The organism is Caldimonas sp. KR1-144, from assembly GCF_049446155.1.
In the GTDB taxonomy this organism is placed as follows: domain Bacteria; phylum Pseudomonadota; class Gammaproteobacteria; order Burkholderiales; family Burkholderiaceae_C; genus Rivibacter.
Genome location: NZ_JBMSEE010000007.1, coordinates 53,989 through 163,268 on the forward strand (window position 1 = coordinate 53,989; position 109,280 = coordinate 163,268).

A 109,280-nucleotide genomic window follows, 5' to 3' on the forward strand; every position below is an offset into this window, starting at 1 on the left:
CGAACCACAGCCGAGCGCGCGAGGCGCCGGTCTTGATGCCGAGCGCGCGCCGCCAGCCGGCCGCGCCGCCGCGCGGCCAGGCCAGCGCGATGCCGCTGGCGGCCAGACCCAGCAGCACGAGACCGCCGGCGCCCACGACGAGATGCCCGGTTTCGCCGGCCAGCAGGCGGCTGTGCAGGTCGTACAGCGCCGGCACCGCATGCTGGCGGTCCATCTGCCACGCGCCGCGCACGCGCGAGCCGAGGTAGCGGCCGCAGTCCGCATCGATGAAGTGCTCGGTGCGCAGCCGCGTGCGCGCATCGCGCGCCTCCCAGACCTGGTAGGCCCCGCCGGGTCGTGCCGGCGCGAGCACCAGCGCGGCACGCGCGGCCGGCGCTTCGCGCGCAAGCACCGCGAGCGTGTCGGCCACGGGCTGCGCCGAAGCCGCGCAGCCGCCGGACGCGTTGGCATGCCACTGCGGATTCAGCGTTGCGTCGAGCTCGGCCTGCCAGACCATCAGCGTGCCGGTCAGCCCCAGCAGCGCCAGCAGCAGGCCCGCGCTCAGCGAGACCCAGCGATGCAGCCAGGCGAGCGTGCGTCTCATCGCCGCGCCGCTCAGAAGCTGCGCCGCCAGCTCAGCGTGAGCGTGCGGCCGTGGCCGGCGTAGTAATCGTCGTCGGTGCCGGCGTAGTGCGACTGGCTGTAGTACGTGATGTACTGCTTGTCGAACAGGTTCTCGATGCCCAGGCCGAAATCGCCCCACGGCGAGGCCCAGCGCGCCGAGAGGTCGACCACCGTGTAGCCCTTGAAGTGCTCCTCGAGGTTGACCGTGCCGGCGGTGCGGCCCTCGTTGGCGTGGCGCGAGAAGTAGTGGGAGGCCATCAGCTGCGCCGCCATGCCCTGGGCGAAGGCCCAGTCGCCCGAGAGCACGAGCTTGTCGGGCCCTTGCGAGCGCGCGCCGAGGTCGAGGTCGAGCGGCTCGCCCGCGGCGCTGGCGGTCTTGCCGCGCGTGATCGCGTAGATCGCGTTGAGCCGCAGGTCTCGCGTCGCGTGCCACTGGCCGCTGAACTCGAAGCCCTTGACGACGATGGGCACGCGCTGCACCGAGCCGATGCCGTTGCTGACGATGATCTGGCTGCCGAGGTCCGAGCGCGATTCGTAGACCGAGGCGGCGAGGCTGCCCGCCTGGCCGCGCCAGGCGATGCCGACCTCGCGGTTGTCGGTGACGATGGGCTGCAGGTCGACCAGGTTCTCGACCGACTGGCCGGTGCCGCGCACCGCGCGCAGGATCAGGCCGGCATCGGGCGGACCGAAGCCTTCGTTGTACGACACGAAGCTCGACCAGCCGCTGTTGCCGAAGCGCCAGACCGCGCCCAGGCTCTTGACCAGCTTGCGCGAACGGCGCTCGCCGCCGGCGACCTCGTTGCCGCCGTAGAAGGCCAGCGTGTTGTAGGTGTCGACCTCGAGGCGCGCGTGCTCGTCGCGCAGGCCCGCGCGCACCGTCAGCGGTCCGGTCTCGTACTCGATCTGGGTAAAGGGCGCGAGGCTGCGGTACTTCAGCGGCGGCACCCACATGCGGCCGGTCTGCGTGAGCTGTTGCGACGAGGTGTCGTCGAGCAGGTCGACGCCGGCGGTGAATTCCAGGCCCGTGAAGCCGAAGTCGGGGCGCACCCAGCTCGTGCGCAGGCCCCACTTCTCGGCCACCACCTCGCTCTGGTCGATCAGCGTGCCGACCGGCGCGATCGCGGCGTCCTGGAAGGTGGCGATCACGCCGCCGGTGTAGCGAGCCGCGAAGTCCTGGCTGAACAGCTGCAGCGTCGCGGCGCCGCCGCCGAGGTCGGCGTGCGTCCACTCGAAGCTGGCCGAGCGCACGTCGTTGCGCGGCGCGTCCCACGCGATGCTGCCGCGCTCGGCGCTGGTCGGGATGCCGGCGTCGCGGTCGCCGGGCACGTCGACCCAGTCGTCGTGGCCGACCGCGTGGAAGCGGTTGAACATCAGCTGCACGCGCTGCGCACCGAACTCTTTGCCGAGCTTGAGGAACAGGTCGTCGGCCTGGTGCAGCGACTCGGTCGCGAGGTGGCGGCCGTCGCCGTCGACGCCCACGCCCTGCGTGCGCGTGCCGATGTAGCCCAGCAGGTCGAAGGCATCGTCACCCTCGCCCTTGTGCTCGATCATGTAGCCGGCCTTCCAGGCTGCGGTGTCGCCGTGCAGCTGGCTGCCGTACTTCAGCTCGACCGTCTGGCGCGTGCCGGGCTGGGCCGGCCGGCGCGTGATCGTGTTGATGATGCCGCCGGTCGCGCCCATGCCTTGCACGGCCGACGCGCCGCTGACCACCTCGATGCGCTCGACCACCATCGGGTCGGCGAAGTAGCCCTCGCGGCCGCCGAAGCGCAGCGGGTTGGTCTGCGGGATGCCGTCGAGCAGCAGCAGCGCATTGCGCCCGCGCAGGCCCTCGCCGAAGTTCGACAGCTTCTGGCGCGACGGCGCATAGCCCGGCACCTGGTTGGCGAGCAGCTGGCTCGGGTCTTCGCTCACCAGGCCCTGGCGCTCGATCTCGTCGCGCGAGATCACGCTGACCGCGCCGGGGATCTTCTCGACCGCCTTGCTGCCGCGCGTCGCGGTGACGACGACCTGGTCGAGCGAGGCCGTGGCCGCTGCGTCGTCGGCGGCGGTCTGGGCGTGGGCCGGTGCGAGCGCGCACGTGGCGGCGCCGGCCAGCAGATGCAGGCGCCAGCGCGGCGTCGAGAAAGGGGTGCGGCGAAGGCGCGAGCGAGCCGTACGGAACATCATGGACAGCAATGGGCGTGACAGGCTCGAGCGCCACGCACCAAGCGGGCTGCTCGAACGACCGAAGGGCGTGTGAAGCCGAAGGCTGGCGGCGGCTGCTTCGGCGGCGGTTTCGAGCGAAGGCCGGTGCGCACCGGTGCTCGAAAGTTGCCTCAGATTGTAATGCGAATTATTCGCAAATGGACCGCGACAGAGACATTCCCGTTGCCGACCGTGCCCTGCGCGCTACGGCCGCACGCGATCGATCGCCTCGCACATCGCCCGCGCGCCTTGCACGAAGCGCGGGCCCATGCGGCCGAGCAGATTGCCGTCGAGCACCGCGAATCGATTCATCCGCACGGCCTCGACCTGCGATGCGAAGCGCTGCCAGCCGGCGAGCTGCGCGTCCTCGTCGGGCGAGCTCGAGGTCATGACGAGCTGCGGGTTCGACTGCACCGCGGCTTCCCAGCTCACCACCGGCGTCAGCGGTGCGAGCGATGCGAAGGCATTGACGCCGCCGCAGGCGGCCATCGCCTGGCTGATGCCGTGCTGGCCGTTGACCGTCATCAGCGGCTCGTGCCACAGCTGGTAGAACACGCGCACCGGCGTGCGCTTCGCATAGGCGGCTTCGAGCGTGCGCCACTCGGCGCTCAGCGCGTCGGCCTGCGCGTCGGCGCGCGCCGCCTGACCGAGCAGGCGGCCGAAGCGGCGCAGCGTCTGCGCGATGCCGTCGATGTCGCGGATCTCCGCCTCGTAGATCGGCACGCCGAGCACGCGCAGTCGCGCCTTGTGACGGTCGGCCAGGCCGCTGCCCCACACCAGCAGCAAGTCGGGCTTGAGCTGCGCGATCGCCTCGAAGTTCAGCGCGTACGCATCGCCGATCACCGGCAGCGCGCGAGCCTGCGCCGGGTAGTCGCTGTAGCGCATCACGCCGACCACGCGGTCGCCGCCGCCGGCCGCGAAGGCGAGCTCGGTCAGGTGCGGCGCGAGCGAGACCACGCGGCGCGCCGGCTGGGCGAGCTTGACGAGCTGGCCGGCGTCGTCGCGCAGCTCGATGCGCTGCGCCTGAGCGCCGGCGGCGCAGGCCAGCAGCAGGGAGCCGATGAACAGGCGCCAGCTCATGGTGCCGGCGTCTTGGGCTCGAACTCGCACTGCGCCGCGACTGCGCACTGCCAGCACAGCGGCTTGCGCGCTTGGCAGACGTAGCGCCCGTGCAGGATCAGCCAGTGATGCGCGTCGACCGCGTACTTCGCCGGCACGCGTTCCATCAACTGGCGCTCGACCTCCAGCGGTGTCTTGCCGGGCGCGAGACCGGTGCGGTTGCCGACGCGGAAGATGTGCGTGTCCACCGCCATCGTCGGTTCGCCGAACGCGACGTTGAGCACGACATTGGCAGTCTTGCGGCCCACGCCCGGCAGCGCTTCGAGTGCCTCGCGCTCGCGCGGCACCTCGCCGCCGTGGCGCTCGATCAGGATGCGGCAGGTCTCGATCAGGTGCTTGGCCTTGTTGCGGTACAGGCCGATCGTGCGGATGTATTCGCTCACGCCGTCGACGCCGAGCGCGAGCATCTTCGCCGGCGTGCTGGCCACCGGGAACAGCCGGCGCGTCGCCTTGTTGACGCCGACATCGGTCGCCTGCGCCGACAGCAGCACCGCGGCGAGCAGTTCGAACACCGAGCTGTACTCGAGCTCGGAGGCGGGTTGCGGATTGGCGGCTTGAAGGATCGAGAAGAAGGTCTCGATGGCGGGCGGATTCATCATCGGCGCGGATTGTGCCGGCGCGCCGCCGGCCTCGCACTCAGGCGCCGCGCCGCGCACGCGAACGCGCGAGCGCCGCTTCGATCACCGCGCGCTTGCGGTCGAGCTGCTCGGGATCGGTGAGCTTCGATTCGCTCTCGAGATGGGCCAGCTTGTGCGCCGCCTTGTCGGCCAGGCGCTGCTCGTTTTCGGCCTTGGCGCGCTCGCGGCGCGCACGCGTTTGCAGGTAGCGCGTGCGCGCATCGTCGGCCTGCGCCTGCGACCACGCGGCCCAGCCGGTGGGCGCATCGGGGCGCGGGTCGACCGGCTGCATCGAGATGCAGTCGACCGGGCACACCGGCACGCACAGCTCGCAGCCGGTGCACTGCGACGCGATCACGGTGTGCATGCGCTTGTTCGAGCCGACGATGCAGTCGACCGGGCAGGCCTTGATGCACAGCGTGCAGCCGATGCACCAGTCCTCGTCGATCAGCGCCAGGCGCAGCGGGCCCTCGGCGCCGCAGCTCGCGTCGAGCGGGCGCGGCGGACGGCGCGTGATCGCAGCCAGCCGCACCACGCCTTCGGCGCCGCCGGGCGGGCAGCGGTCGATCTCGGCCTCGCCCTGCGCGATGGCCTCGGCATAGCCGCGGCAGTCGGGATAGCCGCAGCGCGTGCACTGCGTCTGTGGCAGCGCCGCGTCGATCGCGTCGGCGAGCGAGGGCGCGGCCGCCGCCATCACGCGCGAGCGGTCGCCCTGCGGGCGGCCGGCTTGCGCGCCGCCTTGCGGGGCGCGGCGGCGCCGGCCGGTGCGTCCTGGTGCGCAGCGATGAAGTCGCGGATCACCGGATAAGCCTTCTCGCGCCAGCGGCGGCCCGAGAAGATGCCGTAATGGCCGGCGCCGACCACGTCGTAGCGGAACTGGCGCGTGGCTGCGATGCCGGTGCACAGGTCGTGCGCCGCGTGCGTCTGGCCGGCGCCGGAGATGTCGTCGAGCTCGCCTTCGACGGTGAGCAAGGCGGTCGTCTCGATGTCCTGCGGGCGCACCAGCTCGCCGCCGACGCGCCAGGTGCCGTTGACCAGCGCGAAGTCCTGGAACACGGTCTTGATCGTGTCGAGGTAGTACTCGGCCGGCATGTCGAGCACGGCGTTGTACTCGTCGTAGAACTCGCGGTGGGCCTCGGCGCTGTCGTCGTCGCCGCGCACCAGGTCGAGGAAGTAGTCGTAGTGCGAGCTCAGGTGGCGGTCCGGGTTCATCGCCACGAAGCCGCTGTGCTGCAGGAAGCCGGGGTAGACCGCGCGGCCGGCACCGGGGTAGTTCTGCGGCACGCGGTAGATCACGTTGTGCTCGAACCAGCTGTGGCTCTTGTTCATCGCCAGGTTGTTGACGGCGGTCGGCGATTTGCGCGCGTCGATCGGGCCGCCCATCATCACCATCGTGCGCGGCGTGGCCTCGCCGGCCGAGGCCAGCAGCGACACCGCGGCCAGCACCGGCACCGTCGGTTGGCACACCGAGATCACATTGACCTCGGGGCCGATCTCGCGGATGAAGTCCTGCACGTAGTGCACGTAGTCGTCGAGGTGGAACGGGCCGTGCTCCATCGGCACCATGCGCGCGTCGACCCAGTCGGTGATGTAGACCTTGTGGTCCTGCAGCAGCGTGCGCACCGTGTCGCGCAGCAGCGTGCTGTGGTGGCCCGACAAGGGCGCGACGACCAGCACGGTCGGCTGCGCGCGCATCGTCGAGAGCAGCTTGGCGTCGTCGGTGTAGCGCTTGAAGCGCAACAGGCGGCAGAACGGGCGTTCCATCGCGACCAGCTCCTGCACCGCGACTTCCGAGCCGCCCACCTTGACGCTGGTGATCTCGAACTCGGGCTTCTCGTACTCCTTGGTGAGGCGGTGCATCAGGTCGAAGCCGGCTGCCAGGCGCTGCGCGCCGGGGGCCTGCGCGAACGGCGACATCGGGTGGCTGTACAGCTTGGAAGTCGCGGCGGCGAATTCGGAGAACGGGCTCAGCAGGGCGCGCTGGGTTTCGTAGAACTGGTAAAGCATGCAGTGATCCCGGTTCGAATGGAGATGCGGCGCGGCCGGACGACCACCGGCGTGCTGCGCTGCATCATTCTAGGAAGTTGGCGCACGCCGTGCTGACAGCGGGCCTGCCTCCGGACGTGACCATGCTCTCACAGGCGGCCGAGCGGAAAGCGGCCAACAGGCGGCAATAGCCGCGCCTGTTGGCCGCTTGACCGCAGGGATCGGGATCAGCGGTCGTCGCGGCCGCCGCGGCCCGCCGGCGCGCCGTCACGGCCGTTGCCCTCACGGCCACCCCCGCGCGCAGCCGGCAGCTCCTGGCGCTGAGGCGGCGCGGCCGGGACGCGCTGGACCTGCTGGCCGTCCCAGACCCGCGGCTGGCCCGGCTGCTGCGGCGCCTGCGACCGATGCCCCTGGGCCTGCGGCTGCGGCATCGGGGCCGGTGCCTGGTAAGCCGGCTGCGGCTGGCGAGTCTCGTGCGGCTGACGCACCTGCGGCACGCGCTGCACCGGCGCGACGTTGTCGTCTTCGCGCGGCGGCGCGACGGGCGAAGCCATCCAGGCCGGCGCGCGGCCGCGCGCGGCGCGTTCGTCCGGCAGGTTGTCTCGATCCTGTTCGGGCGGGCGCCCCCCGCGCCCCGACGGGCGGGCCGGCTCGCTGTCACGCTGGGTCGGCAGCGGCGTCGCGGCCGGAGGGGGCAGCACCGGCGTCGGGCGTACCGCGGGCGCGGAGGGATTGCGCGACGGCCGGCCGAACCCGTTGCCATCGCCGTCGCGGTCCTGATCGCGCTCGCGCATGACCGGCGCCGGGCTCACCGGACGTGCGGGCGCGGCAGGATCGGCCGTCCACGGCAGCGCGGACGGCGTGCCGCGTCCCGGACGCGGCGACACATCCGGTTCGCGCTGGTTGTCTCGCCGAATGTCGCGCTGGATGTCCCGCTGCGGCAGGCGTATCGGCGTCGGAAGCGTGGCGACCGGGCGGCTCGTGCTGCCGCGATCGTCGCGCGCCTGTGCCGGCAGGGCTGGGCGCACGGCGCCGGCGCCGCCGCCGAGCACCGGCAGCGTGGCGGCCACCGGCTGCAGTTGGGCGGCCTGGCGCTCGTCGACGCGCAGGCGCTCGCCGCCGATCGGGCGCGAGCTGCGGAAGCGGTCCTCGCTGACGACCGTCAGCGCCTCGGGCCGCTGCGCATAGCGGTAGTTGCCGCGTCGGTCGCCGTCGCCGTCATGCCGGTAGGCACGGCGGTCGCGGTCCTGGTTCACGATGACGGTCGTCTGATTGATGATGTTGATCTGCTGCACGTAGCGCGGCGTGTGGCGATAGGGCGGCCGGTAGACCTCCTGCGGCGCGAGCGGGAACCAGCCCACCGGCGCGGCGCTGCCGATCGAGACGCCCCAGCTGACATTGCCCGAGCGCCCGCCGACGAAGCCGACCAGCGCCGGCGCCCACACCGGGCGCGCCACATAGCCGCCCGGGCACCAGCCCCAGCGCCCGCCGATCAGCGCCCAGCGGCCGTAGTGGAACGGCGCGTAGCCCCAGGGCGCGTCGTCGACCCAGGTCCAGCCCCAGGGGGCGATCCAGACCCAGCGGCCGTAGCGGTACGGCGCCCAGCCGACGGGCACCGCGGCCGGGTACCAGACGCTGCCGTAGACGCTGTCGGTGGCCCAGCGGCCGTGGTCGCCGAGCGTGTCGACGCCGGTCATCTCGGGCGACACGACGCCGGCCGCCGCGTAGCGGTCCTGCTGGCGGTCGCGCGCGTCGGCCCAGGCGTCGAAGTCGCTGCGCAGGCTCAGGGGCGCCAGCGAGAGGGCGGCGCCCTCTCGCTCGGTGGTGACTTCCTGGCCGGGGCCGACATCGACCGAATTGGTCGGCGTCACGACGCGCAGCCGGCCGCTGATCACGCCGACGGTGTAGCTGCGGCGGTCCGGGTCGTAGCTGGCGCGGTAGTCGCCCGGCTGCAGCGCCTGCGCGCGCACGCCGTCGGACGACAGGGCGAACAGGTCGCCGGTCGGCAGGGTGCGCACGCGGGCGCGCACCGTGCCCTGGATCACTTCCAGCGTCACGCCGTGGTCGTCGAGCTGCGAGAACTCGACCTGGCTGTTGCCGTCCAGGCGCACCGCGCTGCTGCCGATGCGCAGCTCGCTGCGCCCGCCCGGCGGCACGAAGAGCGTGGTGCCGGTGGTCACGGGCCAGTTCAGCTGGGCGCGTTCCCAGGCGGCGCCGGGCTCGGCGGCGAGCTGCACGTCGCCCTGGACCGCCGTCAATGCGCCGACGCGCGCAGGCGGATCGCGGCGCGGGTCGTCGTCGTCGGCGCGCGCGCGCGGCGCGGCGAGCGCCAGTGCCGCGGCCAGCAAGGGCAGGCCGAACAGGGTGATCCAGCGGGCTGGGAGGGGGGCGCGGGCGCGATTCATGCGTCGAGGTCCGGGCCCGCGGGGGCGAGCCATGAGGGCTTAACGTTTCGATGCCCGATTCGGTGCATCGGCTCCGGACCGCGTCTGCAAAGATTTGCAAACCGATGCGCTTGCCCGGTCACGAAAAGCGCAACGGCCGCGCGAGGCGGCCGTTGCAGCGGGCAGTAAGCGGCCGGGATCAGGCCACCGCGGCGATCGCCTTGGCGACCGCGTCGATGTTCTTCTCGTTCAGCGCGGCCACGCAGATGCGGCCCGAGTCGACGCCGTAGACGCCGAACTCGCTGCGCAGGCGCTGCATCTGCTCCTTGCCGAGGCCCGAGTAGCTGAACATGCCTTGCTGGCGCGCGATGAAGCTCATGTCCTGCTTGACACCCGCGGCGGCCAGCTTCTCGACCAGCAGGCCGCGCATGCGCTTGATGCGCTGGCGCATGCCGGCGAGCTCTTCCTCCCACTGCGCGCGCAGCGCCGGGGTCGTGAGCACGGTGGCCACGACCTGCGCGCCGAAGGTCGGCGGGTTGGAGTAGTTGGTGCGGATCACGATCTTCAGCTGACTCAGCACGCGCGCGGCTTCGTCCTTGCTCTCGCACACGACGCTCAATGCGCCAACGCGCTCGCCGTAGAGGCTGAAGCTCTTGCTGAAGCTGGTGGACACGAAGAAGTCCATGCCGGCTGCGAGGAACTTGCCGACCACCGCGCCGTCTTCGGCGATGCCGGCGCCGAAGCCCTGGTAGGCCATGTCGAGGAAGGGCACCAGGCCGCGCGACTTCACCGCGGCGATCACCTGCGCCCACTGCGCGGCGTCGAGGTCGTAGCCGGTCGGGTTGTGGCAGCAGGCGTGCAGCACGACGACGGTGCCGGCGGGCGCCGCGTTCAGCGCGGCCAGCATGCCTTCGAAATTGATGCCGCCGCTGTCGCGCTTGGCGGCGTCGTAGTAGGGATAGGTCTCGACAGTGAAGCCGGCGTTGGTGAACAGCGCGCGGTGGTTCTCCCAGCTCGGGTCGCTGATCAGCACCTTGGCGGCCGGGTTAAGGCGCTTGAGGAAGTCGGCGCCGATCTTCAGGCCGCCGGTGCCGCCCAGTCCTTGCACGGTGGCGATGCGGCCACCGGTCACGGCGGGATGCTCGGCCCCGAAGACCAGGCCTTGCACCGCCTTGTCGTAGGCCGCGATGCCGTCGATCGGCAGGTAGCCGCGCGGCTTGGCCGCCTCGACCAGCTGCTTCTCGGCCGCGGCAACGCACTTGAGCAGGGGCAGCTTGCCGTTCTCGTCGTAGTAGACCCCGACGCCGAGGTTGACCTTGTTCGGATTGGGATCGGCGTTGAACTGCTCGTTGAGACCCAGGATCGGGTCGCGGGGCGCCATCTCGACGGCGGCAAACAGGCTCTGGGACATCGCGGCAACTCTTGTCAGGAGTGAGGAGGGGCGATCCGTGCGGGGTCGCGCGCGGTGGCGGTTTTCCGCTACGCTGACCGGTTTCCCGCGACCCTAGGGATCACCCGGAGTTTAACTGCCATGGCCGAACCGACCGCCCTCGCGCAAGTGCCCGCAGAAGCGCCCGCCGAAGCCGCGCCGAAGGGCGAGTTCGTCAGCTACCCCGGCTCGCCGTTCCAGCTCTTCCAGCCCTATCCCCCGGCGGGCGACCAGCCGACCGCGATCCAGCAACTCGTCGAGGGCATCAACGACGGCGAGGTCTACCAGACGCTGCTGGGCGTGACCGGTTCCGGCAAGACCTTCACGATGGCCAACGTGATCGCGCGGCTGGGCCGCCCGGCGATCGTGTTCGCGCCCAACAAGACCCTGGCCGCGCAGCTGTATGCCGAGTTCCGCGAGTTCTTTCCCAAGAACGCGGTCGAGTACTTCGTCAGCTACTACGACTACTACCAGCCCGAGGCCTACGTTCCGCAGCGCGACCTGTTCATCGAGAAGGACAGCTCGATCAACGAGCACATCGAGCAGATGCGGCTTTCGGCCACCAAGAGCCTGCTCGAGCGCCGCGACACGATCATCGTGGCGACCGTCTCGGCGATCTACGGCATCGGCAAGCCCGAGGACTACACGCAGATGCGCCTGATCGTGCGCACCGGCGACAAGATCGGCCAGCGCGACCTGATCGCGCAGCTGATCCGCATGCAGTACACGCGCAACGAGATGGACTTCTCGCGCGGCACCTTCCGCGTGCGCGGCGACACGATCGACATCTTTCCGGCCGAGCACTCGGAGCTCGCGATCCGCATCGAACTCTTCGACGACGAGATCGATTCGCTGTCGCTGTTCGACCCGCTGACCGGCAAGATCCGCCAGAAGATCCCGCGCTTCGTGGTCTATCCCTCGAGCCACTACGTCACGCCGCGCGAGCAGGTGCTGCGCGCGATTGACGGCATCAAGCAGGAACTGCGCGAGCGCCTGGACGAGCTGGTCAAGGCCGGCAAGCTGGTCGAGGCGCAGCGGCTGGAGCAGCGCACCCGCTTCGACCTCGAGATGCTGCAGGAGGTGGGCCACTGCAAGGGCATCGAGAACTACACCCGCCATCTTTCGGGCGCCAAGCCCGGCGATCCGCCGCCGACGCTGGTGGACTACCTGCCGCCCGATTCGCTGATGTTCCTCGACGAAAGCCACGTGCTGATCGGACAGCTCGGCGGCATGTTCAACGGCGACCGCGCCCGCAAGCTCACGCTGGTGGAGTACGGCTTTCGCCTGCCCAGCGCGCTCGACAACCGGCCGCTCAAGTTCGAGGAGTTCGAGCGCAAGGTGCGCCAGGCGGTGTTCGTCACCGCCACGCCAGCGGCCTACGAGCGCGAGCATGCCGGCCAGGTGGTCGAGCAGCTGGTGCGCCCGACCGGCCTGATCGACCCCGAGGTCGAGGTGCGCCCAGCCACGCACCAGGTCGACGACGTGCTGCAGGAGATCCGCGAGCGCGTCGAGAAGAACGAGCGGGTGCTGATCACCACGCTGACCAAGCGCATGGCCGAGCAGCTCACCGACTACCTCGGCGACAACGGCGTCAAGGTGCGCTACCTGCACAGCGACATCGATACCGTCGAGCGCGTCGAGATCATCCGCGACCTGCGCCTGGGCACCTTCGACGTGCTGGTGGGCATCAACCTGCTGCGCGAAGGACTGGACATCCCCGAGGTCTCCCTGGTTGCCATCCTCGACGCCGACAAGGAAGGCTTCCTGCGCGCCGAGCGCAGCTTGATCCAGACCATCGGCCGCGCGGCGCGCAACGTCGCCGGCAAGGCCATCCTCTACGCCGACCGGATCACCGACTCGATGCGCAAGGCGATCGACGAGACCGAGCGCCGGCGCGCCAAGCAGATCGCCTTCAACGAGGCCAACGGCATCGTGCCGCGCGGCATCCGCAAGGAGGTGCGCGACATGATCGACGGCGTCTACTCCGCGCAGGCCAAGGACGACCAGAAGGCGCTGGCCCAGGCCGAGGTCGAGGCGCTCAACGAGAAGGACCTCGGCAAGCGCATCAAGCAGCTCGAGCGCCAGATGCTCGAGCACGCCAAGAACCTGGAGTTCGAGAAGGCGGCGCGCGTGCGCGACCAGCTCGCGCTGCTGCGCGAGCAGGCCTTCGGCGGCGCGGGGCACGACAACATCGTGCCTTTGGTCGGCAAGGGCTGACGGCCCGCCGCGACCGGCGGATCAGCGTTTTCCTTGATTGCCGGCGAGCCCGCCGGCGGCCACATTGCGATCACGAAGTTACCGGCGAGTAAGTAGCCTACCGAGGCGTCTTCCGACCGGCAGCCGTGAAGGAGACAAGGTGGCCGAGGCCGGCGTCGAATCGCCATGGAAGCGCACCGAGGTGCGCCGCGCCGAGCGCGAGCTCAAGCGCGAGGCCGTGCTGCGCATGGCGGTGCGGCTGTTCAACCAGAAGGGCTTCCACGCCACCTCGCTGGACGAGGTGGCCGAGCGCCTGCACGTCACCAAGCCCACGCTCTACTACTACGTCAAGAACAAGGACGAGATCCTGTTCGAGAGCGTGCGCATCGGGCTGGAGGCCGTGCGCGCCGGGATCGCGCAGGCCACGGCCAGCGGTGGCAGCGCGCTGGAGCGGCTGCGCATGTGCATGAACGCCTACCTGCGCGTGGTGACCGACGACTTCGGCCGCTGCGTGATCCGCGTCGGCGAGGATCCGCTGCCGCCGGCGAGCCGGCGCAAGCTGCGCAAGCTCAAGGCCGAGATCGACCACGAGTTCCGCCAGCTGATCGAAGAAGGCGTGGCCGAGGGCTCGCTCGCGCGGGTGGATCCCAAGCTGGCCGCATTCATGATCGCCGGCGCGATCAGCTGGATCGGCCGCTGGTACCGCGAGGACGGCGAACTCACGCCCGAGCAGATCGCCGATCAGAGCATCGGCCTGCTGCTCAACGGCGTGCTGAACCGTCCGGCCGCGACAAAGAGGTCGGCGCGATGAGCCCGCTGATCGTCGAGCGCGAGGGCCGCGTGCTGCGGCTGCGCTTCAACCGTCCGCAGTCGCTGAACGCGCTGGACGTCGAGACCGCACGGGCCTTCCTTGCCGCGGCGCGCGAGATCGAGGCCGATCGCTCGCTCGGCGTGGTCGTGATGAGCGGCGCGGGCCGCGCCTTTGTTGCGGGCGGCGACCTGCAGCAGCTGCGCGCCGCGCCGGTCGAGACCGCCGACGCGCTGATCGGCCCGCTGCACGAGGCGCTGCAGCGGCTCGCGTCGGCCGACGCGATCGTGCTCGCCGCGCTGCACGGCGCGGTCGCCGGCGCCGGCCTGAGCCTCGCGCTCGCGGCCGATCTGGCCATTGCCGCGCAAGGCACGCGCTTCAATCTCGCCTACGTCAACGTCGGCACCAGCTGCGACCTGGGATCATCGTGGGCGCTGCCGCGCGTCGTGGGCCTGCGCAAGTCGATGGAGATCGCCTTGCTGGGCGAGGACCTCGATGCCGACGAGGCACTGCGCCTGGGGCTCGTCAACCGCGTCGTCGCGGCCGACGCGCTCGAAGCCGAAACCCATGCGCTCGCGCAACGCGTCGCCAACGGCCCGCCGATCGCGCTGGCGCAGATCAAGCGCCTGATGCGCCGCTCGCTGGAGCGCACGCTGGCCGAGCAGCTCGACGCCGAGCAGCAGGCCTTTCGCCACTGCGCCGCGACCGAGGATTTCTCGGAAGCGCTCGCTGCCTTCTTTGACAAGCGCGCGCCGCAGTACCGCGGGCGCTAGGAGATTCACATGGCTCAAGCCGTCATCGTCGACGCCGTTCGCACCGCCTTCGGCCGCCGCAACGGTGCCTTGCGCGAAATGAGACCGGACAGCCTGCTCGCCTTCGCCGTGAAGAGCGTGGTCGTAAAGAGCGGTATCGCGCCCGAGGCGATCGACGACCTGATCGCCGGCTGCGTGAGCCAGGCCGGCGAGCAGGGCGCTAACGTCGGGCGGCTCGCGGTGCTGCTGTCGGGCCTGCCGGTGCGCGTGGCCGGCGTCTCGCTCAACCGCATGTGCGGCTCCAGCCAGCAGGCGGTGCATTTCGCCGCGCAAGCGGTGGCCGCGGGCGATGCGCGCTACGTGCTGGCCGGCGGTGTCGAGAACATGAGCCGCGTGCCGATGTTCACCGACGTCACGCTCGGGCAGGGCGAGTTCCGCGGCTTCGAGATCCTGAACCCGGCGCTGTTCGAGCACCACGAGCTGATCCACCAGGTCGAGAGCGCCGAGCGCATCGCCGAGCGCTGGAAGATCTCGCGTGCCGAGTGCGACGAGTTCAGCAAGACCAGCCACCGCCGTGCGCATGCGGCGCTGGAGCAGTTCAAGCAGCGCGAGATCCTCGCGACGCCGGGTGTCGACGCCGACGGCAAGGCCATCCTGCTCGCGCGCGACGAAGGCGTGCGCGCCGTGCTCGACGAGGCGCGCATGGCGGCGATGAACCCGGTGTTCCGCCAACCCGGCGAAGGCGTCGTGACCGCGGCCAACGCGAGCCAGATTTCCGACGGCGCCTCGGCCGTGCTGATCGCCGACGAAGACGCCGCGCGTGCCGACGGCCTGCGCGCCAGGGCCCGCTTCAAGGCGCGCGTGGTCGTCGGCTCCGACCCGACGATGCAGCTCGATGGCGTGATCCCGGCCACGCACGAGGCGCTGCGCCGCGCGCGCCTGAGCGTGAAGGACCTCGACTGGATCGAGGTCAACGAGGCCTTCGCGAGCGTCGCGCTGTGCTGGGCGCGCGAGTTCAAGCCCGACATGGACAAGCTCAACCCCTGGGGCGGCGCGATCGCGCACGGCCATCCGCTCGGCGCCACCGGCGGCGCGCTGATGGCCAAGATGCTCGCGGGACTGGAGGCCACCGGCGGCACGCTCGGCCTGCAGGTCATGTGCATCGGCCACGGCATGGCCACGGCCACGATCATCGAACGCATCTGAACATGGCTTCGCCCGTGCTCGAGATCGACGGCGTCACGCTCGCCTTCGGCGGCGTGAAGGCGCTCAACGGCGTGAGCCTTTCGGTCGCGCCGGGCTCGATCACCTCGGTGATCGGCCCCAACGGCGCGGGCAAGACCTCGCTGTTCAACACGATCTCGGGCTTCTACCGGCCGACCGCCGGCGCGATCCGCTTTCGCGGCGAGGACATCACGCGCAAGCCGGCGCCGCAGCGCGCCGCGCTCGGGTTGGCGCGCAGCTTCCAGAACATCGCGCTGTTTCGCGGCATGACGGTGCTCGACAACATCAAGCTCGGCCGCCACGCGCACCTGAAGACCAACGTGCTCGACGCGCTGTTCTACCTGGGCCGCGCCAAGCGCGAGGAGGTGGCGCTGCGCGCCGAGATCGAGGAACGCATCATCGACTTCCTCGAGATCGACCACATCCGCCACGCACCGGTCGCCGCGCTGTCGTACGGGCTGCAAAAGCGCGTCGAGATGGCGCGTGCGCTGGCGATGCAGCCGCAGATCCTGATGCTCGACGAGCCGGTCGCCGGCATGAACCGCGAAGAAACCGAGGACATGGCGCGCTTCATCCTCGACGTGCGCGACGAGTGGGGCGTGACCGTGCTGATGGTCGAGCACGACATGGGCATGGTGATGGACCTGTCGGACCACGTCGTGGTGCTGAACTTCGGCCAGGTCATCGCGGCAGGCACGCCCGCCGAAGTGCAGACCAACCCCGAGGTCGTGAAGGCCTACCTCGGCTCGGGCCACGGCGGCGTACCCGAAGTGCAGAGGCAGGCCGCATGAACGAGGGCTTTGACTGGCTGTTCTTCGCCGAGATCACGCTCGCCGGCCTGGGCGGCGGCGGCCTGCTCGCGCTCACCGGTCTGGCCTTCGTGATGATCTACAAGGCCACGCGCGTCGTGAACCTGGCGATCGGCGAGATGCTGATGATGTCGGCCTACCTGTTCTTCGCGCTGGCGGCGGGCTTCGCGCTGCCGGTTTGGGCCGCGATCCTCGGCGCGGTGCTGGCCAGCGGCGCGCTCGGCGCGCTGGTCGAGCGCACGGTGATCCGGCCGATGCTGGGCGAATCGCCGATCTCCACCTTCATGGTCACGGTAGGCCTGTCGTCGATCTTCATCGGCGTGGTCGAGCTGGTGTGGACCGCCGATCCGCAGCGCCTTCCCGAGTTCATGCCCAGCGACCCGGTGCTGCTCGGCCCGGCGATGGTCGCGCCCAAGGTGTTCTACGGCTTTCTCGTCACGGCCTTGCTGATCGCCGCGGTGCTGCTGGTGTTTCGCTTCTGGCGCGGCGGCGTCGCGTTGCGCGCCACGGCGTCGGATCAGGCCGCGGCCTACTCGATGGGCATCAACGTGCCGCGCGTGTTCTCGCTGGCGTGGACCGCGGCCGCAATGATCGCCGCGGTGGCCGGCATCGTCGTCGGCGCGATCGGCGGCATCTCGTCGACGATGGGCACGTTCGGTTTGTCGGTGCTGGTGGTCGTGATCGTCGGCGGGCTGGACAGCGTGCTCGGTGCGCTGGTCGGCGGTCTGCTGGTCGGCCTGGTCGAGGCCTGGGCGGGCGCCTATCTGGGCGGCGAGTTCAAGCTGATCGCGACCTTCTCGCTGCTCGTGGCGATCCTGATGCTGCGGCCTTATGGGCTGTTCGGCACGCATGAGATCGAGAGGTTGTGATGCGGCGACGCGGGTGCTTTTCTGCCGGGATGGCGCTGCGGACAGGCTGCGCGCGGCGGGCCGTCGCGGGCTTCGCGGAGGCGGTCGGCTTCGCCGACTGCTCTGCGCTGCTCGCTTCGAGGGGCGCGCCTCATAACTCGCTGCGCTCACTGCGTTCGCTTCGCTCAGACAAATCGGCGAGTCAGATCACGAGGCGCGCTGCGCGCGCCGCCCCTCGAAGCTGCGCTGCTCGACGCCTCCGAGGCGCCCCCGCCGACCCGCCGCGCGCAGCCTGTCCTGAGAGCCGGTGTTTCCCTGCGAAGAGGAACTGCCCACCCCCTTGCAGCCCGCGCAGCCGCCCCACAGGCAGGACAACATGAGAATCGGCGCCGCCAAGCAAACCTACGCCGCCGACGCCGCGCTGTTCGACACCGCGACGCAGCGACGCTGGATCGCCGCGCTCGCGCTGGCGCTCGTCGCGTTCCCCTTCCTGGCCGACGAGTACTGGCTCTACCTCGCCTGCCTGATCGCGATCAACGTCGCCAGCGCCTGCGGGCTCAACATCCTGACCGGCTACACCGGCCTGGTCAGCCTCGGACAGGCGGCGTTCATGGGCTTGGGCGCCTACACGGTGGCGATCCTGCAGGCGCGCTTCGGCACACCGTTCTGGGTCAACCTGTTTGCCGCCGGCACGGTGGCCATGATCGGCGGCGTGCTGGTCGGCATTCCGTCGCTGCGCGTGAAGGGCCTGTACCTGGCGATCGCGACCATTGCGGCCTCGGTGCTCGCGCACTTCTTGTTCGCCAACCTCGCGCTGACCGGCGGCACCTCGGGCCTGTCGGTGCAGCCGGCGTCGATCTTCGGCATCGCGCTCGACACCTCGTTCAAGCTGTACTGGCTGATCCTGCCGGTCACGGCACTGATGCTGCTGGGCGCGGCGAACCTCTTTCGAACCCGCATCGGACGCGCCTTCATCGCGATCCGCGACCGCGACATCTCGGCCGAGGTGCTGGGCATACCGCTGCTGCGCTACAAGCTGCTGAGCTTCGGCCTTTCGTCGTTCTACGCCGGCGTCGCGGGCGGCCTGTGGGCCTACTTCTTCCGCGTGGTCACGCCGGAAAGCTTTCCGCTCGTGATGAGCATCTTCTTCCTCGCCGCGATCATCGTCGGCGGCATGGGCAGCATCCTCGGGGCGATTCTCGGCGCGGTGTTCATGACGCTCGTGCCGGAGCTGCTCAAGCTCGTGGTCGGATGGCTGCCGATGTCGGCCAACGCGACGCTGATCCTCTCGCCGGTGCGCACCATCGTCTTCGGTGCGCTGATCGTGGCCTTCCTGATCTTCGAGCCGCATGGCCTCGCCGAAATGTGGCGGCGCGTGCGGCGCTTCTTCCACCTGTGGCCGTTCAGAAACTGAGCAAGGAGACCAGCATGGACCAGCAACGTCGTTCTCTCGTGACCGCCGCCGTCGCCGCGGCGGGCCTGGCCGCCAGCGGTGCCGCGCTCGCACAAGCCGGCGAAGACATCGTGCTCGGCGGCTCCATCCCGATGACCGGCGTCTTCGCGTTCGCGGGCATCGGCATCAACGCGGGCATCCAGGACTACGTGAAGATCGTCAACGACGCGGGCGGCATCAAGGGCCGCAAGCTGCGCTACGTGCCGGAAGACACCGGCTACAAGGTCGACGCCTCGGTCGCCGCGTTCAAGAAGATCACGAGCCAGAACAAGGTCAACCTCTACTACGGCGACTCGACCGCGTTTTCCAAGACCATCAACCCCGAGCTCGAGCGCGCCGGCACGATGCTGATGGCCGGCGCTTCGTTCGCGACCGAGATCAACAACCCGCAGAAGTACCCGTACCAGTTCCTCGTCGGGCCGGACTACACCGAGATGTTCGGCATCCTGCTGCGCCACATCGCCAAGACCAAGCCGGGCGCCAAGGTGGTGTTCGTCTACTCCGACAGCGAGTTCGGCCGCGACCCGATCGACGAGAGCCGCGAGGCCGCCAAGAAGCTGGGCCTGAACGTGGCGGCCGAGATCATGACGCCGCCCGGCAGCGTCGACGTCTCGACCGAGGTGATCAAGCTGCGCCGCGCCGACCCCGACTTCACGATCTTCCACGGCTACGTGCTCGCGCCGATTCCCGAGTTCATCACCCAGGCCAGGAAGCTCGGCATGAAGAGCCAGTTCATGGGCACCTTCTGGACCATGGACCACTCGATGGTCATGAAGATGGGCGAGGCGGCCGACGGTTTCATGGGCGTGATGCCGTTTCGCTACTACTACGACACCGAGGGCAAGGCGCCGATGCTCGAGAAGATCCGCGCGATGCGCCCCGAGTACCAGAGCACGGCCTACATGCAGGGCTTTCTCACTGCGATGCTGATGACCGAGGCGGCCAAGCGCACGCTCGACGCCGGCAAGCCGCTGGACGGCAAGAACCTCAAGGCGGCGCTGAACTCGATCAAGAACTTCGACACCGGCGGCATCATCGGCACGCCGATCACGATCAAGGGCAACTCGATCCCGGTGGGCCGCATCTACAAGGCCGACGTGAAGCAGCAGAAGATGCTGCCGGCGTCGGACTGGATCACGCTCGAGTGACGTTTTGCAGAGCCCGGCCGTGAGCGAAGCACCTGTCCTTTTGGTGAACAACATCGAGGTGGTCTACAACAAGGCCGTCCAGGTCTTGCGTGGTCTCTCGCTGGCTGTGCCAAGAGGCCAGATCGTCGCGCTGCTCGGCAGCAACGGCGCCGGCAAGAGCACCACGCTCAAGGCGGTGTCGGGGCTGCTCGCGCTCGAAGACGGCGAGATGCCCAAGGGCGAGGTGCGCTTCGACGGTGCCTCCACCGCTCGGCGCGCGCCGCACGAGCTGGTGCGCTCGGGCCTCTTCCATGTGATGGAGGGGCGCCATGTGTTCGAGGACCTCACGGTCGAGGAGAACCTCGTCGCGGCGACCTACGCGCTCACCGGCCGCAAGGCGGCGAGCGCCGACTTCGACCTCGTCTACGAGTACTTCCCGCGCCTGCACGAGCGTCGTCGCGGCCTGGCCGGCTACCTCTCGGGTGGCGAGCAGCAGATGCTCGCCATCGGCCGCGCGCTGATCGCACGTCCGAAGCTGATGCTGCTCGACGAACCCTCGCTGGGCCTCTCGCCGATCCTGGTCGAGAACATCTTCTCGATCATCGCGCGCATCAATGCGGAACAGGGCGTCTCGATGCTGCTGGTGGAGCAGAACGCCGCGGTCGCGCTGGGCGTCGCGCACTACGGCTACATCATGGAGACCGGCAAGGTGGTGATCGACGGCCCGGCCGCAAAGCTCGCTGCAGACCCCGACGTGCGCGAGTTCTACCTCGGCGTGGGTGGGGCCGGCGCGAAGAGCTTTCGCGACCTCAAGCACTACAAGCGCCGCAAGCGCTGGCTGTCATGAACCCCGACCTGCCCGAGAAGACCTTGCCGCAGATGCTGCGCGAGCAGGCGCGGCAGCGGCCCGGCGCGATCGCGATCCGCCAGAAGGACTTCGGCATCTGGCGACCGGTGAGCTGGGCCGAGTACGAGCGCCGCGCGCGGCATGTGGGCCTCGGCCTGCGCGCGATCGGTCTTGGCGAGGCCGGCCACGTCGGCGTGATTTCGGAGAACCGGCTGGAGTGGGTGCTGACGCAGCTCGGCTGCGGCCTGGTCGGCGCGGTGACGGTGGGCGTCTACCCCACCAGCCCGATGAACGAGGTCGCCTACGTGCTCGAGCACGCCGACGTCGAGGTCGTGGTGTGCGAGGACCAGGAGCAGACCGACAAGGTACTCGGCGCACTGCACCAGTTGCCCAAGCTGCGCCGCATCGTCGTGTGCGAGAAGAAGGGCCTGCGCAACACCCCGCCCGAGCACCGCGAGCGCGTGATCGCGTTCGACGAGCTGGAAAAACTCGGTGCCGCGCGCGAGGCGATCGAGGGTGGCTTCATCGACGCCGTGCTCGAGCGCCAGCGCCTCGACGACCTCGCGCTGATGATCTACACCTCGGGCTCGACCGGCAAGCCCAAGGGCGCGATGCTGAGCTACGCCAACATCCGCGGCGTGGTGCCGGGCATCGTCGATCGCCTCGGGCTCGACGCGCGCACCACGCACCTGTCCTACCTGCCGCTTTGCCACGTGGCCGAGCAGATGTTGACCGCCTTCGTGCCGCTGTACCTGGGCTCGACGGTGAACTTCGGCGAGTCGATCCGCACCGTGCAGGAAGACCTGCGCGAGGTCGCGCCCAGCATGTTCCTCGGCGTGCCGCGCATCTGGGAAAAGCTGCACTCGGCGATCTCGATCAAGATGCAGGAGACCGGCCGGCTGCGGCGCTGGCTGTTCGCGCGCGCGATGGCGGCGTGCGGGTCCTTTGCCGAGAAGTCGCCCGCCCAGCGCACGCTCGCCGAACGGCTGGTGTTCGGCTTCTGGTACCTGCTGATCTTTCGCGCGCTGCAGAACTTCATCGGCCTGCGCAAGGCACGCATCGCGCTCACCGGCGCGGCGCCGATCCCGCCGGCCATCGTGCGCTTCTTCCGCACGCTGGGCGTGCCGCTGATCGAGGTCTACGGCCTCACCGAGTCGAGCGGCATGGTCACCGGGCAGCGGCTTTCGCGCGTGCGCATCGGCACCGTCGGTGAAGCGACGCTGCTGGTCGAGCACCGCATCGCCGACAACGGCGAGCTGCTGCTGCGCGGGCCGGTGGTCTTCATGGGCTACTACAAGAACCCGCAGGCCACGGCCGAGGCGATCCGCGACGGCTGGCTGCACACCGGCGACGTGGTGCGCGAGGAAGAGGGCGGGCTGATCCGCATCGTCGACCGCCTCAAGGACATCATGATCACCGCCGGCGGCAAGAACCTCACGCCCTCGGAGATCGAGAACGCGATGAAGGCCAGCCCTTTCATCAAGGAATGCATCGTCGTCGCCGAGGCGCGCAAGTACGTGTCGGCGCTGGTGCAGATCGACTACGAGACGGTCGCCAAGTGGGCCGAACAGCAGCGGCTCGCGTTCACGCACTTTCGCTCGCTGGTCGAGACGCCGCAGGTGCGCGAGCTGATCGACGCCGAGATCGCGCGCGGCAACGCCGGGCTCGCGCCGGTGGCGCAGGTCAAGCGCGTGCACCTGCTGACCAAGGAGCTCGACCACGACGACGGCGAGGTCACGGCGACGATGAAGGTGCGCAGGAGCAGCATCTACAAGGCCTACGCGGCCGAGATCGAGGCCTTGTACGTCCCCTGAGCGCAGGCGGCGAGCCGGCTCAGAACAGCGTCTCGAGCAGTGCCCGCGTCTCGCGCGCGGCCTCGCGCAGCCAGTCGGCAAAGCGCAGCGCGGCGACCGGCAGCGTGCCCTCGCGCAGGATCAGCCAGTACGCGTAGTCCGGCCGCGCGGGCGCCGACAAGCCCTCGACCGCAACGAGCCGGCCGTCGGCCAGCATCGGCGCGATCAGCGGCGCGCGGCCCAGCGCGACGCCGTGACCGGCGAGGGCCGACTGGATCACCTGGTCGTACTGGTTGAAGCGCAAGCGGCCCAGCGGCTCGGCGGGGGCTTTTCCGGCCGCCTGCAGCCAGCCGTTCCATTGCAGCCAGGGGCGCGCGACGTCTTCGTACTCGAGCAGCGTCAGGCGGCGCAGGGCCGCCGCGCCAGCCACGCGCCGCAACCCCAGCGACGGGCTGGCGACCGGCACGATGCGTTCGTCGAACAGGTGCTCGGCCTGAGGAGGCGCCTGCTCGCGCGTGCAGTAGCGCAGCGCCAGGTCGACGCCCTCGCGCTGCAGGTCGGCGACGACGCGGTTGCCGGCCGCGACGCGCACGTCCAGCGCCGGGTGCGCCGACTGGAAACGACCCAGCTGCGGCAGCAGCCACAACGTGGTGACGGCAATCGTCGACGTCACGGTCACCGGAGCCGCGGCATCCGCGGGCCGCAAGGAGGCGAGCACCTCGCCGAGCTGGTCGAACCAGGCGTCGGCGTGCCGGAACAGCCGCTCGCCCGCGGGCGTCAGCGCGATGCCGCGGTGGCGGCGCTCGAACAGCGCCACGCCGAGTTCCTCTTCGAGGCTGCGGATCTGGCGGCTGACGGCCGATTGCGTGAGGAAGAGATCGGCCGCGGCCAGCGTGATGCTCATGCGCCGCGCCACCGCGACGAAGCCGCGCAGGAGGTCCAGCGAAGGGAGTTGGTGCAGCGGTTGATTCATGAGCTGGGCGCATGCGAAGCGTGCGCCGAAGTCGCTTGAGACGGAGCGGATGCTCGCCTTCAATATGGGCATCGTCAAGCGCGTTGCGGGAGGCTCCGATGGCTGGGAAACATGAGTTGATGGAATGCAACGGCGGCCCCGCGATCGTCGCCTGGGCCGTGTCGTCGATCGATGGGCTGGCCTTGCGCGTCCGCCCCGGTGACGTCGTCCACTGCCGGTCCGGCCGGATATGGCTCACGTTCGAGGGACACCTCGACGACGTGGTGCTGCTCGACGGCGAATCACATCGCGTTCGCTTCGACGCGCGCGCGATGATCTCCGGCTTCGGCCCGGCCGGTGTGGAGATCGAGCGCGGGGTCGGCGCGGTGAGCGCGTCGCGGACCGTGCGGCGTTGGCAGGTGCGGCCTTCGCTGCTGCTGAGGCTTCACATGCGATGAATCGGCGGGCAGGTGGGCTTGCTCAGTCGCCGACCGGCACCACCGTCAACCAGGGCCAGCGCTCCCGATAGCTCTGCGCCTTGATCGCAAAGCGCGACGGAAACGGATGTCGCGGGTTCATGCGCAGCACGCCGCGCGCCAGCTCGTCGAGCCCGTCGGGCGCGTAGAGCTCGCCCGAATCGACATCGATGCCGACGCAGGTGCAGGCCACGAGATAGCGGTCGATGCCGTCGCGCGCGCTCGCGAGCCGCGGGTAGGGCGCCTGGAAGCGCTGCTCGTACCAGAGGTGCACGCGCGCCTGGTTGCGCAGTTCGACATGCACGCCGAGGTCGGACGTGAGCGCCTGCACGCGGCGGATCGCCTCGTCCTCGGCCTCCCACGACAGATCACGGTCGTCGAAGTAGAAGACGTCGTAGTCGCGCACGCCCCAGTCGGCCGTGCGGCCGCTGATGCGGTTCCAGGTGGCCTGAAACAGGCAGCCGGCCGCGAGGTGGCACTGCGGCAGGCCGAGCGCGGGCAGGCGTGCGAGGAGTTCGGCATTGACGCGGTTGCGCAGCGCGTCGGCGATGAAGGCGCCTTCCGTGAGCGGCACGCGTCTCAGCCTGCCGACGCCAGCCCGGCGAAGGTCTGCTGCGCCGGCGCCGTCTCCGGCAGCACGTAGACCACGCCGCGGCCTTGCCCGAGCACCGGGCGGATCACCTCGTCGTAGAACGCCTCCGGCACCACCACGCAACCCAGCGAGACGCGCTTGTCGTCGCTGCCGCCGGACGCCAGGCGCTGCAGGCGGGCGCCATAGGAGGCGAGGTTCGGCCGCACGCGATGGATCGCGAGCCCCGCGTCGTAGTCGAACCAGACGATGTGCTCGCCGCTCAGGTTGCGGCCCGGCTCGGACTCGAAGCGGCCGGCCGGCGTGGTGCGCTCTTCGGGGCGGATCTGGTTCAGCGGGCGTTCGCCGATGCCCGGCACCGAGTGGTCGCCGCGCGCCGCACCCAGCAGCACCGGCGTGCTGCCCGCCAGGCGGCCCTGCGCATCGATCACGTAGATCCGCGCGTTCCTCTTGTCGACGACCGCGAAGGCGCGGCCGCCGTGATCGCCGGTGGCGAGCACCCATTGCGCCATCTGCCGCGCATCGGCCGATGCGTCGGCGTCGAGCTCGACCGCATGCGCCGACCAGCACAGCAGTACCCCGGCCAATGCGCCGAGCGCCTTGGCTTTGAAAGCCATCTGCGTCCCCCAGTCGATACCGGCCCATGCTAGGCAGCGCGCCCGGCCGTGAAAGCCGGAACTGCGTGGCCGTTGGGCCCCTGATGTCGCGATCTGCCGCGCAGTCGGCGTTCGCGACGCTTCTTGTTCAGGCCTTGTTCAAGCCAGTTGGGCTGCAGCGAGCAGCGCCTTCGTGTACGGCTGCTGCGGCCGCGCGAACAGCGCCTCCGCTTCGCCTTCCTCGACCACCTCGCCGTCCTTCATCACCAGCACGCGATGCGACATCGCGCGCACGACCGCGAGGTCGTGGCTGATGAAGACGTAGCTCATGCCGTAGTGCGCCTGCAGCTCGGCCAGCAGCTTGAGCACCTGCTGCTGCACCGAGACGTCGAGCGCCGAGGTCGGCTCGTCAAGCACCAGCACCTCGGGGCGCAGCACGACCGAGCGCGCAATCGCGATGCGCTGCCGCTGTCCGCCCGAGAACTCGTGCGGATAGCGCTGCAGCACGTTGTGGATGCCCTGCGCAGCCGACAGGCCCACCTCGGCCAGCATGTCGATCACGCGCGTCTCGCGCTGCTCGGCGGTGAGCTCGGGGAAGTGCAGCGCCAAGCCTTCACCCACGATCTGGCCCACCGTCATGCGCGGGCTGAGCGAGGCGAACGGATCCTGAAAGACCACCTGCATGCGCCGGCGCATGCCGCGCAGCGCCTGGCGCCCGGCGTTGTCGATGCGCGCACCGCCCATCTCGATGCGCCCCTCGGCGATCGGCTGCAGCGCGAGCAGGGCCATGCCCAGCGTCGTCTTGCCTGAGCCCGATTCGCCGACGATGCCCAGCGTCTCCCCGCGGCGCAGTTCCAGCGTCGCCTGCTTCACCGCCTCGAAGTGACGCTTCTTGAACCAGCCCACGGGGATGTCGAAGCGCACCTTGACGTCCTGCCCGGCCACCAGCACCGGCGCGTTGTTGTCGACCGGGCGCACGACGCGCTGTGGCCGGCTCGCGAGCAGGCGCTGGGTGTAGGCGTGCTGCGGGTTGGCGAACACGGTCTTGGTCTCGCCCAGCTCGACGAGCTTGCCTTTCTCCATCACGCCGACGCGGTGCGTGAAGCGGCGCACCAGGTTGAGGTCGTGCGTGATGAACAGGAGCGCCATGCCGAAGTCGCGTTGCAGCTCGTCGAGCAGCTCGAGGATCTGCTGCTGGATCGTCACGTCCAGCGCGGTGGTCGGCTCGTCGGCGATCAGCAGCTTGGGGCCGCAGGCCAGCGCCATCGCGATCATCGCGCGCTGTCGCTGCCCGCCGGAGAGCTGGTGCGGAAAGGCGTCGACGCGGCGCTCGGGCTCGGGGATGCCGGTGCGCCGCAGCAGCTCGATCGCGCGCTCGCGCGCCTGCATCGGGCGCAGGCCCTCGTGCAGCTCGAGCACCTCGCCGATCTGGTTGCCGATCGTGTACAGCGGGTTCAGCGCCGTCATCGGCTCCTGGAAGATCATCGAAATCGACGAGCCGCGAATGCCGCGCATCTCGCGCTCGCTCTTCTTGAGCAGGTCTTCGCCGTCGAAGCGGATCGCGCCGCTCGCGCTGGCCGCGTCGACGAGGCGCAGCACCGACAGCGCGGTGATCGACTTGCCCGAGCCCGATTCGCCGACCAGGGCGAACTTCTCGCCGGGAGCGATCGAGAACGAGACGTCGTCGACGACGGTCGACGGGCCGAATTTGACCGTGAGGCGATCGACCTCGAGCAATGCTTTGGTGGGGGTGTCGTTCATGGCGATCGATCGGTGATCAGGACTTGCGCGTATCGAAAGCGTCGCGCAGCGCGTCGCCGATCAGCGTGAGCAACAACAGCGTGACCACCAGCACCGCGAAGGTCGGCACCGTGATCCACCAGGCATCGAGGTTCTCCTTGCCCTGGCGCAGCATGTCGCCAAGCGACGGGGTTGGCGCCGGCACGCCCAGGCCCAGGAAGTCCAGCGAGGTGAGGGCGAGGATGGCCGCGCTCATGCGAAACGGCAGGAAGGTGATCACCGGCGTGAGCGAGTTGGGCAGCACGTGGCGCCAGATGATCTGCACGTTCGACAGGCCCAGCGCGCGCGCCGCCTTGACGAACTCCAGCGAGCGGTTGCGCAGGAACTCGGCGCGCACGTAGTCCGACAGCGAGACCCAGCCGAACAGCGCCAGCAGCACCAGCAGCAACAGCAAGGAGGGCTCGAAGATCGACGCGAAGATGATCAGCACGTAGAGCTCGGGCACCGAGTTCCAGATCTCGATGAAGCGCTGCATCGCGAGGTCGGTGCGTCCGGCGAAGTAGCCCTGCACCGCGCCGGCCAGCACGCCGACGGCCACGCCGGCCAGCGTGAGCGCGAAGCCGAACCAGGCGCTGATGCGAAAGCCGTAGATCAGGCGTGCGAGCACGTCGCGGCCCGCTTCGTCCGTGCCGAGCCAATGGCTGGCGTTGGGCGCCGCGGGATCGGGCTCCTTGGCGAAGTAGTCGATCGACGCCGCCGAGTGCTGGATCGCGGTGAAGACCGCGAAGTTGCCCTCGCGCTCGAACAGCGTTCGGATGAAGGGGTCGTGCCAATCGGTCGGCGTGTCGAAGTCGCCGCCCAGGCGCTTCTCGGGCGGGTTGCTGATGATGGGGAAGAACCACTGGCCCTCGTAGCGCGCGACCAGCGGCCGGTCGTTGGCGACCAGTTCCGCGAGCGTAGTCACGGCGAGGATCACGGCGAAGATCCACAGCGACCAGACGCCGAAGCGGTTGCGCTTGAAGCGCGCCCAGGCGCGCTGGTTCGGCGACATCGGCTTCGGGGTGGCCACGACCTCGTGCGAGGGCGCGGCGACAGGCGGCGTGAGCGGGGTGGTGACGCTGGCGTTCATGTTCTTGCTTTCCTCAACTCACTTGGCCGCCGCACCGAACTGCACGCGCGGATCGACCACCACGTACAGCACGTCGGCGACCAGCTTGACCACCAGGCCGATCAGTGTGAACAGGTACAGCGAGCCGAGCACCACGGGGTAGTCGCGCCGCACGACCGATTCGTACGACAGCAAGCCCAGTCCGTCGAGCGAGAACAGCGTCTCGATCAGCAGCGAGCCGGCGAAGAAGGCGCCGACGAAGGCCGCCGGAAAGCCGGTGATGATGGGGATCAGCGCGTTGCGGAAGATGTGCTTGTAGAGCACGCGCTGCTGCGACAGGCCCTTGGCGCGCGCGACCAGCACGTACTGCTTGCGCATCTCCTCGACGAAGGTGTTCTTGGTCAGCATCGTCATCACCGCGAAGCTGCCGATCACGATGCAGATCAAGGGCAGCGTCAGGTGCCAGAAGTAGTCGGCGATGCGCGCCGGCCACGACAGCTCGGCCCAGTTGTCCGAGGTCAGGCCGCGCAGCGGGAACCAGTCGAAGAAGGTGCCGCCGGCGAACAGCACGATCAGGAACACGCCCAGCACGAAGCCGGGTATCGCGTAGCCGATCAGCACCAGCAAGGTCGTGAAGGCGTCGAACTTGCTGCCCTCCTTCACCGCCTTGGCGATGCCCAGCGGGATCGAGACCAGGTAGCTGATCAGGAAGGTCCACAGGCCCAGGCTGATAGAAACCGGCAGCTTCTCCTTGATGAGCTGCCAGACGTCCTTGTTGTGCATGAAGCTGCGGCCCAGGTCGAACTTCGCAAAGTTCTTGAGCATCTCGACGTAGCGCACGTGCGCCGGCTTGTCGAAGCCGTACAGGGCCTTGAGTTCTTCCAGTTGCTTGGCGTCGATGTCGCGGCGCGCGCTGTAGCCGCCGCCTTCGGCGCCGCCGCCGCGCGCCGCGCGCGCCTCGGCCAGCACCTGGTCGACCGGCCCGCCCGGCACGAACTGGATGACCACGAAGGTCAGCGTCAACACGCCCAGCAGCGTGGGCAGCATCAGGGCGATGCGCTTGAGGATGTAGCTCAGCATCGATGGGGTCTCTTCAGTGCGTGGGGCTCACGCCGGGCTTGAGCCACCAGGTCGTGATGGGCCATTGCGGCAGGGATTCGTTGGGGCTTTCGATCGTGAAGTACTTGGGCACGGTCTTCGGGCGCTCGAAGCGGTCCCAGTAGGAGACGCGGTAGTTGTTGGCGTACAGCTCGGGCACCTGCCAGCGCTCGTGCATCACGATGCGGTCGAGCGCGTGCGCCGCGTCGAGCAGGTCGGGCATCGTCGTGGCGCGGTTCATCGCCTCGAGCACGGCATCGACCGCGCGGCTCTTGACGCCGCGGTAGTTGCCCGAGGCCTGCTCGTCGGCGGACTTGGAGCCGAAGATCTCCGTGTAGTCCAGCGGCGAGGGCAGCGTGAAGTCCGGCAGCACGATTGCGACCATGTCGTAGTCGAAGACCTCGAGCCGCTTGCGAAACAGCGCGAAGTCGACGCGCCGCACCTTCATGCGGATGCCCAGCTTCTCCATGTGCGAGATCCACACCGCGGCAGTGCGCGCGGCGCCGTCTTCGGAGGTCAGGTACTCGAACTCCAGGCGCTGCCCGGCATCGTTGACCAGCACGCCGTCGCTGCCGAGCTTGTAGCCGGCGGCGGCGAGCAGGTCGCGCGCGCGGCGCAGGTTCTCGCGCAGGGCCATCGGGCCGGAGTCGGTGCGCGGCGCCTGGTAGGGCGGGCCGAACACCTCGGGCGGCAGTTCGGCGCGGTAGGGCTCCAACAGCTTCAACTCGCCGGCGCTGGGCAGGCCCGTGGCCGCGAACTCGGAGTTGGCGAACACGCTTTCGTTGCGCTTGTACTGGCGCCGGCGGTTGACCCAGTCGAAGTCGTAGGCCAGGTCGATCGCCTCGCGCACGCGGCGGTCCTGGAACAGCGGGCGGCGCAGGTTGAACAGGTAGGCCTGCTGGCCCTCGCCCTTCTGATGGACCAGCAGCTCCTTCTTGATGCGCCCGTCGCGCCACTTCGGGCCGGCGTGCACGCGGTCCCAGCGGCTGGCCGAGTACTCGAGCAGCAGGTCGAACTCGCCGGCCTTGAAGGCTTCCATCGAGATCGCGCGGTCCTGGTAGTAGCGGTAGACGACGCGGTCGAAGTTGAAGAAGCCGCGGCGCACGCCGAGATCCCTGGCCCAGTAGTCCGGGCGGCGTTCGAGCTCGAGCCGGCGGCCGGAGTCGGCCAGCGCGATGCGGTAGGGGCCGGAGGTGATCGGCTCGTCGTTGACGACCTGGTCGAAGGGCTTGGCCTTGCCGTCAGGGCCCACGCCCCACTTGCGCGAGAACACGCGCATGTCGGCGATCTGCAGCACCGCGTCGACGGAGCGGTCCTTGAGCTCGAAGCGGATCGTGCGCTCGTCGAGCACCTCGGCGCGCGAGACGGCCGACAGCGGCGTGCGGTACTGCGGCGACGCGTACTTGCCGGTCAGCATCTCGAACGAGTGCTTGACGTCGGCGGCCAGCACCGGGTCGCCGTTGTTGAAGCGCGCCTTGGGGTTGAGGCGAAAGCTCACCGCCGAGCGATCCTGCGCAACCTGCATTTCCTCGGCGAGCAGCCCGTACACCGTGCCCGGCTCGTCGCCGGACGGGATGGCCAGCGTCTCGAACATGAAGACGAACAAGCCGCCGGGCGCGTTGCCCTTGATCGTGAACGGGTTGTACTTGTCGAAGCTGGTGCGGCGGTCCGGCTGGTTCAGGTAGAGCGTGCCGCCCTTGACCGCGTTGGGATCGGCATAGTCGAAGTGGTCGAAGCCGCGCGGGTACTTGGGCGTGCCATAGGCCGAGTAGGCGTGAACCCAGGGCGCCGCCGCAGTCGCTGCGTCGTTGGCCGGCGCGGTCGCGGCGCCGGCGGTTGCCGCCCACAACATCGCAACGCACGCAAGCGCCCACCGGCCCCTCGTGAGGGCCTTGAACTGCAAAAAATTCATCGCGCGATGCTAAAGCAAGGGTCGTGCTCGGCTGACCGCGACAAACCCGGGCTGGCACGCATCAGCGCACGGCATCGGGCTTGATCCACCAGGTGACGATCGGCCACGGCGGGATGGGCTCCAGCGCGCTGTCGGGCGTGTAGTACCTGGGCTTTTGCGCCGGGCGGCCGAAGCGGTCCCAGTAGGAGACGCGGAAATTGGCCGCGTACAACGCCGGCACCTGCCAGCGCTCGTGCATCACGACGCGATCGAGCGCGCGGCAGGCGTCGAGCAGCTCCTGCATCGTCGTGGCGCGGTTCATCGCGGCGAGAAGGGCGTCGACCGCGCGGCTCTTGACCCCGCGCAGGTTGTTCGACGCCGGTTCGTCGGCCAGCTTGGAGCCGAAGGTGTCGATCAGGTCCAGCGCTGCCGGCAGCGTGAAGTCGTTGCTGCGCACGCCGACGAGGTCGAAGTCGAAGCCCTCGAGCCGCTTGATGTACAGCGCGAAGTCGACGCGCCGGTAGTTCATGCGGATGCCGAGCTTCTCCAGGTTCTGGCGCCACACGGCCGTGGTGCGCGCGCCGCCGTCTTGCGCGTCCATGTACTCGAACTCGAGCCGTACGCCCTGCGCGTTGACGAGTACGCCGTCGGCGCCGAGCCGGAACCCGGCCGCCGCCAGCAGGTCGCGCGCGCGGCGCAGGTTGTCGCGCGAGACCAGCGGCGTCTCGCCGGTGTGCGGCGGTTCGTAGGGCTCACCGAACACCTGCGGCGGCAGCTCGCCACGAAAAGGCTCCAGCAGCTTGAGCTCGCCCGCGCTGGGAAGGCCTTGCGCCGCGAAATCGGAGTTCGAGAACAGGCTGTAGACGCGCTTGTACTGCTCGTAGCGGTTGATCCAGGGGAAGTCGTAGGCCAGGTCGACCGCCTCGCGCACGCGGCGGTCGGCAAAGATCGGGCGGCGCAGGTTGAACAGGTAGCCGTAGTGGCCCTGGCCGATCGAGGTGTCGAAGACCTCCTTCTTGATGCGGCCGTCGCGCCACTTCGGGCCGGCGTGCACCCGCGCCCAGCGGCGTGCCGAGTACTCCTGGATGAGATCGAACTCGCCGGCCTTGAAGGCCTCGAGCTGCACCGCGCCGTCGGCGTAGTAGCGGTAGACCACCCGCTCGAAGTTGTAGAAGCCCTTGACGACGCCGAGTCCTTCGGCCCAGTAGTCGTGGCGTCGCAGAAAGTCGATCCGCCGGCCGGAGTCGGCGAGCGCGATCTTGTACGGGCCGGTGGTGATCGGCTCGTCGTCGATGATCTCGTCGAAGGGCTTGGGCTGGCCGTTTGCGTCCACGCCCCACTTGCGCGAGAACACCGGCAGCGCGGCGAGCTGGATCACCGCATCGGCCGTGTGCTGGCTGAGATCGAAGCGCACCGTGCGCGCGTCGAGCACCGTTGCGCGCTGCGCCGCGGACAGCGCCGTGCGGTACTGCGGTGCGGCGTGCTTGCCGGTGAGCATCTCGAACGAATGCTTCACGTCCTCGGCGGTCACCGCGTCGCCGTTGTTGAAGCGCGCCTTCGGATGGATGCGAAACGCCACCCACGATCGATCTGGCGCGACCTGCATCTCCTCGGCCACCAGGCCGTAGACCGTCATCGGCTCGTCGCCCGAGCGCTGCATCAGCGTCTCGAACATGAAGATCGACACGCCGGCCGGCGACTGCCCCTTGATCGTGAAGGGGTTGTACTTGTCGAAGCTCGAGCGCTGGTCGGGGTTGGTCAGGTAGATCGTCCCGCCCTTGGGCGCCTTCGGGTCGGCGTAGGCGAAATGGTCGAAGCCGCGCGGATACAGCGGCTCGCCGTAGGGCGCCCAGCCGTGGACCCAGGGAGGCGCCGCAGCGGCGGCGGCGTGAGCGGCGAAGGCGGCGAAGAGGTTGATCGCCGCGGCGCCGAGCGGGCGCCACCAGCGGCCGGTAGGCCGCGACTGCAACTGCAACAACATCCGTCGATGCTAAGCGACACGCGAGTTGCGAGGCAGCGGGCCAGCCCGCGCGCAGGCCTACAGCCGCGGCGCCTCGACATTCGTGACGCAGCGAAAGTCATAAGCCCAGCCTCCACGGTCGAGCGCACACAGCCGCAAGTGCGGCGCTGAGACTTCTTTGATGACGCCAACCACTGCAGTCGCCCGCCAGTCGCCTGACGGCTGTCAGGGCGAGCAGCACTCTTGCCCTTTGTCGTCTGCGTCCGGTTCACGGGCCGCCGCGCCTGCCTGAGCGATATCGAACTGATGCGGCTTGGACTCTTGGCACGATCTCGCAAGCACGCTTTTGCTACCAGGGCTGAGCGCTTCGAGCGAGTTCACATCGATACGGCGCGGCGACTTCGTCCGAACCTTGGCGACGGCGGCGGCTTCGCTGAGGCTCTGCAGCAAGTCATCGAACAAGGCTTCATCCATGACAACGACCCTTTCAGGCGGCTCTTGCGAGGCGGTTTCAGTCGGCCAGGTTCTCGGCCGCCAAGGTGCTCCGGCCGGGCGCGCGATCCTTTTTCATGGCTCTGGCGCGGATGGCAACGCCCAGCGCATGTGCAACGTAGCCGGGTTCCTTAGTCTCGAATGCTTCAGCCATGAAGGTCCGGATCATGGCCTCCGTGCAGAGGTCTTCCGCAGCGTCGTAGACGGTCAGCTTCAGCTTCTTGCTCATGTCAACAGCTCCGTTCGTTCGCCGGTCGCCCCGGGGATCTGTGATGGGAGAGTACTTACGCGTTGTCGTTTTCGCTCGGTTGACCGGCCGGTGAGCGTGCCAACGCGGCGTCGAACTTCTTGCGGCAGCCGCGCCTGGCGCGCCGGGCCAAGTAGTCCTCCGTTGCCAAGTCCAAGAGCTTCTCGGCCAGCGCTATGCCCACGAGCTGGTCGACGGAAATACCCTCCTGGGCCGCGTATTGCTTGGCATACCTTTGAAGCGACCCTGACAGGTGAATAGTGATTGCGCGCATGGTTAGCCTTCTTTCGGGTGCCGACTATCACGACTTGCATCTTCAGCTTGCGGCGAGGTTGCGATGTTTCCGACGGTGCTGGATTCAGGCTATGCCGAAGGCGACACTTCTCGAGCCATTGCTCCAACAAAGCAGGATTGGCAAATGCCGAGACTGGTGGTGACGAAAGCAAGGCGCCGACCGCTTCACGCTGCTGCTGCTGCTGCTGCTTGCACCGAGGCACCGGAGTTGGATGCCACCCGCCTGCGAAAGCGTCCCGGCCAGTGCCCGCGCGAGCAACGCGGCTTGCGCATAGCCCTGCGCGGCGTCGCCGCCGGATTCTGTGTGCCGCTAGTCGGGTAAGGCATGCGTTACCGTAGTGGCGCCGCCGAAAACGGCAGCCAACGACTGAAGCGATCTGCATGTTCCGAGTACTTCTCGTCTGCATGGGCAACATCTGCCGCAGCCCGACCGCCGAAGGCGTGCTGCGCGCCCGCCTGGCCGCCGCCGGCCTGGCCGATCGCGTCGAGGTCGACTCCGCCGGCACACACGACTACCACGTCGGCGCGCCGCCCGACCACCGCAGCCAGGCGCACGCGGCCCGACGCGGCGTCGATCTCTCCGCGCTGCGTGCCCGCCAGATCTGCGCCGCGGACTTCGAGCGCTTTGACCTGCTGCTGGCGATGGACCACGACAACCTCGCGCTGCTCGAAGAGGCCTGCCCCGGCCCCCACCTGCGCGCCAAGCTCGGCCTGCTGATGCGCTTCGGCCCGCAGGCGGGCAGCGAGGTGGTGCCGGACCCGTACTACGGCGGGCCGGCCGGGTTCGATCACGTGCTCGATCTGGTCGAGGCAGCTTCCGATGGCCTGGTCAAGCATCTGTCCAAGACGCTGACCTGTGCGTAGGGTCGTTTCGCAGGGACCCGTCAGCACGGGGGAACCCTAAGCCCTATAATCGAGTCATTCAGTCGGGATTAACCGGCGAGGGAAGTGGAGGCCACATGCGATCGGGGTTAACCCGACGTTCCAGCGGGCCTCGAGCCGAAGGAGTTTTCGACATGCGTCTCACGACCAAGGGCCGTTTCGCCGTTACCGCCATGATCGACCTCGCCCTGCGCGAGCACACCGGTCCGGTGGCACTGGCCGCGATCAGCGCGCGCCAGCAAATCTCGCTGTCCTATCTGGAGCAGCTCTTCGGCAAGCTGCGCCGTCACGAGCTGGTGGAGTCGACCCGTGGCCCGGGCGGCGGCTACTCGCTGGGCCGCAAGGCCGAGGACGTGACCGTGGCCGACATCATCCTCGCCGTGGACGAGCCGATCGACGCGACCGGCTGCGGCGGCAAGGAGAACTGCATGGGCGACGACACGGGCCGCTGCATGACGCACGACCTGTGGGCCAGCCTCAACAAGAAGATGATCGAGTACCTCGATTCCATCTCGCTGAAGAAGCTGGTCGACGAGCAGCTCGCCAAGGGCGTGTCGATCGAGGAAGCGCCGGTCAAGCGCGCGATCTCGTCGCAGCCGGTGGTCAAGCCGATCAAGGTCACGGCGCCGAATTCCGTCTTCGCGCTGGGCTCCGCCCTGACGAAGTAACCCTGATCGACTGCCAGCCATCCCTGCCGTTCCGAGGGACGAGCCCGCCATGGAAATGACCCCGCACTTTCCGATCTACATGGACTACGGCGCCACGACGCCGTGCGACCCGCGCGTCGTCGACGCGATGATCCCGTGGCTTCGCGAGCATTTCGGCAATCCGGCCTCGCGCAGCCACGCCTGGGGCTGGGAAGCCGAAGAAGCCGTCGAGAAGGCGCGCGCCGAGGTAGCCGCGCTGATCAACGCCGACCCGCGCGAGATCGTCTGGACTTCGGGCGCCACCGAGTCGAACAACCTCGCGATCAAGGGCGCGGCGCAGTTCTACAAGACGCGCGGCAAGCACATCGTCACGGTCAAGACCGAGCACAAGGCCGTGCTCGACACCACGCGCGAGCTGGAGCGCCAGGGCTTCGAGGTCACCTACCTCGAGGTGCAGGAGGACGGCCTGGTCGACCTGGAGAAGTTCAAGGCCGCGCTGCGCCCGGACACGATCCTCGCGTCGGTCATGTTCGTGAACAACGAGATCGGCGTGATCCAGGACGTGGCCGCCTTGGGCGCCATCTGCCGCGAGCGCGGCGTGATCTTCCACGTCGACGCGGCCCAGGCCACCGGCAAGACGCCGATCGACCTCGGCATCCTGCCGATCGACCTGATGAGCCTGGCCTCGCACAAGACCTATGGGCCCAAGGGCATCGGCGCGCTGTACGTGCGCCGCAAGCCGCGCGTTCGCCTGGAGGCGCAGATGCACGGCGGCGGCCACGAGCGCGGCCTGCGCTCGGGCACGCTGCCCACGCACCAGATCGTCGGCATGGGCGAGGCCTTCCGGCTGGCACGCGAGGAGATGGCCACCGAGCTGCCGCGCATCAAGGCACTGCAAAAGCGCCTGATCGACGGCCTGTCGGATGTGGAGCAGACCTTCCTGAACGGCCATGCCACGCAGCGCGTGCCGCACAACGTGAACATGAGCTTCAACTTCGTCGAGGGCGAGTCGCTGATCATGGGCATCAAGGGCCTGGCCGTCTCGTCGGGCTCGGCCTGCACATCGGCGAGCCTGGAGCCGAGCTACGTGCTGCGCGCGCTGGGCCGCAGCGACGAGCTCGCGCACTCGAGCCTGCGCATCACGATCGGCCGCTTCACGACCGAAGAAGAAATCGACTACGCGATCAGCACGATCCGCCACAACGTCGCCAAGCTGCGAGAGCTCTCGCCGCTTTGGGAGATGTACCAGGACGGCATCGACATCAGCACCATTCAGTGGGCCGCGCACTGATCGCGCCCACCGATCATCCAGGAGTACCTCATGGCCTACAGCGAAAAAGTGGTGGACCACTACGAGAACCCGCGCAATGTCGGTTCTTTCGAAAAGGGTGACGAAACGGTGGGCACCGGCATGGTCGGCGCGCCCGCCTGCGGCGACGTGATGAAGCTGCAGATCAAGGTCAATCCGCAAACCGGCGTGATCGAGGACGCGCGCTTCAAGACCTACGGCTGCGGCTCGGCCATCGCGTCGAGCTCGCTGGTGACCGAGTGGGTCAAGGGCAAGACGCTCGACCAGGCCGTGGAGATCAAGAACACGCAGATCGCTGCCGAGCTGGCGCTGCCGCCGGTGAAGATCCACTGCTCGATCCTTGCGGAAGACGCGATCAAGGCCGCGGTCAGCGACTACAAGGCCAAGCACACGGTCACGCAGTAACCCACGCGAAGGCAGAACGACGATGGCCGTGAGCCTGACCGAAGCCGCCGCGCGGCACGTGACCCGCTACCTTGCCAAGCGCGGCAAGGGCGTCGGCGTGCGCCTGGGCGTCAAGACCACCGGCTGCTCGGGCCTGGCCTACAAGCTCGAGTACGCCGACGAGATTGCCCCCGAAGACGTGGTCTTCGAGGGCCATGGCGTCAAGGTGCTGGTCGACCCGAAGAGCCTGCCCTACATCGAGGGCACCGAGCTCGACTTCGTGCGAGAAGGCCTCAACGAGGGCTTTCGCTTCAACAACCCCAACGAGCGCGACCGCTGCGGCTGCGGCGAGTCGTTCCGCGTCTGACCCGCGGTGCGTTCGAGCCAGGCGCGGCCGCAAGCCGCGCCTTTTGTTTGTATAGCCGTCCGAATGATGTCGACCGATATTGCTGCCGAGATTGAGTTCCGGCCCACGCGGCCCGACCACCCGCAAGTGCGCGCGCTGCTCGATGCGCTCGATGCCTATCTCGCCAGCCTCTACGCGCCCGAGGACAACCACATCCTCGGCATCGAGGCCCTGCTCGAGCCGGAGGTCACTTTCCTCGGCGCCTGGCAGGGCGAGCGGCTCGTCGGCTGCGGCGCGGTGCGCGCGATGCCGGCCGAGGCTGAGATGGCCGGCGCGCCGTATGGCGAGATCAAGCGCATGTATGTCGATCCGGCGCTGCGCGGGCAGCGCATCGCGGCGCGCCTGCTCGCCGCGCTGGAAGACGCGGCGCGCGAGCGCGGCCTGGCGATCGCCACGCTCGAGACCGGGCGCGACCAGCACGAGGCGATCCGGCTGTACGAGCGCGCCGGCTACGTGCTGCGCGCGTCGTTTGGCGGCTATCCGGACAACGGGCTGAGCCTGTTCTACGAGAAGCGGCTCGTCGCGGCATGAACAAGCCTGCGCTTCGCATCGACGCCGACGACTTCGAGCTGTTCGGCCTGCCGCGGCGCTTTGCGCTCGATCGCGCCGAGGTCGACGCGCGCTGGAAGGCGCTGCAGGCCGAAGTCCACCCTGACCGCCACGCCGCTGCCGGCGCGGCCGCGCAGCGCGTTGCGCTGCAGTGGGCCACGCGCGTCAACGAGGCGCATCGCCGGCTGCGCGATCCGCTGCAGCGCGCCGCCGAGCTGTGCGAACTGCTCGGCGCGCCGGTCGACGCGCAGCGCAACACGGCCATGCCGGCGAGCTTTCTGATGCAGCAGATGGCCTGGCGCGAGGCGCTCGACGAGGCTGGCGACCCGGCCGCCGTCGAAGCGCTGGTCGACGAGGTCCATGCCGAGCGCCGCGCGCGCTTCGCCGCTCTGGAAGAAGCGCTCGACACGCGCGCCGACGGCCCCGCGGCGGCGGCCGAGCTGAGAGCCCTCATGTTCATCGAGCGCTTTGGCGAAGAGCTCGAACGCCGCCTCGACGCGCTGGGACAATGAAGCGCTGAACGCATCACCATGGCTCTTCTGCAGATCTCCGAACCCGGCCAGTCGCCGGACCCGCACCAGCGTCGCATCGCGGTGGGCATCGACCTAGGCACCACGCATTCGCTGGTGGCCGCCGTGCGCCACGGCGTTGCCGAATGCCTGCCCGACCCGCAAGGCCGCGTGATCCTGCCCTCGGCCGTGCGCTTTCTCGAGCGCGGGCGCCGCGCGATCGGCTTCGACGCGCTGGCCGCACAGGCCGATGACCCGCAGGACACCGTGGTCTCGGTCAAGCGCTTCATGGGCCGCGCGCTCGCCGACATCGCCGGGCGCGAGAAGCTGCCGTACCGCTTCATCGACCGGCCCGGCATGGTCGCGATCGAAACGCGCGACGGCATCAAGTCGCCGGTCGAGGTGTCGGCCGAGATCCTCGCGTCGCTGCGCCAGCGCGCCGAGGACAGCTTCGACACCGACGAGCTCTACGGCGCCGTGATCACGGTGCCCGCCTACTTCGACGACGCGCAGCGCCAGGCCACCAAGGACGCCGCGCGCCTGGCCGGCCTCGAGGTGCTGCGCCTGATCAACGAGCCCACCGCCGCGGCGATCGCCTACGGCCTGGAGCACGGCAGCGAAGGCCTCTACGCGGTCTACGACCTCGGCGGCGGCACCTTCGACATTTCGCTGCTGCGTCTGGCCAAGGGCGTCTTCGAGGTCGTTGCCACCGGCGGCGACTCGGCGCTCGGCGGCGACGACTACGACCGCGCGCTGGCCGACTGGGCGCTCGCCGAAACGGGCCTGAACGCCGCCACGCCACACGACAAGCGCGCGGTGCTGGTGGCCGCGCGCGCCGCGAAAGAGGCGCTGAGCGCGGCCGACAACGCCACGCTGCAGGCGCGCCTGAGCACCGGCGCGCTGAGCGTCGCGGTGAGCGCGGGCCAGTTCGCCGCGATCACGCGGCCGCTGACCGAGCGCACGATCACCGCGGTCAAGCGCGTGCTGCGCGACGCCAAGGTGCCGATGGACGAGGTGCAGGGCATCGTGATGGTCGGCGGCTCGACGCGCATGCCCGTCGTGCGCGAGGCGGTGGCCGCGTTGTTCGGCCGCGCGCCGCTGACCAACCTCAACCCGGACGAGGTCGTCGCGCTGGGCGCGGCGATCCAGGCCAACCAGCTCGCCGGCAACGCGCCCGACGGCGAGCTGCTGCTGCTCGACGTGACGCCGCTGTCGCTCGGCCTCGAGACCATGGGCGGCCTGGTCGAGCGCATCATCCCGCGCAACAGCCCGATCCCCACCGCGCGCGCGCAGGACTTCACCACCTTCAAGGACGGCCAGACGGCGCTCGCGCTGCACGTGGTGCAAGGCGAACGCGAGCAGGTCGAGCATTGCCGCTCGCTCGCGCGCTTCGAATTGCGCGGCATCCCCCCGATGGCCGCCGGCGCCGCGCGCATCCGCGTGAGCTTCCAGGTCGATGCCGACGGGCTGCTCTCGGTCAGCGCGCGCGAGCAGGGCTCGGGTGTCGAGGCCAGCGTCGCGGTCAAGCCCAGCTACGGCCTGGCCGACGACGAGATCGCGCGCATGCTGCAAGAGGGCTTCACGACTGCCGAGCAGGACATGCGCGACCGCGCGCTGCGCGAAGCGCGCGTCGAGGCCGAGCGCCTCGTGCTGGCCACGCGCTCGGCGCTGTCCGCCGACGGCGACCTGCTCGGCGACGACGAGCGCGCCGCGATCGAGGCGCTGATCGCCGCGACCGAAGCCACCGCCCGCGGCGACGACGCGCCGGCGATCGAGGCTGCCGTCAAGTCGCTTGCCCACGGCACCGAAGCCTTTGCCGCCGCACGCATGAACCGCGGCATCCATGACGCGCTGGCCGGCCGCCGCGTCGACGAAGTCTGAAGGAAGGTTCGGCCATGACCGTGATCCGCATCCTGCCGCACCCGGAATACTGTCCCGAGGGCGCCAGCATCGAAGCGGCGCCCGGCACCTCGATCTGCGAGGCGCTGCTCGAACACGACATCAATATCGAGCACGCCTGCGACATGAGCTGCGCCTGCACCACCTGCCACGTCATCGTGCGCGAGGGCTTCAACTCGCTGGGTGAGATGGACGAGAGTGAGGAGGACCTGCTCGACCGCGCCTGGGGCCTGGAGCCCAATTCGCGCCTGAGCTGCCAGGCCATCGTCGCGCAGCAGGATCTGGTGGTCGAGATTCCCAAGTACTCGATCAACCACGCCAAGGAAAATCACTGAGATGAGCCGACAGGTTTTCCTCGACACCGAAACCACGGGACTGAGCCCCGAGAACGGCGACCGCATCATCGAGATCGGCTGCGTGGAGCTGGTGAACCGCCGCTACAGCGAGCGCCACTTCCACGTCTATCTCAACCCCGAGCGCAAGAACCACGAGGACGCGGTCAAGGTCCACGGCCTGACCGACGAGTTCCTCGCCGACAAGCCCAAGTTCGCCGCCATCGCCGACGAGCTGCTGGCGTGGCTCGAGGGCGCCGAGATCATCATTCACAACGCGGCCTTCGACGTCGCCTTCCTCGACGCGGAGCTCGAGCGCATCGGCCGCAAGCCGTTTCGCGAGCACGTGGCGGGAGTGGCAGACAGCCTCGTGATGGCGCGCGAGATGTTCCCCGGCAAGTCGAACTCGCTGGACGCGCTGTGCAAGCGCCTCGAGGTCGACAACAGCAACCGCACGCTGCACGGTGCGCTGCTCGACGCCGGCCTGCTGGCCGAGGTCTACCTGCGCATGACGCGCGGCCAGGATTCGCTGGTCATCGATGCCGGCGGCGACGCGGGCGGCGCATCCGGCGTGATCGAGGTCGTCAGGGTCGATTTCTCGGCCTTTGCGCTGCCGGTCATCGAGCCGGTGGCCGAGGAGGCCGCGGCGCACGAGGCCTTGCTGGCCGAGCTCGACAAGGCCAGCGGCGGCAAGACGATCTGGCGCTCGCTTGTGGCATAATCTGCGGCTTTCGCGGACGGCCCCGTTCGCGAAACCGGGCCCCGGAGACCAAATTTCCGGGCGGTTAGCTCAGCGGTAGAGCACTGCCTTCACACGGCAGGGGTCGCAGGTTCGAACCCTGCACCGCCCACCAGACGCAAGAACGCCACCCGATGGGTGGCGTTTTGCTTTGGGTGGTCCGAGAGCGCTCAGGCCGTACGCCAGCGCACACCGGCGCGCTCGAACATCGCCTTCAGCGCGCCGCTGCCCGCGATCTCGTTCATCGCCGCCTGCAGCGCCCGCGACAGATCGACGGCCTCGCGCCGCGTGGCGCAGCCCACGGCCCAGCCGTTGCGCGCCTGTGGCATCGGCAGCGGCTCGATCGCGAAGCGCGCGTCGCGGCTCAGCACCGCTTCCAGCTCGGAGGCGTGGCCCGCCGCCACGCCGACCTCGCCGCGCGCCAACGCCGCGGCGGCCTCGGTGCCGTCGCGCCACTGCGTCTTGAGCTGCTCGCGCAGCCGTCCGCCCTCGGCGCCGATCAGCAGCCAGCCGGCGAGCGACTGGCCTGGCACCGCGATGGTCTGGCCTTTCAGGGCATCGAGCGAGGCAAGCTCGGGCACGCGCGACTTGTCGCGAGCCAGCATGACCGACTCGCGGTAGTAGGGCCCGAAGATCTGCACCTTCGGGTTGGCCGCCATCAGCGGGCGATCGACCGGCACGTGCAGCAGCACGTCGGCCGGACCGAAGCCGAGGTAGTGGCCGCGCCAGACCATGTTGCGCAGGTCGTCGTCCATGTTCTCGCCGGCCGCGAAGGGCATCAGCGAGAGCTTCACGCCGAGCGACTGCGCGAGCGCCTGCGCCAGCTCGACGTCGATGCCGTGGCCATCGACATGGAACGGCGGCATCGCCTGGTACACGGCCACCGTCAGGCTGCCGCGCGCCTTCACGCGCTCGAGCGCGCTGGGCTCCGTCTGGGCGCGCAACGCCGGGGCCGCGATGCACGCGGCCAGGCCGGCCAGGCATTGGCGTCGGGTCGCGTTCACAGCGGCTTCTCGCGACGCGTTTCGAGGTAGGCCTTGATCGACCAGATCGCTTCCTGGGTCAGCGTGCCTTCGAACGGCGGCATGTAGACCGCGCCGTTGCGCGTGCGGCCGTGGCGCACGGTGTTGGCGAAGAAGTCGTCGATCTCCTTCACGCAGGCCGCCTTCTTGGCGGCGTCCTTGAGCGACACGCAGTCGTTGTCGAGGCGGCGCAGGTCGGGCGCGATGCCGCCGGAGATCGCTTCCAGGCCGTGGCAGCGCGCGCAGTTCTGGTTGTAGGCCGAGGTGCCGATGCGGATCGCGGCGGCATCGCTGCGGTAGGGGTTTTCGGCGCGCCATTTCTCGCCGAGCTGCGGCAAGCTGGTGGTGTCGACCGCCTGCGGCGTGACGTCGCCGTGCGGCTGCGCAGTCGATGCAAGCAAGGCGGTGGCGAGCGCCACGGCCTGGGCAAGCGGGCGGCGCAGAAGGGCGGGGAAAGGCGTGGGCTTCATGGTCGGGTCTCGTCTCGGCAAGGGGGCTCTCGCGCGGCCGCGCCGAAGCGCATCCGCAGCCGCCCAACCGCAAACCGTGTGCCACCGCCCGAACGGATCTTTCGGGCCTGTTCGGTAGGCCTGATGTCAGCAGTTCTGCTTAGCATGAACAGCAGCGCCCGATTGAGATTGCTCAAATCTGGAGCACCCGATCGGCCCGAGCCGGTGAAAAGCAGCAGGTCACGCGGGACGGAACGCTGTACTGTGGCGCACCGACCGGCAGGCTCGATTCCTGCACGGGCGCCAGGAGCTGAGGAGACAAGACATGCGTGCGCCGACCCCAACGAGGGCCGTGACGAAGTATCACGGCCGCAAAGACCTCGGGGCTCCCGCGCTGGCCGGCAACGGCCTGCCGGAGCCCGAGCACGTCGAGGCCATCGTCCAGTCGCACGAGCGCTGCGTGGCGCTCGGCGTCTCGCGCATCGAGCACCCCGACCACTCGCCCATCGCGCGGCCCGACTTCCTGATCGCGGTGGAGCGCAATCGGCGCCTGCACGACCACGCGGCGCCGGTGATGTCGATGCTGCGCGAGCAGATCGCACGCTCCGAGAGCATGGTGCTGCTCACCGACGCCGGCGGCACCATCATTCACGCGGTCGGCGACGACGACTTCCTCGACCGTGCCGACAAGGTCGCGCTGCGCCCCGGCGCCAACTGGTCTGAGCAGGCCAAGGGCACCAACGCGATCGGCACCGCGCTGGTCGACGAGACGCCCACGCTCGTGCATGCCGACGAGCACTACCTGCACGCCAACCAGTTCCTCACCTGCTCGGCCGCGCCCATCCTCGATCCGCGCGGCAACATCCTCGGCGTGCTCGACGTCTCGGGCGATTTCCGCAGCTATCACAAGCACACGCTGGCGCTGGTGCGCATGTCGGCGCGCATGATCGAGAACCGCTGGCTGACCGAGGACTTCAGCCACGCGATGCGGCTGCATTTCCACAGCCGCGCCGAATTCATCGGCACGCTGATGGAAGGCATCCTCGCGATCGGCGAGGACGGGCGCATCATCGGCGCCAACCGTGGCGCGCTGGAGCAACTGGGTGTGAGCGGCGCGACGCTGCGCATGCAGACCGTCGAGACGTTGTTCGGCGCCACGCTGGCCGAGCTGGCCGACCACAGCCGCGCGCGCATCGCGACGCCGCTGAACCTCGTGCAGCCCAACGGGCGGCACTTTGCCGGCTTCGTGCGCTGCAACTGGTTCGCCTTCAGTTCGCCGCAGCCGATGCACGCGCAGCCGATGCATGCGCAGGTGATCGACGCCATCGCGCCCGCGGCCGACGCCAGCGTGCCGCGCGCCGCGCAGCCCGCCGCGCTGGCCGAGCTGCGCACCGGCGACGCGCAGATCGACACCGTGATCGAGAAGATCCGCCGCGTGCTCGACCGCGACATCCCCATCCTCATCCTCGGCGAGACGGGCACCGGCAAGGAACTGCTCGCGCGCGCCATTCACGCCGATTCGGCGCGCGGCAAGCAGCCCTTCGTCGCGGTCAATTGCGCGTCGATCCCCGAGTCGCTGATCGAGGCCGAGCTGTTCGGCTACGACGAGGGCGCCTTCACCGGCGCGCGGCGCAAGGGCCAGACCGGCAAGATCGTCCAGGCCAACGGCGGCACGCTCTTCCTCGACGAGATCGGCGACATGCCGCTGCCGCTGCAGGCCCACCTGCTGCGCGTGCTGCAGGAGCGCCAGGTCACGCCGCTGGGCAGCAACAAGGCGATCGCGGTCGACGTCACCATCATCTGCGCGACGCACCGCAACCTGCGCGGCATGATCGAGCAGCAGGCTTTCCGCGAAGACCTCTATTACCGGCTCAACGGCCTGGCCGTGCGGCTGCCGCCGCTGCGCGAGCGCAGCGACCTCTCGGCGCTGGTGCGCCGCATCCTCGACGGCTCCGGCTCGCCGCGGCGCCACCATCTCGCGCGCGACGTGCAGCAGCTGTTCGAGTGCTACAGCTGGCCGGGCAACGTGCGCCAGCTGTTCCAGGTGCTGCGCACGGCGTGTGTGATGGCCGGGCCCGACAGCCTCATCACGCGCGCCCATCTGCCGGACGACTTCCTCGAAGAGGCCGACGCGGCCGTGCGCGACGCGAGCCGCGCCGCGACGAGCGATGCGGCGCCTGAGAGCGTTGCGCCGGCCGAGCCCGACGCGGGCGCCGCAGCGCTGCCGAACGCCACGCTCGGCGAGCAGGAGATCGAGCTGATCCGTCGCACGCTCGAGTCGGTCAACGGCAACATCTCCGAGGCGTCCAAGCGCCTGGGCATCAGCCGCAACACGATCTACCGCAAGCTGCGCTGGAACCGGGCGGCCTGAGCCTGGGCCGGCTGCGGGTTCGCCCTGTGCCAGCCTGACACGCCGCCCCGGCGCGCGTGTCACGCGCGAACACCGGCGGCGGCGCGCCTGGCGGGCCTTGCCCTGAGCGGCGGCCTTCGGCCGAGGGCGGCACGGCGCGGCACACGATTTGCGAGTTGGACCCGCATGCGTGTCCTGATCCTGCGCGGTGAGCGCCATCGCGCTCCCAACGGTCGCCACGGCGACAGCGGCGTCATCGCCTTCGGCAGCGCCGGCCAGTGGCTGCTCGTCAACGTCTCGGCACCGGTCGCGCAGCGGCTCGACGCCGGCAACCTGCCCGCAGGCCTGCCGGGCCTCGCCGATCCGAGCGTGCGCGCGATCGTGCTCACCGACCCGCAGCTCGAGCACGTCGGCGGCCTGCTCGCGCTGCGCCGCGGCGCGCCGATCGATCTCTATGTCACGCCGGCGGTGTTCGAGGAGCTGAGCATCCACCTACCGGTGCTGCCGGCGCTGCAGCACTACTGCGGCGTGCACTGGCGCGTGGTGCCGGTGGCCGGCGACTGCCGCGAGGCGACGTTTCGCATCGACGGCCTGCCGACGATCGAGTTCACCGCGCTGGCGACGCAGGCGCCGCCGTGGCCGCATGTGCAGCAGCAGCGCGCGGTGGTGGGTGACAGCATCGCGCTTGTCGTCACCGACACCGAAACCGGCGTGAGCGTGTTCTGCGCGCCGGGTCTCGCGCATCCCGGGCCGCAGGAGATCGAGTGGATGCGCCGCTGCGACTGCGTGCTGCTCGACGACCCGCGCCCGCGCCCGGGCCGCATGCCGGCCTGGGTCGAGTGGGTCGACGCCTTGCCGGCGCGCCACAAGGTGATGCTCGCCGATGCCGATGCACCGCAGGCCGACCGGCTCGCGCGCCTGGGCGTCGCGGTCGCGGCCGACGGCATGGAGATCGAGCTGTGATGCCGCTGCGCGGCGGCGCCGGCACGGCGCCCGAGCCGCTGTGGCTGGAGTGGTTCGCGCTGGCCGGCCTGCTCGCGTTCGCGACCTGGCTGCTGGGGGCGCGCGGCGTGTGGGCGCTCCTGCTCGGGGCCGATCCGACCGGCATCACCGCGGTGATCATCGCCGTGTTCGCCGGCGCGACGCTGTGGTGCGGCGCACGCGCGCGGGAGCTGCAGCGCCAGCGCGCCGGGTGGACCGCCGAGTACCGCGCTGCGCTGGCGGCGCGGCCGATCGACCCGCAGGCGCCGATGGACCTGCTGACCGAGCGCACGCATGGCCCGCACCAAACGGCTTGGTGGGTCAACGGCATCCAGCTCAAGCTCGGCCTGCTGGGCAAGGTGATCGGTTTCTCGATCCTCGCGCTGCAGATCGGTCGGCTGCAGGAGTTCGATGCTGCGCAGTCGCAGGAGCTGCTGCGCAGCCTGACCACCGGCCTGGGCGTTGCGCTGCTGACGACGATGGTCGGCCTGGTCGGCAACATCGTGCTGGGGCTGCAGCTCACGCGACTGGACCGCTTCGCCGACGGCATCGTCGCCGAGGCGCAGCGGCTCGCGATGGCGGATCGCGGCCACGAGAGGCCAAACCCGTGAGGCGCGCCCGCCATGCGCGCGACCCGGAGGTCGATCCGTTCTACGACATGTTGTTCAACATGCTGATCGCCTTCGTGTTCTGCTTCATCGTCGCGCTGCTGGCGATGAACCCCAAGGCGCTGAAGACCGGCGACATCCCGAGCAAGGCCGAGTTCATCGTCAACGTCTCCTGGCCCGACCTCGACCCCAACGACATCGACACCTGGGTCGAGGACCCGAACGGCGAGAAGGTCTGGTTTCGCGCGCGCGAAGCGGGCCTGATGCACCTGGACCGCGACGACCGCGGCCTCGCCAACGACGTGATCGTCGTCAACGGCCGCGAGGTCGTGAACCCGCTGAACCAGGAGGTCGTCACGCTGCGCGGCGTCATGCCGGGCGAGTTCACCGCCAACGTGCACTACTTCGACAGCAAGAACGGCAAGCCGGTCGAGGTGACGGTCTCGATCATCAAGGTCAATCCGCGCGCCGACGTGGTGTTCTACGGCCAGCTCACGCTCGCGCGCAAGGGCGACGAGGCTACCGCGGCGCGCTTCACGGTGCGCCCCGACGGCTCGGTTGCCAACGTCAACACCCTGGCCAAGTCGCTGGTGCAACGCCTATGACGCTCGAGATCCTGCTGGGCGCCGCGGCGCTCGCTTTCCTGCTCGCGCTCGCGCTCTTGTGGTCGCACTGGCCGCGCTGGGCCAAGGCGCTGCTGGTCCTTGGCGTGACGGTCTTCTACTTCCATGCCGACGACGTGATGCGCCGCATCGGCGGCCTGCCGGCGAAGGAACGCCTGCCCGAGCGCTTCGTGCTGCTGGCCGCGGTGATCGAGGAGCCGGGGCGCACGACGCCCGGTGCGCTCTACGTCTGGGTCAACGCGATCGAGGACGGCAAGCCGGCGCCGATGCCGCGCGCCTACCGGCTCGACTACGCCCGCGACCTGCACGCGTTGCTCGACGAGGGCATGAAGAAGGTCCGCCAGGGCGTGAGCCAGCTGGGCAGCGCCGAGCCCAAGACAGGCCCGCGCGGCTTCTCGTGGCTGCGCCCCGGCGGCGACGAGCAGGTCGTGAAGATCCGCGACCTGCCGGTGCCGCAGCTGCCGGAGAAATAGCGTGCGCGCGTGGCTGGGCGTTTCGCTGGCGAGCCTGTGCTTCGCCGTGGTCGGCATCGAGGGCTGCAGCCCGCGCGCGGCCGGCGACGAGCTCTTTCCGCTCGCGGCCGGCGCGCAGTGGCGCTATGCGCAGGTCACCGAAATGGAAGACCAGCGCATCGAGCGGCGCGAACTCACGCTGCGCACGCTCGCCCCCGAGAGCTACGAGGACGCGCGCGCCTGGCGCCGCCGCAGCGACGACGGCGTCGACTACTGGCTGCGCAGCGATGCGAGCGGCATCTACCGCGTGGCCAGCAAGAACGACCTGCAGGCCGAGCCGGTGCGCGACGCGCAGCCGCGCTACGTGCTGAAGACGCCGATCGCCGTCGGCACCGAATGGCAGGCGACGACCTCGCCCTACCTGCTGCGGCGCCGGCAGGGCTTCCCGCCCGAAGTGCGCCACGAGCATCCCGAGCTGCCGATGCGTTACTCGATCGAGTCGACGGCCGATGTCGTCGAGGTGCCGGCCGGGCGCTTCGAGCGCTGCGTGCGCGTGCGCGGGCAGGGCACGCTGCGGCTCTTTGTCGACCCGGTGGCCGGATGGCGCGACCTGCCGCTGGTGACGACCGAGTGGTACTGCCCCGGCGCGGGCCTCGTGAAGCTGCGTCGCGAGGAGACCGCGGGCTCGCCGATGCTGCTGGGCGGCACGCTGACGCTCGAATTGCAGGCGTGGCGCCCCTAGCAGCCGTTCAACGCGGCGCTCGCCGCCACCTATGATCGCCGGCGAAGCGTTGGGAGGCGTCCATGGGGTTGGGTGGGTTTGGCTCTTGCGTTCGCGCCGCGTTGCTCGGCTGGCTCTTGGTGGCTGTGCCGCTCCTGCACGCCGCGGACCGCACGCTGCGCTGGTCCACGGCCGGCGACGTGCTGACCTTCGACTTCCATGCCGCGGCCGACAGCTTCTCGCAGAACATCGCAGGCCAGATCTACGAGCACCTGGTGCGCCGTGGCAAGGACACGAACTTCGAGCCCGCGCTGGCGCAGTCGTGGGAGGTCCGCGACCCGCTGCACTGGCGCTTTCGCCTGCGCCAGGGCGTGAGGTTCCAGGACGGCACGCCGCTGACCGCCGACGACGTGGTCTTCTCGGTGCTGCGCTCGCAGCATCCCAACGCCTCCAACCGCGCGCTGACGACACGGCTCGGCCGGCCTCGCAAGATCGACGATCTGACCGTCGAGTTCGAGCTCGACGCGCCGAACCCGGTGCTGCTCGAGCACCTGCTGTCGGCCGCGATCATGAGCCGCGCCTGGTGCGAGAAGCACGGCGTCGCGCGCCCGCAGTCCTACGCCGAACGCGAGGAGACCTTCGCGGTGCGCAACGCCATGGGCACTGGCGCCTTCATGCTCAAGCGCTACGAGCCGGGCGTGCGCACCGTGTTGATCCGCAACCCCAATTACTGGGACAAGACGGTCGACGGCAATGTCGAAGAAGTCGTCTACCGGCCGATCGCCAGCGGGCCGACGCGCATCGCCGCGCTGCTGTCGGGCGAACTCGACCTGGTGCAGGACCCGCCGCCGCAGGACATCGACCGGCTGCGCGCGCACAAGGGCGTGAAGATCGTCGAAGGCGTCGAGTGGCGCGTGATCCACCTCGGGTTCGACCAGCAGCGCGACGAGCTGCTCTATTCGAGCGTCAAGGGTCGCAACCCCTTCAAGGACCGGCGCGTGCGGCTGGCCTTCTACCGCGCGATCGACGTGGAGGCGCTGCGCAGCAAGGTGATGCGCGGCTCGGCGATGCCGGCCGGCTCGATCGCCTTCGCGGCCGGACCGGGCGGACCGGACACCGAAGCGCGCTATCCGTATGACCCGGCGCTGGCGCGCCAGCTGCTCGCCGAGGCGGGCTATGCGCAAGGCTTCGAGGTGCGGCTGGACTGCCCGAACAACCGCTACGTCAACGACGAGAAGATCTGCATCGCCGTCTCGGCCATGCTGGCGAAGGTCGGCATTCGCGCGCCGGTGCATGCCGAGCCGATGGTCACCTACTCGCCGCGTACCGACAAGCGCGACGTCAGCTTCTTCCTGTTGGGCATCGGCGGCGCGGGTCGCGATCCGCAGACCAGCCTCACGCTGGTGGCGCATTCGGAAAACGCCGCCAGCGGCGACGGGCGCTTCAACACCGGCCGCTTCGCCGACGCCGAGGTCGACCGCCTGATCGATGCCATCAAGACCGAGATGGACGCGGCCAAGCGCAACGCGATGATCCGCTCGGCTTTTCTCAAGCTCCACGAAGGCGCCTACCTGATCCCCTTGCACCGCCAGATGCTGCCGTGGGCCATGCGCGAGGGCGTGCAGGTGGTGCACACGCCGTGGAACGCCGTGAACCTGCGCTGGGTGCGGATGGACTGAGGTCGCTAAAAAGTTGCTTGATGAAACTTTGCGTTCACCGTAAAGTTGCATCAAGCAACTACGTTGGGGGCGCTTCATGCAGCGCAAGAGCTTCGATGGCATGAACTGCTCGATCGCGCGCGCGCTCGAGCAGGTCGGCGAGTGGTGGAGCCTTTTGATCGTGCGCGAGTGCACGCTCGGCACGACGCGCTTCGACGACTTCCAGCGCCGCCTGGGCATTGCGCGCAACGTGCTGACGGCCAGGCTGAACAGCCTTGTCGAGGACGGCATACTCGACAAGGTGCTGGTCGAAGGCAGCGGCCGGCGCAGCGAATACCGGCTGACGAGAAAGGGCGAGGAGCTCTATCCGGTGCTCGTCGCGCTGCTGCAATGGGGTGACAAGTGGGGCGGGCACAAGCCGCCGGTCAAGCTCGTCGACCACCGCAGCGGCAAGCCCGTGGAGCCGGTTGGTGTTCGCGTCGGCTCGCGCAGCCTCGGCCCGCGCGACGTGCGGCTCGAACCCGGTCCGGGCGCGACGGCCAAGATGGCCGACGCGCTCGAGATGCGCAACCGGGCGATGCTGGGGATGGGTTGAGCGGCGGGCGGCGCGCGTGGGCTCGCCGCCGAGGCACTACTCCAGTCGCCCGATCTTCTGCACCGCTTCCGTCATCAGCTTTGCGTCCTGCTGCCAGTAGCTCGCGAACGCCGGCGCGTCCAGGTACTCGATCGGGCTGCCCGCGCGCAGCACGGTCTGCTGCACGCCCGCATCCGCCGCCACCTTGCGCAGCGCCTCGCGCAGCTGGCGTTGCACCGCCTCCGGCGTGCCGGCCGGCACGAAGACGCCCGACCACTGCGCGAACTGCAGCTTCCACCCCTTTTGCGAAAGGCTCGGCAGCTCGGGCAGCGTGACCAGCGGCTTGTCGCCCCAGTGCGCCAGGGCGCGCAGCTTGCCGGCCTTGATGTGCTGCAGCACCGACGACGGGCCGGTGGCCAGCGCGTCGACCTGGCCGCCGAGCAGCGCGGTCACCGCGGGGCCGGCGCCGGTGAACGGGATGTGCGTCATCCGGAAACCCGCCGCGTTCTTGAACATCTCCATCGGCACGTGCATCGTGCCGTAATTGCCCGAGCTGCCGTAGTTGTACGCGCCGGGCTTGCGCTTCGCGTCGGCGACGAAGTCCTCCACCGTCTGCCAGGGCGCGTCAGACCGCACCACCAGCACCGTCGGGTCGGCCGTGATGCGCGCGAGCGGATGGAACTGCGCGAGCTGGTACTGCGGCTTGCGCGCGAGCACGCGGTCGGCCTCGGGCAGGATGGAGATCGAGCTCAGGCTCAGCAGCAGCGTGTAGCCGTCGGCCGGCGCGCGCGCCGCCTGGCCGATGCCCAGGGCGCCGCCGGCGCCGCCCTTGTTCTCCACCAGCACCGGCTGCTTCAGCTCGCGGCTCAGCGCCTCGGCCACCGGCCGCGCCACGGTATCGGCCACGCCGCCGGGCGGGAAGGGCACGATCATCGTGATGGGGCGCTCGGGGTAGGGCTGGGCGTGCGCGGCAAAGGCGCCCACCAGCGCCGCGGCCGCGGCCGCGAATCGGATCGCTCGCATGGTCGGTTGTCTCCTGGGTTCTTCTCTTCCGGGCGGCGGCGCTTCAGGCCACGCGGTTCTCGAGCGTGCCGAGGCCGTCGATCTCGATGCGCACGGTGTCGCCCTCGCGCAGCCAGCGCGGCGGCACCAGGCCCATGCCCACGCCGGCCGGCGTGCCGGTGGCGATGACGTCGCCCGGGTAGAGCGTGATGCCGCGCGAGATGGTCTCGATCAGCGTGGGGATGTCGAAGATCATCTGCTCGGTCGGGCCGTCTTGGCGCAGCTCGCCGTTGACCCAGCAGCGCACGCGCGTGTGCAGGCCGTCGAGCTGGTCGGCGCTGACGATCCACGGGCCCATCGGGCAGAAGGTGTCGAAGGACTTGCCCAGGTCCCACTGCGCGTGGCGCATCTGCACGTCGCGCGCGGTAACGTCGTTGACGATGGTGTAGCCGAACACGTGGCGCATCGCGTCGACGCGCGCGATGTTCTTGCCGCCGATGCCGATGACCACCGCCAGCTCGGCCTCGTAGTCGATCTGCTCGGTGATGTGCGCGCCGGGCAGGCGGATCACGTCATGGGGGCCGACCACGCACTCGGGCACCTTGGTGAACACGATGGGCCACTGGTCCACCGGCTTGTTGTCGTCCTTGAACACCGAGCCCTTCAGCTCGGCGGCGTGCGCGTGGTAGTTGCGGCCCACGCAGAACAGGTTGCGGCGCGGCCGCGGCAGCGGCGCCAGCAGGCGCACCGAGGCCATGGGCAGCGCGGCGCCGTCGGCCGCGGGCAGGGCCTCGCCGCGTGCGAGGCGCTCCACCAGCGGCAGCGCGCCGAGCGCGGCCTCGGCGTCGCTCAGCGCGAGCGGGGTGACGGTCTGGAGGTCGTCGGCCACGAGGCCGACGCGCTGGCGGCCACGGTCTTCAAAACAGGCAAGTCGCATGACAAGGGCTCGGAGGATGGGTCGGTTCGAGCCGCGATGCTAGGCACGCGAATCAAGTGCGGGAAGAACCAATGCCGAACCAATGTGCCTGGGAGAAATGGAGGTTTGTCCCAGGTGTTCGGCAATTGGTTCGCATTGGTTAGCATGCCGCCATGCCCGCCAAAGCACTCGCCAAGCCGCCTTCGACCCGCGATCACCCAGACGCCATCGGCGCCGGCCAACGCCTGCGCGAGGCCCTGCTCGCGCAACTGCACAGCGGCCGCTGGCGCCCTGGCGACCGGCTACCGACCGAGCGCGCGCTGTGCGCCGAATACGGGCTCGGCCGATCGACCGTGCGCCGCGTGCTCGGCGAGCTGAAGGACTTGTCGCTCATCACGCAGACCGTGGGCAGCGGCACCTACGTGGCCGAACGCGCCACTGCGGCCCTGGCCGGCCTGGCCGCCGACAACCCGGCCGCCATCACCAGCCCGACGGAGCTGATGGAAGCGCGCATGACCTTTGAGCCCGCGATCATCGACATGGTGATCCGCCGCGCGACGCCGGCCGACCTGCAGCGCATGGAGCATTGCTGCGAACAGGCCGAGGCGGCGACCACGCTGGAGGACTTTGAGCGCTGGGACGGCCTGCTGCACGAGGTGATCGCAGACGCGGCACACAACAACTTCGTCTCGAGCGTGTTCAGGCTGATGAACCACGTGCGCTCGCAGGGCGACTGGGGCGCGCTGAAGCGCAGGACGGTGACGCGCGAGCGGCGGCTGGCGTATCAGCGCGAGCACCGGGCGCTGGTGGAGGCGCTGAAGGATCGGGACTTGGCGCGGGCGGTGGAGGCGGCGCGGGAGCACCTCACGCATGTGAGGCGGAATTTGTTGGGGTACTGATCGGCACGGCGTTCGGAGTAGCGAACGCGCCCGGACCATTCGACGAGCGCTGAGATCCGCGCCAACGGTCGAGGGATGATGACTGAAAAGAACAAGGAGCGCCCGGGGAATGCAGCCGACCAAGACTTCGCCGCTGAGCATGTTCAACCAGCCCTTGCAGTACCTGGTGCCGATCTTCCAGCGCCAGCATATCGCCGTGTAGGGCGGGACCAGCCGGGGCGACGCTGCCCGGCCTACGCCGCCGGCTCGACAGCGGCGCTCCGTTGCGCGCCGAACCACCGCCCGATCAGATGCTCGGCCTCCGCCAGCGAGGGCAGCATGGCGAATGCCTCTCGCAAATCGGGCTGAACGAGATCTGGCACGACGACCACGGCCATTCCGGCTGCACGGGCCGCTCTGATGCCGTTCGTGCTGTCCTCGAAGGCAAGGCAGCGCGCGGGGTCGATCGCCAGCCGGTGCGCCGCCAACCGGTAGATCGCCGGGTCGGGCTTGCCAGCTTCGACTTCGTCGCCACCGGCGAGCGCGCTGAAGAAGTGCTCCATGCCCGCCAGGCCGATCCTTTGCCTCACCTCGCAGACCGCCGTCGACGAGGCCACGGCGCACGGGATCCCGCGCTGCGTCAAAGCGGCCAAAAGCGCAACGGCGCCCGGCTTCGGTGGGAACGTGCAACCACGGCTCAGCTTGGCCAGGACGTTCTCGCGGATCTGCTCGAACGCCGCCTGGCCGCCGAGCAGTGCCGCCAGGAGCGCATCGGCCTGCCGAGACGCCTGGCCCACGATGGGCAGGTACGCCTGTTCCGAAAGCGCGATGCCTGCTTCCGCGGCCGCTTCGATCCAGGCGCGCATGATCGATCGCTCCGAATCGAGAAGCAGTCCATCCATGTCGAAGATCGCTGCGGCAAACATTCGGATCGAGGAGGGGCGTCTAACGCGCGCCGATCACCTCGCGTAGTACCGCAGAGAACGCCCCCGGATCCTCGATGTGCGGAATGTGCCCGAGGCCCGGCAGCACATGCAGACGCGCCCCCGGCATCCAGGCCTGCAGCGCCTTCGCCTGCGCGATCGGCGTGACCGTGTCCGCCTCGCCCCACAGCAATTCGACCGGCAGCGCCTGCGCCCGCGCCCATGCCGTCAGCCGCTCGGGCTGCAGGCTCGCCGCCGTTTCGCAGCCGCCTTGCGCAAAGCCGGCGGCCCAGTCGCCGAGCACCGCGCTGAAGTCGCTGCGCGCAAAGGGGTGCTGGTAGGCCGCCACGCGTTGCGGCGTCACGGCTTCGCGCCGGTGCACGAAGCCGCCGAGCCAGTGGCCGGTGAGCGGCGGCAGGGTGGCGGTTGCGCTCACGGCGCTGGCGCGCAGCAGGCGCGGCGCGATCGCGGGTTCGAGCAGCCACGCGAGGCCGGGGCCCGGCGGCGTGCAGGCCGGCGCTTCGCCGGCCGCGCCGAGGCCCAGCGCGGGGTCGACGAGCACCAGCTTGCGCAAACGCGAGGGCGACTGCACCGCCGCTTCGAGCGCCGGGCCGGCGCCGAACGAGTGGCCCACCAGCACGACCGGGCCGGTCTCCAGCGCGTCGATCACGCTGAGCACGCGCCGCGCCTGGGCGGCGCGCGAGTAGTCGAAGCCCAGCGCCGGCGCCACGCGTTCGCTCATGCCAAAGGGCGGCAGGTCGAGCGCGACGACGCGCCAGCCGGCCGAGGCCAGCGCTTGCGGCAGCTCGAACCAGGTGCCGCTCCACGCGCCGGTGCCGTGCACCAGCACGACCAGCGGGCCGTCGGTGGGGCCCCAGGCCTGGGTGTAGATGCGCGCGTCGCCGGCGTCGATCCAGCGTCCGCCGGTGGGCGCCAGCGTTGCGGGCGAGGCCTGCTCGCGCAGCATGCGCATCGCGCTGGTGACGCCCAGCCACAGCGCGATCAGCAGCGCCGCAAGCAGCACCACGCGGACCGCCACGACCAGCGTGGTTCGCACAAGGCCCTGGATCATCCTCATCGTCGTGCTCGTCCCGTCGTGATCAGAAGTCGTACACGTGCTCGACCGTCACGCCGGCACGCGCATCCACCTCGCGCAGCAGTGCGCCGAGCCCGGCCACCGGCACCGCGAGCACCACGCGCTCGCGGCCCGGCTGCGTGATCACGGCCTGCGTGAACAGCCGCCGCGCCGATGCCGGCAGCGGCTGGCCCAGCGGGGCGAGGAGGCTCACGACGATCTCGCCGTCGTTGCCCGCCACTTCACGGAAGTCGATGCCCTGCGCGGCCAGCCAGCGGCTGTAGGCGGTGAAGCCCTCGTAGCGCGGGATGGTGGCCAGCACGCCGCGCGATGCGTCGCCGGGCAGGGCGGCGAAGTCGGCGTGGGCGGCGTCGGGCTGCGGCGCCTTCGACAGCAGCACCGCCGTCACCGGCTTGGGCGCGTCGTAGATCGACTGCGTGCCGAGCTTGATCAGGCGCGCATAGCCTTCCTTGACGAGCAGCTCGCTGGTCAGCGCGAAGCGGCGCTCCCAGCGGCGCAGCAGGTTCTCGCCGCGCAGCGGCAGCTCCGACCACAGCGCCTTCAGCTGCGACGCGAAGTCGAACTTGTACCAAGGCTCCACGCGGATGAAGTCGACGTAGGCCTGCGCGTAGGCCGCCGCAAAGCGCTCCTCCGGCACCGGCGCCGCGCCCGTGCGCGTGGCCTCGGCCAGGCGGCCGACGGTGTGTTCGTAGACGCCCTTGAGCGCGTACTCCACGGTGGTGCTGGTGCCGATCACCATCACCATCAGGTGGTAGCCGCCGTTGAAGGGGTACTTCTCGATCTCGCGGTTGACGGCCGCATAGCCCTGCCAGAACTGGCCGATGTGCGCGAACAGCGGAAACGCGCTCGGCGGCGCGCCGACTTGCAGGTAGGCCGCGTACTCGGCCGGGCTGTGCACCAGGTACCACTCGGGGAAGGTGAGGAAGGTCTGGTCGGGCGTGCGGCGGTGTTCCTCGGGCGCGGCCGGGCCGGCCTGGCCCGCGGCGCACGCGAGGGCCAGCGCGGCGGTGGCGAGCCCGCGCCTCATGCGCTCACCCCCGCTTCGCGCTGCGACAGCGAAGACGCCGCCGCGCCGCGCTTGACGAAGCACAGCAGCGTGTTGTCGGTCGGGTCGTTGTCCTGCAGCACGCGGTGGCCGCTGTCGTCGAAGCCGGCCGCGTCGAGCCGGCGCACCCAGGTCTCGACCGGCTCGAAGAAGCGCAGTTCGGCGAGGTTGGCCTCCCAGGTCTCGCCCAGGCCGGCGTTGAACACCGTGTGCGCGAGCGACACCAGGGTGCGCAGCTCGTCGGTCTTCACGTCGTGGTCGCGCACGATGAACAGGCCGCCCGGGCGCAGCACGCGCTGCACCGAGGCGAGAAAGGGCACGAGCTTGGCTTCGGTCATGTGGTGCAGGCCGACATAGCAGGTCACGAGATCCAGGCTCGCGTCGGCGATCTGCGAGGCGGGCAGCGGCGTGTAGTCGCCCAGCGGCACGTGCACGCCCGGAAGCGCGAGCTGGCCGCGCTCCATCAGGTCGACCGGCGAGTTCGTCGGCGCGTGTTCGTCGACGAAGTAGCGCGGGCCGGTGATCTCCAGCGCGGCCGCGAGACCGCGCCAGTAGCGCGCCTTGGAACCGATCTCGGCATAGCCGTCGAAGCGCGTGCGCCCGCCCAGCAGCGCCAGCGTCTGGCGCGTCATCTCGCGCTTTTGCTTGAATAGCGAGGGCAGGGCGTAGGTCAGGTCGGCCAGCGCCGGCTTGATGCCGCCCAGCTGCTGCTGGAAGTAGCGGTAGACGCTCTCCTCGTCGCGGTGCAGCCGGCAGGCCTCGCCGATCAAATGGTGCACGCGGTCCTCGGGCGCGACGCGGAACACGCTCTGCAGGAAGCGGTAGAACGCGTCGGACTGCCGCACGTCGCCGAACACGCGGTGGAACTCCGACGGCGCCTCGGGCCGCGGCACGGGCTGCTCGCGGTCGAGCCAGGCGCGGTAGTACTTGTCCCAGAGCACGTTGGTGAAACGGAAGTTGGGATCGACCTCCCACTTCAGCGCGAACAGATCCTTGGCCTTCGGATAGGCACGGTGGAACTGCTCCACGGTGGCGTGCGGCTGGTAGGGCAGGTAGTAGGTGCCGCCGACCGACAGCACCGCGTCGATCAGCTCGCGCGTCCACACGCCGACGCGGCTCTTGGCGTTCTCGCGCGTGCGCTGCTTGTGATAGAGCACGAAGGCGAAGGTCTCGCCGCGCGCCCACGACAGGGCCGTGTGCTCGTCGGCCATCGCGTGGCGGATCGAGATGTTGAGCGCGTTGACGCGGTGGCGCTGCAGCACCGCGGCCATCTTGGGCACGAAGGCCTCGAGCTGCTCGACCGGCACGAAGTACTCCTGCAGCACGTAGGTGCGGTGCATGCGCGTCGGCGGCTCGAGCTCGGCGACATCGTAGCCCGCCTCGTAGTTCCGCCAGTGCACCTTCTTGCGCAGGTACAGCAGCGGGTCGATCAGCTTCTCGCGGCGCTCCTTGCCGAACGGCGTTTCCGACACGGCCCACAGAAAGTACTGGTGCAGCGGATAGGAACGGCGCAGCGGCTGCAGGCGCGTCGGCGTGGTGGCGGGCTCGTCGGTCTCGACCCAGGTCACCGAGCGCACGCTGCCGTAGTGCGGCGCGTAGAGGTCGGCGTTGTGGAACACCGCCTTCGGGTTGTTGCGCACGGTGTCCTTGAAGTGCGACCAGTACTTCGCCAGCGGCATCACCGCGTGCTCGCGCTTCACGCGCTTGTTGTCGGCGAGATCCAGCTCCACCTCGACCACCACGCCTAAAGCGCCGTAGCCGCCGATCGCGCCGAAGAAGATCTCGCTGTTGCGCTCGCGGCTCGCCTCCACCGCCGTGCCGTCGTGCAGCACGATCTGGATCGCGCGCACCGACAGCACCAGCGGCCCCAGGCCCACGTAGCGGCCGTGGCAGTTGACGCCGAGCGCGCCGCCGACGGTGAAGTTGGCGTAGGTCTGCATGATCTTCACCGCCAGCCCGTGCGGGTCGATGAACTTCTGCAGGTCGCACCAGCGCACGCCGGCCTGCACGCGCACGGTCTTGTTCTCGGGCGAGAACCAGACGATGCGGTTCATCGAGCGCATGTCGAAGTGCAGGCTTCCCGGGCTCGCGGTCTGGCCGCCCATGCTGAAGCGCCCGCCGCCGATCGAGACCGGCCCGCTGGTGCGGCGCAGGGCTTCCTGCACGTCGGCGGTGGATTCGGGCGCAACGATGGCCATCACGCGCACCGGGTTGAGCTGCGTGACGTCGTTGACGATGTGGTGAGAGGTCATTGGGCATCCTCCGTGCTACGCACTCCGGAATTCGCCTTGGGAGCGGCCCTGCGGCTCATGCGGCTTCCTTGGATTGCTGCACGCGCAGGTAGTCGGTCGGCACGCGGCCCGGCGCGGGGCCGAAGCGCTCGGCGCCGGGCCGCGGGCCGAGCAGCCCGCAGTCGATCATCAGGAACACGGCGCCGGCGACCGGTACGGCCGCGAGCAGCAGCCACCACGCCGAGCGTGCGCGGTCGTGCAGGCGCCGGCCCCAGACCGAGACGAGGAACAGCGTCGTCGCGGCGGCGAGCAGCAGGCCGAGCGCGCGGCCGGCGTGCGCGTCGGCGGCGATGCACAGGAACAGCAGCACCGGCAGCGCCAGGGCGTGGCGCAGCCAGAAGCCGGCGCGCGACAGCCGGCCGGCGGTCTTGAACTCGTCGACGATGCGCATGGACCTCCCCGTCCTTTGAATCGGCGCCGATGATGCCGGCGCGCCGCCCGGCTGTGAACACGCGATCGTGGCGGACTTGCGTATCGGCCACGTCGCGGCGCGCAGCCTCGCACGTTTCACTTGATTCAGTGCAGACCGCCCGTTGGCGCCACGGCGGCAGAATCGGCCCATGGAGGACCGCGCCGCCTTGCCCACGCCCGAGCGCCTGCGGGCCTTGCTCGCGCAGCTGGGCGAGGGCCTGCTCGAGCGCGAGACCGCGATCCGCCTGGCGCTGCTGGCCGCGCTGGCCGGCGAGCACCTGCTGCTGATCGGCCCGCCGGGCACCGCGAAGAGCGAGCTGGCGCGCCGCCTGCACGGCGTGCTGTCCGGCACGCGCTATTTCGAGCGCCTGCTCACGCGCTTCTCGACGCCCGAGGAGCTGTTCGGCCCGCTGTCGCTCAAGGCGCTGGAGCACGACCGCTACGAACGCCTGGCCGACGGCTTTTTGCCCACCGCCGGCGTCGCCTTCCTCGACGAGGTGTTCAAGGCCAACTCCGCCATCCTCAACGCGCTGCTCACGCTGCTCAACGAACGCGAGTTCGACAACGGCACGGCCCGCGTCGCAGTGCCGCTGGTGAGCGTGATCGGCGCGAGCAACGAGCTGCCTGCGGACGAGGCGCTGCAGGCCTTCTACGACCGCTTCCTGCTGCGCGTGCCGGTGCAGCCGGTCGGCGACGCGTCGTTCGCGGCGCTGCTGGCGCTGCCCGGCGAGCGCGGCGTGGCGCCCGGCGTGGCCGCGCCGCTCGGCCCGGCCGAGCGGCAGGCGGTCACCGCGGCGGCCGGCCATGTCGCGCTCGGCGCGGACTTCGTCGATGCGTGCGGCGCGCTGCGCGGCTGGCTCGCCGAGCGCAGCGCGGCGCTGTCGGACCGCCGCTGGCGGCAGTTCGTCGGCCTCGCGCGCACCGCGGCCGCGGCCGAGGGCCGCGCGGCGGTCGATCGGCTGGACCTCTGGCTTGCGCCCTTCGTTGCCGCTGCGCGGCCGCAGGACGTGCCGGCGCTCGAGGCCTGGTTCATCGACGACGCGGCGGCCGCGCCGCCGCCCGAGGCGCCGTGGCTGCGCCGCGCGGTCGAGGCCTTCGAGCAGCAGCTCGGTCTCGAGCAGCGCGCGCCCGCCGAAGCCGGCGACGATCGCGCCGGCAAGCTCGCGCACGCGCCGGGCCTCGACGGCGCCGCGCAGCGCGTCGTCTCGCAGCGGCTCGAGGCCCGGCTCGCGCGGCATTGGAGCCCGGTGCACATCGCGGCGCGCGTCGCGCAGGTCGCCGAGATCGAGCAGCAGGTCGGCGCGCAGCGCGACGCGCTCGAAGCGTCGCTCGCGGCGCTGCAGTCGAGCCTCGCGCCGCGGCTGTGGATGCCCACGGCGCTGAAGGCGCACCTGCTCGCACGCCATGAGCAGGCGCTCGCCGTGCAGCGCGAGCTGCACGCACGCCTGGTCGCCGTGCGCGAGGGCTTCGCGGCGCTGCCGTGCGACGCCGCCCTGCCCGGCGAGGCGCCGCCGGCGGTGCCGGTCGAGCGGGCGGCGCAGGCCGCGGCCTGAGCACCGCGCCGTGAGCGGGCTGGACGCGCCCTACGACCGGCTCACGGCGCTGCCGCGCGGCGTCTGGCTGCCGACGCTGATCACCGCTGCGGGCGGGCGCGAACAGCGGCTCGACGACGCGGCGCGCTGGCTGGGCGCGCTGCACGAAGGCCGTCTGCCCGATGCCGCGGCCGAATTCGGCGAGCCCGATGCCTGCGCGCCGCTGCGCGCGGCCGTCGGCGAGCTCGGCCTGCCCTCGCTCGCGCGCGGCGTGCCAACGCTCGCCGAGCAAGTGCTGCGCACGCTGCTGTGGCACCTCGACCGCCTGACCGACCTCCAGCCGCGCCGCTCGCGCGCCGAGGCGATCGCGCAGGTGGAAGCCGAGTTCCGCGAGGCCTGGCGCATCGACAGCGCCGGCCTCGACGACGAGCTCGCGCTGCTGCGCGACCTGGCCGATGGTGCGCAGCTGCGCTGGGACACGCTGGTCGGCCGGCTGCGCTCGCGCGAATGGCAGGCCGCCCGGCGCGCCGCCGAGCGCCTGGCCGAGCTGCCCGAGCTCGCCGCGCTGCTGCAACGCGTGGGCCGCGCCGAGCCGCGGCCGGTGCCGCCGCGCGCCGCGCCGCTTTCGGCCGGCGCGCAGGCGCCGACGCCGCTGCGCGCGGTGCACACGCGCATCGCCGGCGCGCCGGGCGCGCTGACCGGCGTTCGCTTCGATGCCAGCGTCGAGCGCATGCTGCCCGCCGAGGCGATGCTGCTGCGCCATCGCGTCGCGCGCCGGCTGTGGCATGCGCGCTGGGCCGAAGGCCGGCTGCTGGCCCACGACACCGAGGCCGACCTGGTCGACTGGCGCAGCGATCCGCACGCGAGCCCGCAGCCGTCGGCCGCGCCGCCGCGCGAGCCGCTGGCGCACGGCCCGCTGCTGCTGTGCCTGGACACGTCGGGCTCGATGCGCGGTGCGCCGGAGAACATCGCCAAGGCGGTCGTCATCGCGGCGCTGAAGGCGGCGCATGCGGCGCGCCGCGGCGTGAAGCTGCTGGCCTTCGGCGGGCCAGGCGAGCTGATCGAGCGCGACCTCGCCGGCGACGGCGGCCTCGATGCGCTGCTCGAGCTGATGGGCCAGGCCTTCGACGGCGGCACCGACGTGCAGACGCCGATCGAGCGCGCGATCGAGCGCGTGCACGAGGCCGCATGGCACAGCGCCGACCTGGTGATCGTTTCCGACGGCGAGTTCGGCTGCGTGCCGGCCACGCTCGCGCGGCTCGACGAAGCGCGCGCCGAACGCGGCCTCGCGGTGCACGGCATCCTGGTCGGCGACCGCGAGACGCTGGGCCTGATGGAAGTGTGCGACGAGATCCACTGGGTGCGCGACTGGCGCCGCCACGGCGACGATGGCACGCGCAGCGAGACGGTGCTGGCCACGCCGGTGCACAGCCGCAGCCTGACGGCGCTGTACTTTCCGAACGCGCTGTCGCCGCGCGTGGCGAAGCGGCGCGGGGCATGAAGGGGTGGGCCGCCTCGCCGGCTCTTGCTCGCCCTCCCGCGCGCGGGAGAGGCGGGAACAGCCTGTTCAGCTCGCACTGAGCGATCGCGCCAGCTCGCGCAGCAGCGCGGCGCCGTCGCCGCGCCAGGCGCTGCCGTGCATGCAGGCCAGCGTGGTCGGCGACTGGGCGGCCAGGCGTTCGAGCAGGGCGCCGGTGTGCGGCGCATGCGCGAAGTAGTCCATCGGCGCGCGGAAGGCCTCGCTCGGTCCGAGGATGTCGGCTTCGGTGAGCGCCACGGCGCCGCCGCCGGGCTGCGTGAACAGGTCGCCGCAGAAGAAGGTGCCGGTACGCTCGTCCATCATCAGCCCGCTGTCCCAGCCGTGCGGCAGGTGCGGCGTATCGAACCAGCGCAGCGTGTGGCGTCCGAGTGCGAGCGTCTCGCCGTCGGCCAGCGCGTGCGGCGCTCGGTCGGCGATGTCGTTGACCGAGACCATCGCGCCGATCGAGCCGCACGCCGGCTCGGCCTCGGGCGCGGCGGCGAGCCAGTCGTTGAGCGAGCCGCACTCGTCGGCCTCGAAGTGCGAGAACGCCACGAAGCGCAGCCGCCCGACGGGCATCAGCGTCTCGACCGCCCGGCGCACCAGCGGGAACATCCGCCGCGGGCCGGTATGGAACAGCAGCGGCCGGTCGTCGACGACGAGGTACTGGTTGAAGCTGAACGCGGTGCCGTCGGGCAGGTTCACGGGCGTGTTGATGCGGTAGATGCCGGCGGCGATCTCGTGGACGTTGGTGCCGGCGCTGGGGTCGGTGATCATCGGCAGGGCTCCTGGTCGAAAGAGGCGGGACCAGGATGTGTCGCGAGCGGCGCCGGCGTTACGGCCGATGTCGCGATGTTCGCGACCGGCGGCGCCGTGGCTATGCTTGCGGCCATGGACGCCGCCGCCGATGCCGCCGTCGTGCCGGACGAGGATGCCGGCGCGGAGGTCGTCCTCGCCGCGCGCATCGCCGCCGCCGGGCACGGCGATCCCGACCTCGCGGCAGAGTCCGCGTTCTACCGGCGCATGGCGCCGCGCGTGCGCCGCTACGGCCTGCGCCACCTGCGCGACGCGCATGCGGCCGGCGACCTGATGCAGGCCGTCATGGTGCGCACGATCGAGCAGCTGCGCGCAGGCAAGCTGCGCGAGCCGCAGCGCGTCGTGTCCTTCGTGTTCGGCATGTGCCGCCTGGTGCTGCTCGAGCTGCTGCGGCGCGAGACGCGCCAAGGCGCGATCCTGGCGCAGTGGCACGAGACGCGGCCGGCGGTGCAAGCGGGCGCGGAGGAAGACATCGCGCCACGACTCGACCGCCGGCGCGTCGCCGCCTGCCTGGAGCGGCTGGCCGAGCGCGAGCGCAGCGTGATCGTGATGAGCTTCTACGAGGAGCGCGGCGCCGATGAAGTGGCGGCCATGCTCGGCACCACGGCCGGCAACGTGCGCGTGATCCGCCACCGCAGCCTCGCTCGGCTGCGCGACTGCGTGACCGGAGGGACGCGATGAGCGCCATCTCGCCGCACGTCGACCAGGACGCGCTCGTCGCCTACTGGCTCGGCGAACTCGACGAGGCGCGCACGCAGGCGCTCGACGAGCACCTGCTCGGCTGCGACGCCTGCGGCGAACGCCTCGACGGGCTACTCGAGCTCGTCGACGGCGTGCGGCGCGCGTTCGACGCCGGCTTCGTTGCCGTGAGCGTCGGCGCGGGCTTCGTGCAGCGCCTGGCCGAGCGCGGCTTGCGCCTGCGCGAGCACCGCGTCGAGCGCAACGGCGCGGTGGCCTGCAGCGTGGCGCCCGATGACGACGTGTTGATCGCGCGGCTGCAGCTGGCGCCCGAGGATCTCGCGCGCGTCGAGCGGCTCGACATCGTGCGCCGCACGGCGGGCGAGCCCGAGACCCGCGCGAGCGACGTGCCGTTCGACGCGGCCAGCGGCGAGATCGTGCTGGTGGCGCCGGCGGCGCGCGTGCGCCAGCTGCCCAGCGGCGTCGAGGAGTTGCGGCTGCTGGCGGTCGATGCGGCGGGCGAGCGGCTGCTCGGCGAGTACCGGTTCGATCACCGGGCGGCGGGTGAATGACCGCTCAAGCCTTGCGCCAGGCCACGCACCAGCCGCCCGCCGCGATCTGCTTGCGCCCGAACATCGAGCAGCCCGCCCAGGCGTCGGTCTGCGCGCCTTGCCAGAAGCTGCAGTTCAGGCACTTCTGCTCGGGCTTGTGCTGCGGGTACTTCTTGGCGTCGACCTGCGCCGTGTCGTGCTTGTAGCCGAGCGAGACGGCGGTCTCGCTGTCTTCGTCGACGCGGGCCTGCGCCCGCGCGCGCCCGGCGTGCAGGGCCGCGCCGCACACGGCGAGTTGAATGATGAAGTGGCGGCGCGCCGGAGGCTGGCGGATCTGCTGGCTCATGGGAAATCCGATCGGGGAGTTGGAAGGGCCGCCCGCAGGCGGCCCTCGGTCACGCAGCGTTCAGTGATGCGAGGCGATCACTTCATCAGCTTGAACACCCAGACGCTGCCGCCTTGCTCGAGGTAGCTGACCTTCTTGGCCACGTCGCCGCCCCACAGCGGCACCGCGCCGCCCCAGCCGGAGGCCACCGCGACGTACTGCTCGCCGTCTTGCTGCCAGGTCACCGGCGGCGCCACCACGCCCGAGCCGGTCTGGAACTTCCAGACGATCTTGCCGGTCTTGGCGTCGGCCGCCTGCAGGTAGCCTTCGGGCGTGCCCCAGAACACCAGGTTGCCGCCGGTGGTCAGCACGCCGCCCCACAGCGGCGCGTTGTTCGGCGCTTCCCAGACGATCTTGCCGCTCTTGGGATCGATCGCGCGCAGGTAGCCGATGGCGCCGTCGTTGAGCGTCTTGATCGTGAAGCCGGCGCCGAGGTAGGCCGCGCCCTTCTTGTAGGTGATGGGCTCGTTCCAGATCTCCATGCCCCACTCGTTGCTGGGCACGTAGAACAGCTTGGTGTCGGGCGAGTAGGCCATCGGCATCTGGTTCTTGCCGCCCAGGAAGCTGGGCGCCGCGAACACCGACTTGCCCTTGCCTTCGGCGCCCGCGGTGGGGTCGCCCGGGCGGTTCTCGGGCACGAAGTTCGGCCGGCCGGTCTTGAGGTCGATGCCGGTGGCCCAGGTCACCTTCTTGACGAACGGGAACGCGTTGACCAGCTCGCCGGTCTTCGCATCGTTGACGTAGAAGAAGCCGTTGCGGTCGGCCTTGCCGCCCAGCGTGCGGCCGGCGTCGTCGAAGGTGACGAACTCGTTGACGCCGTCGAAGTCCCAGCCGTCGTTGGGCGTGTTCTGGTAGTGCCAGACGATCTTGCCGGTCTTGGCGTCGATGGCCACCGTGCTGCACGAGAAGAGGTTGTCGCCCTTGCGCAGGTGGCTGTTCCACGGTGCCGGGTTGCCGGTGCCGAAGTAGATCAGGCCGGTCTTGGCGTTGTAGGTGCCGCCCAGCCAGGTGGCCGCGCCGCCGGTCTTCCAGAGATCGCCCGGCCAGCTCTTGCCCGGCGTGCCGGAGATGCCGTTCTCGATGGCCTTGCCGTCCTTGTCGTAGGTGTAGCCCATGTGGCCTTCGACCGTGGGGCGCATCCAGACCATCTTGCCGGTCTTGGCGTCGCGCGCTTCCACGCGGCCGACCACGCCGAACTCGCCGCCCGACACACCGGTGATCACCAGGCCGTTGGCGATGATGGGCGCGGCGGTGCTGGAGTAGCCGTCGGCGTAGTTGTCGATCTTCTCCTTCCACTCGACCTCGCCGGTGTCGGCGTTGAGCGCCACGAGCTGCGCGTCGAGCGTGCCGAAGATGACGAGGTTGTCGTAGATCGCCGCGCCGCGGTTGATCACGTCGCAGCAGGGCATGATCCCTTCGGGCAGGCGATGCTCGTACTTCCACAGCTTCTTGCCGGTCTTGGCGTCGAGCGCGTAGATGCGCGAGTACGAGGCCGTGACGAACATCTTGCCGTCGTGGATCAGCGGCTGGCTCTGCTGGCCGCGCTGCTTCTCGCCGCCGAAGCTGAAGCTCCACACCGGCGTGAGCTTGCCGATCGTCTGCGCGTTGATCTGCTTGAGCGGCGAGTAGCGCTGCCCCTGGGTGCCCAGGCCCCAGCTGAGCACGTCGTTCGTGCTCTTGGCGTCGTTCTCGATCATCTGGTCGGTGACCGGCGTGGATGCGGTCACCTGCGAGGCCATCGCGGCGAGCGCGGCGCCGACGAGCAGGCAGGACAGTCGAACGTTCATGGTCTCAGTCTCCTCCGGGGGAAGCACCGCCTAAGCAAACGATGCGGCGGCTCGGGCGGGCCTTTTCGCAAAGCCCATGCCACGGCGGATCGGCGGCTTTTGAGGCCTGTTGGAGCTCGTTTCGCGAGGGTTAACCCCTCGGCGCTGCTACACGCTTGCGCAGGGCGAGCGGGCGCTGCAAGCGCGCGTTCGGACGCTGCACGACCTCGGGCGACGCGCTGCCGCACAGCAGCGTCGAGGCCGTTGTCCCACCTTGGAACAGCCTGCAGGGCCTCTCATCGAGAGAAGGCCGAGCCTACGGGTTAGGCCTAGGTATCTATCGTCTCGACCTATGCAGATGATTTCAAACGCCCGAGCGAGCAAGACGGTCGCTTGCGTGCGGGCCACGCCTTCCCAACCGACCGCCAAGCGGAGACACGGGTCATGCAAAAGAGCCTGCACATCAACGCCGACAAGTGCACCGGCTGCCTCCAGTGCGAGATGGCCTGCTCGTTCGAGAACTACGGGGTGATGGCCACGGCCAAGTCGCGCATCAAGGTGTTCGACTTCCACGAGACCGGCAAGAAGGTGCCCTACACCTGCACGCAGTGCGACGAGGCCTGGTGCCTGCACGCCTGCCCGGTCGAGGCGATCACGCTCGACAAGCTGACCGGCGCCAAGGTCGTCAACGAGACCACCTGCGTGGGCTGCAAGGTCTGCACGATCAGCTGCCCGTTCGGCACGATCAACTACGTGCAGGAGACCGGCAAGGTCCAGAAGTGCGACCTGTGCGGCGGCCAGCCGGCCTGCGCCGAGGCCTGCCCGACCGGCGCGATCACCTACGTCGACGCCAACTGGACCGGCCTCGACAAGATGAAGGCCTGGGCCGACAAGCTGGGCAACCAGGCGCAAGCCTGAACGACAAGAGCTTAAGGAGAAGCACCATGTCCTGGGCTGGAAAGATTCTGCGCGTCAACCTCACCGAAGGCACCGTCAAGCCGGAGCCGCTGCGCATGGACTGGGCGCGCCAGTACCTCGGCTCGCGCGGCCTCGCGACCAAGTACTTCGTCGAGGAGACCGACCCCAAGCTCGACCCGCTGTCGCCCGAGAACAAGCTGATCTGGTCGACCGGGCCGCTCACCGGCACGATGGCGAGCACCGGCGGGCGCTACACCGTGGTGACCAAGGGCCCGCTGACCGGCGCGATCGCCTGCAGCAACTCGGGCGGCTACTGGGGCGCCGAGCTCAAGATGGCCGGCTGGGACATGGTCATCTTCGAGGGCAAGTCGCCCAAGCCGGTGTACCTCTATATCAACGACGACGTCGTCGAGCTGCGCGACGCGGGCCACCTCTGGGGCAAGACCGTCTGGCAGACCGAGGAGGAGCTGAAGAAATCGCACCAGGATCCGCTGCTGCGCATCAGCAGCATCGGCGAGGCGGGCGAGAACCAGGTGCTGTTCGCCTGCATCGTCAACGACCTGCACCGTGCGGCGGGCCGCTCGGGCGTGGGCGCGGTGGCCGGCTCGAAGAACCTCAAGGCGATTGCGGTGCGCGGCACCAAGGGCGTGGGCAACTTTGCCGACCCCAAGGCCTTCATGAAGGTCACCTACGAGAAGAAGAAGATCCTGCACGACAACGCGGTCACGGGCCAGGGCCTGCCCACCTACGGCACGCAGGTGCTGATGAACGTGATCAATGAAGTGGGCGCGCTGCCGACGCGCAACCATCGCGACGTGCAGTTCGAAGGCGCCAAGGACATCTCGGCCGAGGCGATGGCCACGCCGCGCGCCAGCGACGGCAAGAAGCACCTCGTGACCAACCAGGCCTGCTTCGGCTGCACGATCGCGTGCGGGCGCATCAGCAAGATGGACCAGGGCCACTACAGCGTGCAGAACCGTCCCGAGTACTGGGGCGCGAGCGGCGGCCTCGAGTACGAGGCCGCCTGGGCGCTGGGCGCGGCCAACGGCGTCAACGACCTCGAGGCGCTGCAGTTCGCCAACCTGATGTGCAACGAGCACGGCTACGACCCGATCAGCTTCGGCGCGACCGTGGGCGCGGTGATGGAGCTCTACGAGATGGGCGTGCTCACCAAGGAGCAGCTCGGCATCGAGGCGCCGTTCGGTTCGGCGCAGGCGCTGACCTACTTTGCCGAGATCACCGGCAAGGCGCAGGGCTTCGGCAAGGAGATCGGCCTGGGCAGCAAGCGCCTGACCGCCAAGTACGGTCATCCCGACCTGACGATGAGCGTCAAGGGCCAGGAGTTCCCGGCCTACGACAGCCGCGGCATCCAGGGCATGGGCCTGGCCTATGCCACCAGCAACCGCGGCGCCTGCCACCTGCGCGGCTACACCGTGGCCTCCGAGGTGATGGGCATCCCGGTCAAGACCGACCCGCTCACCGCCGACGGCAAGCCCGAGCTGGTGAAGGCCTTCCAGGACGCCACCGCCGCGTTCGACGCCGCCGGCATCTGCATCTTCACGAGCTTTGCCTGGACGCTGGAAGACGTGGCGCCGCAGGTGGCCGCGGCCTGCGGGCCGGAGTACACGCTCGAGAAGATGAATGAGATCGGCGAGCGCATCTGGAACATGGAGCGCGACTACAACAACCGCGCCGGCTTCACGGCCAAGGACGACACGCTGCCCAAGCGGCTGCTGACCGAGCCGGCCAAGACCGGTCCGGCCAAGGGCCTGGTGAACAAGCTGCCCGAGATGCTGCCCAAGTACTACGAGGTGCGCGGCTGGAATGCGGACGGCACGTTGAAGCCGGAGACGCGGGCACGGCTCGGCTTGTGATGAAACCACTCCCTCTCCCGCGTGCGGGAGAGGGCAGGGGTGAGGGCTCGGAGAGGCCTGGCCAGACCCTCACCCCAACCCTCTCCCGCTCGCGGGAGAGGGAGCAAAGCGAGGCTTCTCTGAGATGAAACATCTGATCCTCGGCGCCGGCCCGGCCGGCGTGATCGCAGCCGAGACGATCCGCAAGCACGCGCCTGACGACGAGATCGTCGTCGTCGGCGACGAGCCGGAGGCGCCTTATTCGCGCATGGCGATCCCCTACCTGCTGATCGGCAACATCGGCGAGGAAGGCACGCACCTGCGCCACGCCGGCGACCACTACGACCGCCTGCGCATCGAGCTCGTGCGCGGCCGCGCGGTGAAGCTCGACACCGCCGCGTGCACGGTCGAACTCGACGACGGCAGCATCCAGAGCTACGACCGCCTGCTGATCGCCACCGGTTCGTCTCCTGCCACGCCGCCGATTCCCGGCATCGCCGGGCCCGGCGTGCACTCGTGCTGGACGCTGGCCGACGCACGCGCGATCGCCGCGCTCGCCCAGCCCGGCGCGCGCGTCGTGCAGATGGGCGCCGGCTTCATCGGCTGCATCATCATGGAGGCGCTGGCCGCGCGCGGCGTGAAGCTGAGCGTGGTCGAGATGGGCGACCGCATGGTGCCGCGCATGATGGGCCCGACGGCCGGCGGCATGATCAAGTCGTGGTGCCAGGCCCAGGGCGTCGAGGTGCACACCGGCGCGCGCGTCGAGGCGATCGAGCGCGATGCCTCGCAGGCGATGAAGGTGCGGCTGTCCGACGGCGCGGTGCTCGATGCCGATCTCGTGATCAGCGCCACCGGCGTCAAGCCCAACATCGGCTTTCTCAAGGACAGCGGCGTCAAGTGCCTGGTCGGCGTGCTGACCGACGAGCATCTGCAGACCAGCGTGCCGGGCGTCTACGCGGCGGGCGATTGCGCCGAGGCCTTCGACAAGGTCAGCGGCAAGACCATCGTCAGCGCGATCCAGCCCAACGCCGCCGAGCAGGCGCGCGTGGCCGCGCTCAACATGGTCGGGCAGCGCGCCGAGCTCAAGGGCGTGACGCAGATCAACGTGCTCGACACGCTGGGCCTCATCTCCGCGAGCTTCGGCAATTGGGAAGGCGTGCCGGGCGGCCAGCACGTCGAGCTCACCGAGCCGGACGCGCGCACCGGCGGGCGCCACCTGAGCCTGCAGTTCGAGGACGACCGGCTGGTCGGCTGCAACGCGGTCGGCTGGACGCAGCACGTCGGCGTGATGCGCGGCCTGGTCGAAGGCGGCGTGCACCTCGGCGAGTGGAAGGACAAGCTGCTCGACGACCCGACGCTGCTGATGGCCGCCTACCTCGCCAGCGCGCAGGCGCAGCATGTCCATGCCCATGCTCACGCCTGAACCGGTGGTCGATGCCCTCGCTGCTGGCGTGGCAGCATCCGCCACGATGCACATCGTCTTCAAGCTCTACGCCAGCCTCTCGGATTACCTGCCCGCCGACAAGCGCCGCGGCAACGTGCTCGAACTCGACGTCGCCGAGGGCGCGACGATCGAGCAGGTCATTGCGCCGTTCAACCTGCCGCCCAAGCTCGTGCACCTGGTGCTGGTCAACGGCCACTACATCGCGCCGGCCGACCGCGCCACGCGCGCGCTGATCGAAGGCGACGTGCTGGCGATCTGGCCGCCCATCGCCGGCGGCTGAGCCGGCGGGCCGGGCCGCGATGCGCATCGAGGAGCGCGAGCGCTTCGAGCGCGAATACGGCTGCACCGAGGCCGAGTGGCTGGGCTGGATGCCGGGTGCGACACAGGGACTCCCGCTCGAGATGGCTGCCGCCGCGCTGGTGGTGCGCATCGGCGCGGGCCGGCTCGACATTGCATGGACCGTATTGCCGCCAAGGCGCATCGCGCTGATGCGGCTGCCGCGGCTGGGCGTGCGCTTCGCATTCGACGGCGTGCCCGTCGAAGCGCGCCGCGAGTTCATGCGCGGCTTCGACCTGCGGCTGCAGCGTGGTGGCGGCTAGGAATCGGCGAGTATCGAATACAATGCATTCTGAACGGAAAGCATCGTATTGGATACATTCATGGATGCCGAATCGCTTCTGGAACGCCTGGGCGCACAGCTTCGCACCCGGCGCTTGCAGCAAGGCCTCACGCAGGCCGAGGTCGCCGCGCGCGCCGGCTTGCCCCGGCTGAAGGTGCTGCATGTCGAGGCGGGCCGCCCGACGGTGTCGGCGCTCGCCTATGCGAGGGTCGCGGCCGCGCTCGGGCTCGACCTGGGCACGGTGGCGGCGCGCCGTCCGACGCTGGAGGACATGAAGGGCTTCCTCGATGAGTGAGCCGCGTCTTTACGTGCGAACGCCCACGGGCCTGGCCGGCGTGTTGAGCCACGAGGCGCTGTACCTGTTTGCCTACTCGGTGCAGGCCACGCCGCGCGAAGCGATCTCGCTGGTGATGCCGGTGCGGCTGGCGGCCTACGATTGGCCGACGCTGCATCCGGTCTTCCAGATGAATCTGCCTGAGGGCTATGTCCTCGATCAGCTGCGGCTGCGCCTGGCCAAGACCACCGGAACCGACCCGCTGGTGCTGCTGGCGATGATGGGCGCAGCCGAGCCGATCGGCCGCTTGCGCATCGGTACCCAGGCGGACATCTCCCCCGCAACCGCCGGGGGTGAACGCCTGGCCGACATCTTGGCCTACCGGGGCGCCGAAGGCCTGTTTGACAGCCTGGTCGAGCGCTACCTCAGCCGCACCGCGGTGAGCGGCGTACAGCCCAAGGTGCTGGTGCCCGAGGCCCCGGCCCGATCGCGCAGTGCCGCGCGCGACAAGGCCGTCGGGCTGACCAACGATCTCATCGTCAAGTCGGGCCTGAACATCTATCCCGGCTTGGCGATCAACGAGTACCTGTGCATGTCGGCGGTCGCCGCGGCCGGCATCCCGACGCCCGAGTTCTTTCTCTCCGACGACCGCAGCCTGTTCGTGATGCGCCGCTTCGACCGGCTGGCCGACGGCACGGCGCTGGGCTTCGAGGACATGGCGGCGCTGGCTGGCTTGAGTGCCGAGCAGAAGTACCAGGGCAGCTATGAGGGCGTTGCCAAGCTGATCCGTGCGCTGTGCTCGCCGGCCAAGGTGGCGCCATCGCTGGCGCAGCTGTTCGACATGGTCGCGATGTCCTGTCTGCTCGGCAACGGCGACGCGCACCTGAAGAACTTCGGCCTGCTCTATGCCGACCCGGAGTCGGACGCGGTCGCACTCGCGCCCGCCTACGACATCGTCAACACGACCTGCTATCTGCCCGACGATGCGCTGGCGCTGCGGCTGGGACACGACAAGACGCTGTTCTCGTCGCGGATCAGGCTGCTCGAGTTCGCGGTCAAGCACTGCGGCATCGCGAAGAAGCGCGCACAGGCGCGCGTGATCGAGCTGATGGATGCGCTTCACGCCACGCTGAAGGCCCATCGCGCGTTGGCGGACGAAGTGCCCGGTCTGCGCCGCGCGCTCGAGAAGAACCTGGCGCTGTTCAAGGGCACGTTCGCGCGGCCCTAATGCCGGCCCAGCGCGCGCTGCTCGTACCGCGGGTACAGGTGCGAGACGTTGCGCGGGTACTCGCTCGCGAACGCGGCCCAGGCGCGGAACTCGTCGGGCACCGGCGCGCGCAGCACCTCGTGGATGTCCAGCCCTTGCTCGGCCCACTGCGTGAACTGCGCGTCGAGCCACTGCAGGTAGCGGCGCGTCTGCGCGATGCCGGCGGCACCGGCGCTCACCGGCCCATGGCTGGGCACGACCGCGGTGGGCTTGAGCGCGTCGAGCGCGTTCAGCGATGCGAGCCACGCGGCCACGTCGGCATGCGGCGTGGTCGGCACGCGCTCGTGGAACACCAGGCCGCCGACGAAGGCCACGCCGCTCGCGCGATCGACGAGCACCAGGTCGCTGGCGGTGTGGCCGGCCAGCGCATGCCACTCGAGCTCGCGCTCGCCGACGCGCAGCATGCCGCGGCCGGCCGAGGTGTCGAGCGTCGCGTCGGGCGCGAGCGCCTGCGTGCCCTTCATCCACTCGCCGCACAGGCGATAGAGATTGGTCTCGTAGGCCGCGGCCTCGCGCGCAACGCCTTCGCGCGTGGTCGCGCTCGCCGTGCGCGGCACGTCGGCGAAGGCCTGGTTGCCGAGGAAGTAGTCGGGGTGCAGGTTGAGCTGCAGCACCTGCACCACCGGCTCGCCCGTCGTGCGCGCGATCAGCGCGCGCAGTTGCTCGCCGTAGCGTCGGCTCGGGCCGGTGTTGACGACCACCACGCCGGCGCCGGTGGCGATGAAGCCGGTGTTGATGATGTTGCAGCCGTTGGCCGGCGCGAAGTCGGCGTTGGCGCCTTCGACCACCCACACGCCGGGCGCGAGCGAGCGCGCCGCGAGCCGGTAGTCGAGCGTCGCCGCGTCGGCCGCGAGGGCAGGGCGCAAGGCCGTCGCGGCCAGCAGCCAGATCGCGAGCGCGCGCCTCATCGGGCCTCGCCGCGAAAGCGGTTGCCGTTGTTGTCGCTCGCGACGATGCGCACGCCGCCCGGCGGCAGCGCGGCGAAGTCGAAGCTGAACACCGGGTTCTCGCTGACCGGCTCGAAGCATTGCAGCCGAGCGAGCTCGCGCCCGCCGGCGTCGCGCAGCGACAACCGGTTCAGGTAGAAGGCCGGGATGCCGGCGACCAGGCCGGTGTCCATCGGGTGCATCACGCGCAGCCGCAGGCGCGACTCGCCAGGCACCGAGCCGAACAACCGCGCGCTGATCTCGCCCAGCGTGCGCGACCACGAGCCGTCTTGCCGCGTCGCACCGGCGACGGTGCAGCCGCCGCCGGCCGACTCGACCCAGGTGCCGCCCACATGCCATCGCCCGTCGGCCGTGCGCGCCGCCGCGCGCACCGGCGAGGCCTGCTCGAGCTTGAAGCGAAACGCCAGCGACGGCAGGGCCGCCTCGCGCGGCTCGTAGGCCAGCACCTTGCGGATCGGGTTGCGGTCGACCAGCACCACGATCTCCTCGACGCGCCCGAGCGCCGGGTCGACGCGCACGCCGATCGGCACGTTCATCGGGTCGTCGGCGGTGAGCGGCCCTTGCACGCGCACGCGCGCATCCCACACCACCTGCGCGTCGCGGCCGAGGAACTCGCGGCGAATGTCGGGCCAGGGGTGCGACGCGAACGGATCGCCCTCGAACGGATCGGCAGCGGCCTGGGCGCTCGCCGCGAACGGCGGCGCCGCGAGGCACAGCGCGATAAGACACTGACGACGATGCATGCCGCCACGCTAGCGCCAGGGCCGCCGCCGTTGAAGTGCGGGGAAGTCCGCAGCGCTGCTCCAGCCTGAAGCAGCGCCTGCCGCTCAGCTCACCGCCGCGTCGAGCATCGCCAGCGCCGACGCCAGTTCGGCGGCCTCGACATTGAGCGCCGGCATGAAGCGCAGGCGGCGCGGCCGCACCGCGTTCACCAGCAGCCCGGGCTCGGCCTCGTCGGCGCGCGCGATCAGCGTCGATGCGAGCCGCGTCGCCGCGTCGTCGCCGGGCAGCTCCAGCGCCAGCAGCAGGCCGCGGCCCACGACCGGCGGGCTGCCGAGCCGGCGCGCGATCGCGTCCAGCCCCTCGCGCAGCTGCGCGCTGCGCGCGGCCACCGCGTCCAGGAAACCCGCTCCGGTGACGGCATCCAGCACCGCCAGCGCCACCGCGCACATCAGCGGATTGCCGCAGTAGGTGCCGCCCTGGTCGCCCGGCTCGAAGCAGCACACCGCCTCGCGCGCGAGCAGCGCGCCGATCGGCACGCCGCCGCCGAGGCCCTTGCCGAGCGTCATCACGTCCGGCTTGACGCCCGCGGCCTCGAAGCCCCACAGCGTGCCGGTGCGCCCGACGCCGGTCTGCACCTCGTCGAGGATCAGCAGCAGCCCGCGCTCGTCGCACAGCGCGCGCAGCGCCTGCATGAACCCGGGCGTCGCCTCGATCACGCCGGCCTCGCCCTGGATGGGCTCGAGCATCACCGCCACCGTCTGCGGCCCGATCAGCGCGCGCACGCTGTCCAGATCGTTCAGCCGCGCCTTCGGAAAGCCCGGCACCTGGGGCGCGAACAGCCGGTCGAAGCCGGGCTTGCCGCTGGCGCTCATGGTGGCCAGCGTGCGGCCGTGGAAGGCGTTCTCGAAGGTGACGATCTCGTGCGCGCCGCCGCGATGCACCTGGCCAAACTTGCGCGCCAGCTTGATCGCGCCTTCGTTGGCCTCGGCGCCGCTGCTGGTGAAGAACACGCGATCGAGGCCGCTGAGCGCGGCCAGGCGCGACGCGAGCTCGGCCGCGCGGTCGTTGAAGAAGCCAGGCCCGGGCTGCAGCAGGCGCTGGCTTTGCGCGGCCAGCGCGGCGGCGATCTGGGGCGGCGCATGGCCCAGCGTGTTGACGGCCCAGCCTTGCACGAGGTCCAGGTAGCGGCGGCCCTGGCTGTCGTGCAGCCAGCTGCCGTGGCCATGGGTGAACACGGCATCGGGACGGCGCGCGACGTTCATCAGCGCGTCGAGCTTGGGCGGGGGAGTGTGCAGGGCAAGCGTCATCGTCGGTTCCTTCGTGGTGGGGATCACGAAGGCCTTCGAAGACTCGCCGCGGGCCCAGGGCGTCAGGCAATGTGCGCGCACAAACGACAAAGGCCACGAGGAGAGTCTCGTGGCCTTCATCGGGTGTGAACGGCTTTCGGGTTCAGCCGGGCGCTACGAGTCCTCTCGACGCAGTCGTCGGGATGAGAGTCGTCGCAGGGCGCGTTGGGCGTTCACGGCGGCGAGGATAGCGCAGCAAGGGGCGCCCCCGACGACCCGGGCATGCCACGGGGCTTACAGTCGCAAGTGGAACAGCACCCACAAGTCCAAGCCCATGGCCCTCGACGAGCCTTCGTTTTCGATCGCGGCGATGCCGGCCGTGAAGGTCGGTGCGCGGCTGTCCGAGCAATTGGCCGACGCGCTGGCGGTCGGCATCCGCGACGGCCAGTGGCAGCCGGGCCAGAAGCTGCCCACCGAGGGCGCGCTGGTCGAGCGCTTCGGCGTCAGCCGCGCGGTCGTGCGCGAGGCGTTGCAGCGGTTGAAGACTCTGGGCCTGGTCGAGAGTCGCCAGGGCTCGGGCGCCTTCGTGCGCGAAGCGCCGGCGGCGCTGGAGAAACTCGTGCTCGAGCCCGACGGCTCGGTCGAGGCGGTGATCCGCATGGTCGAGGTCAGGCGCGCGCTCGAGGCCGAGTCGGCAGCGCTGGCCGCGGCGCGGCGCACGCCGCAGTCGATGCGGCAGATCAAGGCCGCGATGCAGGCGCTCGACGATGCCGTGGCGGCCGGCGGCGACGGCGTGGCCGAAGACGTCGCGCTGCATGTCGCGATCGCGCAGGCCGCGCGCAACCCCTTCCTGCTCGCGACGCTGGCCTACCTGAACCGCTTCCTGCTCGACGCGACGCGCGTCACGCGCGCCAACGAGGCGACGCGCGACGACCTCGAGCAAGAGGTGCGCGACGAGCATGCCGCGATCGTCGACGCGATCGAGGCCGGCGACGTGGCCGCGGCGCGCCGCGCCGGCACGCTGCACATGGTCAATGCCGCGCGACGCATCGGCCAGGCCGACCCGGCCTTCTGGGCCGCGCAGGGCCGGCAGCTGGCCGACCGCTTGCGCGCCGAGCTGGGCGCGCCCGAGCTGCTGGAGGCGCCGGCTGCCTCGAGGCGCCGCGCCGCCCGGCGGCCTTCGGCGCGGTAGCTCGGCCGCGGAGGCGGCCGCCGTTCGTCGGATCGGCCCCTTTCCATGGGAATTCCCTGATCGGCAAACGCGCGGGACTGAACCAAAATTTGTCCGACAACATGACAGCTTCTGAGCGAACTGCCGGTTGTGCCGACCAGACCTAGACCCGGAGACATCGATGCCCGCCACCTCGCACGTCCTCGCGAATCTGCCTTCGAAACTGCCCGCCCTCCTGCTCGGCGCCGTGACTGCCGCCGCGCTCGGCCTGGCCGCGCCGGCCCAGGCGCAGACCGTGCTCAAGCTCGGCCACGTGCTGGCCAAGGGCTCGCACTACGACGTCGGCGCCCACGTCTTCTGCGAGGAGATCGACAAGGGCACGCAAGGCCGCATCAAGTGCCAGGTCTATCCGGCCAGCGCGCTCGGCGGCGAGCGCGAGGAGGTCGAGGCGGTGCAGCTGGGCACGCAGGATCTCGTGATCACCTCGACGGGGCCGGTGGGCAACTTCGTGCCCGAGATCAAGATCGTCGACGTGCCCTTCCTGTTTCGCGACTACGACCACGCGCGCAAGGTGCTGGACGGCAAGATCGGCCAGGACCTGCTGGCCAAGTTCCCGTCGCACGGCCTCGTCGCGCTGGCCTGGAGCGAGAACGGCTTTCGCCATATGACCAACAACAAGCGCCCGATCGTCAACGCCTCGGACGCCGCCGGCCTGAAGCTGCGCACGATGGAGAACAAGGTCCACATGGAGGGCTACCGCGCCTTCGGCATCCTGCCCACGCCGATGGCCTTTCCCGAGGTGTTCGGCGCGCTGCAGCAAGGCGTGGTCGATGGCCAGGAGAACCCGATCCCGGTGATCCTGGCGTCGAAGTTCTCGCAGGTGCAAAAGCACCTCTCGCTGACCGGCCACGTCTACTCGCCGGCGCTGATCCTCACCAGCCCGCGCGTGTACAACAAGCTCTCCGACGCCGACAAGAAGGTCTTCGCCGACGCGGCCGCCAAGAGCGTCGCGGCGACGCGCAAGAAGGTCAACGACGACGAGGCCAACGGCATCGCCCAGCTCGAGAAGGACGGCATGCAGGTCGTGCGCAACGTCAACAGCGCGAGCTTCCGCGACGCGCTGAAGGGCCCGTACGCGAGCTACGCCAAGGAGTTCGGCGCCGAGCGCGTCGCCGCGATCCAGGCCGTCAAGTAAGCGCCGCGCGCGGGGCCGGATCATGGATGCGTTCGAGAAGGCCCTGATGCGGGTCAACCGGGCGGCGCTGATCGTGCTGCTCGCGGCGATGGCGCTGATCATCTTCGCCAACGTCGTGCTGCGCTACACCACCAGCGCGTCGATCGAATGGGCCGAGGAGGTGGCGCGCTACCTGATGGTGTGGCTGACCTTCCTCGGCGCCGGCCCAGTGCTGCGCTACGGCGGCCACATCGCGGTCGACAACCTGCAAGACGCGCTGCCGCGCGGCGCGGCCCGCGCGCTGCGCTGGCTGATCGCGCTGCTGCTGCTCGGCTTCTTCGTCTTCATGGCCGTCTACGGCGTGATGTACGCCGAGCGCGCGCAGTACCAGACCACGCCGACGACCCAGATCTCGATGGCCTGGGTCTACGCCGCAATCCCGGTCGGCAGCGTGCTGCTGGTGGCGCATTGGCTGTTCATCGTGCGCGGCTACATCGCCGAGCGCAGCTTCGCTGCCGACGCCCATTTCGACGCCAACGCCAGCGCCTCTCTCTGATCATGAGCCTCAGTGCCATCTTGCTGCTGTCGGGCTGCGGCTTCCTCGCGCTCGGCCTGCCGGTTGCCTTCGCGCTCGGCGCGGCCGTGCTCGCCGCGCTGCTGCTCGGCGCCGACTACCCGCTGTTCGTTCTGCTGAAGCAGACCTACGAAGGCATCGACAGCTTCCCGCTGATGGCGGTGCCGTTCTTCATCCTCGCGGCCGAGCTGATGAGCGGCGGCTCGCTGACCGAGGTGCTGCTGCGCTTCGCGGCGCAGTTCGTCGGCCACCGTCGCGGCGGCCTCGGCTACACCAACGTCGTCTCGCTGACCTTCTTCTCGGGCATCTCGGGCTCGGCGCTGGCCGACGCCGCCGGCCCCGGCTCGATGATGATCAGGATGATGGACAAGGCGGGCTACGACCGCGCCTACGCCGCCGCGCTGACCGCCGCGACGGCGATCGTCGGGCCGATCATCCCGCCGTCGATCATCATGATCATCTACGCGCTGCAGGACGAGAGCGTCTCGGTCGGCGCGCTGTTCGTCGCCGGCTTCGTGCCCGGCATCCTGATCGCGGCCGGCATGTGCGCGGTCAACTGGTGGATCTCGACGCGCCGCAACTACCGCGGCGAACCCGACACCGCGACCTGGCGCGACAAGCTCACGGTGAGCTGGAAGGCCCTGCCGGCGCTGATGCTGCCGGTGCTGATCCTCGGCGGCATGCGCGCCGGCTGGTTCACGCCGACCGAGGCCTCGGTGGTCGCGGTGTTCTACGCGCTGGTGTGCGGCAAGTGGGTCTACCGCACGCTGCAGTGGTCGGCGCTGCCGGACATCCTGTCGCGCTCGGCGCTGCTGACCGCCTCGGTGCTGCTGATCATCGGCACCTCCAACGCCTTCGCGTGGGTGCTCACCGTCGACGGCCTGCCGCTCAAGCTGGCGGAATGGATGACCCAGCAGCAGTTCTCGCCGCTCGGCTTCCTGCTCGCGGTGAACGTGTTCCTGCTGCTGTTCGGCATCTTCATCGAGCCGTTGCCGGGCGTGATGGTGCTGGTGCCCATCCTCGCGCCGGTGGCCGCGAAGCTGGGCATCGAGCCGATCCACTTCGCGATGATCGTGATCTACAACCTGACGCTCGGGATGATCACGCCGCCGGTGGGCGGGCTCCTGTTCGTCACCTCCAACGTCTCCAAGGTGCCGCTGGCGCGGCTGACGCGCGAGCTCAAGCCCTTCCTCGTGGCCCACGGCCTGATCCTCGTGCTGCTGACGCTGGTGCCGGCGCTCAGCACCTGGGCGCCGCGCGCGCTCGGCTTCAAGTGACTTCCCAAGAGACCTCCATGAGCAATCACTCCCACATCAAGGTCGGCGTGATCGGCCTGGGCGCGATGGGCCGCGGCATGGCCGCGTCGCTGCGCCGCGCCGGCTACGCCGTCCACGTTTGCGACGTGCGCGCCGAGGCTGCGCAGGCCTTCGCGGCCGAAGGCGGCATCGCCTGCGCGACGCCGGCCGAGCTGGCGGCGGCCTGCGAGATCGTGATCAGCGTCGTCGTCAACGCGGCGCAGACCGAGCAGGTGCTGTTCGGCGAGCAAGGCGCGGCCGCGGCGATGAAGCCGGGCAGCCTGTTCGTGATGTGCTCGACGGTCGACCCGAACTGGTCGGTGCAGCTCGAGGAGCGACTGGCCGAGCGCGGCCTGCTCTACCTCGATGCGCCGATCTCCGGCGGTGCCGCCAAGGCCGCCTCGGGCCAGATGACGATGATGACCGCCGGCCGCCCCGAGGCCTATGCCAAGGCCGGCGGCACGCTCGAAGCGATGGCCGCCAAGGTCTATCGCCTCGGCGATCGCGCGGGCAATGGCAGCAAGGTCAAGATCATCAACCAGCTGCTCGCCGGCGTGCACATCGCCGCGGCGGCCGAGGCGATGGCACTCGGCCTGCGCGAGGGCGTCGACGCGGCCGACCTCTACGAGGTCATCACGCACAGCGCCGGCAACAGCTGGATGTTCGAGAACCGCATGGCCCACGTGCTGGCCGGCGACTACACGCCGCTGTCGGCCGTCGACATCTTCGTCAAGGACCTGGGGCTGGTGCTCGACACCGCGCGCGCGAGCAAGTTTCCGCTGCCGTTGTCGGCCACCGCGCACCAGATGTTCATGCAGGCCTCGACCGCCGGCTTCGCCAAGCAGGACGACTCGGCGGTGATCAAGATCTTTCCGGGCATCACGCTGCCGCAGGCTGCCGCCGCGAAGGAGGCGCCATGCGCGTCCTGATCACCGGCGGCAGCGGCTTTCTGGGCGCGCGGCTCGCGCGCACGCTGCTGAAGACGGGCCGACTCGCGCTCGCCGGCGCCGCCGCGGCCGAGATCACCGAGCTGCGCCTGACCGATCTCGCGCCGCCGCCGGCCGACCTGCTCGCCGACGCGCGCGTGAGCGCAGTGACCGGCGATCTCGCCGCGCTGCTGCGCGATGGCCGGCTTGCGCTGGACGACATCGACGCGGTGGTGCATCTTGCCGCCGCGGTCAGCGCCGAATGCGAGGCCGACCTCGATCTGGGCTTGCGCAGCAACCTCGAGGCCAGCCTCGCGCTGCTGCAGGCGGCGCGGCATGCGGGGCGCGCGCCGGTGTTCGTGTTTGCCAGCTCGGTCGCGGTGTTCGGCGCGGCGCCCGGGCGGTCGCTGCCCGAGACGATCGAGGACGATGACCTGCCCGTGCCGCGCAGCAGCTACGGCGTGCAGAAGTTCGCCGTCGAGCAGCTGGTTGCCGACTTCGATCGGCGCGGCCTCGTGCGTGGGCGCAACGTGCGGCTGATGACGGTGGCGGTGCGGCCGGGCCGCCCGAACGGTGCGGCCTCGGGCTTTCTCAGCGGCATGGTGCGCGAGCCGCTCGCCGGCGCGCGCTGCGTGGTGCCGGTCAGCCCCGAGACGCGCGTCGCACTTGCCTCGCCCGGCAACACGGTCGCGGGCCTGCTGCGTGCGCTCGAAGCGAGCGCCGATGCCTGGGGGCCCGCCACCGCGGTCAATCTGCCGGCGCTGTCGACCACGGCCGGCGAGATCGCGCAGGCGCTCGCGCGCGTGGCCGGCGACGAGGCCGCGTCGCGGCTCGACTGGCAGCCGGACGCGCGCATCGCCGCGATCGTCGGCGGCTGGCCGGCGCGCTTTGCCGGCACGCGCGCGAAGGCGCTCGGACTCGCGCCGGACGCATCGGTCGAGGCGCTGATCCGCGCCTACGCGGCCGACCACCCCGACGCGTTGCAGCGCCCGCTGCGCGACGCCTGATCGATCCGTCTCCCAGCAAGGAATGACATGAGCCGCCCGCTGCTCGGCTGCATCGCCGACGATTTCACCGGCGCGACCGACCTCGCCAACAACCTCGTGCGCAGCGGCATGCGCAGCGTGCAGACGATCGGCGTGCCGCAGACCGACGAGGTGCTGGATGCCGACGCGATCGTCGTCGCGCTGAAGTCGCGCACGGTCGATGCCGCCGAAGCGGTCAGGCAGTCGCTCGACGCGCTGCGCTGGCTGCAGCGCCAAGGCGTCGAGCAGGTCTACTTCAAGTACTGCTCGACCTTCGACTCGACGCCGGCCGGCAACATCGGTCCGGTGATCGACGCGCTGCTCGACGCGCTGGAAGGCGAGGGCCGCGGCTTCACGATCGCCTGCCCGGCTTTTCCGCTCAACGGCCGCACGATCTTCAAGGGCCATCTGTTCGTCGGCGACGTGCTGCTCTCGGACAGCGGCATGCGCCAGCATCCGCTGACGCCGATGACCGATGCCAACCTCGTGCGCGTGCTGCAGGCGCAGACGAAGCGACGCGTCGCGCTGGTCGCGCACGAGGTCGTTGCCGCGGGGGCGGCTGCGCTGCGACAGCGCTTCGAGGCGCTGCGCGCCGAGGGCGTGGGCGTCGCGATCGTCGACGCGATCGCCGACGCCGACCTGCACTGCATCGGCCAGGCGCTGGCCGGGATGCCGCTGGTCACCGCCGGCTCGGGCATCGCGATCGGCCTGCCCGCCAACTGGGGCGTCGCCGCGAACCCGGCCGCCGCCGCGCTGCCGCCGGCCGATGGCCTGCGCGCCATCGTCAGCGGCAGCTGCTCGGTCGCGACCAATGCGCAGGTGCTGCAATGGCGGCAGCAGGGCGGGGCGGCGTTCGCGGTCGATCCGATCGCGGTGGCCGCGGGCGAAGACGTGGCCGGCCAGGCGCTGGCCTGGGCGAAGGCGCGGCTGTCGGAGGGCCCGGTGCTGGTCTACGCGACCGCGCAGCCCGAGGCGGTGAAGGCGGTGCAGGCAAGACTGGGCGTCGCGCAGGCCGGCGAGCTGGTCGAGCGCACGCTGGCCGGCATCGCGCGCGGGCTGGTCGACGCCGGCGTGCGCCAGCTCGTCGTCGCCGGCGGCGAGACCTCGGGTGCGGTCGTGCAGGCGCTGGGCGTGCAGCGCATGGCGATCGGCGCGCAGATCGATCCCGGTGTGCCGTGGACCGCGGCGGCCACCACGGCCGGCGGCGGCGCGACGGTGCACCTCGCGCTGAAGTCGGGCAACTTCGGTGCGACCGACTTCTTCGCCAAGTCGTTCGCGATGCTCGAGGGGCGGCCCTGATGGACGACGCCACGCTGCGCGAGGAGATCTGCCGCGTCGGCGCGTCGTTGTTCGCGCGCGGCTACGTGCATGCGAGCGCCGGCAACATCAGCGCGCGCCGGCCGGGCGGCGGCTTCGTGATCACGCCGACCGATGCCTGCCTCGGCACGTTGCAGCCCGATCGCCTGGCCGTGATCGAGCCCGACGGCACGCAGATCGCCGGCGAGCGCGCCTCCAAGACGCTGGCGCTGCACCGGCGCATCTACGAAGCGGATCCCGAGGCCGGCTGCGTGCTGCACACGCACGCGACGCATCTCGTCGCGCTGACGCTGGCCGGCGTGTGGTCGGCCGAGGACATCGTGCCGCCGATCACGCCGTACTACGTGATGAAGGTCGGCCACGTGCCGCTGGTTGCCTACCATCGGCCCGGCGATCCGGCGGTGGCCGAGCAGGTCGCCGCGCTGATCGCGCGGTCGCGCTCGGTGGGTGCGCCGATCCGCGGCGTGATGCTGGAGCGGCTGGGGCCGGTGGTCTGGCACCGAACGCCGGCGCAAGCGAGCGCGGTGCTCGAGGAGCTGGAGGAAACCGCGAAGCTGTGGCTGCAAACCGGCCGCAGCGCCACGGCGCTCGGCGCCGCACAGATCGACGAGCTGCGCCAGGCCTTCGGCGCGCACTGGTGACCCGAACCGACTTGCCTTTCACGCGACCCGCCATGCCACGCTTCGCCGCCAACCTGAGCATGCTCTACAACGAGCACGCCTTCCTCGACCGCTTTGCCGCCGCCGCGGCGGATGGCTTTCATGCCGTCGAGTACCTGTTCCCCTATGCCTTCGAGGCCGACGTGCTGGCCGCGCGGCTGCGCGAGCACGGCCTCGAGCAGGTGCTGTTCAACGCGCCGCCGGGCGACTGGGACTCAGGCGAACGCGGCCTCGCCTGCCTGCCCGGGCGCGAGGCCGAGTTCCGCGCCGGCATCGCGCAGGCGCTGCATTACGCCGACGTCCTGCGCTGCCCGCGCATCCACGTGATGGCCGGCCTGGCGCCGGCCGGCACCGATCGCGCCGCGCTGCAGGCCACCTACGAGGCCAACCTCGCCTGGGCCGCCGAGCAGGCGCGCGCCGCCGGCCGCGAGCTGCTGATCGAGCCGATCAACCCGCGCGACGTGCCCGGCTACTTCCTGAACCGGCAGGACGAGGCGCACCGCATCGTGCAGGCCATCGGCGCGCCCAACCTCAAGGTGCAGATGGACCTGTACCACTGCCAGATCGTCGAGGGCGACGTCGCGATGAAGCTGCGCCGGTACCTGCCCACGGGCCGCGTCGGCCACATCCAGATCGCGGGCGTGCCGATGCGCAACGAGCCCGACATCGGCGAGCTCAACCACGACTACCTGTTCGCGGTGATCGACGAACTCTCGGCCAACGGCGGCTGGTCGGGCTGGATCGGCTGCGAGTACCGCCCTGCGCGCGGCACCGCGCCGGGGGCCACGTCGGCGGGACTGGGCTGGATGCGGCGCTGAGCCAGCGCGGCTTCAGGCTCGCCCGGAACGACGGCTGCGCGGCTGCAGCTTGTCGAGTTCGGCGAGCTGCTGCTTGAGCAGCAGCAGCAAGGTGCGCGCGTGCTCCACCGGCACGCGAAGCGTGCTGCTCGAGGCGTCCTCGTCGCGCGCCGAGCGCGGCAGCACGGCGATGTCGGCGGCGAGTTCGATCACGCCGTGGTGGTCGTGCCGCACCGACTTGAGGCGCTGCACATCGATGTCGTAGGTCTTCACGCGCTTTCCTTCGAATGACGGTGCCGATGCGCCGCCCGTGCCATTGTGCTGGCTGCCGCCGCCCGCAGCAGGCGCCGGAAGGTCGGGCACTCGGCGTGGCTGGGCGCCGGGCAGACCGCCGCGTGCCGCAGGCCGGAGCTCATGGCCTTGAGCCGCTTCACCAGGGCATCGAGCTCGTCGGCCTTGGCGATGAGCATCTGCCGGTCGATGCTCGGCCGGCCGTCGGGCGAGAACATCGTGCCGATCTCGTCCAGGCTGAAGCCGGCCGCCTGCCCCAGCGAGATCAGCGCCAGCTGATCCAGGATGCCCGGCGCGAAGCGGCGCCGCGCGCCCTGCCGGCCGATCGAGGCGATCAGGCCCTTTTCCTCGTAGTAGCGCAGCGTCGAGGCGGGCACGCCCGAGCGCTTGGCGACTTCCGCGATGTCCATGGCAGAAACCTCTTGACCTCAAGTTGACTTGAACTTCTATAGTGACCGCGAGTGGTTCATCGGTCAACCGGAGACACAAGTCATGCTCTCGTTCCTGCAAGACGGCGCCCGCATCGCGCTCATCGGCATCGGCGCCACGGCGCTCATGGATCTGTGGCTCGTGCTGTTGAAGCGGCTGGGCGTGCCGACGCTGGACTTCGCCCTGATCGGCCGTTGGCTCGGGCACGGGCTGGGCGGCAAGTGGACGCACCAGGCCATCGGCCGGGCCGCGCCTGTCAGGGGGGAGCTGGCCTTGGGATGGCTGGTTCACTACGCCGTCGGCGTCGCCTTTGCCGGCGTGCTGGTCGCTGCCTTCGGGCTCGAATGGGCCAAGGCGCCGACGCCGCTGCCGGCGCTGTGCGTGGGCATCGGCACGGTGGCCGCGCCGCTGCTCGTCCTGCAGCCGGCCATGGGTGCGGGCTTCGCGTCGTCGAAGACGGCCACGCCGGCGCGCAACTGCCTGCGCAGCCTGATCAACCACTGCGTCTTCGGCGCCGGCCTGTACTTGTCGGCCGCGTCGATCGCCTGGCTCTGGCACTGACGAAGCGCGTGCCGGGCAGCCCATCACCTCAACCGGAATCGAAAGCGATGAAGAAGCTCGCCGTCATCTACCACAGCGCCCACGGCCACACCGAGCACATTGCCCGGCATGTCGTCGCGGGCGCGCAGAGCGCGCCTCACACCGACGTGCACCTGCTCGAGGCCCAGGCGTTGGCCGACGCCCCCGAGGCGCTGCTGGCGTTCGAAGGCCTGATCCTCGGTTCACCGACCTACCTGGGCGGCGTGTCGGCGCCGTTCAAGGCCTTCATGGACTCGACCGGCCGGCTGTGGCGGGACCAGCGGCTCAAGGGCCGGCTCGCGTCGGGCTTCACGGTGTCTTCATTGCCCGCCGGGGACAAGCAGTCGACGCTGCTGTCGATGTTCACCTTCGCGATGCAGCACGGGATGATCTGGGTCGGCAATCCGATCATCCCGCAGCAGCACCGCGGCGTCCCGTACGACGAGGCCGCCAACCGGCTGGGTTCGTGGTCGGGCCTGATGGCGCAGGCCGGCCACGCGGCCCCGGCGGACTCGTTCGCGCCGGGCGACGTCAAGACGGCCAGGATGTTCGGCTGGAACTTCGCCGAAGCGCTGAACCGGCTGGCCTCGCGGGCCGAGCGCGCGATGCCGCAGGCGGTCCAATGATCCCGGCCCGGTTCGCGCCGGCGCTGTTCGGCCTCATCCTCTCCGGGCTGATGTCCTTCGTGGTGTCGGGCATCTCGACCTGGCGGGCTGCCGGCCTGGGGGCAGACTTCGCGGGCTTGTGGCTGAGCGCGTGGCTCGCGGCGTGGATGGTCGCGTTTCCGATCGTCTTGATCGTGGCGCCGCTGGCGCGCCGGCTCGTCGCGCGGCTCGTCGAGGCGCCTTGACTCAGATGGCCGGATTGAGCCGGGGATGCGTTTCTTCGCCCCAGCGATGGACGATCGCGCCGGACACGGCCATCGAGATCGCGACGAACCAGAACGCGCTCTCGAGCCGCCCCCCGATCGCCGCCGCCGCGCCCAGTCCGAGCGCGCCGATGCCGTAGCCCAGGTCGCGCCAGAAGCGGTAGATGCCGATCGCCGAGGCGCGCCAGCTCGGGGGCGCGATGTCCGCGACGGCGGCGCTGAGGTTGGGGTAGAGCATGGCCATGCCCAGTCCGGCGACCGCCGCGCAGGCGCTCCACCAGGCTGCGCCGCGGCCCAGCGGCATCAGCGCGACGCCGGCGCCGCAGACCCACATGCCCCAGGCGTTCAGCCGGTGGCGGCCGAGCCGGTCGGAGAGCCTGCCGGTGAAGAACTGCGCGCCGCCCCAGCTGAAGCCGTAGACGCCGACGATCCAACCGATGCCCGGCAGGTCGATGCCCTGCTGGTGCAGGTAGACGGGCCAGAAGGCCCACACCAGTGCGTCGACGAACTTCTCGACCAGGCCGGCCTGGCACAGCGCGGCCATGCGGCGGTCGCGCCAGCTCATCAGCGCGAAGACCTCCGCGGTCGTCGGCCAATCGCTCGCCGCCTTCGCGTAGCGCGGTCGCAGCGCGGGCGTCGCTGCGACGGCGTGATGCTTCACTTCGTCGCGCGCCCATGGCAGGGTCTCCTCGACGGCCAGCGCCGACAACAGCGTGCCCAGGCCGATGACGGCGCCGCCGAACCACAACAGGCCCTCGCGCGGCCCGAGCAAGGCGGCCAGATAGCCGGTCGCAACGCCGGCGGTGGCCACGCCGACGTAGCCCGAGAACTCGTTCAGTCCGATCACCAGCCCGCGCTGGTCGGCGCGCGTGAAATCGAGCTTGGCCGTCTGCGTCATCGACCAGGCGAGGCCCTGGTTGACGCCCAGCAGCACGGTCGCGGCAACGATCCACGACCAGCTCGCAGCGAAGTACACCAGCGCCGGGATCGGCAGTGCGACCAGCCAGCCCGCCAGCAGCACGCGCTGTCGGCCGATGCGATCGGCCAGCCGACCGGCCGCGAAGTTCATTGCGCCCTTGACGAAGCCGAACGCGACCACGAAGGCCACCAGCAGCAGGAACGACCCGCGCGGCACGCCGAACTCGGCCTCGGCCAGCGCCGGCACGACGTTGCGCGTCATGCCGATCGTCATGCCCACGAGCAGCACCTGCAGCAGCTGCTGCAGGAACTGGCCCAGGTTGGCGCGGATGCCGAACTTCACGGGCGGACTCGTTCGCGCCGGCTCAGTCGCGGGCCGGGCCGCGCAGCTTGGCCTCGAGGAAGCGCGCCATGTCGGCCGGCGGCGCCGGGATGTCGGCGATCCGTCGGCGCATGAACGCCTCCCTGGACATCGAGTGCATCGGGTTGAAGCGCTTTTCGAAGCCGATGGTGGACGCCGGCTTGCCCGACAGGCCCGCGCCGCAGGCGCCGCCGGCCCGGTGGCCCGCGCAGCCGAAGAGGTGGGACAGCGATGCGTTCGCGGCGGCGCGTTGGCGGAAGAACATGGTCGTTGCGGCTACGAGGCCAGCGGCAGGCCGCGCGCTCGCCACTCGGCGACACCGTCGCTCAGGTGGAACGCCCGGTAGCCCTTCTTGCGCAGCAGTTCGACCGCGTCCTTGGCCATCAGGCAGAACGGGCCGCGGCAGTACGCGACGATGGGCAAGTCCTTGGCCAGCTCGCCCAGCCGCCTGCGGATCTCGACCAGCGGCAGCGAACGCGCGTGCGGCAGGTGCGCCGCCTCGAACTCCGCCGGCGGGCGCACGTCGAGCACGACGATCTCACCCGAGGCCGCGCGGCGCAGGATCTCCGCGCGGTCGACGCCTTTCAGCTCGTCACCGTGCTCGGCGATCGACGCCAGCGCGATGCGCAGCTCGACCAGGCGCTCCTCGGCCGCGTTGCGCAGGCTGACCCACAGGTCGGCGACGCCGGTGCCGGCCAGGCGGTACGAAACGTACTTGCCTTCCTTTCGCGTCTCGACCAGCCGCGCCAGGCGAAGCTCCTTGAGATGGGCACTGGCGAGTTTGACGCTGATGTCGGCCTGGGCCGCCAGTGTCTCGACCGTCATCTCGCCCTGGCACAGCAGCTCGACGAGCTCGAGCCGCTTCGGGCTGGCCATCGCCTTGCCGATGCGCGCCACCTGCTCGTACAGCTCGTTCTTCAGTGCTCTCATACGAATAGTCTAGGGATCATTGGAATGTTTGCCAACGCCCGGCGTCCGATCCATCGCGAGACGCCATGAAGAACGCCACCCGAAGGTGGCGTTCGCGCCCGCGCAGCGAGGCTTCAGGTCAATGCGTCGTTCCAGATGTTGCGTGCCCAGCCCATCGCGTAGCCCGCTTCCTGCTCCGAGCGCTGGGCCGAGACGCCGCCCGAGCCCGCCACCGTCTTGAAGGTCTTCTCGGCGGCGTCGTAGGCGTGCACGCTCGCCACATGGATGACCTGCTCGGCGCTCACGAAGCTGTAGCAGGTGTTGGTCAGCATCGGTTTCGGATTGACCGGCCAACCCGAGAGCTGCGCGACGATGGCTGCCGCCGCGACCTTGGCGTGCGAATTCGCCATGTGGCCGCTCTTGGGCATCAGCGGCGCGATCTGAAGCGAGTCGCCGAGCACGTGGATGTCCTTCGCGGCGGTGGACTCGAAGCTCAGCCAGTCCACGTGGCACCAGCGCGCGTTGGCGTTGGCCAGGCCGGTCTGCACGGCGATCTGGCCGGCGCGCATCGGCGGCAGCACGTTGAGCACGTCGGCCTTCACGTCCTCCTGCACCTCGAACTTGATCGTGTTGCCGCTGACCGCGGTGACCTTGTGCTGGCCGCGGAACTCGACCATGCCGGGGTACAGCTCGGCCCAGGCCTTCTTGAACAGCGGCCCCTTGGAGGTGACGTCGGGGTTGGCGTCGAGGATCAGCACCTTGCTCTTCGGCTTGGCATGCTTGAAGTAGTCGGCCACCACGCTCGCGCGCTCGTAGGGGCCGGGCGGGCAGCGGTAGGGCGCTTCGGGGACGGTGATCGCGTAGACGCCGCCGTCGGGCATGGCTTCGAGCTGCTTGCGCAGCGCCACGGTCTCGGGGCCGGCCTTCCAGGCCTGCAGGATGCGCCCGCTGTCGTGGGCGGCGCGCAGGCCTTCGATCGCGTCGAAGTTGAGGTCCACGCCCGGCGAGAGCACGAGCTTGTCGTAGCGGATCGACGCGCCGCCGGCCAGCGTGACGGTCCTGGCCTTCGGGTCCACGCTCGTCACGCGGTCGCGCACGAGCTTGACGCCGCGCTTCTCGAGGCCGTCGTAGGGCGTGGTGATGTCGGCCATCTGGCGCGTGCCGCTGACCACCAGGTTGCTGATCGGGCAGGAGACGAACGTCGGGTTGGGCTCGATCAGCACGACGTCGATGCGGTAGTCCGAGAAGTGCCGCACGTACTTGGCCGCGGTGGCGCCGCCGTAGCCGCCGCCCACCACCACCACCTTGGCGCTGGTCGGGATGCTCGCGGTGGCGCAGCCGCCGAGCGCGCCGAGCGCACCCAAGGCGCCGAGCGCGCCGGCGCCTTGAACGAGTTGACGACGTTGAATCATGGCGCGTCCTCCCTTGCTCACTTGGCCTGCGCGGCGAAGTACGCCGCGAGCGCCGCGATCTGCTCGTCGCTGTAGCCTTTGGCCAGCTGGTGCATCACGGTCGCGGGGCGCTTGCCGTCGCGAAAGGCCTGCAGCTGCTCGGTGATGAACTCGGCCTTCAGGCCGGCCAGCCGGTACATCGGCCCGCCGGGCGCCGCGGCCCCGTCGGTGCCGTGGCAGTTCGCGCAGGTGGCCGCGAGGCTGCGCAGGTAGAGGGTGTCCGGGCCGGTCTGCGCGGCGGCCGGCGCGGTGCTCAGCGCGGCGGCCAGGCTCGCCGCGGCCCACGAAAGTCCCGTGCGGTGCATGGCGTCTCCTCTGGGGTGGTCGTTCGAGGTGGCGCCGATGATGTCACCGCGTCAGCCTGCCGTCATCGGCATTGGCCGCATGAGCTTATGCGGCCCCCCGATTCAGGCTTCCCGCTCGATGCGCCAGGCCTGGTAGCGCAGCGCGAGCGCGGCGCCGATGCCGAATCCGGCGCACGCGAGCGCCGCACCCGGCGCCATCAGCGAGAGGCCGGACAGACCCTGCCCCACCGTGCAGCCCAGGGCAGTGACGCCGCCAAAGCCCATCAGCACGGCACCGACCAGGTGATGCGAGAGGTCGCCTGCGTCGCGAAAGCCTTCCCAGCGGAAGCTGCGCGTGGCCAGCGCCACCGCGGCGCTGCCCAGCGGCACGCCGAGCACCAGCGCGATCGCGAAGCTCAGCGTCGTGCCCTTGTCGCTCCACAGCGTCAGCAGGGTCAGCGTGTTGGCCACCGGCGCGACGAAGCTCATCGCCTCGGGCCGGCGCGAGTCGGTGGCGGGCCAGGCGGGTTCGAGGGTCTGCGGATGCTCGGGCACGAAGCCCAGTCGCGCGGTGGACCACCACGCCGCCACGACCAGCAGGCCGATCGCCGCGCCGCCGAGCTGCGCGGCGCGGTCGCCGCGAAAGGCGGCATCGCGCCAGAGCCACACGCCCGCCGCGACAGCGACGAGCGCCGCCAGCGCGACGCGCCACAGGCCGGCCGATGCCGTCGTCGCGCGCGCCAGCCAGCTCGGCAGGTCCTGCGGGCCGGCGAGCGTGAGCGCCACCGCGTCCAGTGTCTCCACGCGCAGCGGCGCGAAGGCGCCGCGCATCGTCATCTGCGCCGCCAGGCCCAGCACCAGCACGACGACCACCGCCTTCAGGCTGCCGGCGCCGGCGCGCACCAGATTGCGCGAGCCGCAGCCCGACGCCAGCACCATGCCGAAGCCGAACAGCGTGCCGCCCAGCAGATGCGACAACCAGGTCAGCTTCGCGCCGACGTAGAACGAGGCCGAGAGATCGAGCGTGCCCGCGGCGATGAGCGCCTGCGTGCCCAGCAGCGCGACGACGGCGGCGAGCACCCACTGGCGCAGGCGCGTGCCGTCGCCGAAGTTGATGCGGTCGGCGATCGCGCCCATCGTGCAAAAGCGCGTGTGCTGCGCGACGGCGCCGAAGGCCAGGCCGATCGCGAAGCCGAGCGCGAGCACGAGGTTGACGGTGTGCTGCAGTGACGCGAGTTCCTGGTCCATGCGTCGATGCTAGCCTCGCTGCATGGACAGCATCGATGCGGTGGTGATCGGCGCCGGCGTGGTGGGCCTTGCGGTGGCTCGCGCGATCGCGCAAACGGGGCGCGAATGCGTCGTGCTCGAGGCCGAGGGCGCCGTCGGCACCGGCGTGAGTTCGCGCAGCAGCGAGGTCATCCACGCCGGCCTCTACTACCCGGGCGGCTCGCTGAAGGCGCGCCTGTGCGTGGCCGGCAAGCACGCCCTCTATGCCTATTGCCGCGAGCGCGGCGTCGAGCACCGCGCTTTAGGCAAGCTGGTCGTCGCAACGCAGCCGGCGCAGCTCGACGCCTTGCGCGGGGTGCAGGCGCAGGCGGCGGCCAACGGCGTGCCCGATCTCGAATGGCTGGAGCGCGACGCGCTGCGCGAGCTCGAACCCCAACTGGCCGCCCACGCCGCACTGCGCTCGCCGTCGACCGGCATCGTCGACACGCACGGCCTGATGCTCGCGCTGCAAGGCGACCTGGAGCATGCCGGCGGCGCGGTCGCCTTCGCGTCGGCGGTCGAGCGCGTGCTGCCGGGAGCAGGGCCGCAAGGGCGCCACGTGGTCATGGCCGCCGGCACCGAGCTGGCGGCCGAGGTCGTCGTCAACGCCGCGGGGCTCGGCGCCTTGGCGCTGGCGCGCGCCTGCGGCGCGAAGGCGGCCGGCTACGCGCTGCCCGCACCGCCAGCCCAGCTCGCCAAGGGCAACTACTTCTCGCTCGCCGGCAAGGCCCCGTTCTCGCGCCTGATCTATCCGCTGCCCGAGGCCGGCGGCCTGGGTGTGCATCTCACGCTCGACCTCGCCGGCCGCGCGCGCTTCGGCCCCGACGTGCAGTGGATCGACGCGCACGAGCCGATCGACTGGCGCGTCGATCCCGCTCGTGCAGCAAGCTTTGAATCAGCGATCCGCCGCTGGTGGCCCGGCCTGCCCGAAGGCGCGCTGCAGCCCGACTACAGCGGTGTGCGGCCCAAGCTGGGCGGACCCGAGGCGCCGTCGCAGGACTTTCGCATCGACGGCCCCGCCGCGCACGGCTGGCCCGGGCTGGTGCACCTGCTGGGCATCGAGTCGCCCGGGCTGACCTCGTGCCTGGCGATTGGCGCGCATGTTGCCGCGCTGCTGTAGATCAGCGCGACGAGGCCAGCGCAGGGCCGCTCCCAAGCGGCCGAGGGCCCCCTCGGGGGGCAGCGAACGCCCGTGAGCGGGGGGGCGACGAGGCCAGCGCAGGGCCGCTCCCAAGCGGCCGAGGGCCCCCTCGGGGGGCAGCGAACGCCCGTGAGCGTGGGGGCTCTGTTTACGGTGTCAGCAGGCGGTTGACCGAGCTCACGTCCTCGGGCTTCAGCGTGCCGGCCGCCTGGCGCAGACGCAGGTTGGTGAGGATCAGGTCGTAGCGCGCGCGCGCGAGGTCGCGCTGCGTCGTGTAGAGCTGGGTCTGGGCGTTGAGCACGTCGAGGTTGACGCGCACGCCGACCTTGTAGCCGAGCTGCGTGGCCTCGAGCGCGAGCTTGCTCGAGGCCTCGGCGGCTTCGAGCGCGCGCACCGAAGCCTCGCCCGACTGCACGCCCAGGAAGGCCTGGCGCGTCGACTGCGTGACGATGCGGCGCGCGGCGTCGAGGTCGTTGCGCGACTTCTCCTCGAGCGCCAGGGTTTCCTTGATGCGGTTTTGCACCGAGTGACCGGCGTACAGCGGCAGGTTCATCTGCACGCCGATGCTGGCCTGCGTGGTGGTGCCGGGGATGAACAGCGTGCCGGCCGGCGCACCGACCAGGCTGTCGTTGTTCTGCTTGCCGTAGCTGCCCACGAGGTCCACCGTCGGCAGGTGGCCGGCGCGCGCCTTCTCGGTCTCGAGCTTGGCGACGTCGTAGGCGAGCTGGGCCTTGCGCACGTTGGGCGAGACGCTGGCGAACTGCACCCAGTCGTCGACGTTGGTCGGTGCGAGCTGCGGCATCTGCACCGGCACCGCGAGCGGCTGCGGCGTCACGTTGCTGCGACCGACCAGCAGGTCCAGCGCGATGCGCTTGGTGCGCAGGTCGTTGTCGGCCGCGATCTCCTGCGCGGTGGCGAGGTCGAAGCGCGCCTGCGCTTCGCGCGTGTCGGTGATGGTGGCGGTGCCGACCTCGAAGTTGCGCTTGGCCGAGGCGAGCTGCTCGGCGATCGCGGTCTTGTTGGCGCGCGCGGTGCCCAGCGTGTCTTGTGCCGAAAGCACGTCGAAGTAGGCCTGCGTGAGCCGCACGATCAGGTCCTGCTCGGCGTTCTCGAGGTCGGCCATCGCGACGTCGTAGCCGCGCTCGGCCTGGTCGATCGTCGCGCTGTTGCTGCGGTTGTAGAGCGGCTGGCGCGCGCTCACCGCGGCTTCGAGCTGCGTGGCATAGCCGTTCTCGCCGACGCGCGGCAAGTCGGTGCCCACGCGCGAGGCGCCCGCCGTCAGGCCGACCGACGGGCGGCGCAGCGCATAGGCCTGGTCGCGGCGGTACTGCGCCGACTCGGCCTGCGAGCGCGCGGCGAGGTAGGTCGCGTCGTAGGCGCGCGCGGCCTCGTACAGGGCCTGAAGGCTTTGCGAGTGCGCGGCGAAGCTGGCGACGGCCAGGCCGACGACCCATGCGCAACGGGCCAGCGGGAGGCGCAACGTCAGGGAGAGCAACGGCATGAGGCTTCCTTCGTCTTCTTCAGATCGGGTGTTCGAACGGCGCGGCGTTTGTAGCGGCCGCACAAGCTGCCGTCACGCGCGCTGCGACGGCCCGCGGCCGGCGCGGCGCGTTCCGTCGAATCCGGGGCATGAACGGCGACGCCTCGCACCGCACTCAGAAGCGGAACTTCGACGGCTCGCCGAAGCCGTCGAGCCGCTGCGCGACGGTGTCGAACAGCTCGACGCGCTGCCAGGCGTCCTCGGCCGTGCGCGTGATGCGCATGGCCCGCATCACCGGCTCGTTGCCGACGATGGCCGCGAGCCGGCCGCCCACGCGCAGCTGCTCCAGCAGCGCACGCGGCACCGCGGCCACCGAGCCGGACAGCAGGATCACGTCGAACGGCGCCTCGCCGGGCAGGCCCAGGGCACCGTCGGCGCAGCGCACCTCGGCGTTGAGCACCGCGGCGCGGCGCAGGTTGGCGCTCGCCAGCTCGGCCAGCGCCGGGCGGATCTCCAGCGAGACAACGTGCTGCGCCTTGTGCGCGAGCAGCGCGGCCATATGGCCCGAGCCGGCGCCGATCTCGAGCACGCGCTCGTGCTTGTGCACCTGCAGCTCCTGCAGCAGCCGCGCCTCGACCTTGGGCGCGAGCATGCACTGGCCCTCGGGCAGCGGCACCTCGAGATCCATGAAGGCCAGCGCGCGGTGCGCGGGCGGCACGAACTCCTCGCGGCGCACGACGGCCAGCAGCGAGAGCACCGAGCTGTCCAGCACGTCCCACGGCCGGATCTGCTGCTCGATCATGTTGAAGCGGGCTTGTTCAATGTTCATGGCGGGACTTTGCGATGAGCGAGGGCAGGAACGGCCGCGGATTCTAGGTGGCGGTCAGGTCAGGGGCGCGGTCCGGCAGTTGCGGGCCGCGGCAGCATGCCCTGCATCGTCAGCTCGACGTGGGCGTCGATGACCCGACGCGGATCGATGCCCAGGTCCACGCCCTCGCAGGCGCCGAACGAGTGCTTGTTCATCACGAGGTAGAGCATCGGCGCGGTCAGCAGCTGCACGGTCTGCGGCATGGGCACCGCACGGAACTCGCCGCGCTCGACGCCGCGCTCGATCACCGTGCGCAGCAGCCCGTGCATCGGCTTGATCACCTCGTCGGCGAAGAAGCTCGCGATCTCGGGGAAGTTGCGCGCCTCCGACATCATCAGCTTGCAGATGCCCGAGGCGCGCGTTTCGCCGAAGCGGCGCCACCACTCGTGCAGCACGAAGGCCAGCAGTTCGGGCGTGCCCTCGCTCCAGCCGCGCACGATGTCCATGCCCTCGGCGATCTCGCCGGAGATGTTGCGCAGGATGACGGCCTTGAGCAGGTCTTCCTTGCTCGGGTAGTAGAGGTAGAGCGTGCCCTTGGAGACGCCGGCGCGTGCCGCCACTTCCTCGGTGCGCGTGGCCGCGAAGCCCTTCTCGACGAAGAGCTCGAGCGCGGCGTCGAGCAGCTCCTGCGGACGCGCGGCCTTGCGGCGCTGGCGCGCCGGCGTGGGCGCCGCGGCGGCATCGGGGGAGGAATCGGCGCGGGACATGTTAATGACTGATTGGTCATTAATGTACCCGCAGCGGCGGCGGGCGGTCAAACCACGGCGGCTTTCAACGCGGCGCTTCGGCGAGCGCCGAGGCCTCCCAGCCGCCGCCCAGCGCGCGGATCAGTGCCACGCTGGCGGCATAGCGCCGGCCGGTGATGTCGAGCGCGGAGCGGCGAGTGTTGAGCTCGGCGGTCTGGGCCGAGATCACCTCCAGGTAGCTCGCGGTGCCGGCCTTGTACTGGTTGGTTACCAGGGCCAGCGTGTCCTGGGCGGCGGCCACCGCGCGGCCCTGGACCTCGGCCTCTTCGGCCAGCAGGCGCAGCGCGACCAGGTTGTCCTCGACCTCGCCGAGCGCGGTGAGCACGGTCTGGCGGTAGGCCGCGACCTGCTGGTCGTAGGCGGCGACCGCCGCGTCCTTGGCGGCGCTGCGCTGGCCGCCGTCGAAGAGCGTCGCGGCGAGCGCGGCGCCCAGCGACCACACGCGGTTGGGCGCGGTGAACAGGTCGCTCGCGCCGAGGCCGCGCCAGCCGCCGCTCGCGCCGATCGACAGCGTGGGGAAGAAGGCCGCCTGCGCGACGCCGATCTGCGCATTGGCCTGCGCGACGCGGCGCTCGGCCGCGGCGATGTCGGGGCGCCGCTCGAGCAGGCTGGCGGCCAGCGTCGGCGGCGCGCCCGGCGCGGCCAGCGCCTCGGCGCGTGGCGGCAGGCTGAAGTCGGCCGGCGCGCGGCCGACCAGCAGCGCGATCGCGTGTTCGAGCTGGGCGCGCGTGACGCCGACGTCGATCGCCGCGGCCTGCGTCGACAGCAGCTGCGTCTCGGTGGCGCTGACGTCGGCGCGCGTGATCACGCCGGCGGCGTAGCGGTTGCGCGTGAGCTGCAGCGAGCGTTCGTAGGCGGCGATGGTCTCGGCGTAGATCGCACGCTGCGCGTCGGCGATGCGCAGCGCGAAGTAGTTGGTCGCGAGCTCGGCCTCCAGGCTCAGCCGCGTCGACGCGAGCGTGGCCTGGCTGGCCTGCGCGCCGGCCTCGCCGGCCTCGACGCCACGGCGGATGCCGCCCCACAGGTCGAGCTCCCAGTCGAGCGTGCCGCTGACCGCGTTGGTGGTCGCCGTGCTGCCGTTCGAACGCGCGCGCGTGCTCGACGCGCCGGCGCCGACCACCGGCCACAGCTGGGCGCGCGCCTGGCGACCGAGCGCGCTGGCCTGGCGCCAGGCGGCCTCGGCGGCACGCAGGTCCTGGTTGGCGGCGTGCAGCTGGTCGATGAGGCCGTCGAGCTCGGCATCGCCGAGCGATTTCCACCACGGGCCGCGCGGCAGCTCGTCGGCAGGGCGTGCCGTCTGCCAGCCGGGTGGGGCTTCCTTGAAGCGGGTGGCATCGACGGTGTCGGGCCGCCGGTAGTCGGGGCCGAGGGCGCAGCCGGCCATGGCCAGCGCGGCCACGAAGGCCATGAGGGCGCAAGGAGGATGGCGAAGGCTCATCGTGCTTCAGGCAGGAGTCTGTTCGGGCAGGGCGGGGCGCGCACGGCGGTCGCGCCACGCGCGCCAGCGCAGCCGCAGGCGATCGAGCGCGAGGTAGACGACCGGCGTCGTGTAGAGCGTGAGCAGCTGGCTGACCATCAGGCCGCCGACCACCGCGATGCCCAGCGGCTGGCGCAGCTCGGCGCCGTCACCGGTGCCCAGCGCCAGCGGCAGCGCACCCAGCATCGCCGCGACCGTGGTCATCAGGATCGGGCGCAGGCGCAGCAGGCAGGCGGTGCGGATCGCACTGTGCGGGTCGAGCCCTTCGCGGCGCTCGGCGTCGATCGCGAAGTCGATCATCATGATCGCGTTCTTCTTGACGATGCCGATCAAAAGGATCACGCCGATCAGCGCGATGACGCTGAAGTCGGTCTTGAACAGCATCAGCGCGAGCAGCGCGCCGACGCCGGCCGAGGGCAGGGTCGAGAGGATGGTGATGGGGTGCACCGCGCTCTCGTAGAGGATGCCCAGCACGATGTAGATCGCCAGCAGCGCGGTGACGATCAGCACCGGCTGGCTCGCCAACGACTGCTGGAAGGCCTGTGCCGTGCCCTGGAAGCTGCCGCGCACGTCGACCGGCACGCCGGCGCGTGCCATTGCGTCGTCGATCGCGCGCGTCGCGTCGCTCAGCGAGACGCCTTGCGCGAGGTTGAACGAGACCGTCGAGGCCGCGAACTGGCCCTGGTGGTTGACCGACAACGCGGTGTTGGTCGGCGCCCAGCGCGCCACCGCGGCCAGCGGCACCTGCGCACCGGCGCTGTTGATCAGGTAGATGTCGTTGAGCGACTCGGGGCGCTGCCAGTACTGTGGCGCGGCCTCCATCACGACCTTGTACTGGTTGAGCGCCTCGTAGATCGTCGAGACCTGGCTCTGGCCGAAGGCGTTGCCCAAGGCGGTGTCGACCTGCTGCATCGTCAGGCCCAGGCGGCCGAGCGCGTCGCGGTCGACCGTGAGCGTGGTCTGCAGGCCCTTGTCCTGCGCGTCCGTGTTGACGTCGGTGAGTTCGGGCAGCGACGAGAGCGCCTGGCGGATCTTCGGCTCCCACTCGCGCAGCAGCGCGAGGTTGTCGGACTGGAGCGTGTACTGGTAGCCCGCATTGCCCTGGCGGCCACCGATGCGAATGTCCTGCGCCGGCGCGAGAAAGAGGTTGGCGCCCGCCACCTTGGCCAGCTTGGGACGCAACCGTGCCATCACCTGCTGCGCCGAGATCTTTCGCTCGGCCAGCGGCTTGAGCGTGACGAACATGTTGCCGCCGTTGCGTTGCCCGCCGCCGGTGTAGGCGGTGACGTTGGCGACCGCCGGATCCTCGCGCACGATGTCGACGAACTGCTGCAGCTTGCCGCTCATGGCCTGGAACGAGATGCTCTGGTCGCCCTGGATGCCGCCGACCAGCAGCCCGACGTCCTGCTCGGGGAAGAAGCCCTTGGGCACGATCACGTAGAGCCACACGCTGGCCGCGACGGTGGCGAAGAACACCGCCAGCATCGTGCGCGTGTGGCGCAGCGCCCAGTCGAGGCTGCGCGCGTAGCCGCGCTGCAGCGCCGCGAAGCCGCGCTCGACCGTCGCGCCGACGCGGCTCCACGCGCGCGGCCTCTCGTTCGCCGGCTTCGCCGCGCGCGCCTTGAGCAGCCGCGAGCACATCATCGGCGTGGTGGTCAGCGAGACGACGAGCGAGATCAGGATCGAGACCGACAGCGTCATCGCGAACTCGCGGAAGTAGCGCCCGACGATGCCGCCCATCGCGAGGATCGGTATGAACACCGCGATCAGCGACAGGCTCATCGACAGCACCGTGAAGCCCACCTCGCGCGCGCCGCGCAGCGCGGCCTCGCGCGGCGCCATGCCTTCCTCGATGTGGCGGCTGATGTTCTCCAGCACGACGATCGCGTCGTCGACCACGAAGCCGGTGGCCACGGTCAGCGCCATCAGCGACAGGTTGTCCAGGCTGTAGCCGAGCAGGTACATCGCGGCAAAGGTGCCGACCAGCGAGACCGGCACGGCCACTGCGGGAATCAGCGTCGCGCGCCAGTCGCGCAGGAAGACGAACACCACCGCGATCACCAGGCCGACCGAGATCGCCAGCGCGCGCTCGACCTCGCGCAGCGAGGCGCGGATGGTGGTGGTGCGCTCCATCGTCACGCGCATGTCGATGGCGCTCGGGATCGAGGCCGCCAGCTGCGGCAGCAGCGCCTTCACGCGCTCGACCGTCTCGATGATGTTGGCGCCCGGCTGGCGGAACACGAACAGCTGCACGCCCGGCTTGCCGTTGGTGAGGCCGAGGTTGCGCACGTCCTGTACCGAGTCGACCACTTCGGCGACGTCGCCCAGGCGCACCGCGGCGCCGTTCTTGTAGCTGATCACCAGCGGCAGGTAGTCGCTCGCCTTCTTGGCCTGGTCGTTGGCGCCGATCTGCCAGCGGCGCTCGCCGTCCTCGATCGCGCCCTTGGGCCGGTTGGCATTGGTCGCGGTGAGCGCGGTGCGCACGTCCGACAGCGCGATGCCGGCCTGGTTGAGTGCCGGCAGGTTGAGCTCGACGCGCACGGCAGGCAACGCGCCGCCGCCGACGTTGACGTTGCCCACGCCCGAGACCTGGGCGATGCGCTGCGCGAGCACGGTCGACGCCGCGTCGTACATCTGGCCGCGCGTCAGCGTCTGCGAACTCAGCGAGATGATCATCACCGGCGCGTCGGCCGGGTTCACCTTGCGGTAGGTCGGGTTGTTCGGCAGGCTCGACGGCAGCAGGCTGCGCGCGGCGTTGATCGCGGCCTGCACGTCGCGCGCGGCGCCGTTGATGTCGCGGTCGAGGTCGAACTGCAGCGTCACGCGCGTCGAGCCCTGCGAGCTCGACGAGGTCATCTCGGTGACGCCGGCGATCTTGCCCAACGCGCGCTCGAGCGGCGTGGCGACCGTGGCGGCCATGGTCTCCGGGCTCGCGCCGGGCAGGCTGGCCGAAACCGAGATGGTCGGAAAGTCCACCTGCGGCAGCGGCGCGACCGGCAGCATCCGGAACGCCACCGCGCCAGCGAGCAGGATCGCGATCGTCAGCAGCGTCGTCGCGACCGGCCGGGCGATGAACGGGGCGCTGATGTTCATCGTGCGCCGGCCGGTTGGCTCCCTCGCCCCGCTTGCGGGGAGAGGGCAAGGGTGAGGGGCTGGGCCAGGCCCTCACCCCGGCCCTCTCCCGCCCGCGGGAGAGGGAGTGCGATGCGATGCACTCGGCGGCTTTGCATGACCGTCAATGCGCCGCGTTCTCGCGCCAGCGCCTGAAGCGCCGCGCGGTGCGGTCGAACGCGAGGTAGATCACCGGCGTCGTGAACAGCGTCAGCACCTGGCTCACGATCAGGCCGCCGACCATCGTGAAGCCCAGCGGATGGCGCAGCTCGGATCCGACGCCGGTGCCCAGCATCAGCGGCAGCGCGCCGAGCAAAGCCGCCATCGTCGTCATCAGGATGGGGCGAAAGCGCAGCAGACAGGCCTGGTGGATGGCCTCTTCGGGCGAGCGGCCTTGCTTGCGCTCGGCATCGAGCGCGAAGTCGATCATCATGATCGCGTTCTTCTTGACGATGCCGATCAGCAAGATGATGCCGATGATCGAGATCACGTCGATCTCGTTGCCGGTGAGCAGGAGCGCGAGCAGCGCGCCGATCGCGGCCGACGGCAGCGTGGAGAGAATCGTCACCGGGTGCACGAAACTCTCGTAGAGCACGCCCAGCACGATGTACATCGTCACCACCGCCGCGAGGATCAGCCACAGCTGGTTGCCCAGCGAGCCGCGAAATGCCAGCGTCGCGCCCTGGAACTCGGTGCGCATCGAGGCCGGCAGGCCGATCTCTCGCTCGGCCTGTTCGATCGCCTCGACCGCGTCGCCGAGCGAGGCGCCCTTGGCGAGGTTGAACGACACCGTGGTGGCGGGGAACTGTTCGAGGTGGTTGATCACCAGGTCGGTGGGCTTCTCGATCACGCGCGCAACGGTCGACAACGGCACCTGCGAGCCGTCGGCGGCCGGCAGGTAGAGCTGGTCGAGCGCGGCGAGGCCGCGCTGGAACTCGGGCGCGACCTCGAGCACGACGCGGTACTGGCTGGCCTGCGTGAAGATCGTCGAGACGAGGCGCTGGCCGAAGGCGTTGTAAAGCGCGTTGTCGATCTGCGCGACGGTGATGCCCAGCCGAGAGGCGGTGTCGCGGTCGATCTGCACGAAGGCCTGCAGGCCCTGGTTCTGGAGGTCGCTGGCCACGTCGGCGAGTTGCGGCAGTTCGCGCAGCCTGTCGACCAGCTTCGGCACCCAGGTGCCGAGGTCGGCGGGGTTGGAGGAGTCCAGCGTGAACTGGTACTGCGTGCGGCTCACGCGGTCTTCGATCGTGAGGTCCTGCACCGGCTGCAGGAAGACCTGCATGCCCGGCAACTGGGCCGCGCGCTGCTGCAGGCGCGCCAGCACGTCGCCCAGGCGATCGCGCTCGTCCAGCGGCTTGAGGTTGACCAGCATGCGCCCCGCATTGAGCGTGGCGTTGCTGCCGTCCACGCCGATGAAGGACGACAGGCTTTGCACCGCGGGGTCTTCGAGCAGCACCCGCGCCATCGCCTGCTGTCGCTCGGCCATCGACGCGAACGAGACCGACTGCGGGGCCTCGGTGATGACCTGGATCGTGCCGGTGTCCTGCAGCGGGAAGAAGCCCTTGGGCACGACGACGTACAGCAGCGCGGTCAGCGCCAGCGTGCCGACGGCGACCACGAGGGTCAGCGACTGGTGCCGCAGCACCCAGCGCAGCGCGACGTCGTAGCGCGCGATCAGCGCGTCGAACTGGCGCGCCGACCAGCGCGCGAAGCCGCGCTGCTCGCCTTCGGGGGCGTGGTGCAGCAGGCGCGCGCACATCATCGGCGTCAGCGACAGCGAGACCACCGCCGAGATCAGGATCGCGACCGCCAGCGTGATCGCGAACTCGCGGAACAGCCGCCCGACCACGTCGCCCATGAACAGCAGCGGAATGAGCACCGCGATCAGCGAGACCGTCAGCGAGATGATGGTGAAGCCGATCTGGCCCGAGCCCTTGAGCGCGGCCTGCATCACCGTCATCGGCCGACCGTCCTCGTCGCCATGCTCGATGTAGCGGCTGATGTTTTGGCTCCGGCTCACGTCGGCTTCGCCGACATGACCCTTCACCGAAACATAAGCCGGCCCCTCCAGGTGCCGGCTGATGTTTTCGATCATCACGATCGCGTCGTCGACGACGAAGCCGGTCGCGATGGTCAGCGCCATCAGCGTGAGGTTGTTGATGCTGAAGCCGGCGAGATGCATCACGCCGAAGGTGCCGACCAGCGACAGCGGGACCGCGACGCTGGGGATGATCGTCGCCGGCACGCTGTGCAGGAAGACGTAGATCACCGCGACGACCAGGCATACCGCGAACAGCAGTTCGATCTGCACGTCGCGCACCGAGGCGCGGATGGTCGTGGTGCGGTCGGTCAGCACGACCACGTCGACGCTGGCCGGCAGCGCGGCCTGCAACTGTGGCAGCAGCGCCTTGATGCGGTCGACCGTCTGAATCACGTTGGCGCCGGGCTGGCGCTGGATGTTGATCACGATGCCCGGCGCGTCGTTGGCCCAGGCGGCGAGCTTGACGTTCTCGGCGTCGTCGACCACCGAGGCGACGTCCGACAGGCGGATCGGCGCGCCGTTCTTGTAGGCGACGACGAGCTGCCGGTACTCCTCGGGCGAGCGCAGCTGGTCGTTGGCGTCGATGGTGGACGCGCGCAGCGGCCCGTCGAAGCTGCCCTTGGCCTGGTTGACGTTCTGCGCCGCGATGGCGGTGCGGATGTTGTCGATCGACAGGCCCAGCGCCGCGGCCGCGCGCGGGTTGACCTGCACGCGCACGGCCGGCTTCTGTCCGCCCGACAGCGTGACCAGGCCCACGCCCGGCAGTTGCGAGATCTTCTGCGCCAGGCGCGTGTCGGCGAGATCCTGCACCTCGGTCAGCGGCAACACCTTCGAGGTCAAGGCGATGGTCAGGATCGGCGCGTCGGCCGGATTGACCTTGCTGTAGACCGGCGGCGAGGGCAGGTCGCTGGGCAGCAGGTTGGCGCCGGCGTTGATGGCCGCCTGCACCTCCTGCTCGGCGACGTCGAGCGAGACCTCCAGGCCGAAGCGCAGCGTGATCACCGAGGCGCCGCCCGAGCTGGCCGACCACATCTGGTCCAGGCCCGGCATCTGGCCGAACTGCCGCTCCAGCGGCGCGGTGACCGACGAGGTCATCACGTCGGGACTCGCGCCGGGATAGAAGGTGCTGACCTGGATGGTCGGGTAGTCCACCTGCGGCAGCGCCGACTGCGGCAGCTGCCGGTAGGCGACCAGGCCCGACAGCATGATCGCCAGCATCAGCAGCACGGTCGCGACCGGCCGCTCGATGAAGAGGCGCGAAGGATTCATTGGCCTTGCGCGTCCGACCCGGCGCGGCGGCGGCGTTCGCCGGGCGGCGCACTCGCGGCGCCGCCCGGCATGCTGGCGGCGGCGGCCACGGCGCTCGCCCGGCGGTCGATCACCTCGACCTTCGCGCCGTCGCGCAGCCGGTCGGCGCCGTCGATCACGACGCGCTCGCCGGCCTGCAGGCCTTCGACGACCGCGACGCGGTCGCCGTCGGCCTGGCCGAGCTTGAGCGGACGCATCGTGACCGTGCTGTCTTGCTTGACCACGTAGGCAAAGGTGCCCGGCGCGCCGCGCTGCACGCCGGCGCTGGGGATCTGGATCGCGTCGGTCAGCGTGTCGACGAGCAGCTTGACGTTGACGAACTGGTTGGGGAACAGCGCGCCATCGGTGTTGGGGAACTCGGCCTTGAGCTTGACGGTGCCGGTCGCGACATCGATCTGGTTGTCCACCGTCAGCAGCATGCCGCTGCCGAGCTTGATGCGGCCTTCGCGGTCCCAGGCCTCGACGGCCAGCTTCGCCCCAGCGTTCAGCCGCTTGAGCACGGCCGGCAGGTGGTCCTGCGCGATCGGGAACACCACGCTGATCGGTTGCACTTCGGTGATCACGACCAGGCCGGTGGTGTCCGAGCCGCGCACCAGGTTGCCCGCGTCGACCTGGCGCAGGCCGACGCGCCCGCCGATCGGCGCGAGCACGCGCGTGTAGCCGAGCTGCAGCCGGGCGTCCGCCACGGTGGCGCGGTCGGCCGCGACCGTGCCCTGGTACTGGCGCACCAGGGCCTCCTGGTTGTCGACCTGCTGGCGCGCGATCGAGTCCTGAGCGAGCAGGCTACGGTAGCGCGCGAGATCGCCCTCGGCGTTTTGCAGCTGCGCGAGGTCGCGCGCGAGCTGGCCCTCGGCGTTGGCGAGCGTGGTCTGGAACGGCCGCGGGTCGATCTCGGCCAGCACGTCGCCGGCCTTGACGATCTGCCCCTCGCGAAACAGCACGCGCGCGAGCTGACCATCGACGCGCGGGTGCACGGTGACGGTGTTGCGCGGCGTCACCGTGCCCAGCGCGCTGATGCGCACGTCCAGCGGCGCGACGCGCGCCGTCGCGGCGATCACCGGCATCGCGCGGTTGGGGTCGAAGAAGCGCCGGCCGCCGCCGGGGCCGCCCTGGGCGCCCGCGCTCGTGCCCGGTGTGCTGGCCGCCTCATCGGCGCCGCCGCGGCCGCGCCAGAACCAGAACGCCGCGGCGATGGCGATCAGCACGACCGCGATGGCGATCCAGCGGCGCTGGCGGCCGGCAAAGAGGGTGGAGGCGTCGGGCTCGATGCTCATGAAGGCGGCGGTGGGTTCGCTTTGCGCGCGGATTGTGGACGCGCTTCGTTGCGGCGCCGCCCCGCGGGGTTGCCGCTTTGTAAAGTTGCTGCCGGCTCCCTGGAGCCAGTGCCCTGGTGTCAGCTGGAAGCGCGAAGGCGGTCATCTAAGATCGCGCGCTTTGCGACCGGACCGCCGGGCGCCCGAGGAGCCGAGCTTGGATTGGATGCTGTGGATCAAGGCCGCCGTGATGGGCGTGGTCGAGGGGCTGACCGAGTTCCTGCCGATCTCCAGCACCGGCCACCTGATCCTCACCGGCTCGCTGCTCGGCCTTTCCGGCGACACGATCAAGGTCTTCGAGATCGCGATCCAGACCGGCGCGATGGCCGCGGTGATCTGGGAGTACCGCCGCAAGCTGTGGGGCACGGTCGCCGGTCTCGGCCACGACGCGGTGGCGCAGCGCTTCGCGCGCAACGTGCTGATCGCCTTCCTCCCGGCGGTCGTGCTGGGACTGGCGTTCGGCGGGCTGGTGAAGGCGCACTTGTTCAAGCCGGTGCCGGTGGCGATGGCCTTCGTGGTCGGCGGCCTCGTCATCCTGTGGGTCGAACGGCGTCACCACCGGCATTTCGGCGAGCGCGACCTCGAGGGCACGCGGCGCGCGCGCGTCGAGACTGTCGATGACATGAACTCGCTCGACGCGTTGAAGGTGGGCCTGGTCCAGTGCCTGGCGCTGATCCCCGGCACCAGCCGCTCGGGCGCGACGATCATCGGTGCGATGCTGTTCGGCTTCTCGCGCAAGGCGGCCACCGAGTTCAGCTTCTACCTCGGCATCCCGACGCTGATGGGCGCCGGCGCCTATTCGGTGTGGAAGCAGCGCGCGGGTCTGAGCTGGAGCGACGCCCCGATGTTCGCGGTCGGGCTGGTGTTCGCGTTCGCGAGCGCGCTGCTGTGCATCCGCTGGCTGATCCGCTACGTCTCCACGCACGACTTCACGGTCTTCGCGTGGTATCGGATCGCGTTCGGGGCGGTGGTCCTGCTGACGGCGTGGAGCGGCGCGGTGGCCTGGACGGCCTGATCCCTGCCGCCGCCGCGCTTGACCGCGATCAAGCGCCCGGCCCGGCGGCGCGCCTATCGTGGCCCGACGGATCACGTTGGAGCGAGCCATGGGATCGAAATGGTGGATGGCCGCGATGGCGGCATGCCTGATGGCGGCGGGTGTCGCCCAGGCGCAACCGGCTTCGGCGCCGGCGGCCAGCGCGCCGGGCCGAGGGCCCGGCATGATGGGCGGGCGCTGGGGCCCGGACTTCACGCCCGGCTGGTCGATGATGAGTCCCCAGGAGCGGCAGGCGCACCAGGAGCGCATGCGCTCGATGCACTCGTACGAGGACTGCCGCACGTACCACGACCAGCATCACCGCGAGATGCGCGAGCGGGCGCAGTCCCAAGGACGCACGCTGCCGGAACAGGCGCGGCGCGATCCGTGCAGCGGCTTGGCCCGTTGACTCGCTTGCGGGGTTTCAGCGCTTGGTGAACACCAGGTCCCAGACGCCGTGGCCGAGCTTCAGCCCACGGTTCTCGAACTTGGTCAGCGGCCGGTAGTCCGGCCGCGGCGCGTAGCCCTCGGCGGTGTTGACGAGCGCCGGCTCGGCGCCCAGCACCTCGAGCATCTGCTCGGCGTAGTCCTGCCAGTCGGTCGCGCAGTGCAGGTAGCCGCCCGGCGCGATGCGCGAGGCGAGCAGCGAGACGAAGGCCGGCTGGATCAGCCGGCGCTTGTGGTGCTTCTTCTTGTGCCAGGGGTCGGGGAAGAAGACGTGCACGCCGGCCAGCGAGTCCGGCGCGAGCATGTGCTCGAACACCTCGACCGCGTCGTGCTGAACGATGCGCAGGTTCGCGAGCTGCTCTTCGCCGATGCGCTTGAGCAAGGCGCCCACGCCGGGCGTGTGGACCTCGATGCCCAGGAAATCGCACTCGGGCCGTGCCTTCGCGATCTCGGCCGTGGCGTGGCCCATGCCGAAGCCGATCTCGACCACCAGCGGCGCACTGCGGCCGAACGCGGCGTGCGCATCGAGCGGTTGCGGCGCATAGGGCAGCACGAAGCGCGGGCCCAGCTCGGCGAGTGCGCGCGCCTGGCCGGTGCCCATGCGGCCGGCGCGCAGCACGAAGCTGCGGATGCGGCGGGCAGGGCGGTCGGGGTCGTCTTGTGGCGGGGCGTCGTTCATCGTCATCGCCGCGCGGCACTGCCGCGCAGGTGTTCGCAATCGGGTTGCAGGCACTCGCTGCAGCGCGCGCGCCAGCGCGAGAACGGCGCGCCGTCGGCGCTGCTGCGCGCGTCGAAGTTCTCGTCCGGCAGCGGCAGGCCCAGCGCGGCGCACACGGCCGTGAGCGCGTGGCGGGTGCGCGCCTCGTCCTCGCCGTAGACCACCGCGTGCGCGATGCCGGCGCGTGCCAGGGCGTCGCGCAGCAGCGCGTCGATCGGCTCGCGCACGTGCGGGCCGTCGCGCTGCAGGCCATCGGGCAGCCAGGGCAGATCGAGGCCGGTCACGAGCGTGCAGTCGACCTGCGCGCGCTGCCAGGCCAAGGCCTCGTCGTAGAGGGCGGTGTCGGCAAACACCCACTGGCTGTAGACCGCGGTCATCAGCGGCGTGGTGTCGGCCAGCACGATCGCGTGGCGCGCCGCGGCAGCCTCGATGCGGCGCGCCTGCTCGCGCGCGATGGGCCGCTGCTCGTCGGGCGTCGGCGTGCGTGCGGCGCGGTCGCAGAACTCGCGCAGGTACTCGGCGACGACCACCGCGTCGTGGCCTGCCGCGCGCAGCGACAGCGCCAGCGCATGGCTCAGCGTGGTCTTGCCGGTGCTTTCGGTGCCCAGCAGCGCGACGATGCGACCGCGTGCGTTCTCAGGCATGGGCGACCGCCGTTTGGGGCGTGCGCGCGCGCTGCGCCCAGGCGCGCCAGCCCAGCAGGGCCATCACGAGGAAGAGCAGGTACAGGCCCGTGGTCATCATCAGGCCCTGCTGCGCGAAGAGCACGACGCCGACCGCATTGACGGCGGTCCAGACGACCCAGTTCTCGACCCGCTTGCGCGCCAGCAGGAACTGGGCGACCACGCTGCCGGCGCTGACGAAGCCGTCGGCCCAGGCCGCCGGCGTGGCGTGCTCGTGCAGCAGCCACACGATGGCCGGCGTCAGCGCGAGCCAGGCCGCGACGACGACCACGCGCCCGCGCGCCGACAGCGTGCGCACGGCCAGCGCGCGGCCGTCCGACTCGCGGCCCTTGAGCCACTCCCACCAGCCCCAGCACGCGACGACGATGAACAGCCCCTGCAGCCAGGCATTGCCGTGCAGGCCGGCGGCGTGGAACACCAGGCCGTAGAGCGCCGAGCTGGTGATCGCCAGCGGCCAGGCGAGCGGGTTCACGCGGATGTTGCAGACGACCATCCACACGCCCAGCAGCGAGCCGATCAGCTCGGCGCGGGAGCCGAGGCTGCCAGCCGGTGCGTTGAGCCAGGCGAGAAGGGTGTCGAGCATCGTGGAGTGCGAAAAAGGGGCCGCGCGGCCCCTGGGTGTGTCGTGACGCCGGCGGCCGTCAGCGCCTGGGGGCAACCTGCACGTAGATCTCGTCCGGCTTGATCATGCCGAGCTCGGCGCGCGCCTTCTCCTCGACCATCTCCAGCCCTTCCTTGAGATCGCGCACCTCGGCCTCGAGCTG

The 109,280-nt window shown here is 70.3% G+C and carries 109 protein-coding genes and 1 tRNA gene (2 of these 110 only partly in view); 57 read left to right on the forward strand and 53 right to left on the reverse strand.

Annotated features, from left to right (window positions below):
• The 8 genes from ACO2TI_RS16460 to ACO2TI_RS16495 all read right to left on the reverse strand — a co-directional run.
• On the reverse strand, positions 1 to 583 hold the 5' portion of the coding sequence (locus ACO2TI_RS16460) for a PepSY-associated TM helix domain-containing protein (protein WP_423285973.1). The gene continues 569 nt to the left of window position 1, outside the view; 583 of the gene's 1,152 nt are visible here — the first part of the coding sequence; its start codon is at positions 581 to 583; its stop codon lies beyond the left edge, outside the window.
• Positions 584 to 594: 11 nt separating this feature from the next.
• Positions 595 to 2,766: a TonB-dependent receptor gene (locus tag ACO2TI_RS16465; RefSeq protein ID WP_423285975.1), complete on the reverse strand. Its 2,172-nt coding sequence runs from the start codon at positions 2,764 to 2,766 to the stop codon at positions 595 to 597.
• A 225-nt stretch (positions 2,767 to 2,991) separates the two neighbouring features.
• Positions 2,992 to 3,867, reverse strand: coding sequence for a cobalamin-binding protein (locus ACO2TI_RS16470; RefSeq protein WP_423285976.1), 876 nt, complete (start codon positions 3,865 to 3,867; stop codon positions 2,992 to 2,994).
• Positions 3,864 to 4,502, reverse strand: a complete 639-nt coding sequence (gene nth / locus ACO2TI_RS16475; RefSeq protein WP_423286380.1) for an endonuclease III — start codon at positions 4,500 to 4,502, stop codon at positions 3,864 to 3,866. The genes ACO2TI_RS16470 and nth overlap by 4 nt, the downstream gene beginning before the upstream one ends.
• Before the next feature lie 40 nt (positions 4,503 to 4,542).
• Positions 4,543 to 5,217 (reverse strand): electron transport complex subunit RsxB, encoded by a 675-nt coding sequence (gene rsxB, locus ACO2TI_RS16480; protein ID WP_423285978.1) that lies wholly within the window; start codon positions 5,215 to 5,217, stop codon positions 4,543 to 4,545.
• Positions 5,217 to 6,530, reverse strand: coding sequence for a polyhydroxyalkanoate depolymerase (locus ACO2TI_RS16485; RefSeq protein ID WP_423285980.1), 1,314 nt, complete (start codon positions 6,528 to 6,530; stop codon positions 5,217 to 5,219). The genes rsxB and ACO2TI_RS16485 overlap by 1 nt, the downstream gene beginning before the upstream one ends.
• Before the next feature lie 206 nt (positions 6,531 to 6,736).
• A complete protein-coding gene (locus ACO2TI_RS16490) occupies positions 6,737 to 8,914 on the reverse strand; it encodes a DUF6600 domain-containing protein (RefSeq protein WP_423285982.1) in 2,178 nt (725 codons plus the stop codon).
• A 178-nt stretch (positions 8,915 to 9,092) separates the two neighbouring features.
• A complete protein-coding gene (locus tag ACO2TI_RS16495) occupies positions 9,093 to 10,304 on the reverse strand; it encodes an amino acid aminotransferase (RefSeq protein WP_423285983.1) in 1,212 nt (403 codons plus the stop codon).
• A 120-nt stretch (positions 10,305 to 10,424) separates the two neighbouring features.
• On the opposite strand from ACO2TI_RS16495, the gene uvrB reads away from it, so the two are divergent.
• The 10 genes from uvrB to ACO2TI_RS16545 all read left to right on the forward strand — a co-directional run bounded on the left by uvrB (position 10,425) and on the right by ACO2TI_RS16545 (position 22,200).
• On the forward strand, positions 10,425 to 12,539 hold the full coding sequence (gene uvrB / locus ACO2TI_RS16500) for an excinuclease ABC subunit UvrB (RefSeq protein ID WP_423285984.1): 2,115 nt from the start codon (positions 10,425 to 10,427) through the stop codon (positions 12,537 to 12,539).
• Between the two features lie 139 nt (positions 12,540 to 12,678).
• Positions 12,679 to 13,329, forward strand: a complete 651-nt coding sequence (locus ACO2TI_RS16505) for a TetR/AcrR family transcriptional regulator (protein ID WP_423285986.1) — start codon at positions 12,679 to 12,681, stop codon at positions 13,327 to 13,329.
• Positions 13,326 to 14,099, forward strand: a complete 774-nt coding sequence (locus tag ACO2TI_RS16510) for an enoyl-CoA hydratase/isomerase family protein (RefSeq protein WP_423285987.1) — start codon at positions 13,326 to 13,328, stop codon at positions 14,097 to 14,099. Before ACO2TI_RS16505 ends, ACO2TI_RS16510 begins: the two co-directional genes overlap by 4 nt.
• A gap of 9 nt (positions 14,100 to 14,108) precedes the next feature.
• On the forward strand, positions 14,109 to 15,284 hold the full coding sequence (locus ACO2TI_RS16515) for a thiolase family protein (protein WP_423285989.1): 1,176 nt from the start codon (positions 14,109 to 14,111) through the stop codon (positions 15,282 to 15,284).
• A gap of 2 nt (positions 15,285 to 15,286) precedes the next feature.
• Positions 15,287 to 16,093 carry an ABC transporter ATP-binding protein gene (locus tag ACO2TI_RS16520; protein ID WP_423285990.1) on the forward strand — a complete coding sequence of 269 codons (807 nt, stop codon included), beginning with the start codon at positions 15,287 to 15,289 and terminating at the stop codon, positions 16,091 to 16,093.
• A complete protein-coding gene (locus ACO2TI_RS16525; protein WP_423285992.1) occupies positions 16,090 to 16,980 on the forward strand; it encodes a branched-chain amino acid ABC transporter permease in 891 nt (296 codons plus the stop codon). Before ACO2TI_RS16520 ends, ACO2TI_RS16525 begins: the two co-directional genes overlap by 4 nt.
• A 355-nt stretch (positions 16,981 to 17,335) precedes the next feature.
• On the forward strand, positions 17,336 to 18,373 hold the full coding sequence (locus tag ACO2TI_RS16530; RefSeq protein WP_423285994.1) for a branched-chain amino acid ABC transporter permease: 1,038 nt from the start codon (positions 17,336 to 17,338) through the stop codon (positions 18,371 to 18,373).
• A gap of 14 nt (positions 18,374 to 18,387) precedes the next feature.
• Positions 18,388 to 19,560, forward strand: coding sequence for an ABC transporter substrate-binding protein (locus ACO2TI_RS16535; protein WP_423285995.1), 1,173 nt, complete (start codon positions 18,388 to 18,390; stop codon positions 19,558 to 19,560).
• A gap of 19 nt (positions 19,561 to 19,579) precedes the next feature.
• Entirely contained in the window at positions 19,580 to 20,386 is an 807-nt protein-coding gene (locus ACO2TI_RS16540) for an ABC transporter ATP-binding protein (RefSeq protein ID WP_423285997.1), read from the forward strand.
• Positions 20,383 to 22,200, forward strand: a complete 1,818-nt coding sequence (locus ACO2TI_RS16545) for an AMP-dependent synthetase/ligase (RefSeq protein ID WP_423285999.1) — start codon at positions 20,383 to 20,385, stop codon at positions 22,198 to 22,200. The genes ACO2TI_RS16540 and ACO2TI_RS16545 overlap by 4 nt, the downstream gene beginning before the upstream one ends.
• A gap of 19 nt (positions 22,201 to 22,219) precedes the next feature.
• On the opposite strand, the gene ACO2TI_RS16550 is transcribed toward ACO2TI_RS16545, so the two are convergent.
• Positions 22,220 to 23,152 (reverse strand): LysR substrate-binding domain-containing protein, encoded by a 933-nt coding sequence (locus tag ACO2TI_RS16550; protein ID WP_423286001.1) that lies wholly within the window; start codon positions 23,150 to 23,152, stop codon positions 22,220 to 22,222.
• A gap of 119 nt (positions 23,153 to 23,271) precedes the next feature.
• Here ACO2TI_RS16550 and ACO2TI_RS16555 point away from each other — a divergent pair, with 119 nt between their 5' ends.
• Positions 23,272 to 23,589: a DUF2917 domain-containing protein gene (locus tag ACO2TI_RS16555; protein WP_423286003.1), complete on the forward strand. Its 318-nt coding sequence runs from the start codon at positions 23,272 to 23,274 to the stop codon at positions 23,587 to 23,589.
• A gap of 22 nt (positions 23,590 to 23,611) precedes the next feature.
• Here ACO2TI_RS16555 and ACO2TI_RS16560 read toward each other — a convergent pair whose 3' ends face one another.
• The 10 genes from ACO2TI_RS16560 to ACO2TI_RS16605 all read right to left on the reverse strand — a co-directional run bounded on the left by ACO2TI_RS16560 (position 23,612) and on the right by ACO2TI_RS16605 (position 33,602).
• Entirely contained in the window at positions 23,612 to 24,181 is a 570-nt protein-coding gene (locus ACO2TI_RS16560) for a nucleotidyltransferase family protein (RefSeq protein WP_423286004.1), read from the reverse strand.
• A 5-nt stretch (positions 24,182 to 24,186) separates the two neighbouring features.
• Positions 24,187 to 24,813: a hypothetical protein gene (locus tag ACO2TI_RS16565; protein WP_423286006.1), complete on the reverse strand. Its 627-nt coding sequence runs from the start codon at positions 24,811 to 24,813 to the stop codon at positions 24,187 to 24,189.
• Between the two features lie 138 nt (positions 24,814 to 24,951).
• Entirely contained in the window at positions 24,952 to 26,553 is a 1,602-nt protein-coding gene (locus ACO2TI_RS16570) for an ABC transporter ATP-binding protein (protein ID WP_423286007.1), read from the reverse strand.
• A gap of 16 nt (positions 26,554 to 26,569) precedes the next feature.
• Complete coding sequence (locus tag ACO2TI_RS16575) at positions 26,570 to 27,661, reverse strand: ABC transporter permease (protein ID WP_423286008.1); 1,092 nt, start codon at positions 27,659 to 27,661, stop codon at positions 26,570 to 26,572.
• An 18-nt stretch (positions 27,662 to 27,679) separates the two neighbouring features.
• Positions 27,680 to 28,720: a microcin C ABC transporter permease YejB gene (locus tag ACO2TI_RS16580; RefSeq protein WP_423286009.1), complete on the reverse strand. Its 1,041-nt coding sequence runs from the start codon at positions 28,718 to 28,720 to the stop codon at positions 27,680 to 27,682.
• Between the two features lie 13 nt (positions 28,721 to 28,733).
• Positions 28,734 to 30,590: an extracellular solute-binding protein gene (locus tag ACO2TI_RS16585; RefSeq protein WP_423286010.1), complete on the reverse strand. Its 1,857-nt coding sequence runs from the start codon at positions 30,588 to 30,590 to the stop codon at positions 28,734 to 28,736.
• 121 nt (positions 30,591 to 30,711) lie between these two features.
• On the reverse strand, positions 30,712 to 32,610 hold the full coding sequence (locus ACO2TI_RS16590; RefSeq protein WP_423286011.1) for an extracellular solute-binding protein: 1,899 nt from the start codon (positions 32,608 to 32,610) through the stop codon (positions 30,712 to 30,714).
• A 204-nt stretch (positions 32,611 to 32,814) separates the two neighbouring features.
• Entirely contained in the window at positions 32,815 to 33,063 is a 249-nt protein-coding gene (locus ACO2TI_RS16595) for a hypothetical protein (protein ID WP_423286013.1), read from the reverse strand.
• 37 nt (positions 33,064 to 33,100) lie between these two features.
• On the reverse strand, positions 33,101 to 33,310 hold the full coding sequence (locus ACO2TI_RS16600; protein ID WP_423286014.1) for a hypothetical protein: 210 nt from the start codon (positions 33,308 to 33,310) through the stop codon (positions 33,101 to 33,103).
• 55 nt (positions 33,311 to 33,365) lie between these two features.
• Positions 33,366 to 33,602 (reverse strand): hypothetical protein, encoded by a 237-nt coding sequence (locus ACO2TI_RS16605; RefSeq protein WP_423286015.1) that lies wholly within the window; start codon positions 33,600 to 33,602, stop codon positions 33,366 to 33,368.
• Positions 33,603 to 34,003: 401 nt separating this feature from the next.
• Here ACO2TI_RS16605 and ACO2TI_RS16610 point away from each other — a divergent pair, with 401 nt between their 5' ends.
• The 11 genes from ACO2TI_RS16610 (at position 34,004) to ACO2TI_RS16660 (ending at position 41,393) form a co-directional block, all read left to right on the forward strand.
• Positions 34,004 to 34,486: a low molecular weight protein-tyrosine-phosphatase gene (locus ACO2TI_RS16610; RefSeq protein WP_423286017.1), complete on the forward strand. Its 483-nt coding sequence runs from the start codon at positions 34,004 to 34,006 to the stop codon at positions 34,484 to 34,486.
• Between the two features lie 152 nt (positions 34,487 to 34,638).
• A complete protein-coding gene (iscR, locus tag ACO2TI_RS16615) occupies positions 34,639 to 35,172 on the forward strand; it encodes a Fe-S cluster assembly transcriptional regulator IscR (protein WP_423286018.1) in 534 nt (177 codons plus the stop codon).
• A 49-nt stretch (positions 35,173 to 35,221) separates the two neighbouring features.
• Positions 35,222 to 36,442, forward strand: a complete 1,221-nt coding sequence (locus tag ACO2TI_RS16620) for an IscS subfamily cysteine desulfurase (protein ID WP_423286020.1) — start codon at positions 35,222 to 35,224, stop codon at positions 36,440 to 36,442.
• 30 nt (positions 36,443 to 36,472) lie between these two features.
• Complete coding sequence (gene iscU, locus ACO2TI_RS16625) at positions 36,473 to 36,865, forward strand: Fe-S cluster assembly scaffold IscU (protein WP_423286021.1); 393 nt, start codon at positions 36,473 to 36,475, stop codon at positions 36,863 to 36,865.
• Positions 36,866 to 36,887: 22 nt separating this feature from the next.
• The gene (gene iscA / locus ACO2TI_RS16630) at positions 36,888 to 37,211 is read left to right on the forward strand and encodes an iron-sulfur cluster assembly protein IscA (RefSeq protein ID WP_423286022.1); all 324 of its coding nucleotides are present in this window, start codon (positions 36,888 to 36,890) and stop codon (positions 37,209 to 37,211) included.
• Positions 37,212 to 37,277: 66 nt separating this feature from the next.
• Positions 37,278 to 37,781, forward strand: coding sequence for a GNAT family N-acetyltransferase (locus tag ACO2TI_RS16635; RefSeq protein ID WP_423286023.1), 504 nt, complete (start codon positions 37,278 to 37,280; stop codon positions 37,779 to 37,781).
• The gene (gene hscB, locus ACO2TI_RS16640; RefSeq protein WP_423286025.1) at positions 37,778 to 38,311 is read left to right on the forward strand and encodes a Fe-S protein assembly co-chaperone HscB; all 534 of its coding nucleotides are present in this window, start codon (positions 37,778 to 37,780) and stop codon (positions 38,309 to 38,311) included. Before ACO2TI_RS16635 ends, hscB begins: the two co-directional genes overlap by 4 nt.
• Positions 38,312 to 38,329: 18 nt before the next feature.
• Positions 38,330 to 40,189 carry a Fe-S protein assembly chaperone HscA gene (gene hscA / locus ACO2TI_RS16645; RefSeq protein ID WP_423286026.1) on the forward strand — a complete coding sequence of 620 codons (1,860 nt, stop codon included), beginning with the start codon at positions 38,330 to 38,332 and terminating at the stop codon, positions 40,187 to 40,189.
• A 14-nt stretch (positions 40,190 to 40,203) separates the two neighbouring features.
• Positions 40,204 to 40,542 (forward strand): ISC system 2Fe-2S type ferredoxin, encoded by a 339-nt coding sequence (gene fdx, locus ACO2TI_RS16650; RefSeq protein WP_423286028.1) that lies wholly within the window; start codon positions 40,204 to 40,206, stop codon positions 40,540 to 40,542.
• 1 nt (position 40,543) lies between these two features.
• Positions 40,544 to 41,260, forward strand: a complete 717-nt coding sequence (gene dnaQ, locus ACO2TI_RS16655) for a DNA polymerase III subunit epsilon (RefSeq protein ID WP_423286030.1) — start codon at positions 40,544 to 40,546, stop codon at positions 41,258 to 41,260.
• 58 nt (positions 41,261 to 41,318) lie between these two features.
• Positions 41,319 to 41,393 (forward strand) — tRNA-Val (locus ACO2TI_RS16660).
• 55 nt (positions 41,394 to 41,448) lie between these two features.
• Here ACO2TI_RS16660 and ACO2TI_RS16665 read toward each other — a convergent pair.
• On the reverse strand, positions 41,449 to 42,282 hold the full coding sequence (locus ACO2TI_RS16665; protein ID WP_423286032.1) for a substrate-binding periplasmic protein: 834 nt from the start codon (positions 42,280 to 42,282) through the stop codon (positions 41,449 to 41,451).
• Positions 42,279 to 42,770 carry a cytochrome c-550 PedF gene (gene pedF / locus ACO2TI_RS16670; RefSeq protein ID WP_423286033.1) on the reverse strand — a complete coding sequence of 164 codons (492 nt, stop codon included), beginning with the start codon at positions 42,768 to 42,770 and terminating at the stop codon, positions 42,279 to 42,281. Before pedF ends, ACO2TI_RS16665 begins: the two co-directional genes overlap by 4 nt.
• A gap of 304 nt (positions 42,771 to 43,074) precedes the next feature.
• Here pedF and ACO2TI_RS16675 point away from each other — a divergent pair, with 304 nt between their 5' ends.
• From ACO2TI_RS16675 to ACO2TI_RS16710, 8 genes are all read left to right on the forward strand, one after another.
• Complete coding sequence (locus tag ACO2TI_RS16675) at positions 43,075 to 45,120, forward strand: sigma-54-dependent Fis family transcriptional regulator (RefSeq protein WP_423286034.1); 2,046 nt, start codon at positions 43,075 to 43,077, stop codon at positions 45,118 to 45,120.
• 165 nt (positions 45,121 to 45,285) lie between these two features.
• Entirely contained in the window at positions 45,286 to 46,062 is a 777-nt protein-coding gene (locus tag ACO2TI_RS16680) for an MBL fold metallo-hydrolase (RefSeq protein WP_423286036.1), read from the forward strand.
• Positions 46,062 to 46,691 (forward strand): hypothetical protein, encoded by a 630-nt coding sequence (locus ACO2TI_RS16685; RefSeq protein WP_423286037.1) that lies wholly within the window; start codon positions 46,062 to 46,064, stop codon positions 46,689 to 46,691. The genes ACO2TI_RS16680 and ACO2TI_RS16685 overlap by 1 nt, the downstream gene beginning before the upstream one ends.
• Positions 46,688 to 47,293: a hypothetical protein gene (locus ACO2TI_RS16690; protein WP_423286038.1), complete on the forward strand. Its 606-nt coding sequence runs from the start codon at positions 46,688 to 46,690 to the stop codon at positions 47,291 to 47,293. Before ACO2TI_RS16685 ends, ACO2TI_RS16690 begins: the two co-directional genes overlap by 4 nt.
• Positions 47,290 to 47,784 (forward strand): hypothetical protein, encoded by a 495-nt coding sequence (locus ACO2TI_RS16695; protein WP_423286039.1) that lies wholly within the window; start codon positions 47,290 to 47,292, stop codon positions 47,782 to 47,784. The genes ACO2TI_RS16690 and ACO2TI_RS16695 overlap by 4 nt, the downstream gene beginning before the upstream one ends.
• Position 47,785: 1 nt before the next feature.
• The gene (locus ACO2TI_RS16700) at positions 47,786 to 48,505 is read left to right on the forward strand and encodes a hypothetical protein (RefSeq protein ID WP_423286040.1); all 720 of its coding nucleotides are present in this window, start codon (positions 47,786 to 47,788) and stop codon (positions 48,503 to 48,505) included.
• 119 nt (positions 48,506 to 48,624) lie between these two features.
• Positions 48,625 to 50,163 (forward strand): ABC transporter substrate-binding protein, encoded by a 1,539-nt coding sequence (locus ACO2TI_RS16705; RefSeq protein WP_423286041.1) that lies wholly within the window; start codon positions 48,625 to 48,627, stop codon positions 50,161 to 50,163.
• 76 nt (positions 50,164 to 50,239) lie between these two features.
• The gene (locus ACO2TI_RS16710; protein WP_423286042.1) at positions 50,240 to 50,737 is read left to right on the forward strand and encodes a winged helix-turn-helix transcriptional regulator; all 498 of its coding nucleotides are present in this window, start codon (positions 50,240 to 50,242) and stop codon (positions 50,735 to 50,737) included.
• Positions 50,738 to 50,773: 36 nt separating this feature from the next.
• Here the strand turns inward: ACO2TI_RS16710 and ACO2TI_RS16715 are convergent, their stop codons facing one another.
• Positions 50,774 to 51,739 carry a tripartite tricarboxylate transporter substrate binding protein gene (locus ACO2TI_RS16715; protein ID WP_423286043.1) on the reverse strand — a complete coding sequence of 322 codons (966 nt, stop codon included), beginning with the start codon at positions 51,737 to 51,739 and terminating at the stop codon, positions 50,774 to 50,776.
• A 43-nt stretch (positions 51,740 to 51,782) separates the two neighbouring features.
• Positions 51,783 to 52,655, reverse strand: a complete 873-nt coding sequence (locus ACO2TI_RS16720; RefSeq protein WP_423286045.1) for a fumarylacetoacetate hydrolase family protein — start codon at positions 52,653 to 52,655, stop codon at positions 51,783 to 51,785.
• Between the two features lie 152 nt (positions 52,656 to 52,807).
• Between ACO2TI_RS16720 and ACO2TI_RS16725 the strand changes: the two genes are divergently transcribed.
• Positions 52,808 to 53,533: a FadR/GntR family transcriptional regulator gene (locus ACO2TI_RS16725; RefSeq protein ID WP_423286047.1), complete on the forward strand. Its 726-nt coding sequence runs from the start codon at positions 52,808 to 52,810 to the stop codon at positions 53,531 to 53,533.
• Positions 53,534 to 53,766: 233 nt separating this feature from the next.
• Here ACO2TI_RS16725 and ACO2TI_RS16730 read toward each other — a convergent pair whose 3' ends face one another.
• Genes ACO2TI_RS16730 through ACO2TI_RS16750 form a run of 5 tightly spaced genes read right to left on the reverse strand, consistent with a single transcriptional unit; the run spans position 53,767 to position 59,258 of the window.
• Positions 53,767 to 54,438: an HAD family hydrolase gene (locus tag ACO2TI_RS16730; RefSeq protein ID WP_423286049.1), complete on the reverse strand. Its 672-nt coding sequence runs from the start codon at positions 54,436 to 54,438 to the stop codon at positions 53,767 to 53,769.
• A 19-nt stretch (positions 54,439 to 54,457) separates the two neighbouring features.
• A complete protein-coding gene (locus ACO2TI_RS16735; protein WP_423286051.1) occupies positions 54,458 to 55,513 on the reverse strand; it encodes an alpha/beta fold hydrolase in 1,056 nt (351 codons plus the stop codon).
• Between the two features lie 22 nt (positions 55,514 to 55,535).
• Entirely contained in the window at positions 55,536 to 56,558 is a 1,023-nt protein-coding gene (locus ACO2TI_RS16740) for a hypothetical protein (RefSeq protein ID WP_423286053.1), read from the reverse strand.
• On the reverse strand, positions 56,555 to 58,828 hold the full coding sequence (locus ACO2TI_RS16745) for an FAD-binding protein (RefSeq protein ID WP_423286054.1): 2,274 nt from the start codon (positions 58,826 to 58,828) through the stop codon (positions 56,555 to 56,557). The genes ACO2TI_RS16740 and ACO2TI_RS16745 overlap by 4 nt, the downstream gene beginning before the upstream one ends.
• Positions 58,829 to 58,883: 55 nt before the next feature.
• Positions 58,884 to 59,258 carry a DUF805 domain-containing protein gene (locus tag ACO2TI_RS16750; protein WP_423286055.1) on the reverse strand — a complete coding sequence of 125 codons (375 nt, stop codon included), beginning with the start codon at positions 59,256 to 59,258 and terminating at the stop codon, positions 58,884 to 58,886.
• A 169-nt stretch (positions 59,259 to 59,427) separates the two neighbouring features.
• Here ACO2TI_RS16750 and ACO2TI_RS16755 point away from each other — a divergent pair, with 169 nt between their 5' ends.
• The gene (locus ACO2TI_RS16755) at positions 59,428 to 60,831 is read left to right on the forward strand and encodes an AAA family ATPase (protein ID WP_423286057.1); all 1,404 of its coding nucleotides are present in this window, start codon (positions 59,428 to 59,430) and stop codon (positions 60,829 to 60,831) included.
• A 10-nt stretch (positions 60,832 to 60,841) separates the two neighbouring features.
• Entirely contained in the window at positions 60,842 to 62,311 is a 1,470-nt protein-coding gene (locus ACO2TI_RS16760) for a VWA domain-containing protein (protein ID WP_423286058.1), read from the forward strand.
• Positions 62,312 to 62,377: 66 nt separating this feature from the next.
• Here the strand turns inward: ACO2TI_RS16760 and ACO2TI_RS16765 are convergent, their stop codons facing one another.
• Positions 62,378 to 63,106: an MBL fold metallo-hydrolase gene (locus ACO2TI_RS16765; protein WP_423286060.1), complete on the reverse strand. Its 729-nt coding sequence runs from the start codon at positions 63,104 to 63,106 to the stop codon at positions 62,378 to 62,380.
• Positions 63,107 to 63,220: 114 nt separating this feature from the next.
• Between ACO2TI_RS16765 and ACO2TI_RS16770 the strand changes: the two genes are divergently transcribed.
• Both ACO2TI_RS16770 and ACO2TI_RS16775 read left to right on the forward strand, forming a co-directional pair.
• Positions 63,221 to 63,826, forward strand: a complete 606-nt coding sequence (locus ACO2TI_RS16770) for an RNA polymerase sigma factor (protein ID WP_423286061.1) — start codon at positions 63,221 to 63,223, stop codon at positions 63,824 to 63,826.
• The gene (locus tag ACO2TI_RS16775; RefSeq protein ID WP_423286063.1) at positions 63,823 to 64,395 is read left to right on the forward strand and encodes an anti-sigma factor family protein; all 573 of its coding nucleotides are present in this window, start codon (positions 63,823 to 63,825) and stop codon (positions 64,393 to 64,395) included. Before ACO2TI_RS16770 ends, ACO2TI_RS16775 begins: the two co-directional genes overlap by 4 nt.
• Positions 64,396 to 64,399: 4 nt before the next feature.
• On the opposite strand, the gene ACO2TI_RS16780 is transcribed toward ACO2TI_RS16775, so the two are convergent.
• Both ACO2TI_RS16780 and ACO2TI_RS16785 read right to left on the reverse strand, forming a co-directional pair.
• Positions 64,400 to 64,720, reverse strand: a complete 321-nt coding sequence (locus ACO2TI_RS16780; RefSeq protein ID WP_423286065.1) for a high-potential iron-sulfur protein — start codon at positions 64,718 to 64,720, stop codon at positions 64,400 to 64,402.
• A gap of 77 nt (positions 64,721 to 64,797) precedes the next feature.
• Positions 64,798 to 66,546 (reverse strand): PQQ-dependent methanol/ethanol family dehydrogenase, encoded by a 1,749-nt coding sequence (locus tag ACO2TI_RS16785; RefSeq protein WP_423286067.1) that lies wholly within the window; start codon positions 66,544 to 66,546, stop codon positions 64,798 to 64,800.
• Between the two features lie 423 nt (positions 66,547 to 66,969).
• Between ACO2TI_RS16785 and ACO2TI_RS16790 the strand changes: the two genes are divergently transcribed.
• The 7 genes from ACO2TI_RS16790 to ACO2TI_RS16820 all read left to right on the forward strand — a co-directional run bounded on the left by ACO2TI_RS16790 (position 66,970) and on the right by ACO2TI_RS16820 (position 72,861).
• On the forward strand, positions 66,970 to 67,443 hold the full coding sequence (locus ACO2TI_RS16790) for a 4Fe-4S dicluster domain-containing protein (RefSeq protein WP_423286068.1): 474 nt from the start codon (positions 66,970 to 66,972) through the stop codon (positions 67,441 to 67,443).
• 26 nt (positions 67,444 to 67,469) lie between these two features.
• Positions 67,470 to 69,317, forward strand: a complete 1,848-nt coding sequence (locus ACO2TI_RS16795) for an aldehyde ferredoxin oxidoreductase family protein (protein ID WP_423286070.1) — start codon at positions 67,470 to 67,472, stop codon at positions 69,315 to 69,317.
• Between the two features lie 124 nt (positions 69,318 to 69,441).
• Positions 69,442 to 70,719 (forward strand): NAD(P)/FAD-dependent oxidoreductase, encoded by a 1,278-nt coding sequence (locus ACO2TI_RS16800; RefSeq protein ID WP_423286072.1) that lies wholly within the window; start codon positions 69,442 to 69,444, stop codon positions 70,717 to 70,719.
• Between the two features lie 46 nt (positions 70,720 to 70,765).
• Positions 70,766 to 71,020: a sulfur carrier protein ThiS gene (gene thiS / locus ACO2TI_RS16805; RefSeq protein ID WP_423286382.1), complete on the forward strand. Its 255-nt coding sequence runs from the start codon at positions 70,766 to 70,768 to the stop codon at positions 71,018 to 71,020.
• 19 nt (positions 71,021 to 71,039) lie between these two features.
• Positions 71,040 to 71,339 (forward strand): hypothetical protein, encoded by a 300-nt coding sequence (locus tag ACO2TI_RS16810; RefSeq protein WP_423286074.1) that lies wholly within the window; start codon positions 71,040 to 71,042, stop codon positions 71,337 to 71,339.
• A 60-nt stretch (positions 71,340 to 71,399) separates the two neighbouring features.
• Positions 71,400 to 71,654 (forward strand): helix-turn-helix domain-containing protein, encoded by a 255-nt coding sequence (locus ACO2TI_RS16815; protein WP_423286076.1) that lies wholly within the window; start codon positions 71,400 to 71,402, stop codon positions 71,652 to 71,654.
• Positions 71,647 to 72,861, forward strand: a complete 1,215-nt coding sequence (locus ACO2TI_RS16820) for a type II toxin-antitoxin system HipA family toxin (RefSeq protein WP_423286077.1) — start codon at positions 71,647 to 71,649, stop codon at positions 72,859 to 72,861. Before ACO2TI_RS16815 ends, ACO2TI_RS16820 begins: the two co-directional genes overlap by 8 nt.
• On the opposite strand, the gene ACO2TI_RS16825 is transcribed toward ACO2TI_RS16820, so the two are convergent.
• The 3 genes from ACO2TI_RS16825 to ACO2TI_RS16835 form a co-directional block, all read right to left on the reverse strand.
• Positions 72,858 to 73,808, reverse strand: a complete 951-nt coding sequence (locus ACO2TI_RS16825) for a quinoprotein relay system zinc metallohydrolase 1 (RefSeq protein WP_423286079.1) — start codon at positions 73,806 to 73,808, stop codon at positions 72,858 to 72,860. The two genes, ACO2TI_RS16820 and ACO2TI_RS16825, sit on opposite strands and share 4 nt — an antisense overlap.
• Positions 73,805 to 74,590 carry a quinoprotein dehydrogenase-associated SoxYZ-like carrier gene (locus tag ACO2TI_RS16830; protein WP_423286081.1) on the reverse strand — a complete coding sequence of 262 codons (786 nt, stop codon included), beginning with the start codon at positions 74,588 to 74,590 and terminating at the stop codon, positions 73,805 to 73,807. The genes ACO2TI_RS16825 and ACO2TI_RS16830 overlap by 4 nt, the downstream gene beginning before the upstream one ends.
• 84 nt (positions 74,591 to 74,674) lie before the next feature.
• The gene (locus tag ACO2TI_RS16835; protein ID WP_423286083.1) at positions 74,675 to 75,877 is read right to left on the reverse strand and encodes an aminotransferase class III-fold pyridoxal phosphate-dependent enzyme; all 1,203 of its coding nucleotides are present in this window, start codon (positions 75,875 to 75,877) and stop codon (positions 74,675 to 74,677) included.
• A gap of 313 nt (positions 75,878 to 76,190) precedes the next feature.
• Here ACO2TI_RS16835 and ACO2TI_RS16840 point away from each other — a divergent pair, with 313 nt between their 5' ends.
• The 9 genes from ACO2TI_RS16840 to otnI all read left to right on the forward strand — a co-directional run bounded on the left by ACO2TI_RS16840 (position 76,191) and on the right by otnI (position 84,815).
• Positions 76,191 to 77,048 carry a FadR/GntR family transcriptional regulator gene (locus ACO2TI_RS16840; protein ID WP_423286085.1) on the forward strand — a complete coding sequence of 286 codons (858 nt, stop codon included), beginning with the start codon at positions 76,191 to 76,193 and terminating at the stop codon, positions 77,046 to 77,048.
• A gap of 160 nt (positions 77,049 to 77,208) precedes the next feature.
• The gene (locus ACO2TI_RS16845; RefSeq protein WP_423286087.1) at positions 77,209 to 78,222 is read left to right on the forward strand and encodes a TRAP transporter substrate-binding protein; all 1,014 of its coding nucleotides are present in this window, start codon (positions 77,209 to 77,211) and stop codon (positions 78,220 to 78,222) included.
• A 22-nt stretch (positions 78,223 to 78,244) separates the two neighbouring features.
• On the forward strand, positions 78,245 to 78,757 hold the full coding sequence (locus ACO2TI_RS16850) for a TRAP transporter small permease (protein ID WP_423286089.1): 513 nt from the start codon (positions 78,245 to 78,247) through the stop codon (positions 78,755 to 78,757).
• A gap of 2 nt (positions 78,758 to 78,759) precedes the next feature.
• Complete coding sequence (locus ACO2TI_RS16855) at positions 78,760 to 80,052, forward strand: TRAP transporter large permease (protein ID WP_423286091.1); 1,293 nt, start codon at positions 78,760 to 78,762, stop codon at positions 80,050 to 80,052.
• Entirely contained in the window at positions 80,049 to 80,999 is a 951-nt protein-coding gene (gene ltnD, locus ACO2TI_RS16860; RefSeq protein WP_423286093.1) for an L-threonate dehydrogenase, read from the forward strand. Before ACO2TI_RS16855 ends, ltnD begins: the two co-directional genes overlap by 4 nt.
• Positions 80,987 to 82,003 (forward strand): D-erythronate dehydrogenase, encoded by a 1,017-nt coding sequence (denD, locus tag ACO2TI_RS16865; RefSeq protein ID WP_423286095.1) that lies wholly within the window; start codon positions 80,987 to 80,989, stop codon positions 82,001 to 82,003. The genes ltnD and denD overlap by 13 nt, the downstream gene beginning before the upstream one ends.
• A gap of 27 nt (positions 82,004 to 82,030) precedes the next feature.
• Positions 82,031 to 83,320: a 3-oxo-tetronate kinase gene (otnK, locus tag ACO2TI_RS16870; RefSeq protein ID WP_423286097.1), complete on the forward strand. Its 1,290-nt coding sequence runs from the start codon at positions 82,031 to 82,033 to the stop codon at positions 83,318 to 83,320.
• The gene (locus tag ACO2TI_RS16875; protein ID WP_423286099.1) at positions 83,320 to 83,979 is read left to right on the forward strand and encodes an aldolase; all 660 of its coding nucleotides are present in this window, start codon (positions 83,320 to 83,322) and stop codon (positions 83,977 to 83,979) included. Before otnK ends, ACO2TI_RS16875 begins: the two co-directional genes overlap by 1 nt.
• A gap of 32 nt (positions 83,980 to 84,011) precedes the next feature.
• Positions 84,012 to 84,815 (forward strand): 2-oxo-tetronate isomerase, encoded by an 804-nt coding sequence (gene otnI, locus ACO2TI_RS16880; protein ID WP_423286101.1) that lies wholly within the window; start codon positions 84,012 to 84,014, stop codon positions 84,813 to 84,815.
• A 12-nt stretch (positions 84,816 to 84,827) separates the two neighbouring features.
• Here the strand turns inward: otnI and ACO2TI_RS16885 are convergent, their stop codons facing one another.
• Positions 84,828 to 85,067: a hypothetical protein gene (locus ACO2TI_RS16885; protein ID WP_423286102.1), complete on the reverse strand. Its 240-nt coding sequence runs from the start codon at positions 85,065 to 85,067 to the stop codon at positions 84,828 to 84,830.
• Positions 85,064 to 85,495, reverse strand: coding sequence for a helix-turn-helix domain-containing protein (locus tag ACO2TI_RS16890; protein ID WP_423286103.1), 432 nt, complete (start codon positions 85,493 to 85,495; stop codon positions 85,064 to 85,066). The genes ACO2TI_RS16885 and ACO2TI_RS16890 overlap by 4 nt, the downstream gene beginning before the upstream one ends.
• An 82-nt stretch (positions 85,496 to 85,577) precedes the next feature.
• Here ACO2TI_RS16890 and ACO2TI_RS16895 point away from each other — a divergent pair, with 82 nt between their 5' ends.
• From ACO2TI_RS16895 to ACO2TI_RS16905, 3 genes are read left to right on the forward strand one after another with little or no spacing between them, the layout of a single operon-like run.
• Positions 85,578 to 86,075, forward strand: a complete 498-nt coding sequence (locus ACO2TI_RS16895; protein ID WP_423286105.1) for a DUF2938 domain-containing protein — start codon at positions 85,578 to 85,580, stop codon at positions 86,073 to 86,075.
• 47 nt (positions 86,076 to 86,122) lie between these two features.
• Positions 86,123 to 86,719 carry a flavodoxin family protein gene (locus ACO2TI_RS16900; protein ID WP_423286107.1) on the forward strand — a complete coding sequence of 199 codons (597 nt, stop codon included), beginning with the start codon at positions 86,123 to 86,125 and terminating at the stop codon, positions 86,717 to 86,719.
• Positions 86,716 to 86,943, forward strand: coding sequence for a DUF2798 domain-containing protein (locus ACO2TI_RS16905; protein WP_423286109.1), 228 nt, complete (start codon positions 86,716 to 86,718; stop codon positions 86,941 to 86,943). The genes ACO2TI_RS16900 and ACO2TI_RS16905 overlap by 4 nt, the downstream gene beginning before the upstream one ends.
• A 1-nt stretch (position 86,944) precedes the next feature.
• Here the strand turns inward: ACO2TI_RS16905 and ACO2TI_RS16910 are convergent, their stop codons facing one another.
• From ACO2TI_RS16910 to ACO2TI_RS16935, 6 genes are all read right to left on the reverse strand, one after another.
• Positions 86,945 to 88,222, reverse strand: a complete 1,278-nt coding sequence (locus ACO2TI_RS16910; protein ID WP_423286110.1) for an MFS transporter — start codon at positions 88,220 to 88,222, stop codon at positions 86,945 to 86,947.
• A 22-nt stretch (positions 88,223 to 88,244) separates the two neighbouring features.
• Positions 88,245 to 88,505, reverse strand: coding sequence for a hypothetical protein (locus tag ACO2TI_RS16915; RefSeq protein WP_423286112.1), 261 nt, complete (start codon positions 88,503 to 88,505; stop codon positions 88,245 to 88,247).
• Between the two features lie 11 nt (positions 88,506 to 88,516).
• The gene (locus tag ACO2TI_RS16920) at positions 88,517 to 89,170 is read right to left on the reverse strand and encodes an ArsR/SmtB family transcription factor (RefSeq protein WP_423286114.1); all 654 of its coding nucleotides are present in this window, start codon (positions 89,168 to 89,170) and stop codon (positions 88,517 to 88,519) included.
• Between the two features lie 113 nt (positions 89,171 to 89,283).
• Positions 89,284 to 90,561, reverse strand: a complete 1,278-nt coding sequence (locus ACO2TI_RS16925; RefSeq protein ID WP_423286116.1) for an FCSD flavin-binding domain-containing protein — start codon at positions 90,559 to 90,561, stop codon at positions 89,284 to 89,286.
• 17 nt (positions 90,562 to 90,578) lie between these two features.
• A complete protein-coding gene (locus ACO2TI_RS16930) occupies positions 90,579 to 90,905 on the reverse strand; it encodes a c-type cytochrome (protein ID WP_423286118.1) in 327 nt (108 codons plus the stop codon).
• Between the two features lie 102 nt (positions 90,906 to 91,007).
• Complete coding sequence (locus tag ACO2TI_RS16935; protein WP_423286119.1) at positions 91,008 to 92,132, reverse strand: YeeE/YedE family protein; 1,125 nt, start codon at positions 92,130 to 92,132, stop codon at positions 91,008 to 91,010.
• A 22-nt stretch (positions 92,133 to 92,154) separates the two neighbouring features.
• On the opposite strand from ACO2TI_RS16935, the gene ACO2TI_RS16940 reads away from it, so the two are divergent.
• Positions 92,155 to 93,270: an NAD(P)/FAD-dependent oxidoreductase gene (locus tag ACO2TI_RS16940; protein WP_423286121.1), complete on the forward strand. Its 1,116-nt coding sequence runs from the start codon at positions 92,155 to 92,157 to the stop codon at positions 93,268 to 93,270.
• A 169-nt stretch (positions 93,271 to 93,439) separates the two neighbouring features.
• On the opposite strand, the gene ACO2TI_RS16945 is transcribed toward ACO2TI_RS16940, so the two are convergent.
• The 7 genes from ACO2TI_RS16945 to ACO2TI_RS16975 form a co-directional block, all read right to left on the reverse strand.
• Complete coding sequence (locus tag ACO2TI_RS16945; protein ID WP_423286123.1) at positions 93,440 to 94,792, reverse strand: TolC family outer membrane protein; 1,353 nt, start codon at positions 94,790 to 94,792, stop codon at positions 93,440 to 93,442.
• Positions 94,793 to 94,946: 154 nt separating this feature from the next.
• The gene (locus tag ACO2TI_RS16950; protein ID WP_423286125.1) at positions 94,947 to 95,600 is read right to left on the reverse strand and encodes a protein-L-isoaspartate O-methyltransferase family protein; all 654 of its coding nucleotides are present in this window, start codon (positions 95,598 to 95,600) and stop codon (positions 94,947 to 94,949) included.
• A gap of 59 nt (positions 95,601 to 95,659) precedes the next feature.
• Complete coding sequence (locus tag ACO2TI_RS16955; protein ID WP_423286127.1) at positions 95,660 to 96,346, reverse strand: TetR/AcrR family transcriptional regulator; 687 nt, start codon at positions 96,344 to 96,346, stop codon at positions 95,660 to 95,662.
• A 64-nt stretch (positions 96,347 to 96,410) separates the two neighbouring features.
• Entirely contained in the window at positions 96,411 to 97,823 is a 1,413-nt protein-coding gene (locus ACO2TI_RS16960) for an efflux transporter outer membrane subunit (RefSeq protein ID WP_423286128.1), read from the reverse strand.
• A gap of 6 nt (positions 97,824 to 97,829) precedes the next feature.
• Complete coding sequence (locus tag ACO2TI_RS16965; RefSeq protein ID WP_423286129.1) at positions 97,830 to 100,955, reverse strand: multidrug efflux RND transporter permease subunit; 3,126 nt, start codon at positions 100,953 to 100,955, stop codon at positions 97,830 to 97,832.
• A 142-nt stretch (positions 100,956 to 101,097) separates the two neighbouring features.
• Positions 101,098 to 104,283, reverse strand: a complete 3,186-nt coding sequence (locus ACO2TI_RS16970; RefSeq protein ID WP_423286130.1) for an efflux RND transporter permease subunit — start codon at positions 104,281 to 104,283, stop codon at positions 101,098 to 101,100.
• Positions 104,280 to 105,596, reverse strand: a complete 1,317-nt coding sequence (locus ACO2TI_RS16975; RefSeq protein ID WP_423286131.1) for an MdtA/MuxA family multidrug efflux RND transporter periplasmic adaptor subunit — start codon at positions 105,594 to 105,596, stop codon at positions 104,280 to 104,282. The genes ACO2TI_RS16970 and ACO2TI_RS16975 overlap by 4 nt, the downstream gene beginning before the upstream one ends.
• Before the next feature lie 196 nt (positions 105,597 to 105,792).
• On the opposite strand from ACO2TI_RS16975, the gene ACO2TI_RS16980 reads away from it, so the two are divergent.
• Together ACO2TI_RS16980 and ACO2TI_RS16985 are read left to right on the forward strand one after the other, a co-directional pair.
• On the forward strand, positions 105,793 to 106,650 hold the full coding sequence (locus tag ACO2TI_RS16980) for an undecaprenyl-diphosphate phosphatase (protein ID WP_423286132.1): 858 nt from the start codon (positions 105,793 to 105,795) through the stop codon (positions 106,648 to 106,650).
• An 88-nt stretch (positions 106,651 to 106,738) separates the two neighbouring features.
• Positions 106,739 to 107,077: a hypothetical protein gene (locus ACO2TI_RS16985; protein ID WP_423286133.1), complete on the forward strand. Its 339-nt coding sequence runs from the start codon at positions 106,739 to 106,741 to the stop codon at positions 107,075 to 107,077.
• A gap of 15 nt (positions 107,078 to 107,092) precedes the next feature.
• Here the strand turns inward: ACO2TI_RS16985 and trmB are convergent, their stop codons facing one another.
• The 4 genes in view from trmB to ftsB are tightly spaced (at most 58 nt apart) and all read right to left on the reverse strand, a layout consistent with a single transcriptional unit that may run on beyond the window.
• Positions 107,093 to 107,800: a tRNA (guanosine(46)-N7)-methyltransferase TrmB gene (trmB, locus tag ACO2TI_RS16990; RefSeq protein ID WP_423286134.1), complete on the reverse strand. Its 708-nt coding sequence runs from the start codon at positions 107,798 to 107,800 to the stop codon at positions 107,093 to 107,095.
• A complete protein-coding gene (locus ACO2TI_RS16995; RefSeq protein ID WP_423286135.1) occupies positions 107,797 to 108,477 on the reverse strand; it encodes an AAA family ATPase in 681 nt (226 codons plus the stop codon). Before ACO2TI_RS16995 ends, trmB begins: the two co-directional genes overlap by 4 nt.
• A complete protein-coding gene (pnuC, locus tag ACO2TI_RS17000) occupies positions 108,470 to 109,099 on the reverse strand; it encodes a nicotinamide riboside transporter PnuC (protein WP_423286137.1) in 630 nt (209 codons plus the stop codon). Before pnuC ends, ACO2TI_RS16995 begins: the two co-directional genes overlap by 8 nt.
• A 58-nt stretch (positions 109,100 to 109,157) precedes the next feature.
• On the reverse strand, positions 109,158 to 109,280 hold the 3' portion of the coding sequence (gene ftsB / locus ACO2TI_RS17005; protein ID WP_423286138.1) for a cell division protein FtsB. It continues 153 nt past the right edge of the window; only the last 123 of its 276 coding nucleotides appear in the window; its start codon lies off the right edge, out of view; it ends in the stop codon at positions 109,158 to 109,160.

Excerpts from the sequence above, each read along its gene's own strand:
- ACO2TI_RS16465 (WP_423285975.1), bottom strand. The coding sequence starts at position 2,766 with ATGTTCCGTACGGCTCGCTCGCGCCTTCGCCGCACCCCTTTCTCGACG.
- ACO2TI_RS16470 (WP_423285976.1), bottom strand. The coding sequence starts at position 3,867 with ATGAGCTGGCGCCTGTTCATCGGCTCCCTGCTGCTGGCCTGCGCCGCC.
- nth (WP_423286380.1), bottom strand. The coding sequence starts at position 4,502 with ATGAATCCGCCCGCCATCGAGACCTTCTTCTCGATCCTTCAAGCCGCC.
- rsxB (WP_423285978.1), bottom strand. The coding sequence starts at position 5,217 with ATGGCGGCGGCCGCGCCCTCGCTCGCCGACGCGATCGACGCGGCGCTG.
- ACO2TI_RS16485 (WP_423285980.1), bottom strand. The coding sequence starts at position 6,530 with ATGCTTTACCAGTTCTACGAAACCCAGCGCGCCCTGCTGAGCCCGTTC.
- ACO2TI_RS16490 (WP_423285982.1), bottom strand. The coding sequence starts at position 8,914 with ATGAATCGCGCCCGCGCCCCCCTCCCAGCCCGCTGGATCACCCTGTTC.
- ACO2TI_RS16495 (WP_423285983.1), bottom strand. The coding sequence starts at position 10,304 with ATGTCCCAGAGCCTGTTTGCCGCCGTCGAGATGGCGCCCCGCGACCCG.
- uvrB (WP_423285984.1), top strand. The coding sequence starts at position 10,425 with ATGGCCGAACCGACCGCCCTCGCGCAAGTGCCCGCAGAAGCGCCCGCC.
- ACO2TI_RS16510 (WP_423285987.1), top strand. The coding sequence starts at position 13,326 with ATGAGCCCGCTGATCGTCGAGCGCGAGGGCCGCGTGCTGCGGCTGCGC.
- ACO2TI_RS16515 (WP_423285989.1), top strand. The coding sequence starts at position 14,109 with ATGGCTCAAGCCGTCATCGTCGACGCCGTTCGCACCGCCTTCGGCCGC.
- ACO2TI_RS16520 (WP_423285990.1), top strand. The coding sequence starts at position 15,287 with ATGGCTTCGCCCGTGCTCGAGATCGACGGCGTCACGCTCGCCTTCGGC.
- ACO2TI_RS16525 (WP_423285992.1), top strand. The coding sequence starts at position 16,090 with ATGAACGAGGGCTTTGACTGGCTGTTCTTCGCCGAGATCACGCTCGCC.
- ACO2TI_RS16530 (WP_423285994.1), top strand. The coding sequence starts at position 17,336 with ATGAGAATCGGCGCCGCCAAGCAAACCTACGCCGCCGACGCCGCGCTG.
- ACO2TI_RS16535 (WP_423285995.1), top strand. The coding sequence starts at position 18,388 with ATGGACCAGCAACGTCGTTCTCTCGTGACCGCCGCCGTCGCCGCGGCG.
- ACO2TI_RS16545 (WP_423285999.1), top strand. The coding sequence starts at position 20,383 with ATGAACCCCGACCTGCCCGAGAAGACCTTGCCGCAGATGCTGCGCGAG.
- ACO2TI_RS16550 (WP_423286001.1), bottom strand. The coding sequence starts at position 23,152 with ATGAATCAACCGCTGCACCAACTCCCTTCGCTGGACCTCCTGCGCGGC.
- ACO2TI_RS16555 (WP_423286003.1), top strand. The coding sequence starts at position 23,272 with ATGGAATGCAACGGCGGCCCCGCGATCGTCGCCTGGGCCGTGTCGTCG.
- ACO2TI_RS16565 (WP_423286006.1), bottom strand. The coding sequence starts at position 24,813 with ATGGCTTTCAAAGCCAAGGCGCTCGGCGCATTGGCCGGGGTACTGCTG.
- ACO2TI_RS16570 (WP_423286007.1), bottom strand. The coding sequence starts at position 26,553 with ATGAACGACACCCCCACCAAAGCATTGCTCGAGGTCGATCGCCTCACG.
- ACO2TI_RS16575 (WP_423286008.1), bottom strand. The coding sequence starts at position 27,661 with ATGAACGCCAGCGTCACCACCCCGCTCACGCCGCCTGTCGCCGCGCCC.
- ACO2TI_RS16580 (WP_423286009.1), bottom strand. The coding sequence starts at position 28,720 with ATGCTGAGCTACATCCTCAAGCGCATCGCCCTGATGCTGCCCACGCTG.
- ACO2TI_RS16585 (WP_423286010.1), bottom strand. The coding sequence starts at position 30,590 with ATGTTGTGGGCGGCAACCGCCGGCGCCGCGACCGCGCCGGCCAACGAC.
- ACO2TI_RS16590 (WP_423286011.1), bottom strand. The coding sequence starts at position 32,610 with ATGTTGTTGCAGTTGCAGTCGCGGCCTACCGGCCGCTGGTGGCGCCCG.
- ACO2TI_RS16595 (WP_423286013.1), bottom strand. The coding sequence starts at position 33,063 with ATGGATGAAGCCTTGTTCGATGACTTGCTGCAGAGCCTCAGCGAAGCC.
- ACO2TI_RS16600 (WP_423286014.1), bottom strand. The coding sequence starts at position 33,310 with ATGAGCAAGAAGCTGAAGCTGACCGTCTACGACGCTGCGGAAGACCTC.
- ACO2TI_RS16605 (WP_423286015.1), bottom strand. The coding sequence starts at position 33,602 with ATGCGCGCAATCACTATTCACCTGTCAGGGTCGCTTCAAAGGTATGCC.
- ACO2TI_RS16610 (WP_423286017.1), top strand. The coding sequence starts at position 34,004 with ATGTTCCGAGTACTTCTCGTCTGCATGGGCAACATCTGCCGCAGCCCG.
- iscR (WP_423286018.1), top strand. The coding sequence starts at position 34,639 with ATGCGTCTCACGACCAAGGGCCGTTTCGCCGTTACCGCCATGATCGAC.
- ACO2TI_RS16620 (WP_423286020.1), top strand. The coding sequence starts at position 35,222 with ATGGAAATGACCCCGCACTTTCCGATCTACATGGACTACGGCGCCACG.
- iscU (WP_423286021.1), top strand. The coding sequence starts at position 36,473 with ATGGCCTACAGCGAAAAAGTGGTGGACCACTACGAGAACCCGCGCAAT.
- iscA (WP_423286022.1), top strand. The coding sequence starts at position 36,888 with ATGGCCGTGAGCCTGACCGAAGCCGCCGCGCGGCACGTGACCCGCTAC.
- ACO2TI_RS16635 (WP_423286023.1), top strand. The coding sequence starts at position 37,278 with ATGTCGACCGATATTGCTGCCGAGATTGAGTTCCGGCCCACGCGGCCC.
- hscB (WP_423286025.1), top strand. The coding sequence starts at position 37,778 with ATGAACAAGCCTGCGCTTCGCATCGACGCCGACGACTTCGAGCTGTTC.
- hscA (WP_423286026.1), top strand. The coding sequence starts at position 38,330 with ATGGCTCTTCTGCAGATCTCCGAACCCGGCCAGTCGCCGGACCCGCAC.
- fdx (WP_423286028.1), top strand. The coding sequence starts at position 40,204 with ATGACCGTGATCCGCATCCTGCCGCACCCGGAATACTGTCCCGAGGGC.
- dnaQ (WP_423286030.1), top strand. The coding sequence starts at position 40,544 with ATGAGCCGACAGGTTTTCCTCGACACCGAAACCACGGGACTGAGCCCC.
- pedF (WP_423286033.1), bottom strand. The coding sequence starts at position 42,770 with ATGAAGCCCACGCCTTTCCCCGCCCTTCTGCGCCGCCCGCTTGCCCAG.
- ACO2TI_RS16675 (WP_423286034.1), top strand. The coding sequence starts at position 43,075 with ATGCGTGCGCCGACCCCAACGAGGGCCGTGACGAAGTATCACGGCCGC.
- ACO2TI_RS16680 (WP_423286036.1), top strand. The coding sequence starts at position 45,286 with ATGCGTGTCCTGATCCTGCGCGGTGAGCGCCATCGCGCTCCCAACGGT.
- ACO2TI_RS16685 (WP_423286037.1), top strand. The coding sequence starts at position 46,062 with ATGCCGCTGCGCGGCGGCGCCGGCACGGCGCCCGAGCCGCTGTGGCTG.
- ACO2TI_RS16695 (WP_423286039.1), top strand. The coding sequence starts at position 47,290 with ATGACGCTCGAGATCCTGCTGGGCGCCGCGGCGCTCGCTTTCCTGCTC.
- ACO2TI_RS16710 (WP_423286042.1), top strand. The coding sequence starts at position 50,240 with ATGCAGCGCAAGAGCTTCGATGGCATGAACTGCTCGATCGCGCGCGCG.
- ACO2TI_RS16715 (WP_423286043.1), bottom strand. The coding sequence starts at position 51,739 with ATGCGAGCGATCCGATTCGCGGCCGCGGCCGCGGCGCTGGTGGGCGCC.
- ACO2TI_RS16720 (WP_423286045.1), bottom strand. The coding sequence starts at position 52,655 with ATGCGACTTGCCTGTTTTGAAGACCGTGGCCGCCAGCGCGTCGGCCTC.
- ACO2TI_RS16725 (WP_423286047.1), top strand. The coding sequence starts at position 52,808 with ATGCCCGCCAAAGCACTCGCCAAGCCGCCTTCGACCCGCGATCACCCA.
- ACO2TI_RS16730 (WP_423286049.1), bottom strand. The coding sequence starts at position 54,438 with ATGTTTGCCGCAGCGATCTTCGACATGGATGGACTGCTTCTCGATTCG.
- ACO2TI_RS16735 (WP_423286051.1), bottom strand. The coding sequence starts at position 55,513 with ATGAGGATGATCCAGGGCCTTGTGCGAACCACGCTGGTCGTGGCGGTC.
- ACO2TI_RS16740 (WP_423286053.1), bottom strand. The coding sequence starts at position 56,558 with ATGAGGCGCGGGCTCGCCACCGCCGCGCTGGCCCTCGCGTGCGCCGCG.
- ACO2TI_RS16745 (WP_423286054.1), bottom strand. The coding sequence starts at position 58,828 with ATGACCTCTCACCACATCGTCAACGACGTCACGCAGCTCAACCCGGTG.
- ACO2TI_RS16750 (WP_423286055.1), bottom strand. The coding sequence starts at position 59,258 with ATGCGCATCGTCGACGAGTTCAAGACCGCCGGCCGGCTGTCGCGCGCC.
- ACO2TI_RS16755 (WP_423286057.1), top strand. The coding sequence starts at position 59,428 with ATGGAGGACCGCGCCGCCTTGCCCACGCCCGAGCGCCTGCGGGCCTTG.
- ACO2TI_RS16765 (WP_423286060.1), bottom strand. The coding sequence starts at position 63,106 with ATGATCACCGACCCCAGCGCCGGCACCAACGTCCACGAGATCGCCGCC.
- ACO2TI_RS16770 (WP_423286061.1), top strand. The coding sequence starts at position 63,221 with ATGGACGCCGCCGCCGATGCCGCCGTCGTGCCGGACGAGGATGCCGGC.
- ACO2TI_RS16775 (WP_423286063.1), top strand. The coding sequence starts at position 63,823 with ATGAGCGCCATCTCGCCGCACGTCGACCAGGACGCGCTCGTCGCCTAC.
- ACO2TI_RS16780 (WP_423286065.1), bottom strand. The coding sequence starts at position 64,720 with ATGAGCCAGCAGATCCGCCAGCCTCCGGCGCGCCGCCACTTCATCATT.
- ACO2TI_RS16785 (WP_423286067.1), bottom strand. The coding sequence starts at position 66,546 with ATGAACGTTCGACTGTCCTGCCTGCTCGTCGGCGCCGCGCTCGCCGCG.
- ACO2TI_RS16790 (WP_423286068.1), top strand. The coding sequence starts at position 66,970 with ATGCAAAAGAGCCTGCACATCAACGCCGACAAGTGCACCGGCTGCCTC.
- ACO2TI_RS16795 (WP_423286070.1), top strand. The coding sequence starts at position 67,470 with ATGTCCTGGGCTGGAAAGATTCTGCGCGTCAACCTCACCGAAGGCACC.
- ACO2TI_RS16800 (WP_423286072.1), top strand. The coding sequence starts at position 69,442 with ATGAAACATCTGATCCTCGGCGCCGGCCCGGCCGGCGTGATCGCAGCC.
- thiS (WP_423286382.1), top strand. The coding sequence starts at position 70,766 with ATGCACATCGTCTTCAAGCTCTACGCCAGCCTCTCGGATTACCTGCCC.
- ACO2TI_RS16810 (WP_423286074.1), top strand. The coding sequence starts at position 71,040 with ATGCGCATCGAGGAGCGCGAGCGCTTCGAGCGCGAATACGGCTGCACC.
- ACO2TI_RS16815 (WP_423286076.1), top strand. The coding sequence starts at position 71,400 with ATGGATGCCGAATCGCTTCTGGAACGCCTGGGCGCACAGCTTCGCACC.
- ACO2TI_RS16820 (WP_423286077.1), top strand. The coding sequence starts at position 71,647 with ATGAGTGAGCCGCGTCTTTACGTGCGAACGCCCACGGGCCTGGCCGGC.
- ACO2TI_RS16825 (WP_423286079.1), bottom strand. The coding sequence starts at position 73,808 with ATGAGGCGCGCGCTCGCGATCTGGCTGCTGGCCGCGACGGCCTTGCGC.
- ACO2TI_RS16830 (WP_423286081.1), bottom strand. The coding sequence starts at position 74,590 with ATGCATCGTCGTCAGTGTCTTATCGCGCTGTGCCTCGCGGCGCCGCCG.
- ACO2TI_RS16835 (WP_423286083.1), bottom strand. The coding sequence starts at position 75,877 with ATGACGCTTGCCCTGCACACTCCCCCGCCCAAGCTCGACGCGCTGATG.
- ACO2TI_RS16840 (WP_423286085.1), top strand. The coding sequence starts at position 76,191 with ATGGCCCTCGACGAGCCTTCGTTTTCGATCGCGGCGATGCCGGCCGTG.
- ACO2TI_RS16845 (WP_423286087.1), top strand. The coding sequence starts at position 77,209 with ATGCCCGCCACCTCGCACGTCCTCGCGAATCTGCCTTCGAAACTGCCC.
- ACO2TI_RS16850 (WP_423286089.1), top strand. The coding sequence starts at position 78,245 with ATGGATGCGTTCGAGAAGGCCCTGATGCGGGTCAACCGGGCGGCGCTG.
- ACO2TI_RS16855 (WP_423286091.1), top strand. The coding sequence starts at position 78,760 with ATGAGCCTCAGTGCCATCTTGCTGCTGTCGGGCTGCGGCTTCCTCGCG.
- denD (WP_423286095.1), top strand. The coding sequence starts at position 80,987 with ATGCGCGTCCTGATCACCGGCGGCAGCGGCTTTCTGGGCGCGCGGCTC.
- otnK (WP_423286097.1), top strand. The coding sequence starts at position 82,031 with ATGAGCCGCCCGCTGCTCGGCTGCATCGCCGACGATTTCACCGGCGCG.
- ACO2TI_RS16875 (WP_423286099.1), top strand. The coding sequence starts at position 83,320 with ATGGACGACGCCACGCTGCGCGAGGAGATCTGCCGCGTCGGCGCGTCG.
- otnI (WP_423286101.1), top strand. The coding sequence starts at position 84,012 with ATGCCACGCTTCGCCGCCAACCTGAGCATGCTCTACAACGAGCACGCC.
- ACO2TI_RS16890 (WP_423286103.1), bottom strand. The coding sequence starts at position 85,495 with ATGGACATCGCGGAAGTCGCCAAGCGCTCGGGCGTGCCCGCCTCGACG.
- ACO2TI_RS16895 (WP_423286105.1), top strand. The coding sequence starts at position 85,578 with ATGCTCTCGTTCCTGCAAGACGGCGCCCGCATCGCGCTCATCGGCATC.
- ACO2TI_RS16900 (WP_423286107.1), top strand. The coding sequence starts at position 86,123 with ATGAAGAAGCTCGCCGTCATCTACCACAGCGCCCACGGCCACACCGAG.
- ACO2TI_RS16905 (WP_423286109.1), top strand. The coding sequence starts at position 86,716 with ATGATCCCGGCCCGGTTCGCGCCGGCGCTGTTCGGCCTCATCCTCTCC.
- ACO2TI_RS16915 (WP_423286112.1), bottom strand. The coding sequence starts at position 88,505 with ATGTTCTTCCGCCAACGCGCCGCCGCGAACGCATCGCTGTCCCACCTC.
- ACO2TI_RS16920 (WP_423286114.1), bottom strand. The coding sequence starts at position 89,170 with ATGAGAGCACTGAAGAACGAGCTGTACGAGCAGGTGGCGCGCATCGGC.
- ACO2TI_RS16925 (WP_423286116.1), bottom strand. The coding sequence starts at position 90,561 with ATGATTCAACGTCGTCAACTCGTTCAAGGCGCCGGCGCGCTCGGCGCC.
- ACO2TI_RS16930 (WP_423286118.1), bottom strand. The coding sequence starts at position 90,905 with ATGCACCGCACGGGACTTTCGTGGGCCGCGGCGAGCCTGGCCGCCGCG.
- ACO2TI_RS16935 (WP_423286119.1), bottom strand. The coding sequence starts at position 92,132 with ATGGACCAGGAACTCGCGTCACTGCAGCACACCGTCAACCTCGTGCTC.
- ACO2TI_RS16940 (WP_423286121.1), top strand. The coding sequence starts at position 92,155 with ATGGACAGCATCGATGCGGTGGTGATCGGCGCCGGCGTGGTGGGCCTT.
- ACO2TI_RS16945 (WP_423286123.1), bottom strand. The coding sequence starts at position 94,792 with ATGCCGTTGCTCTCCCTGACGTTGCGCCTCCCGCTGGCCCGTTGCGCA.
- ACO2TI_RS16950 (WP_423286125.1), bottom strand. The coding sequence starts at position 95,600 with ATGAACATTGAACAAGCCCGCTTCAACATGATCGAGCAGCAGATCCGG.
- ACO2TI_RS16955 (WP_423286127.1), bottom strand. The coding sequence starts at position 96,346 with ATGTCCCGCGCCGATTCCTCCCCCGATGCCGCCGCGGCGCCCACGCCG.
- ACO2TI_RS16960 (WP_423286128.1), bottom strand. The coding sequence starts at position 97,823 with ATGAGCCTTCGCCATCCTCCTTGCGCCCTCATGGCCTTCGTGGCCGCG.
- ACO2TI_RS16965 (WP_423286129.1), bottom strand. The coding sequence starts at position 100,955 with ATGAACATCAGCGCCCCGTTCATCGCCCGGCCGGTCGCGACGACGCTG.
- ACO2TI_RS16970 (WP_423286130.1), bottom strand. The coding sequence starts at position 104,283 with ATGAATCCTTCGCGCCTCTTCATCGAGCGGCCGGTCGCGACCGTGCTG.
- ACO2TI_RS16975 (WP_423286131.1), bottom strand. The coding sequence starts at position 105,596 with ATGAGCATCGAGCCCGACGCCTCCACCCTCTTTGCCGGCCGCCAGCGC.
- ACO2TI_RS16985 (WP_423286133.1), top strand. The coding sequence starts at position 106,739 with ATGGGATCGAAATGGTGGATGGCCGCGATGGCGGCATGCCTGATGGCG.
- trmB (WP_423286134.1), bottom strand. The coding sequence starts at position 107,800 with ATGACGATGAACGACGCCCCGCCACAAGACGACCCCGACCGCCCTGCC.
- ACO2TI_RS16995 (WP_423286135.1), bottom strand. The coding sequence starts at position 108,477 with ATGCCTGAGAACGCACGCGGTCGCATCGTCGCGCTGCTGGGCACCGAA.
- pnuC (WP_423286137.1), bottom strand. The coding sequence starts at position 109,099 with ATGCTCGACACCCTTCTCGCCTGGCTCAACGCACCGGCTGGCAGCCTC.